Annotated in this window: 118 protein-coding genes, 1 tRNA gene, 1 pseudogene and 2 riboswitches (1 of these 122 cut by a window edge); of the genes and pseudogenes, 48 read left to right on the forward strand and 72 right to left on the reverse strand. The window is 63.4% G+C overall.

What is annotated here, in order from left to right:
* Positions 1–568: 568 nt before the first annotated feature.
* Entirely contained in the window at positions 569–1,081 is a 513-nt protein-coding gene (locus RHIZ70P_RS08550; protein WP_115669990.1) for a hypothetical protein, read from the forward strand.
* Positions 1,082–1,120: 39 nt separating this feature from the next.
* On the opposite strand, the gene RHIZ70P_RS08555 is transcribed toward RHIZ70P_RS08550, so the two are convergent.
* Entirely contained in the window at positions 1,121–1,717 is a 597-nt protein-coding gene (locus RHIZ70P_RS08555; RefSeq protein ID WP_115669991.1) for a J domain-containing protein, read from the reverse strand.
* 471 nt (positions 1,718–2,188) lie between these two features.
* Here RHIZ70P_RS08555 and RHIZ70P_RS08560 point away from each other — a divergent pair, with 471 nt between their 5' ends.
* A complete protein-coding gene (locus RHIZ70P_RS08560) occupies positions 2,189–2,401 on the forward strand; it encodes a cold-shock protein (RefSeq protein ID WP_028735154.1) in 213 nt (70 codons plus the stop codon).
* Between the two features lie 176 nt (positions 2,402–2,577).
* Here the strand turns inward: RHIZ70P_RS08560 and dusA are convergent, their stop codons facing one another.
* Complete coding sequence (gene dusA, locus RHIZ70P_RS08565; protein ID WP_115669992.1) at positions 2,578–3,591, reverse strand: tRNA dihydrouridine(20/20a) synthase DusA; 1,014 nt, start codon at positions 3,589–3,591, stop codon at positions 2,578–2,580.
* 111 nt (positions 3,592–3,702) lie between these two features.
* Between dusA and RHIZ70P_RS08570 the strand changes: the two genes are divergently transcribed.
* The 5 genes from RHIZ70P_RS08570 (at position 3,703) to RHIZ70P_RS08590 (ending at position 6,956) form a co-directional block, all read left to right on the forward strand.
* The gene (locus RHIZ70P_RS08570) at positions 3,703–4,797 is read left to right on the forward strand and encodes a site-specific integrase (RefSeq protein WP_115669993.1); all 1,095 of its coding nucleotides are present in this window, start codon (positions 3,703–3,705) and stop codon (positions 4,795–4,797) included.
* Between the two features lie 95 nt (positions 4,798–4,892).
* On the forward strand, positions 4,893–5,120 hold the full coding sequence (locus tag RHIZ70P_RS08575) for a helix-turn-helix transcriptional regulator (protein ID WP_115669994.1): 228 nt from the start codon (positions 4,893–4,895) through the stop codon (positions 5,118–5,120).
* A 93-nt stretch (positions 5,121–5,213) separates the two neighbouring features.
* Positions 5,214–5,459: a hypothetical protein gene (locus RHIZ70P_RS08580; RefSeq protein ID WP_115669995.1), complete on the forward strand. Its 246-nt coding sequence runs from the start codon at positions 5,214–5,216 to the stop codon at positions 5,457–5,459.
* A complete protein-coding gene (locus tag RHIZ70P_RS22760) occupies positions 5,449–6,699 on the forward strand; it encodes a hypothetical protein (RefSeq protein ID WP_147293979.1) in 1,251 nt (416 codons plus the stop codon). Before RHIZ70P_RS08580 ends, RHIZ70P_RS22760 begins: the two co-directional genes overlap by 11 nt.
* Complete coding sequence (locus tag RHIZ70P_RS08590; RefSeq protein ID WP_115669997.1) at positions 6,699–6,956, forward strand: hypothetical protein; 258 nt, start codon at positions 6,699–6,701, stop codon at positions 6,954–6,956. The genes RHIZ70P_RS22760 and RHIZ70P_RS08590 overlap by 1 nt, the downstream gene beginning before the upstream one ends.
* Positions 6,957–7,106: 150 nt before the next feature.
* Here RHIZ70P_RS08590 and RHIZ70P_RS08595 read toward each other — a convergent pair whose 3' ends face one another.
* On the reverse strand, positions 7,107–7,379 hold the full coding sequence (locus RHIZ70P_RS08595; RefSeq protein WP_115669998.1) for a hypothetical protein: 273 nt from the start codon (positions 7,377–7,379) through the stop codon (positions 7,107–7,109).
* 252 nt (positions 7,380–7,631) lie between these two features.
* Here RHIZ70P_RS08595 and RHIZ70P_RS08600 point away from each other — a divergent pair, with 252 nt between their 5' ends.
* Positions 7,632–8,486: a hypothetical protein gene (locus RHIZ70P_RS08600; RefSeq protein ID WP_147293980.1), complete on the forward strand. Its 855-nt coding sequence runs from the start codon at positions 7,632–7,634 to the stop codon at positions 8,484–8,486.
* A 109-nt stretch (positions 8,487–8,595) separates the two neighbouring features.
* Here RHIZ70P_RS08600 and RHIZ70P_RS22765 read toward each other — a convergent pair whose 3' ends face one another.
* Positions 8,596–8,916, reverse strand: a complete 321-nt coding sequence (locus RHIZ70P_RS22765; RefSeq protein WP_147293981.1) for a hypothetical protein — start codon at positions 8,914–8,916, stop codon at positions 8,596–8,598.
* Between the two features lie 441 nt (positions 8,917–9,357).
* Between RHIZ70P_RS22765 and RHIZ70P_RS08610 the strand changes: the two genes are divergently transcribed.
* The 10 genes from RHIZ70P_RS08610 (at position 9,358) to RHIZ70P_RS08650 (ending at position 16,027) form a co-directional block, all read left to right on the forward strand.
* Positions 9,358–10,116: a hypothetical protein gene (locus RHIZ70P_RS08610; RefSeq protein ID WP_147293982.1), complete on the forward strand. Its 759-nt coding sequence runs from the start codon at positions 9,358–9,360 to the stop codon at positions 10,114–10,116.
* A 276-nt stretch (positions 10,117–10,392) separates the two neighbouring features.
* Positions 10,393–10,926: a hypothetical protein gene (locus tag RHIZ70P_RS22770; RefSeq protein WP_147293983.1), complete on the forward strand. Its 534-nt coding sequence runs from the start codon at positions 10,393–10,395 to the stop codon at positions 10,924–10,926.
* Positions 10,923–11,486 (forward strand): hypothetical protein, encoded by a 564-nt coding sequence (locus RHIZ70P_RS08620; RefSeq protein WP_115670003.1) that lies wholly within the window; start codon positions 10,923–10,925, stop codon positions 11,484–11,486. Before RHIZ70P_RS22770 ends, RHIZ70P_RS08620 begins: the two co-directional genes overlap by 4 nt.
* Positions 11,476–11,658: a hypothetical protein gene (locus RHIZ70P_RS23240; protein ID WP_235842186.1), complete on the forward strand. Its 183-nt coding sequence runs from the start codon at positions 11,476–11,478 to the stop codon at positions 11,656–11,658. The genes RHIZ70P_RS08620 and RHIZ70P_RS23240 overlap by 11 nt, the downstream gene beginning before the upstream one ends.
* The gene (locus RHIZ70P_RS08625; RefSeq protein ID WP_235842187.1) at positions 11,651–12,157 is read left to right on the forward strand and encodes an HK97 family phage prohead protease; all 507 of its coding nucleotides are present in this window, start codon (positions 11,651–11,653) and stop codon (positions 12,155–12,157) included. The genes RHIZ70P_RS23240 and RHIZ70P_RS08625 overlap by 8 nt, the downstream gene beginning before the upstream one ends.
* Positions 12,157–12,615: a P27 family phage terminase small subunit gene (locus RHIZ70P_RS23435; protein WP_328588180.1), complete on the forward strand. Its 459-nt coding sequence runs from the start codon at positions 12,157–12,159 to the stop codon at positions 12,613–12,615. Before RHIZ70P_RS08625 ends, RHIZ70P_RS23435 begins: the two co-directional genes overlap by 1 nt.
* Positions 12,616–12,973: 358 nt before the next feature.
* Positions 12,974–14,476 carry a tape measure protein gene (locus RHIZ70P_RS08640; RefSeq protein WP_115670007.1) on the forward strand — a complete coding sequence of 501 codons (1,503 nt, stop codon included), beginning with the start codon at positions 12,974–12,976 and terminating at the stop codon, positions 14,474–14,476.
* Entirely contained in the window at positions 14,473–15,189 is a 717-nt protein-coding gene (locus tag RHIZ70P_RS08645; protein ID WP_115670008.1) for a hypothetical protein, read from the forward strand. The genes RHIZ70P_RS08640 and RHIZ70P_RS08645 overlap by 4 nt, the downstream gene beginning before the upstream one ends.
* Before the next feature lie 29 nt (positions 15,190–15,218).
* Positions 15,219–15,362, forward strand: coding sequence for a hypothetical protein (locus tag RHIZ70P_RS22965; protein WP_181903985.1), 144 nt, complete (start codon positions 15,219–15,221; stop codon positions 15,360–15,362).
* Positions 15,359–16,027: a hypothetical protein gene (locus RHIZ70P_RS08650; RefSeq protein WP_115670009.1), complete on the forward strand. Its 669-nt coding sequence runs from the start codon at positions 15,359–15,361 to the stop codon at positions 16,025–16,027. The genes RHIZ70P_RS22965 and RHIZ70P_RS08650 overlap by 4 nt, the downstream gene beginning before the upstream one ends.
* 155 nt (positions 16,028–16,182) lie before the next feature.
* Here the strand turns inward: RHIZ70P_RS08650 and RHIZ70P_RS08655 are convergent, their stop codons facing one another.
* The 6 genes from RHIZ70P_RS08655 to RHIZ70P_RS08680 all read right to left on the reverse strand — a co-directional run bounded on the left by RHIZ70P_RS08655 (position 16,183) and on the right by RHIZ70P_RS08680 (position 19,622).
* Positions 16,183–16,905, reverse strand: coding sequence for an SOS response-associated peptidase (locus RHIZ70P_RS08655; RefSeq protein ID WP_115670010.1), 723 nt, complete (start codon positions 16,903–16,905; stop codon positions 16,183–16,185).
* Positions 16,906–17,316: 411 nt separating this feature from the next.
* Positions 17,317–17,802 (reverse strand): translation initiation factor 2, encoded by a 486-nt coding sequence (locus RHIZ70P_RS08660; RefSeq protein ID WP_181903986.1) that lies wholly within the window; start codon positions 17,800–17,802, stop codon positions 17,317–17,319.
* Positions 17,803–17,948: 146 nt separating this feature from the next.
* Positions 17,949–18,482, reverse strand: a complete 534-nt coding sequence (locus tag RHIZ70P_RS08665) for a hypothetical protein (RefSeq protein ID WP_115670011.1) — start codon at positions 18,480–18,482, stop codon at positions 17,949–17,951.
* The gene (locus RHIZ70P_RS08670) at positions 18,479–18,946 is read right to left on the reverse strand and encodes a hypothetical protein (protein WP_147293984.1); all 468 of its coding nucleotides are present in this window, start codon (positions 18,944–18,946) and stop codon (positions 18,479–18,481) included. The genes RHIZ70P_RS08665 and RHIZ70P_RS08670 overlap by 4 nt, the downstream gene beginning before the upstream one ends.
* A gap of 102 nt (positions 18,947–19,048) precedes the next feature.
* Positions 19,049–19,303 (reverse strand): hypothetical protein, encoded by a 255-nt coding sequence (locus RHIZ70P_RS08675; RefSeq protein WP_115670013.1) that lies wholly within the window; start codon positions 19,301–19,303, stop codon positions 19,049–19,051.
* A 1-nt stretch (position 19,304) separates the two neighbouring features.
* Positions 19,305–19,622, reverse strand: a complete 318-nt coding sequence (locus RHIZ70P_RS08680) for a helix-turn-helix domain-containing protein (RefSeq protein WP_210209735.1) — start codon at positions 19,620–19,622, stop codon at positions 19,305–19,307.
* Positions 19,623–19,724: 102 nt separating this feature from the next.
* Here RHIZ70P_RS08680 and RHIZ70P_RS08685 point away from each other — a divergent pair, with 102 nt between their 5' ends.
* The gene (locus RHIZ70P_RS08685) at positions 19,725–20,141 is read left to right on the forward strand and encodes a hypothetical protein (protein WP_115670014.1); all 417 of its coding nucleotides are present in this window, start codon (positions 19,725–19,727) and stop codon (positions 20,139–20,141) included.
* 294 nt (positions 20,142–20,435) lie between these two features.
* Here the strand turns inward: RHIZ70P_RS08685 and RHIZ70P_RS08695 are convergent, their stop codons facing one another.
* Positions 20,436–20,672 carry a hypothetical protein gene (locus RHIZ70P_RS08695; RefSeq protein ID WP_147293985.1) on the reverse strand — a complete coding sequence of 79 codons (237 nt, stop codon included), beginning with the start codon at positions 20,670–20,672 and terminating at the stop codon, positions 20,436–20,438.
* Positions 20,673–21,223: 551 nt separating this feature from the next.
* On the opposite strand from RHIZ70P_RS08695, the gene RHIZ70P_RS08700 reads away from it, so the two are divergent.
* Positions 21,224–21,616: a GFA family protein gene (locus RHIZ70P_RS08700; RefSeq protein WP_115670017.1), complete on the forward strand. Its 393-nt coding sequence runs from the start codon at positions 21,224–21,226 to the stop codon at positions 21,614–21,616.
* Between the two features lie 93 nt (positions 21,617–21,709).
* On the opposite strand, the gene RHIZ70P_RS08705 is transcribed toward RHIZ70P_RS08700, so the two are convergent.
* Positions 21,710–22,147, reverse strand: coding sequence for a DUF1489 family protein (locus tag RHIZ70P_RS08705; protein WP_115670018.1), 438 nt, complete (start codon positions 22,145–22,147; stop codon positions 21,710–21,712).
* A 63-nt stretch (positions 22,148–22,210) separates the two neighbouring features.
* Entirely contained in the window at positions 22,211–23,611 is a 1,401-nt protein-coding gene (locus tag RHIZ70P_RS08710; RefSeq protein WP_115670019.1) for an L-serine ammonia-lyase, read from the reverse strand.
* Positions 23,612–24,188: 577 nt separating this feature from the next.
* Between RHIZ70P_RS08710 and RHIZ70P_RS08715 the strand changes: the two genes are divergently transcribed.
* The 3 genes from RHIZ70P_RS08715 (at position 24,189) to RHIZ70P_RS08725 (ending at position 26,424) form a co-directional block, all read left to right on the forward strand.
* Entirely contained in the window at positions 24,189–24,887 is a 699-nt protein-coding gene (locus RHIZ70P_RS08715) for a DUF599 domain-containing protein (protein ID WP_115670020.1), read from the forward strand.
* A gap of 76 nt (positions 24,888–24,963) precedes the next feature.
* Positions 24,964–25,935: a DUF1624 domain-containing protein gene (locus RHIZ70P_RS08720; protein WP_235842188.1), complete on the forward strand. Its 972-nt coding sequence runs from the start codon at positions 24,964–24,966 to the stop codon at positions 25,933–25,935.
* A gap of 12 nt (positions 25,936–25,947) precedes the next feature.
* Complete coding sequence (locus RHIZ70P_RS08725; RefSeq protein WP_115670021.1) at positions 25,948–26,424, forward strand: methyltransferase family protein; 477 nt, start codon at positions 25,948–25,950, stop codon at positions 26,422–26,424.
* Positions 26,425–26,463: 39 nt separating this feature from the next.
* Here the strand turns inward: RHIZ70P_RS08725 and RHIZ70P_RS08730 are convergent, their stop codons facing one another.
* On the reverse strand, positions 26,464–26,850 hold the full coding sequence (locus RHIZ70P_RS08730; protein WP_115670022.1) for a MerR family transcriptional regulator: 387 nt from the start codon (positions 26,848–26,850) through the stop codon (positions 26,464–26,466).
* Between the two features lie 67 nt (positions 26,851–26,917).
* Complete coding sequence (mgtE, locus tag RHIZ70P_RS08735; RefSeq protein WP_115670023.1) at positions 26,918–28,336, reverse strand: magnesium transporter; 1,419 nt, start codon at positions 28,334–28,336, stop codon at positions 26,918–26,920.
* Positions 28,337–28,544: 208 nt separating this feature from the next.
* Between mgtE and RHIZ70P_RS08740 the strand changes: the two genes are divergently transcribed.
* Both RHIZ70P_RS08740 and RHIZ70P_RS08745 read left to right on the forward strand, forming a co-directional pair.
* Positions 28,545–29,039 (forward strand): peptide deformylase, encoded by a 495-nt coding sequence (locus RHIZ70P_RS08740; protein WP_115670024.1) that lies wholly within the window; start codon positions 28,545–28,547, stop codon positions 29,037–29,039.
* Between the two features lie 79 nt (positions 29,040–29,118).
* Positions 29,119–29,619, forward strand: coding sequence for a BON domain-containing protein (locus RHIZ70P_RS08745; protein WP_115670025.1), 501 nt, complete (start codon positions 29,119–29,121; stop codon positions 29,617–29,619).
* A gap of 86 nt (positions 29,620–29,705) precedes the next feature.
* Here the strand turns inward: RHIZ70P_RS08745 and RHIZ70P_RS08750 are convergent.
* Positions 29,706–29,790 (reverse strand) — tRNA-Leu (locus tag RHIZ70P_RS08750).
* A 190-nt stretch (positions 29,791–29,980) separates the two neighbouring features.
* Between RHIZ70P_RS08750 and lipB the strand changes: the two genes are divergently transcribed.
* From lipB to fghA, 10 genes are all read left to right on the forward strand, one after another.
* The gene (gene lipB, locus RHIZ70P_RS08755; RefSeq protein ID WP_115670026.1) at positions 29,981–30,697 is read left to right on the forward strand and encodes a lipoyl(octanoyl) transferase LipB; all 717 of its coding nucleotides are present in this window, start codon (positions 29,981–29,983) and stop codon (positions 30,695–30,697) included.
* A 127-nt stretch (positions 30,698–30,824) separates the two neighbouring features.
* Positions 30,825–31,751: a DMT family transporter gene (locus tag RHIZ70P_RS08760; RefSeq protein WP_115670027.1), complete on the forward strand. Its 927-nt coding sequence runs from the start codon at positions 30,825–30,827 to the stop codon at positions 31,749–31,751.
* A gap of 158 nt (positions 31,752–31,909) precedes the next feature.
* Positions 31,910–32,569 carry a hypothetical protein gene (locus RHIZ70P_RS08765; RefSeq protein WP_235842189.1) on the forward strand — a complete coding sequence of 220 codons (660 nt, stop codon included), beginning with the start codon at positions 31,910–31,912 and terminating at the stop codon, positions 32,567–32,569.
* Between the two features lie 39 nt (positions 32,570–32,608).
* Positions 32,609–33,892 (forward strand): hypothetical protein, encoded by a 1,284-nt coding sequence (locus RHIZ70P_RS08770; protein WP_115670029.1) that lies wholly within the window; start codon positions 32,609–32,611, stop codon positions 33,890–33,892.
* Positions 33,893–33,939: 47 nt separating this feature from the next.
* Complete coding sequence (locus RHIZ70P_RS08775; protein WP_115670030.1) at positions 33,940–34,560, forward strand: GNAT family N-acetyltransferase; 621 nt, start codon at positions 33,940–33,942, stop codon at positions 34,558–34,560.
* A gap of 120 nt (positions 34,561–34,680) precedes the next feature.
* A complete protein-coding gene (locus tag RHIZ70P_RS08780) occupies positions 34,681–35,808 on the forward strand; it encodes an S-(hydroxymethyl)glutathione dehydrogenase/class III alcohol dehydrogenase (protein ID WP_115670031.1) in 1,128 nt (375 codons plus the stop codon).
* A gap of 129 nt (positions 35,809–35,937) precedes the next feature.
* Entirely contained in the window at positions 35,938–36,342 is a 405-nt protein-coding gene (locus RHIZ70P_RS08785) for a hypothetical protein (protein ID WP_115670032.1), read from the forward strand.
* A 45-nt stretch (positions 36,343–36,387) separates the two neighbouring features.
* A complete protein-coding gene (locus tag RHIZ70P_RS08790) occupies positions 36,388–36,831 on the forward strand; it encodes a YaiI/YqxD family protein (RefSeq protein WP_115670033.1) in 444 nt (147 codons plus the stop codon).
* A gap of 44 nt (positions 36,832–36,875) precedes the next feature.
* A complete protein-coding gene (locus RHIZ70P_RS08795) occupies positions 36,876–37,535 on the forward strand; it encodes a DUF1345 domain-containing protein (protein WP_115670034.1) in 660 nt (219 codons plus the stop codon).
* 18 nt (positions 37,536–37,553) lie between these two features.
* Positions 37,554–38,387 (forward strand): S-formylglutathione hydrolase, encoded by an 834-nt coding sequence (fghA, locus tag RHIZ70P_RS08800; RefSeq protein WP_115670035.1) that lies wholly within the window; start codon positions 37,554–37,556, stop codon positions 38,385–38,387.
* Positions 38,388–38,440: 53 nt separating this feature from the next.
* Here the strand turns inward: fghA and RHIZ70P_RS08805 are convergent, their stop codons facing one another.
* The 9 genes from RHIZ70P_RS08805 to RHIZ70P_RS08845 all read right to left on the reverse strand — a co-directional run bounded on the left by RHIZ70P_RS08805 (position 38,441) and on the right by RHIZ70P_RS08845 (position 50,589).
* A complete protein-coding gene (locus RHIZ70P_RS08805) occupies positions 38,441–40,075 on the reverse strand; it encodes a glycoside hydrolase family 43 protein (protein ID WP_115670036.1) in 1,635 nt (544 codons plus the stop codon).
* Between the two features lie 216 nt (positions 40,076–40,291).
* On the reverse strand, positions 40,292–41,344 hold the full coding sequence (mgrA, locus tag RHIZ70P_RS08810) for an L-glyceraldehyde 3-phosphate reductase (RefSeq protein WP_115670037.1): 1,053 nt from the start codon (positions 41,342–41,344) through the stop codon (positions 40,292–40,294).
* A 192-nt stretch (positions 41,345–41,536) separates the two neighbouring features.
* A complete protein-coding gene (locus tag RHIZ70P_RS08815) occupies positions 41,537–42,670 on the reverse strand; it encodes a Gfo/Idh/MocA family protein (protein ID WP_115670038.1) in 1,134 nt (377 codons plus the stop codon).
* Between the two features lie 37 nt (positions 42,671–42,707).
* Positions 42,708–43,469: a sugar phosphate isomerase/epimerase family protein gene (locus tag RHIZ70P_RS08820; protein ID WP_115670039.1), complete on the reverse strand. Its 762-nt coding sequence runs from the start codon at positions 43,467–43,469 to the stop codon at positions 42,708–42,710.
* A 72-nt stretch (positions 43,470–43,541) separates the two neighbouring features.
* Positions 43,542–46,004, reverse strand: coding sequence for a beta-mannosidase (locus RHIZ70P_RS08825; protein ID WP_115670040.1), 2,463 nt, complete (start codon positions 46,002–46,004; stop codon positions 43,542–43,544).
* A gap of 276 nt (positions 46,005–46,280) precedes the next feature.
* Positions 46,281–47,372 (reverse strand): ABC transporter ATP-binding protein, encoded by a 1,092-nt coding sequence (locus RHIZ70P_RS08830; protein WP_115670041.1) that lies wholly within the window; start codon positions 47,370–47,372, stop codon positions 46,281–46,283.
* A gap of 3 nt (positions 47,373–47,375) precedes the next feature.
* Complete coding sequence (locus RHIZ70P_RS08835) at positions 47,376–48,317, reverse strand: carbohydrate ABC transporter permease (RefSeq protein WP_115670042.1); 942 nt, start codon at positions 48,315–48,317, stop codon at positions 47,376–47,378.
* Entirely contained in the window at positions 48,310–49,212 is a 903-nt protein-coding gene (locus RHIZ70P_RS08840; protein WP_115670043.1) for a carbohydrate ABC transporter permease, read from the reverse strand. Before RHIZ70P_RS08840 ends, RHIZ70P_RS08835 begins: the two co-directional genes overlap by 8 nt.
* Positions 49,213–49,353: 141 nt before the next feature.
* A complete protein-coding gene (locus RHIZ70P_RS08845; protein WP_115670044.1) occupies positions 49,354–50,589 on the reverse strand; it encodes an ABC transporter substrate-binding protein in 1,236 nt (411 codons plus the stop codon).
* Positions 50,590–51,039: 450 nt separating this feature from the next.
* Here RHIZ70P_RS08845 and RHIZ70P_RS08850 point away from each other — a divergent pair, with 450 nt between their 5' ends.
* Entirely contained in the window at positions 51,040–52,074 is a 1,035-nt protein-coding gene (locus RHIZ70P_RS08850) for a LacI family transcriptional regulator (RefSeq protein ID WP_115670045.1), read from the forward strand.
* Between the two features lie 327 nt (positions 52,075–52,401).
* Here RHIZ70P_RS08850 and gndA read toward each other — a convergent pair whose 3' ends face one another.
* The 9 genes from gndA to ccoN all read right to left on the reverse strand — a co-directional run bounded on the left by gndA (position 52,402) and on the right by ccoN (position 62,143).
* Positions 52,402–53,826, reverse strand: a complete 1,425-nt coding sequence (gene gndA, locus RHIZ70P_RS08855) for an NADP-dependent phosphogluconate dehydrogenase (RefSeq protein ID WP_115670046.1) — start codon at positions 53,824–53,826, stop codon at positions 52,402–52,404.
* Between the two features lie 104 nt (positions 53,827–53,930).
* A complete protein-coding gene (ccoS, locus tag RHIZ70P_RS08860) occupies positions 53,931–54,086 on the reverse strand; it encodes a cbb3-type cytochrome oxidase assembly protein CcoS (RefSeq protein ID WP_115670047.1) in 156 nt (51 codons plus the stop codon).
* Positions 54,083–56,389 carry a cation-translocating P-type ATPase gene (locus tag RHIZ70P_RS08865; RefSeq protein WP_115670048.1) on the reverse strand — a complete coding sequence of 769 codons (2,307 nt, stop codon included), beginning with the start codon at positions 56,387–56,389 and terminating at the stop codon, positions 54,083–54,085. Before RHIZ70P_RS08865 ends, ccoS begins: the two co-directional genes overlap by 4 nt.
* Positions 56,386–56,883 (reverse strand): FixH family protein, encoded by a 498-nt coding sequence (locus tag RHIZ70P_RS08870; protein ID WP_115670049.1) that lies wholly within the window; start codon positions 56,881–56,883, stop codon positions 56,386–56,388. Before RHIZ70P_RS08870 ends, RHIZ70P_RS08865 begins: the two co-directional genes overlap by 4 nt.
* On the reverse strand, positions 56,880–58,466 hold the full coding sequence (gene ccoG / locus RHIZ70P_RS08875; RefSeq protein WP_115670050.1) for a cytochrome c oxidase accessory protein CcoG: 1,587 nt from the start codon (positions 58,464–58,466) through the stop codon (positions 56,880–56,882). Before ccoG ends, RHIZ70P_RS08870 begins: the two co-directional genes overlap by 4 nt.
* Before the next feature lie 270 nt (positions 58,467–58,736).
* Positions 58,737–59,600: a cytochrome-c oxidase, cbb3-type subunit III gene (gene ccoP / locus RHIZ70P_RS08880; RefSeq protein WP_115670051.1), complete on the reverse strand. Its 864-nt coding sequence runs from the start codon at positions 59,598–59,600 to the stop codon at positions 58,737–58,739.
* A gap of 3 nt (positions 59,601–59,603) precedes the next feature.
* Complete coding sequence (locus RHIZ70P_RS08885) at positions 59,604–59,756, reverse strand: cbb3-type cytochrome c oxidase subunit 3 (RefSeq protein WP_115670052.1); 153 nt, start codon at positions 59,754–59,756, stop codon at positions 59,604–59,606.
* Between the two features lie 12 nt (positions 59,757–59,768).
* Entirely contained in the window at positions 59,769–60,500 is a 732-nt protein-coding gene (ccoO, locus tag RHIZ70P_RS08890; protein WP_115670053.1) for a cytochrome-c oxidase, cbb3-type subunit II, read from the reverse strand.
* Positions 60,501–60,514: 14 nt separating this feature from the next.
* Positions 60,515–62,143 carry a cytochrome-c oxidase, cbb3-type subunit I gene (gene ccoN, locus RHIZ70P_RS08895; RefSeq protein ID WP_115670054.1) on the reverse strand — a complete coding sequence of 543 codons (1,629 nt, stop codon included), beginning with the start codon at positions 62,141–62,143 and terminating at the stop codon, positions 60,515–60,517.
* Between the two features lie 286 nt (positions 62,144–62,429).
* Between ccoN and RHIZ70P_RS08900 the strand changes: the two genes are divergently transcribed.
* Positions 62,430–62,954 (forward strand): hemerythrin domain-containing protein, encoded by a 525-nt coding sequence (locus RHIZ70P_RS08900; protein WP_235842190.1) that lies wholly within the window; start codon positions 62,430–62,432, stop codon positions 62,952–62,954.
* A gap of 63 nt (positions 62,955–63,017) precedes the next feature.
* Here the strand turns inward: RHIZ70P_RS08900 and RHIZ70P_RS08905 are convergent, their stop codons facing one another.
* From RHIZ70P_RS08905 to hemN, 8 genes are all read right to left on the reverse strand, one after another.
* On the reverse strand, positions 63,018–63,752 hold the full coding sequence (locus tag RHIZ70P_RS08905) for a PAS domain-containing protein (protein ID WP_115670056.1): 735 nt from the start codon (positions 63,750–63,752) through the stop codon (positions 63,018–63,020).
* Positions 63,753–64,033: 281 nt separating this feature from the next.
* On the reverse strand, positions 64,034–64,963 hold the full coding sequence (locus RHIZ70P_RS08910; RefSeq protein ID WP_115670057.1) for a lipid A biosynthesis lauroyl acyltransferase: 930 nt from the start codon (positions 64,961–64,963) through the stop codon (positions 64,034–64,036).
* 2 nt (positions 64,964–64,965) lie between these two features.
* The gene (locus RHIZ70P_RS08915) at positions 64,966–65,994 is read right to left on the reverse strand and encodes a zinc-binding dehydrogenase (RefSeq protein WP_115670058.1); all 1,029 of its coding nucleotides are present in this window, start codon (positions 65,992–65,994) and stop codon (positions 64,966–64,968) included.
* 58 nt (positions 65,995–66,052) lie between these two features.
* Positions 66,053–67,339 carry a beta-ketoacyl-ACP synthase gene (locus tag RHIZ70P_RS08920; protein WP_115670059.1) on the reverse strand — a complete coding sequence of 429 codons (1,287 nt, stop codon included), beginning with the start codon at positions 67,337–67,339 and terminating at the stop codon, positions 66,053–66,055.
* Positions 67,340–67,351: 12 nt separating this feature from the next.
* Positions 67,352–68,557 carry a beta-ketoacyl-ACP synthase gene (locus RHIZ70P_RS08925; RefSeq protein ID WP_115670060.1) on the reverse strand — a complete coding sequence of 402 codons (1,206 nt, stop codon included), beginning with the start codon at positions 68,555–68,557 and terminating at the stop codon, positions 67,352–67,354.
* A gap of 104 nt (positions 68,558–68,661) precedes the next feature.
* Positions 68,662–69,135 (reverse strand): 3-hydroxyacyl-ACP dehydratase FabZ family protein, encoded by a 474-nt coding sequence (locus RHIZ70P_RS08930; protein WP_115670061.1) that lies wholly within the window; start codon positions 69,133–69,135, stop codon positions 68,662–68,664.
* 25 nt (positions 69,136–69,160) lie between these two features.
* The gene (locus tag RHIZ70P_RS08935; protein ID WP_003502893.1) at positions 69,161–69,439 is read right to left on the reverse strand and encodes an acyl carrier protein; all 279 of its coding nucleotides are present in this window, start codon (positions 69,437–69,439) and stop codon (positions 69,161–69,163) included.
* Between the two features lie 105 nt (positions 69,440–69,544).
* Positions 69,545–70,894, reverse strand: coding sequence for an oxygen-independent coproporphyrinogen III oxidase (gene hemN, locus RHIZ70P_RS08940; RefSeq protein WP_115670062.1), 1,350 nt, complete (start codon positions 70,892–70,894; stop codon positions 69,545–69,547).
* 201 nt (positions 70,895–71,095) lie between these two features.
* Between hemN and RHIZ70P_RS08945 the strand changes: the two genes are divergently transcribed.
* A complete protein-coding gene (locus RHIZ70P_RS08945; protein WP_115670063.1) occupies positions 71,096–71,824 on the forward strand; it encodes a Crp/Fnr family transcriptional regulator in 729 nt (242 codons plus the stop codon).
* 51 nt (positions 71,825–71,875) lie between these two features.
* On the opposite strand, the gene RHIZ70P_RS08950 is transcribed toward RHIZ70P_RS08945, so the two are convergent.
* The 5 genes from RHIZ70P_RS08950 to cobA all read right to left on the reverse strand — a co-directional run bounded on the left by RHIZ70P_RS08950 (position 71,876) and on the right by cobA (position 76,576).
* Positions 71,876–72,304 (reverse strand): L,D-transpeptidase, encoded by a 429-nt coding sequence (locus RHIZ70P_RS08950; protein WP_115670064.1) that lies wholly within the window; start codon positions 72,302–72,304, stop codon positions 71,876–71,878.
* A gap of 144 nt (positions 72,305–72,448) precedes the next feature.
* A complete protein-coding gene (cbiB, locus tag RHIZ70P_RS08955; RefSeq protein WP_115670065.1) occupies positions 72,449–73,432 on the reverse strand; it encodes an adenosylcobinamide-phosphate synthase CbiB in 984 nt (327 codons plus the stop codon).
* Positions 73,429–74,433, reverse strand: coding sequence for a threonine-phosphate decarboxylase CobD (cobD, locus tag RHIZ70P_RS08960; protein ID WP_115670066.1), 1,005 nt, complete (start codon positions 74,431–74,433; stop codon positions 73,429–73,431). The genes cbiB and cobD overlap by 4 nt, the downstream gene beginning before the upstream one ends.
* On the reverse strand, positions 74,430–75,737 hold the full coding sequence (locus RHIZ70P_RS08965; RefSeq protein WP_115670067.1) for a cobyrinate a,c-diamide synthase: 1,308 nt from the start codon (positions 75,735–75,737) through the stop codon (positions 74,430–74,432). Before RHIZ70P_RS08965 ends, cobD begins: the two co-directional genes overlap by 4 nt.
* Positions 75,734–76,576, reverse strand: coding sequence for a uroporphyrinogen-III C-methyltransferase (gene cobA, locus RHIZ70P_RS08970; RefSeq protein WP_115670068.1), 843 nt, complete (start codon positions 76,574–76,576; stop codon positions 75,734–75,736). Before cobA ends, RHIZ70P_RS08965 begins: the two co-directional genes overlap by 4 nt.
* 92 nt (positions 76,577–76,668) lie before the next feature.
* Here cobA and RHIZ70P_RS08975 point away from each other — a divergent pair, with 92 nt between their 5' ends.
* Complete coding sequence (locus RHIZ70P_RS08975) at positions 76,669–77,799, forward strand: cobalt-precorrin-5B (C(1))-methyltransferase (protein ID WP_115670225.1); 1,131 nt, start codon at positions 76,669–76,671, stop codon at positions 77,797–77,799.
* The gene (locus RHIZ70P_RS08980; protein WP_115670226.1) at positions 77,789–78,472 is read left to right on the forward strand and encodes a cobalt-precorrin-6A reductase; all 684 of its coding nucleotides are present in this window, start codon (positions 77,789–77,791) and stop codon (positions 78,470–78,472) included. Before RHIZ70P_RS08975 ends, RHIZ70P_RS08980 begins: the two co-directional genes overlap by 11 nt.
* Here the strand turns inward: RHIZ70P_RS08980 and RHIZ70P_RS08985 are convergent, their stop codons facing one another.
* From RHIZ70P_RS08985 to RHIZ70P_RS09015, 7 genes are all read right to left on the reverse strand, one after another.
* Positions 78,473–79,438 (reverse strand): nucleoside hydrolase, encoded by a 966-nt coding sequence (locus tag RHIZ70P_RS08985; protein ID WP_115670069.1) that lies wholly within the window; start codon positions 79,436–79,438, stop codon positions 78,473–78,475.
* A gap of 102 nt (positions 79,439–79,540) precedes the next feature.
* Positions 79,541–80,320, reverse strand: coding sequence for a precorrin-4 C(11)-methyltransferase (cobM, locus tag RHIZ70P_RS08990; RefSeq protein ID WP_115670070.1), 780 nt, complete (start codon positions 80,318–80,320; stop codon positions 79,541–79,543).
* Positions 80,321–80,516: 196 nt separating this feature from the next.
* The gene (gene cobJ, locus RHIZ70P_RS08995) at positions 80,517–82,481 is read right to left on the reverse strand and encodes a precorrin-3B C(17)-methyltransferase (RefSeq protein WP_115670071.1); all 1,965 of its coding nucleotides are present in this window, start codon (positions 82,479–82,481) and stop codon (positions 80,517–80,519) included.
* A complete protein-coding gene (gene cobI, locus RHIZ70P_RS09000) occupies positions 82,478–83,227 on the reverse strand; it encodes a precorrin-2 C(20)-methyltransferase (RefSeq protein ID WP_115670072.1) in 750 nt (249 codons plus the stop codon). The genes cobJ and cobI overlap by 4 nt, the downstream gene beginning before the upstream one ends.
* 247 nt (positions 83,228–83,474) lie before the next feature.
* The gene (gene cbiE / locus RHIZ70P_RS09005; RefSeq protein WP_181903995.1) at positions 83,475–84,698 is read right to left on the reverse strand and encodes a precorrin-6y C5,15-methyltransferase (decarboxylating) subunit CbiE; all 1,224 of its coding nucleotides are present in this window, start codon (positions 84,696–84,698) and stop codon (positions 83,475–83,477) included.
* Positions 84,699–84,711: 13 nt separating this feature from the next.
* Positions 84,712–85,347, reverse strand: a complete 636-nt coding sequence (locus tag RHIZ70P_RS09010) for a precorrin-8X methylmutase (RefSeq protein WP_115670227.1) — start codon at positions 85,345–85,347, stop codon at positions 84,712–84,714.
* Positions 85,348–85,518: 171 nt separating this feature from the next.
* Entirely contained in the window at positions 85,519–86,931 is a 1,413-nt protein-coding gene (locus RHIZ70P_RS09015; protein WP_115670074.1) for a sirohydrochlorin chelatase, read from the reverse strand.
* A gap of 357 nt (positions 86,932–87,288) precedes the next feature.
* Between RHIZ70P_RS09015 and RHIZ70P_RS22970 the strand changes: the two genes are divergently transcribed.
* Both RHIZ70P_RS22970 and RHIZ70P_RS09020 read left to right on the forward strand, forming a co-directional pair.
* Positions 87,289–87,459, forward strand: coding sequence for a hypothetical protein (locus RHIZ70P_RS22970; protein WP_181903987.1), 171 nt, complete (start codon positions 87,289–87,291; stop codon positions 87,457–87,459).
* Between the two features lie 182 nt (positions 87,460–87,641).
* Positions 87,642–88,427: a TSUP family transporter gene (locus RHIZ70P_RS09020; RefSeq protein ID WP_115670228.1), complete on the forward strand. Its 786-nt coding sequence runs from the start codon at positions 87,642–87,644 to the stop codon at positions 88,425–88,427.
* Here the strand turns inward: RHIZ70P_RS09020 and RHIZ70P_RS09025 are convergent.
* From RHIZ70P_RS09025 to RHIZ70P_RS09075, 11 genes are all read right to left on the reverse strand, one after another.
* On the reverse strand, positions 88,424–88,849 hold the full coding sequence (locus tag RHIZ70P_RS09025; protein WP_115670075.1) for an EamA family transporter: 426 nt from the start codon (positions 88,847–88,849) through the stop codon (positions 88,424–88,426). The two genes, RHIZ70P_RS09020 and RHIZ70P_RS09025, sit on opposite strands and share 4 nt — an antisense overlap.
* 1 nt (position 88,850) lies before the next feature.
* On the reverse strand, positions 88,851–89,483 hold the full coding sequence (gene cobO / locus RHIZ70P_RS09030) for a cob(I)yrinic acid a,c-diamide adenosyltransferase (protein ID WP_115670076.1): 633 nt from the start codon (positions 89,481–89,483) through the stop codon (positions 88,851–88,853).
* A 23-nt stretch (positions 89,484–89,506) separates the two neighbouring features.
* Positions 89,507–93,580, reverse strand: coding sequence for a cobaltochelatase subunit CobN (cobN, locus tag RHIZ70P_RS09035; protein WP_115670077.1), 4,074 nt, complete (start codon positions 93,578–93,580; stop codon positions 89,507–89,509).
* A 177-nt stretch (positions 93,581–93,757) separates the two neighbouring features.
* Entirely contained in the window at positions 93,758–94,831 is a 1,074-nt protein-coding gene (gene cobW, locus RHIZ70P_RS09040; protein WP_115670078.1) for a cobalamin biosynthesis protein CobW, read from the reverse strand.
* A gap of 2 nt (positions 94,832–94,833) precedes the next feature.
* Positions 94,834–95,355: a bifunctional adenosylcobinamide kinase/adenosylcobinamide-phosphate guanylyltransferase gene (gene cobU, locus RHIZ70P_RS09045; RefSeq protein ID WP_115670079.1), complete on the reverse strand. Its 522-nt coding sequence runs from the start codon at positions 95,353–95,355 to the stop codon at positions 94,834–94,836.
* A gap of 234 nt (positions 95,356–95,589) precedes the next feature.
* Positions 95,590–95,967: riboswitch (cobalamin riboswitch) on the reverse strand.
* Positions 95,968–96,009: 42 nt separating this feature from the next.
* Positions 96,010–96,735 (reverse strand): hypothetical protein, encoded by a 726-nt coding sequence (locus tag RHIZ70P_RS09050; RefSeq protein ID WP_115670080.1) that lies wholly within the window; start codon positions 96,733–96,735, stop codon positions 96,010–96,012.
* A 62-nt stretch (positions 96,736–96,797) separates the two neighbouring features.
* Entirely contained in the window at positions 96,798–97,589 is a 792-nt protein-coding gene (locus RHIZ70P_RS09055; RefSeq protein ID WP_115670081.1) for an ATP12 family chaperone protein, read from the reverse strand.
* Positions 97,590–97,599: 10 nt separating this feature from the next.
* Complete coding sequence (locus tag RHIZ70P_RS09060; protein ID WP_115670082.1) at positions 97,600–98,253, reverse strand: HAD-IA family hydrolase; 654 nt, start codon at positions 98,251–98,253, stop codon at positions 97,600–97,602.
* Positions 98,250–99,242 carry an RluA family pseudouridine synthase gene (locus RHIZ70P_RS09065; RefSeq protein ID WP_115670083.1) on the reverse strand — a complete coding sequence of 331 codons (993 nt, stop codon included), beginning with the start codon at positions 99,240–99,242 and terminating at the stop codon, positions 98,250–98,252. Before RHIZ70P_RS09065 ends, RHIZ70P_RS09060 begins: the two co-directional genes overlap by 4 nt.
* A gap of 97 nt (positions 99,243–99,339) precedes the next feature.
* Complete coding sequence (crcB, locus tag RHIZ70P_RS09070; protein ID WP_115670084.1) at positions 99,340–99,717, reverse strand: fluoride efflux transporter CrcB; 378 nt, start codon at positions 99,715–99,717, stop codon at positions 99,340–99,342.
* 73 nt (positions 99,718–99,790) lie between these two features.
* Positions 99,791–100,327, reverse strand: coding sequence for a flavodoxin domain-containing protein (locus RHIZ70P_RS09075; RefSeq protein WP_115670085.1), 537 nt, complete (start codon positions 100,325–100,327; stop codon positions 99,791–99,793).
* A gap of 281 nt (positions 100,328–100,608) precedes the next feature.
* Between RHIZ70P_RS09075 and RHIZ70P_RS09080 the strand changes: the two genes are divergently transcribed.
* Positions 100,609–100,884 (forward strand): hypothetical protein, encoded by a 276-nt coding sequence (locus tag RHIZ70P_RS09080; protein WP_115670086.1) that lies wholly within the window; start codon positions 100,609–100,611, stop codon positions 100,882–100,884.
* An 80-nt stretch (positions 100,885–100,964) separates the two neighbouring features.
* Here RHIZ70P_RS09080 and RHIZ70P_RS09085 read toward each other — a convergent pair.
* A pseudogene (locus tag RHIZ70P_RS09085) lies at positions 100,965–101,357 on the reverse strand (copper chaperone PCu(A)C); the annotation flags it as partial.
* A gap of 221 nt (positions 101,358–101,578) precedes the next feature.
* Entirely contained in the window at positions 101,579–101,950 is a 372-nt protein-coding gene (locus RHIZ70P_RS09090; RefSeq protein WP_115670088.1) for a hypothetical protein, read from the reverse strand.
* Between the two features lie 237 nt (positions 101,951–102,187).
* Positions 102,188–102,276, forward strand: a riboswitch (glycine riboswitch).
* 150 nt (positions 102,277–102,426) lie between these two features.
* Between RHIZ70P_RS09090 and gcvT the strand changes: the two genes are divergently transcribed.
* The 5 genes from gcvT to RHIZ70P_RS09115 all read left to right on the forward strand — a co-directional run bounded on the left by gcvT (position 102,427) and on the right by RHIZ70P_RS09115 (position 107,976).
* Positions 102,427–103,566, forward strand: a complete 1,140-nt coding sequence (gene gcvT / locus RHIZ70P_RS09095; RefSeq protein ID WP_115670089.1) for a glycine cleavage system aminomethyltransferase GcvT — start codon at positions 102,427–102,429, stop codon at positions 103,564–103,566.
* A gap of 168 nt (positions 103,567–103,734) precedes the next feature.
* On the forward strand, positions 103,735–104,097 hold the full coding sequence (gcvH, locus tag RHIZ70P_RS09100; RefSeq protein ID WP_115670090.1) for a glycine cleavage system protein GcvH: 363 nt from the start codon (positions 103,735–103,737) through the stop codon (positions 104,095–104,097).
* Positions 104,094–106,958 carry an aminomethyl-transferring glycine dehydrogenase gene (gene gcvP, locus RHIZ70P_RS09105; protein WP_115670091.1) on the forward strand — a complete coding sequence of 955 codons (2,865 nt, stop codon included), beginning with the start codon at positions 104,094–104,096 and terminating at the stop codon, positions 106,956–106,958. Before gcvH ends, gcvP begins: the two co-directional genes overlap by 4 nt.
* A gap of 133 nt (positions 106,959–107,091) precedes the next feature.
* A complete protein-coding gene (locus tag RHIZ70P_RS09110; RefSeq protein ID WP_115670092.1) occupies positions 107,092–107,418 on the forward strand; it encodes a DUF1236 domain-containing protein in 327 nt (108 codons plus the stop codon).
* A 231-nt stretch (positions 107,419–107,649) separates the two neighbouring features.
* On the forward strand, positions 107,650–107,976 hold the full coding sequence (locus RHIZ70P_RS09115) for a flagellar basal body rod C-terminal domain-containing protein (RefSeq protein ID WP_115670093.1): 327 nt from the start codon (positions 107,650–107,652) through the stop codon (positions 107,974–107,976).
* A 53-nt stretch (positions 107,977–108,029) separates the two neighbouring features.
* Here the strand turns inward: RHIZ70P_RS09115 and RHIZ70P_RS09120 are convergent, their stop codons facing one another.
* The 5 genes from RHIZ70P_RS09120 to RHIZ70P_RS09140 form a co-directional block, all read right to left on the reverse strand.
* Positions 108,030–108,656, reverse strand: coding sequence for a LysE family translocator (locus tag RHIZ70P_RS09120; protein ID WP_115670094.1), 627 nt, complete (start codon positions 108,654–108,656; stop codon positions 108,030–108,032).
* A gap of 3 nt (positions 108,657–108,659) precedes the next feature.
* Positions 108,660–109,109, reverse strand: a complete 450-nt coding sequence (locus RHIZ70P_RS09125; protein WP_115670229.1) for an Lrp/AsnC family transcriptional regulator — start codon at positions 109,107–109,109, stop codon at positions 108,660–108,662.
* Between the two features lie 158 nt (positions 109,110–109,267).
* Complete coding sequence (sufA, locus tag RHIZ70P_RS09130) at positions 109,268–109,660, reverse strand: Fe-S cluster assembly scaffold SufA (RefSeq protein WP_115670095.1); 393 nt, start codon at positions 109,658–109,660, stop codon at positions 109,268–109,270.
* Positions 109,661–109,736: 76 nt separating this feature from the next.
* A complete protein-coding gene (locus tag RHIZ70P_RS09135) occupies positions 109,737–110,117 on the reverse strand; it encodes an SUF system Fe-S cluster assembly protein (RefSeq protein WP_028735065.1) in 381 nt (126 codons plus the stop codon).
* Between the two features lie 10 nt (positions 110,118–110,127).
* Positions 110,128–110,824 carry the 3' portion of a cysteine desulfurase gene (locus RHIZ70P_RS09140; RefSeq protein WP_115670096.1) on the reverse strand. It continues 548 nt past the right edge of the window, so the window shows 697 of its 1,245 coding nt (coding positions 549–1,245); its start codon lies off the right edge, out of view; its stop codon occupies positions 110,128–110,130.

Genomic DNA, 110,824 nt, shown 5'->3' on the forward strand with positions numbered 1-110,824 from the left:
CCCTCTCCACTCGCGCCTACACTACCCCCGTCCCGCCCTCGGATACACCGGGTGTGCGTGCCCGGCGAGGTGGGATCGGCGCTGAGGGGTTCGGGCGATCGCAGGCCCGGTCCTTCGGGGTCCGCGGAAAATGGTCTCCCCCTGGCGACGTGGGGGCAAGGTTTTTTGGCTTTGGACGGTCAAACCCTTGCCGGCCCTGACAGCGCGCCGGGAGCGCCTGTGTGGCGTGGCATGGTGGTAAGACCGGGCTGTCGAGGGTGTGCGGGCGTCCGCCGGTCAAAAACCGGGCCTGCATGAAAAATCCCCGGCAAGGGCCGGCGCCGCAGAGAGATCGAAGTCGCGGGGCAAAAACCGCCGAACGGGGCGCTGGAAGGTGCCACATAAATTCAATCTACGAGGCAGCTTGCAGCGCCCCGTCCGTCCCGGCTTGCCGGGACACACCGACACAGCAGCGAAACCGGAGGGCGAGAGGCCCGGCCGGCGAAAACCCGTGCCTGCCGTTGCGGGCGCATGACGAAGAGCCGGCCGCGCGGCGGTCGCCGGCAAGGCCTGGCAAAGGAGAGAGCCCATGAACGAAGCCGTCGAACTGCCGGACCCCGAAATACCTGACATCGACGATGACATCCGGGAGCCACTGATGGCGCGCACGGCGGAACTGCTCGGCGTGCCGGTGCGCGCCTGCCCGGTCCGGGCCTGCTGGCGCAGCGGCGCCTGCCGCTATGTCGACCCTGAACCGGCCCCCATCCGTCCCTGGTGCGTCCACCAGTTGACGGAAACGGAGCGGGCCGGCTTCGAAGCGCTCTATACGCGGGTGCGGGCGGCGCTCATCATTCTGCTGCTGGAGGCCGAACCCCTGCCCTCGCCCGATCCGGAGACCCGCGAGCTGCAGGACGCCGCCCTGGAGATCGTCGCCACGGTGCTGTGCGATCATCCGGCCAACCGGCCGGCGGTGCGCCGGTGGATCCGGCGCCGGCGCGACAATCTGCCGGCGCTGCTGGAGGGCGACGCGCTCAAGGCCTATCGTGCCGCGGTCGACGCCGTGCCGCGCGAGATGCTCAAGGGACTGCCGTGGATGCTGTGAGGGCGCGCGGTCAGGACGATGCCCCGCCTCGACCCGCCCCTATTCCGCCGCCTCGGCCTCGGGCCCGCGGGGGCCAACCGCCTCCAGCTCGTAGGAATAGCCCTCGAGCATGGCATAGGCCCGCTCGATCGCGGAAATCTGCGTCTCGGCGCCCTTGATCGCCTCGGTGATCGACTGGGCGCGGGCGCGCAGCATGGCGCCGAGCACGTCGTTTTCCGGCCGCCGGCCGATGCGGTCGGCATGCTGGCGCACCCGGGTGCGGTGGCGCTCCAGTTCGAGGATGTGGAAGCGGGCCTTCAAGAGATCGTCGGTCAGCTTGCGGCGCAGGCCGGCGACGGGATCGAAACTGCCGGGGGCGCGCTCGTCGAGAATCATCTCGTTGACCAGCGTCTCCAGCATCATCAGACCTTTCAGGTCCGTGGCGTCGGCAAGTTGCGGGTCGTAGCCGGTATCGTCATAGACGCGCCGGCGCACCGGGTCCTTGAGCAATTCATAGGACGCGTTGAGCCGGCCGAAGGCGTCGAGATCGCCGCCGGCATCCGGATGGGCGCTCTTGGCGGCCTTGCGATAGGCGGCCTTGACCGCCGCCTCGTCGGCGTCGCGCTCCAGTCCGAGCAGTTGATAGGGATCGATCACGGCGAAAGCTTCCTCGGCATGTGCAAAGCGGGCCCCCGCATGTCTGGTAAAGCGTCCGGGCCCCGGCTTCAAGTCGCAAGGCCGCTTGTCCAAAGAATGGTGAAGGGCGGTGCAAGGGCCAGGGACCGGCGGCGCGCGCCCGCGTCACGTCCGGCGCTTCCGCCGCACCCCTCAAATCTTAATGGATTCAGCCGGTTGCCCCGGCGGAGTGGCGATGCCGGGCCTGCAAGCCTCTTGCCTTTTGACGCAAAAGGCCTTAGCAATATCGCCGTTCGGGCACTAATGATCCCGGAGACTGGACCGACTGTATGACCGCCTGAGCGGTCCTGGGGGCTTCCTCCCGCTGGTAGACGTTCTTTCCCCGTTATCGCGACTTCCGACTAGCCCGTCACACCGAAGGGCAATATCGACCCCTCTTCCGGCCCGCCGGGCGTGGGGAAACCAACGACACAAGGGATAAGGAACTCTCCCATGGCCACCAAAGGCACCGTAAAATTCTTCAACCAGGACAAGGGCTTCGGCTTCATCACCCCGGAAGGCGGCGCAAAGGACGTATTCGTCCACATCTCCGCTCTCCAGGCTTCCGGCATCCAGACCCTCAAGGACGGCCAGCAGGTTTCGTTCGACACCGAGCCGGATCGCATGGGCAAGGGCCCGAAGGCCGTCAACATCCAGGCTTTCTGAGCCTGTTCGCCGAAAGGCGATGATCCTTTGAGACGGCGTCCCTCGGGGCGCCGTTTTTCGTTGCGCTGGTGGCGGCCTGCCTTGGCCCGCGACAGCCGGGCACGAGAGAAAAAACTCGTCCCCGCGATGAAAACCCGTGCCAGAATGCCCGTCGGCTGGACTGCGACCGTCCTTGCCTAGCCCTGCACTTTCGGCCCGCCGGCAATGTCGACGGCGGCGAAGGCCTCGGCGATGATCTCAGGCCCCACCGAGGGCTTGGTGGAGTCGGACAGGATCTGCCGGTAGCGCCGTGCCCCGGCAAAGCCCTGGAACAGGCCGATCATGTGGCGGGTCACGTGATTGAGCCTGCCGCCCCCGGCAATCACCGTCTCGGCATAGGCGATCATCGCGTCACGCACAGCGTCCCAGTCAGGGGCCTTGGCGGGCATGCCATAGATTTTTTCGTCCACCTCGGTCAGAAGCGTGGCATTGTGATAGGCGGCCCGTCCGAGCATGACGCCGTCCATAACGGCCAGATGATCAAGCGCCTTGTCGATCGTATCGATGCCGCCGTTGATGCCGAGGAAGACGTCCGGGTTCTCGCGCTTCATCCGGTAAACGAGGTCATAGTCGAGCGGCGGGATCTCGCGGTTCTCCTTCGGCGACAGCCCCTGTAGCCAGGCCTTGCGGGCATGGATCCAGATCGCATCGGCGCCGGCGGCGACCATGCGGGCGAGGAAATCCGGCAGCACCGCCTCCGGCGCCTGGTCGTCCACCCCGATCCGGCACTTGACCGTCACCGGCACGCTCGCGACCCTCTTCATCGCCGCGACACAGGCCGCCACCGTCTCCGGCTCGCGCATCAGGCAGGCGCCGAATGTCCCCGACTGCACCCGGTCGGACGGGCAGCCGACATTGAGGTTGATCTCGTCATAGCCGAAATCCGCCGCGATCCGCACCGCCTCGGCAAGCTTTGCCGGATCGGACCCGCCGAGCTGCAGCGCCACCGGATGCTCCTCCGGCGAAAAGCCTAAGAGCCGGTCGCGGTTGCCGTGCAGGATCGCATCGGCCACCACCATCTCGGTATAGAGCAGCGCACGGCCGCTCAGGCGCCGGTGGAAGTACCGGCAATGCCGGTCCGTCCAGTCAATCATCGGGGCGACCGCGAAGATTGGAACCCTTAATTTCCGGGCTTTCTCGTAAAAGTTCAATTGGTTAGCGCCATTTTTTGTTTCTCGTTTTTTCCATCAATTAATGCTTGTTGTGTGTTTTTTGCCCATCAAGTACAACAAGCGTCGTACCGTACCAAGGATGTCGTACCGATGGGCACTATTAACGCGAGAAAGCGAAAAGATGGAAGCGTTGGGTATACAGCGCAAATCCTGATCAAGAAAGGCGGAAAGATCGCCTTTCGTGAGGCTAAGACGTTCGACAAAGAACGCGAGGCGCTGGCTTGGATTGGCTGGCGTGAGACGGAACTGAAGAAGCCAGGCGCACTCGATCGCGCATCCGCACCGTCGTCAAAACTCTCGGATGCGATCGACCGGTATATCAAAGAAAAATCAGATATGGGCCGAACGAAAGAGCAGGTCTTACGGTCGATCAAGGACTATAGGATTGCCGACATGGACTGCTCCGCTATCCGCAGCGAGGACATTGTCGCATTTGCTCGCGAGTTGCTGGCGGGTGATCGCCGACCCCAGACAGTCGGCAACTACGTTAGCCACCTCGCCGCGATCTTCCGGTTAGGGAGGCCAGCCTGGGGAATGGAGCTTGACGTGCAGGTCATGCGAGATGCCCAAATGGTCTTGCGAGATCTTGGGGCAACTGCGCACTCATCCAAGCGGGATCGCCGCCCCACCCTCGCCGAGCTCGATTTGATCATGCAGCATTTCGTCAACCGACAACTGCGCGCACCACAATCAGCACCGATGCATCTGATAGTCGCCTTCGCCATCTTCTCGACGCGACGGCAGGAAGAAATTACACGCATCAAATGGGATGACCTTGACGAGTCACATAGCCGGGTTTTGGTCCGCGACATGAAGCACCCCGGCCAAAAGAAGGGAAACGACGTCTGGTGCGAATTGCCTCCTGAGGCGCTGACGATCATTAAATCAATGCCCCGCACCAAGCCGGAGATCTTCCCCTACTCGACTGACGCAATCAGCGCCGCCTTCACGCGGGCATGCAAGCTTCTCGATATCAATGACCTCCACTTCCACGATCTTCGTCACGAAGGCGTTAGCCGCCTTTTCGAGATGGGGCGCACGATACCACTTGCGGCAAGCGTGTCAGGCCACAGAAGCTGGAACAGCCTACAGCGCTACTCGCACCTTCGTGAGAGCGGCGATAAGTTTGCGGATTGGCAATGGCTGAAAATGATTGAGCGTGAACAAGTAGCAGAAAAAACTTGACAAAGCCTCGGAAATCCATTAAACACGCAAACCGTTTGTAGACGCTATGCGCAATTTTAACGTGATTGTCAATTTTCTACCGGAGGAGCGAAAAGATGTCAAGCGAAAAAATGAAAACCGCAGAAGCTGCGCAATACATATCCAAATCTACTGGCTGGCTAAACAAGTCCAGAATGAACGGAAGCGGGCCAGTGTACCTTAAGATCGGCGGCGCCGTTCGCTACCTACGCACCGATCTGGACGCTTGGCTTGATAGCAAGCGGCGCACCGCGATCTACGACTTCGCCAACGATAATCGCCGCGCACAGGCTGCGGCCTCCTAGGCGCCCTCGAGCCCTCCCCGCCCCTTACCGCAATCCACCACAGTCCGCCGGCAGTTCCGACGGACCGCGCCCGTGTGCGCCGAAAGGACAACCATGAAAGTACTGTACTGCCACCCTACCCGCGAGACCGGCCGCAAAGACTGCGTCGCGTTCGTCGACGTCGAGCTCAATGAGCACGTCCGCCTTTACGGGCTGCGGCTTGTGCGTCAACCAGATGGCGCCCACTTCCTATTCGCACCGCAGGCCGGACAGCGCCGAACAGCGACCTTCAGCAAGCCCTTGGCGGAGCGGCTTACCGCGCTTGCCGTTGAGGCGCTGGAGACCGCCAATGAGCGATGAAAGGAAGCTTCCGAAGCCTGAAAGCCTGGAGGCCAAGTTTCTCTTGCTGGCCGCGCTCCCATACGACCCGCGGGCAAAGCGCAAGCATAGCCTTGTGTTCGGCTTCATTCTTGATTGGTTTCACTCCACCTACGGTAACGCCCTCGCCTCTGTCCGGCATGTGGTCGCAACGCTAAAGGAGCGCGACCCATCCGGCCGAGGGCTATACTCAGGCGACGTTCACAGCGCGCTTTCCGATCTAGTGGCTTGGGGATATCTGCATCAGGTCAAGGGCGCGGGCCGTCAGGCCAGCCGCTATATCCCCGCGTGGGATTTGGTTTGTGTTCGTAAAACTCCGAACGCTACGGACGATGTGTCTAGTGTTCGGGAAATTGCGAACGCAGGTGTTCGGGAAAATGCGAACGCAAACGGGCTTAGTGTTCATGAAATTCCGAACGAAGACCCACTTACTGGACCCGGCCACAGGACCGGGTCACATGTAGTGGGAAATAAGTTCGAAGCCGCGCCGCCGGCGCCGCCCGCGGATGGCCTGATGGCCACCGCAGCGGAAACGGCTTCGGGAGATGGATTCTCAGAATTCTGGAGCGCATGGCCGCGTAAGCACGGGATAAAGAAGGCGCGCGCCGAATGGCGAAAGATACTGTCTGACGTTGACGTTGTCATTGACGTCGCCGGGGACTGGGCCGCGCACTACGAGAAGCACGGAATCGAAAAGAAATGGATTCCAGAGCCGGCAAATTGGCTCGCCGGAGAGCGGTGGCTGGAAGACTTGCCGATCGTTCACATCGACGCCAAGGGTGCGGCTATCGCCAAAGCCAAGGCAAACGCGCCAGCCAAGGCAGATCTCAAGGCCGAGCCGCAGCCGGATAATGACAACGAACCTGCCGTCATTCCGGAGTTCATGAAGGGCTCCCCATCCCTCTGGCCGGTTGGCGCCTATTGGGGCGAGTTCATCGAGAATGACGTTGTCAAAGAATATGACGGCAAAGACGTGGCGGCCGATTTGCTGTTTCTCGTCAACTCGCCCGGTCCGCACTTCGGAAAAAAGCTGCGGCACAAGATCTATGTTGAGAGCGCGTTCAAGTCGGTGCAGGAGGACGGGCAACGCTACCTTATGTCCATCTGCGGCGCCGTCGGCGTTTCAAGCATCGAAGAACTGGACGAACTCATGTTCAAGCCGCTGATGGTAAAGGCTGACGGCAACAAGATCACCTATCTAAAGCTTGAAGAGGCCGCCTGATGGAATACGCAGAGATTTACGAGGCAGTAAAGTGCGGATTCATCGACGCTATGGAAGAGGTGAAGGCAAAGCCGCGCATGATGAAGATAGACCGGTTCGAAGCGGAAGACGATGCCGGCGAGCCGGTGACTGTTGTTGGTATAATCGACGACGACGAAGAATTTATAAAGTTCATTGTCATCGAAGAATGGGAAGACGGGGAACTGACTCCCATTGTGAGGCGCAACATTTACAAAAAGGGTACGGCCGCCAAATGAACGATCTACCGGAAATCCACGTCGCTATACTGCTGGCTGCGCATGCCGCAATGTTTGTCGCCATGGTGATGGTCGGCGCTTGGTATGCCTGGCGCCTGTCGAGATGATGGCCAACTCGCCAACTCGAGCCGGGGAATCCGGAGCGCCGGTCTAGCTGCGCTCTGCAGGGGGATTCATTGCTCGCACTTGCATAGCCACCAGGTTGCCGAGCGCGTCCGCCTGCTTCTCAGAAGATGCGCGGATAGCAATCAGATTGTTCAGGATGGCGCCAAGCGCATATGTCGCCGCGCCGCCTACCATGACCGGCAGCGCAGTGAACAGCGTCATCATGCCGGCGCTGCCAGAGCTCGCTGCCATGATCACGACAACACCCAGCGCCAACACGAAGGTCGTTATGCCCACGATTTTCAGAAATCCATCCATGGTTGAACGGTACCGCTATCAACAATCGAAATCAAGGAGAACGGTATGACCGCACCGCAAACCACAGACGCTGACAAGCCGCACCGCGGGAGACGTCTGTCGTGGGCTGAGTTTACTAAGCTGACTGGCCGCGAGCCACCGAAGGCGGCGAATGACAATGGAATGATACAGCAAAGCCCCTGCTGCCACACGAAGGACTCCACAAATAGTTGATTCCGAGATTAGATGCGCCAAACGCGTGTCGGAGGGGTCATGCATAGCCTACATTTCAAGTTCGAAGGTGATGAAGCAGACAGACACCGCTTACCTATGAGACATCTTGGTGCCGCGTTGGTTGGTATAGATGGCATCGTTAATCAGGGGCTTTTTGTCTTCGCATACGGTCGACCCGCTCCGAAACGACGTCGGTTTGAGCTGCAGTTGTCGACGGAGGAGCCGAAATCCGGATCAGTCGAGATAATCGCGATCCTGAAAGATTCTCAGTGGGTGCTGCCTCTGCTGCGCGATTTTGTCGTCAGCGGCGGCATAGAGATATCCAAGCACTTTCTAAGTTACGTGCTACTGCGATTTGGCGGGCGCCCCACGGAGGCTAACAAACACATGGAAGCTCTTCTTCAGATGAACCGCGATCACCTTGATGCGAGAAACCAGAACGATGAGCAATGGCGACAAACATTCCTTGCGGTCGTCGATCGCCTTGCTCCGCAAGCGAAGCAGGTGGTTGCGCCGGTTGGAAACGGCGCCGGCACACTACAGCTCATTGATGGGGTTTCACCATCACTCGTGGTAGACGAGCCGATGGCTGATGCGATCCGAGCTCGACAGGGAGACCAAGTGGGAGACATGACGTCGATCGAGATTCAAGTCGACGGCGTTATCCATCATAGTCGGCAACTAAAGATCCAGCATCCGGACGGTGAAGGGCGGTTTATCACCGCCGAGATAAGGGATCCGCTCTTCACTGAACTGCCCAATCCTTACGCGGAAGCTGCAGCCGCAATGTCAAGTATCCGGGTAATGGCTAAGCCTGTCTATCGGAATGGCGAACTGTTCAAGCTTTACGTGATGGACATCGCCAGGGACCAAGGGGGGGCGAGGCAAAGTTGACGGCCTCGCAGACACTAACCGGTGATGCCCCACAGCACTAACGCTAACTCAGGAATTTGCCTCCCGCGCGCGCAACACGCGCGTGAGGAATCATTAGGATTTTTGGGCTTTACTCGTCGTCTTCCATGCCCAGAAACTCAACCGGCGGCAGGCCGTCGAGTTCGCGAACCCTATTCATCGCGGCTATCACCAATCTGCCCCATACATCCTGCATGATCTCGGCCGCTCGCTGCTGCGCTTCGGCCAGGCTCGGGTCGTCCGCCATTCTGTCGACCAGATCATCCATCGCCTGGGCGTTGCGTTCGGTCTCTACGAATAGTTCGTGCGCCTCGGCTGCAGTGAGATCCTTGGCGGCCAATCTTCTTGGCACGTCGATTGCGGCCTGCCTGGCGATTTCACCGGCCGCGATAAGCGCTTCCGTCCAATCCATCACGAGCCTCCAACTGGAGGGCATTTTTCGCAGATCGTCTGGCGTCGTCAAGGCGGGGTGCAGTAGATCCCTCACGCCGTCGCCCCACGGACCGGCCCAGTAAGCAATTTCTTGCGTCCGCAAAATTCGCAATCGCGAAGAGCGCGTGAGCAACAAGCTCACAGCCATGGATGCACTCGAAGCGCCCCATATCGCCACAAAGGCGGCCAATGGCGCGTTTCTCCAGCATTCTGCCGCATATGCCCCACGCAGGGCCAAACCGCGCCTGGAGGCCACAATTTGGCGGGGCAAAAATTATACACACTTCCATCGTGAACGCAAGTTAGCTGTTGACTTTTTCTGTTGGGTGCCTTATAGAGGATTCGCGCAAAGCGCACGCAAGCCGCCTTTGCGGCCAGCCCGCCCATTTGGGCACTTCCCTCTTTTTCATAGGTGACGGCCTTGAAAAATGACGACGTCCCGGTTTTTGACCGGCGCGATACCCTGCCTGCAATTCTCGACACTGACACAGACTGGGCTCCCCCACGCAAACATGCGCGGCGGGGTGTGACCATCCGGATGGCCGGCGATCCTTGCCGCAGCTTTGCGTGGGATAGGGCCAGCGAGGCAGAGCGAGAACTATGGCGGCACAACGGCGCGGCCGTATACCTAGCACAATGGTACGATGGCCAGGCAGCGAATGACAACGAAGACTGGCCACTGCAAAAACTCTTGCGGACGGAGAAGAACGACCATTGCTTGGCCCTCGCCGAGCGCTACCGCGCCGTGCACGACATTGCTATGCGCCCTACAGCTCTTCTCGGCCGCGATCCGGCTGACCTCTATTTGGTGCAGAACGTCGACAGGGAAGGCAACCATAAGGGGCCAAAGGTCATCACCGGCAAGAACGCAACTGTCGACACACAACCGGCCCGCAACCGTGCCGCACCCGTCCCGAAGGCATGGACTGGAGATACCGCCTTGAATGCTACTATCGACGCAAAGCGCGAACTAGCCATCGTCCGCGGCAAATTGGCATATGTGCCGGCGATCCTCGACGCCTTCGAGTGGTCTGTCGTTGACGGCCTCACACTCGAGGAAACGGGCAAACGACTCGGCGCTGGCAGTAAGGGCGCCAAGGGTGAGGCCCGCGCCCGCATCTTTGACGGTTTCGGGATTGTGGACCGATATTGGCAAGCGCAGGACCGCAAGGCCGCATAGGGGTACCCCTTTTCGGCGGGCCACATGGGTAGGGAGAGCAGAGGGTCGCAGCGATGCGGCCCTTTCGTGTTTCAGGGAGGCCGTCACCTTCCTGATGGTGGGTGGCCGCGCGCGGTCGCTCACCCCAGTTTGCAATTGCCGAGCCCGGATGTACGGCCGGCATATCCACCGGCCCGCGACCCCTTCGTCGGTTCGTGTCAAGCGCTGCCCGCAACTCCAGAAGCGGGCAGCGCTTTTGTTTTGTCCAATCAATCGCATTTTTCAAAGGAGGCAGATGTGCCAACCTTAAACCATGCCATCGACGCGCTGTCGCGCCACGTTGGCTTCCAAGCGGCGCGATTGCGCAGCCTGGCGCGCCGGCTGCAGGATGCCGACGTCTTGCCATCAGGAGCGCCTGGCGTTGCACCGGAAGTTCAGTTGAGGCACGTCGTCGATCTTCTCCTTGCCGTAGCATCAGACGCGACCCTGCGGCGTGCAGCCACAGCGGTCGAGGCATACCGCGCCACGACACCAGGCGGTGCCGACCTTTCGCAGGCTCCGGCTTCCGTACGAGCTACCGCCGGCCAGCAGTTGGAAGCGCTCGCGCGTCTCGCCATGGACGGCGACGCGGACGCGCGCCGCATGCGCGTCGAGATCGTGAGCACCTGGCCGGAAGTCGTCTTCCTGTTTGAAGACGGAACGGCGCATCGCTTCCAGTCGGTCGGAACGCTCTCTGGTCACTGGCAAATGCTCGGCCATCGCCGCGCCACCACCATCAACGGCGCGGCCTTAGCCGATGCCATCATCGAGCTCTTTGGAGGCAGGAAATGAAGAAGCAGGAAGAATTCCGCGTGCCGTCCCTCTCCGAAGTCGACGCGACCTACAAGGACCTGCAGCAGCGACGTATGATCCTCGCAGACAAAAAAGCCGGTCTCGCTCGAGAACAAGCCGCCATTGAAGCAGACATTGGATCGCGAGCGCCGCTGCCTTACAGCTCCAGCGTCGCGGCATTGCTTGGTGAAGATGCCGATGCGGAGACGGAAAACCGGCCGCGCGCGCGCCTGAAGGAATTGAAAGCCGAAATCCGCGACATCGAGATTGCAATTGAGGTCATAGACCGGCGACTGGCGGAACAGAAGCAAAGGGCCAACGCCGCTGTCCTTGCAGCCTGCCGCCCTGAGTACGGCCGCCGCGTCAGGGCGCTTGTCGACGCGCTGCAGGCGGTCTCTACGGCGCGTGCCGCATATGACCAGATGCGCAACGAATTCGAAGCTAATGACATTCAGTGGACCGCTCTCGTACCGCTCGGCCTCGGCTTCCTTGGCGATGCGCGCGATGGCCATGTCCAACGAATTGTTCGCGAAGCGAGGGAGGCGGGTTATGTCCATTGAACGCGCAACAGCGAAGCGTGCCAATGCTCACCGATCCGTCAAGCTTCCTGGCAAGACGGCAGTGCTGACGGATGAAGAGCCCGTCAAGATCGCTCGCGAGCTTCGCGCCAAGTCGTCATTGGGACGTCGCGAGACGAAGCTCGCGAGCGCCGAGGCAAAAGTTCGTGGCTGATTCGATCACCGGGTACGCCGCGAAATTCAACTCCGAAACCACTATAGCCGGCGAGTTCCGCGAGATGCTTTCGCCTGGCTGCTTCCGCCGGACATTGCGAGAGAATCCCGACGTGCTGGCGCTGCTATCGCATGACGTTGGCCGCGTCCTTGGCCGGACCTCTGCCGGCACGCTGGAGCTCCGCGAGGATGGCACAGGACTCTGGTTTTCGTTGACGCCTGATCCGACCACACCAAGCGGCCAGGAAGCCGTCGGCACTGTGCGCCGTGGCGATGTGCGCGGATGTTCTTTCGGCTTCAGGGCGCGCGCGGAAGAGTGGAGGGACGGCGGCGCGCGTTTGCCCCTGCGCGTCATCACGGATGCCGACTTGTTCGAGATTACGTTGACGGGCGCGCCGGCTTACGACGACACGTCGGCCTCGCTGCGCGTTGCGAACGGTGCCCCCTCAGCGGCGCGTTTGAAGGCTGAGGCCGCAATGCGGCGCCGTGGCATCCTGTGATGCCGGAGGGGTATCTGCCGGTTCGCCGGCGGCCCTTTCCGCGGACCGGTCGTGGTCAAACGTGCGCAGCGAGCAGTCCCCCGTTCAACAAAAAATCGGAGGCGCCAAAAGTGCCGGAATCCAAGGCATCGGGCCAGCCGAGGCCACCAAAACACCTACAAAAAAGCACAGCAAAATGGTTCAGAAGCGTGGTCGACGAGTGGGATTTAGAAGATCACCACGTCAGAATCCTCACTCTCGCCGCGGAGGCGTGGGACCAAATCCAGCTATGCCGCGAAGTTATCGCGGAGGGCGGCCACACCTTTCAAGACAGATTTCAGCAGCCTAAAGAGCGGCCAGAGGTGGCGATTATGCATAACGCTCGCCTGGCCTTTGCCCGCCTAATTCGCGAACTCGATCTCGACTTTGCGGGCGAAAGCCCTGGCCGCCCCCCTGCCCTGCGCTCAAACCGGAGGTAGCCATGCCAGTCAAGCGACGCCGCGCGAAAGCTCGGTCGGGCAATCCGGACGCATGGGACCTCTATCTTGAAACCGGATGCGACTATTTCGACGACCTGGCCGAGGCTGGAGTCGCGGTAGACGAGCGCGGAAACCCTTCGCGCGCCGACGCGCTAAGCGCGTGGCTTTCGTTCGCTTCAGAACTTCTAGAGCGCTGGGCCGTAAGCCGTCACCCGGAACAGGGGCAGCCGTGGGCTGTCGAGCAATTCGGCGATCCGCGCGCCACTACCAGGCGCCGACGCCGCTAACCCAAAGGACAAACCATGGACACCTTCACGGACGCATCCGCGGCCGCGCGTAAACGCGTGGGTGCGAACTGATGGCAGCCCAAGATCTCGAACGCCTCGTAGTTCAGTTATCGGCTGACCTGACAAAGTACGAGCGCGCAATGAATCGCGCGCAAGGCATTACCAACAAGCAACTTGGCGCCATCCAGAAAAAGGCCAACGCTGTCAGCACAGGCATCGGCGCGTCGTTTGCCAGGACCGGCACGCAGATCGCTGCAGCCTTGCTCACCGGCAAGGTTGCGGGTAGCCTAGCGTCTCTTTCCGAAGCCGGCACCCGCATTGACAACAGTCTCAAGGTCGCGGGCCTGTCCGGCGTCGAGCTCGAGAAAGTCTACGACTCGTTGGCCAAGTCTGCCGTGGCCAACGGCGCGCCGATCGAGACGCTTGCCGCACTCTACGGCAAGGCGGCACAGGCTCAGAAAGAGCTTGGCGTCACCAGCGAAGAACTGCTCGGCTTCACCAACAATGTGGCCCTGGCGCTTCGCGTGGCTGGCACCGACGCACAGACGGCCAGCGGCGCACTGCTGCAACTCGGCCAGGCGCTTGGCGCAGGCAAGGTTCAGGCCGAAGAATACAATTCCATCCTTGAGGGCGCACCAACCATTGCGCAGGCCGTAGCCGCCGGTCTCAAGGAAGCGGGCGGGTCCGTTTCGGCACTGAAGAAGCTTGTCATCGAAGGCAAGATTTCGTCGGAAGCGTTCTTCCGTGCGTTTGAGGCCGGTGCTCCTATGCTGGAGCAGAAGGCGGCAGGCGCGACTTTCACGCTCCAGCAGTCGATGACGAATTTGCAGACCGCGCTCATAAGCAGCGTCAAAGAGTTCAACGCATCGACCGGCGCCAGCGAGAGCCTGGCGAACGGCATCAACACGCTTGCCAAAATCCTCGATCGCTTCGATGTTTCCGGCTTCATCGCCGAAATTAGGAAGGCGCGCGGGGAATTAGCTAATTTCCTAAATGAGCTTGGAAACTCCAGCGTCTTTAAGAAGCTTGCCGAATCCGTAGGCGCGACCAAAGATGGGCTTGTCGTCAACATCGACAAGAAGGAAGCCGACGCGAAGGTCACGGCACTGGAAGCCGAGGTCAAGATGCTGCAGGAGCGGATTGCGCTCAACACCAGCCTTGGCTTCGACAACACTGAGGCGCTCGAGCGCATCGGACAGGTTCGAAACGAACTCGCCGCACTGCGCGCGGCAGCTGCCAACATGCCAGAAACTGTCGGCGGCTACAAAGTCGGACCGAACGGTTTTACCGCAGTGCCAGCACCAGCCGACGCCACGACCAACGGCAACATGGGCGGCCCTTCCACACGCGGCGGCGGTCGTCGTCCGGTTGCGGTCAATCCCGTGTCTACCGCGGACTTCAAAGCTCCCGTTGGCTCTGGCTCCGGATCAAAAGGCGGAGGCAAGTCCAAACAATCCGAGTACGCGCGCGAGGTCGAGCAGATCCGCGAACGCACCGCGGCGCTCCAGGCTGAGACCAACGCTCAAAAGTCCGTCTGCGGAACGATTTTCATCATGTCGGAGGCTGCCCAATGACAGCGTTTATTCTTTGCCCGTACGCGGACCGCGTCGAGATCTTGAGCGACGGGGCTGCCTACTCGCCCGATGGCGTCTTCCTTGGTTCGCACTGCAAGGTCGTGGCGTCCGACGTTGTGCCGTTGGCTGTCGTGGGCAGCGGCACGATTTCCGAAACATCGTTGCTGGCCGACATGATCCTGACGACGGCGGACGCGACAGGTTCGGTTGACGATGCGCTGGCCCTCCTTGCCGTCTCACTTGATGCAGTCCGCGAGAAGGCCATGGGAGACCTTGGCATGCGAATGGCAATCGGCGCCATTTCGGAAACCCGCGGGCCTGTCTGTTTTGTGTTTAGCACGTTTGCCGACCCCGCTAGTGGCGTGCCTGCCTTCACGCTTCAGGAAATGCCACGGTGCTTTGCGCAGGGTGCCGCGCCTACAGGCGCCGACCTGGCAGAATACGGGCCTATTTCGATCGGCGACGGGCTAGAGAAAGACGCGGTCTTCATGCTCGACTGCATGCGCCGGCAGAAAATGACTAATCCGTCAGATCCGGACCGCGAGCCATTCTATAGCGTTGGCGGGCATATCGACCTGACAGTCGTCAGAGCCGACGGATACGAGCAGCGCACGCTGCATACCTGGCCGGACGTTGTCGGTGAGAAAATCGACCCGTTTAGCGCTGACGATTTGACGTTCAGCGACGGCACCGGCGCCGACTATCACAGTTAGCACCATTCAAATCACAAAGGAGACGCACGATGACTGGACTCGAAATCATCCCCATCATGATTTCCTCGCTGGCGACCAATGCACTGGCGGCGAATATTCTGTATCTTGGGACGTATGCCGCAATGTACGGAAATTGCCGTGGCGGAGTTTACTTCGGGGCGGAACGGCTATGAGCGCAATGAATGCTGCAATACTCCAGGACCGTGTAATTCTCGTCTCGGACTCTGCGTATTGCATGAGAAGCCTGTTTGTTGGCCGCGGCGAAAAGTTTGTCGCCATGCCTCATCTGAACGCCGTGATCGGATTTCGTGGGCATGCCGGAACGCTTGACCGGCTTCGACGGATTCTGCCGAACTTCCCAACGCTTGACGAATTGTTGAAAAATGGTCCTCGCACCATCCGCAAGTCGCTCAGATGGAAGACGTTGCTTCCGTATTACGGGGAGTTCGAAATAGTCCTGGCCGGCGTTGATTTTGAAGGTGTGCCGTTCGTCAACTATCTCAGTAGTCGACGGAAACCAAAATTCGAATGGGTCAACGTCGAATATTCGATATTTGCGCCTCAGCCGGAATTGAAGGTACTTGCCGAAGTCACAGCAAAGTGCGGAACCGATGTTGATGGCGCAATGGTTGAGATGCTTCAGCACCAGCGGCAAGTTCATTTCGGTATTGGCGGGCACGCAACCATTACGACCGTCACTTCGGAAGGAATATCGGTGCGCGAACTCTGCCGATGGCCCGACGAGCGTTGGCAATTGATCAAAAGAGAAAGCCTACCGAGTCGGACAAGCAAGCGCTCCAAACAAAAGATCTCAAGCATTGGCGACTATCGATCTTAGCAGCTGGCTGCCTAGTGAAAACCCCCGCCTTCCGCTGGAAGACGAGGCCTTGCTTGGGGGTCAATTCGCCGGCCAGGGCTGGGGTAGGGCTGGATCAGCCGGCACGATCAGCATGCCATGGCAAAGCGCTTTGGTCATCCCCGGATATTGAAGGGTCAATCCGCTGCTGTCGAAAGCAGAACCAGCCGATCCTCTGGCAAGGGTCGTTGCAGCGCCTTTGCCTCGTCCCATGGCGCCGTCATCCACATCTCGATTTCCTCCGGCTCGGTTAGCAGTACCGGCATGGCTTTCGGATGGATCGGAGCCACGACCGCATTCGGTTCGGTCGTCAGGAAGGCGTAAAGATCGGCCTTTATGATCCCTTCCTTGACCTTGCGCACGCTCTCCCACTGCGGCACCCAGATTCCGGCGAAGCACATTAGCGGCTGATCCTCGTTGCGGGCGAACCAGGCATTCGGCGTCCGGCCACCCTCAACTTTGCTGGCAGGATCCGGTTCGGCAAAGCTGGTGACGGGAACGAGGCAGCGGTGCTCAGGTCCAAGCCAGCGAGTCCAGTGCTTGCTCGCGGTGTTACGCACATTGGTCGTGCCGCCGTCCGGTTCCATCTTCAAGAGCTCGTCGAAGTCCACTTCCTTGCCCTTGGCGCGCAGCTTTTCGGCGCGCTTTGAGGCGGCCTGGAAGAGCGCTTGGCGGGACGATGGCAGGCCCCAACGCACGCTCACCAGTTCGCGTCCGGCCGGCGTGTTGCGGACGATCGGTGCCATGCGATCGGGGTAGACGTCCAAGGATGGCTCGAGGTTTCCGAGGCTGTCGACCATGGCGCGGGTAAAAGCCCGGATAGCTTCCTGATTTGTCGTGACGTTGTAGAGATTGCACATAGGGCTCCTCCTCGCTTGAGTTTTGTATCACGCCAGACCGGCCTTTTCACCCATGGCATCTCAACCGGCCCGAGTACGAGTGGCAACGGCCCAGACGGAACATACACAGACCGTTTGCAATCGCGATACGTTCCCTCTATGTTCTCCACATGAGAAGGAAACGGCCAGCCAAACTTTCGGAAGTCGAACACGCGCGCCTGCTCAATGACGCGCGCGTGTTCTGCCGACATCTGAACGAGTTGTCTTCGCGGGTGTCACCGTCGGCCGCGGATTACTGGATCCTGCACGAGCTTAATGTCGCCGTGCTCTCCACTATTGAAAAGCTGACTGGTCGGCCGGCACCGTGGATCCTACCGGCGCTCGGCTCTAGCTCGCCGGATTGCAAGGGTGGTGCTTAGGGCGCTGCCGCGACTAAGACATTGGCGCGGACTTGTCCCTGGCCTTCGCTTTTTCGGCCTCAATGTCCCTCAGTACTTCATCTTGGAACGAGATCTGCGGAGGCGTTGCCGGATTCTTCGGATCGATCGGCTGAAGAACGAACTGTGCGGGGTTTGGGTAGTGGTCCTTGGCGGCACCCGTCGCGGCGTCCACCCCCATGCCGATGACCCCACCCAACAGTATGTTCCCGGCAAAACCGGTAGCACCGGCTCCGCTCACCTTCGTGCCTATCTGGATGACTCCTCGCTCATATCCGGGCCGTTCAGCGTAAGCGGTCAGGCTGGTTTTCCGGTCAACGGTTATCGTGCACGGTGACACGCACGAATGTCCGAGAGAGGTGGTGATCTTCGCGTCGGCTGGTCTTGCACTAAGGTAAACCGGCTCGGTCGTTCCCCGTGTGATGCTGCCACAGCTGCTCAACAACGCGCATGCAACTGCAGAAAGTATCAATCTTTTCATTTTACGTCCCCCCGGTAGCAATGTGATGGGTGCAAACACGGCGAGTCAATCGGCGCGCGCCGTTATGTGAATGAAACAACTCCGGTTTTACTGCCCTTTTTGGGGACGTGGTTGGTGTGGTGACGGATGTCAGCCGGTTGTCGCGCTCAGGGCGCCAAATTCCACCACTTGCGTATCCGGACAACCTCCAGGCGGCCTTCATCCGTCAGCTCGTATCTGTCGCCTGGAGCATGTTTCAACGCACCGACCGTGACGAGGTGCTGAATGACCGCCGGCCCCGCACCTGGAATCATTCCGGGTGTGTCGCAGTCTGGCCGTTCGGCCATGAACAACAGAACGCGTTCGTGCTTCGCGTCGAGACCCATTCGCGGCTGATACTTCGCGCGGCGCTTTTCCTTCTTCTCGCGCCATTCACTTAGCGAGTCGCTTGGTCGGTCAACGACTTGCCGTTTTTCACGCTCCCACTTCTCAAATTCGTCAACTGGATTGTTGTCATTTCCGGCCAGCCCGCTGATCTCGTCAAGCTTTGCGTCGATCGCCTTCTTGTCCCACTTGCGCGTTCCGGGGATGGCTGGCGGCATGATGTGCGTGCGGACCCATCCGCTAAACGCCGTCGGCGTGATGTTGCAATAAGCAGCCGCCTCTTTGCGGCCAATCAGGCGCGGGCCGTTGTCGGTCATGTTCGGACCATCCATCCCTTCTTCTTGGCCAAGCTCTCAAGCCGGCGGCGCTCGCGGCGCTCTGTCGTCCAATACTCTGGATCGCGATTGTTGTGATCCAATGGCTCTTGGCCCTTCCACCGCTCAATCGCGGCCTTCGTCGCCTCGCGAAGTTCTCTGTTTTTTTCGTTGGCCTCTTCCCAACGCTTTCGACCAAGTCCTTTTTTCTTTCGCGTTAGCGCCTGCAGCCTCTCATACAGTTGGTAGTCAGACAGGGACGGCTTCACCGGCGGCGGCTTTGGGGACTTCGCCGGCTCGCGCATGACCTGCCACAACTCTAAAATGTCAGCTTCCGAAAAAAGGTAGTCTCTCCCTCGGCGAGAGCAGAGGCCGTACTCCCTGCCCAGCTTGATAACCCCGCGGGACGTCAAGCGAAGCCGCTCTGCAGCTTCCTCGGCGGTGTAAATCGTGTCGAGTGGATCCACCTTGACCTCCACCAAGAGATGAGAATTGCCGCCGGCACGAATGCCAGAAACTGTTTTTCCTCTGTGTGGTGGTTGGCGGGTGGTGAAGCCGCCAATGAGAAGCTAGCGCTCGGTGGTGGGCGGCGTCAATACGATGGCCGACAAATGCTGTATATCCATGTCCCTGACCGCGTCCGTGACTTCGGCAAGCGGCTGCCCGAACCAGGCCTTGGCGGCATCGACGTGAGGGCCATACGGTGGCGGATATGAGCCGAGCCCGGCAATCCATTTTCGAAGGATGTCTCGATCGACCTTGCCATCGCGGTATTGGTCACGCATGCGGCTCACTGCGGCGAGCAGATCAACGGTCTGCTTCATGTCAACCGCCGCTGCCGAAGCTAGCGTCGGGATTCAAATACTCCTTGTACTGGATGGTCTCATCATCGCTTCTTGGCTCCTTCGGAGAGGCTGTTAGGCGAACGCCAGGGCCACCACCGGCAGAGTTTGCATGGTCGTCGATGAAGGTGATACCGGCAGTTTCGAGACATTTCTGCAGCGTGTCTATTGTCGACTGTTTGGCGTCGCTGCCATTCTCGATGCGGGAAATCGTATTCGCTGTAATTCCCGACATTTCCGCTAAATCCCTGACTCCTATGCCAAGTGCGGCCCTAGCCATCTTCAGCTGAATCGCCTTCATTTTTGTACCCTGTACAAATACGCGTTGACATTAACCATAAACGGCCTATCGTTGTGACACTGTACAAACGCAGGTGTACAAACACAACAAGGAGCTTCCGAAATGGTTAACAACAGCAATACCCATCATGTCGCAACTCAGCTGGCGCGCCAGTTCCATCGTGCCGCACTTGCCCACGACGCGGCCGAGGCTGCGGGCGACGAGAACGCGGAGCGGATCCATTCCGCACGTATCGACGCACTCCGAGAGGAAGTCTCGTTCCATCCGGCTGGCTCGCCTGAAGGCGCCCTATATTTCGCGCAGCTTCTTCGCGGCGACATTGACCAGATGGGCGACGACGAATCCGTGTTCGAAACGGAACGGCGCCTTGGTCGGATGGAGCGGCTGGCCGTGTCGTTGGTGCAGTATCTTGAACGCGCGTCCGGAATCGACCGCACCGACTACCGCCTTGACTGGTACGGCGGGCACGAATGTGACGCGCAGGCTTTCGGCAGTGTGTCGCCGGTTTTCGCCGCATGAAGGCAAAAGCCATCCGCGATGTTAACGTCATCGCCACTGCGTGCGGCGCTGACGGCTGGACGCTGGTTAGGGAGTGTCGCCACCTGTTGATCGAATTCCGCTTCGGCGGCTGTGCTGTCCGCCAGGTTATGGCAAATTCGGCTTCCGATCAGCGAGCTCGAGCGAATGTCGAGGCTGAGTTAAGGAAGGCGTTGCGCAGCGCAATGGAGTCAAACAGCAACCTCCAAACGGCGCTGGTACGTGGTCCGCTCCGTACCGCCGCCTCACCAACTCAGAGACTGTAGCGGTGGCGCGCTACGCAACATCCGCTGGAATTTTGAGCCCACAAGCCTCCATGGTCAATCGTGTAAGCTCATTGTGATCAGTGGTGCCTTGTTGATAGAGGCCCAAGATGATCTCGGCAAAGGTCGCCCGCTGGCGCTCTCCGCACACCACATGTTCTTCGATAGCATCGAGGGCCTTTTGGCAAATCGCCAAATCATCCGGAGTGTAGTGAATAGATTGTGGATTAAAGGAACGTGCAACGCTCATGGCAACCTCCTCTCGCAAGTTCGCGTCTAAGAGTGGGCGCATTCAGTCCTTGCACTTTTTAGTCAAAATACGAAGCTGTCAATATTTAGATCGGCTTACACCGCGCTACGTTCATGAAATTCGGCTTCGGTCGAATCGTCCTGCCGGCCACCCTCCGGTCGCACCCCTTTGCCGCAGCGCCGGCAGGACAGTACTACAATCAGTACAACATCCCCTACCCTCGCCTTATTCTACAGGCTAATCCGTCCAGTCAATCATCGGGGCGACCGCGAAGATCTTCGTCCCCGGGCTGTAGAGCGGTGCTATCGTCATGCGGGGTCAGATAGCCTTGGTAGAGGCTGTCCGCAAGGGTGTCGGGTTCTCGGCACCGGTTGTTTGAATGGTGGAGAAGGGATGGTCTTGCCGAAGCGGGCACCGAGGGCTCCGTTCGTCGTGAGCGAAAGATCCTCCACCCCCGCGAAAATCCGAGCCTCTCCATCCTGCGACGAACATTGCCGCTTTGCCAGCCTTTGTCGTAAACAGGGGGGTACTTTGCCTGGAGGAGGTGCAGCATGGAGACGTTCACCGGCGGTTGCCTGTGCGGCAATGTCCGCCTTGTCGCAACGGGGCGACCCTACCGGGTCGGCATCTGTCACTGCCTCGACTGTCGCAAGCATCACGGCGCGCTTTTCCACGCCTCGGCGATCTTTTCCGAGGATGCCGTGACGATCGAGGGCGAGACGCGCGACTATGACGGCAGGCACTTCTGCCCGCGCTGCGGCTCACCGCTCTTCGGCCGCAGCGGCGACGAAATCGAGGTGAACCTCGGATCGCTGGATGCGCCCGACCAGCTGACGCCGACCTACGAGCTCTGGACCATCCGCCGCGAATCATGGCTTCCGCCGTTTCCGCTCAAGAGGCACCATGAGCGCGATCGTGACGCGACGTCGCGCTTCGAGGAGTAGGACGGGCCGCAGTTATGGGGTCAGAGGAGCGAGCGGTGAGCGATTGGCGAACCGAGTTGCCGTTCTCCGACTGCGATCAGCCGGGCCAATCCCTCACAACAACCCGAGTTCGGCCAGTTCGCGTTTCAAATCCTCCGGCATGTCCTCGAGATTGGCGCCGGAAGCCCCAAGGTCTCTCGGAGCGGAGTCGGGTTCGAGGTAGCGCCAGCCCTGGAACGGGCGGCGGGGGGCGGGTGCGGTTTCGATCACTTCGGGGCCGAGCACCAGTTCGCAGCGGGAAATGCCGTCGGCGCCGGTGAAGGTCTTGATGTCGATGAGCTTCTGGCGGGCGGCAACCTGCCCCTTGATCACCCAGTAGAGCGAGCCGCCGTCGAGCAGTTCGTCCATGCGCTTTGGCACCATGCGCGTCACATGGCTGGATTGCGGCTCGAGGCCGGCCGCAACCGCGGAAAGCGCGCGCTCGGCCACCCATTCGCGAAGATCGTCGAGGCTGTCGGCGCCGACGCAGAGCTTGATCATGTGCAGTGTCATGCCACCGGTGATAATCCGCTCACCACCGGCGTCAAGGGCAAAGCGGCTCTCCGATCCCCGCCGTCAGCACTCCACCACGTTGACGGCGAGGCCGCCGAGCGAGGTTTCCTTGTATTTCTCGCTCATGTCGTTGCCGGTCTGGCGCATGGTCTCGATGCAGGCGTCGAGCGGCACGAAATGCTGGCCGTCGCCCTTCAACGCCAGCGAAGCCGCGGTCACGGCCTTGACGGCGCCGAGCGCATTGCGCTCGATGCAGGGCACCTGGACGAGGCCGGCGACCGGGTCGCAGGTCATGCCGAGATGGTGCTCGAGCGCGATCTCGGCGGCGTTCTCGATCTGCTCCGGGCTGCCGCCCATCACCGCCGCCAGCCCCGCTGCCGCCATGGCGGAGGCCGAGCCCACTTCGCCCTGACAGCCGACTTCGGCGCCGGAGATCGAGGCATTGTGCTTGATGATGCCGCCGATGGCAGCCGCCGTCAGCAGATAGTCGCGGATGCCGTCCTGGTCGGCGTCGGGATGGAAATGCAGGTAGTAGCGGATGGTGGCCGGCACGACGCCGGCCGCCCCGTTGGTCGGCGCGGTGACGACGCGGCCGCCGGCGGCGTTCTCCTCGTTGACCGCCATGGCATAGACCGACAGCCAGTCATTGGCGAGCAGCGGATTCTGCCGGTTGGAGCGCCATTCCTCCTGCAGCTGGTCGTGGATCGAGCGGGCGCGGCGACGCACGTTCAGCCCCCCCGGCAGCCGTCCGTCCTGCTTGAGGCCGCGGTCGATGCAGCCGCTCATGGCGTCCCAGATGCGGTCGAGACCGGCATTCAGCGCGTCGCGGTCCATCACCGCCTCTTCGTTCGCCCGCTTCATCTGGGCGATCGTCAGGCCGGAGCGGGCCGCCATGTCGAGCATTTCCCGGGCCGAGGCGAAGGGATAGGGCACCTTGTGGCTGGAGGCCGCCTTCTTCGCCTTCTGCAGGGCGAGAAGCTCGGTGTCGGTGACGACGAAGCCGCCGCCGATCGAATAGTAGATCGTCGTCAGGAGAACGCGCCCGTCCTTGTCGAGGGCGGAGAGCCGCATGCCGTTGGCATGACCCGAGAGCGGCACCTTCTTGTCGAAGATGAGGTCTTCCTTCGGATTGAAATGATAGGCCGGATGGCCGGGCGGCGCGACCTTGTGGGTGCGCTCGACCTCCTCGACGATGGAGTCCATGCGGTCCGGGTCGATCCTGTCCGGCGCCTCGCCGGTCAGGCCTATGATCACCGCCCTGCCCGTCCCGTGGCCGATGCCGGTATAGGCGAGCGAGCCGTGTAGGCTGGCTTTGAGTGCCGCGACATGCGCACCTTGCGGGCGGGGCCAGCTATCCGAGGCGATCAGGTCGAGAAAGCGGTTGGCCGCCGTCATCGGTCCCATCGTATGGGAACTCGAGGGCCCCACCCCGATCTTGAACACATCGAAAACCGAAAGAAACATGTCGCTCCGCCTCCAGGCTGATTTGCCTCACGCTAGATCAACATGCTTAGCGGATGCGGCGGCGAACCGACATCCTTTTTCATCGGCGCGACATGTACAGTGTTCCCAAACGACAACAGCGCGGGTCGTGAAACCCGCGCCGCCTGAAACCGTCATTGATGACTTCGGATCAGATACTGCCAAAGAGATAAGCCAGGCACAAAATGCCGGCAAATCCGACCAGAGCGCGGATCGTAACGCCCCAGCAGGATTTATGGATGCTGTCTTCCATGAAGACTCCGTTTGACCGTTGTTGGCAGAAAGCCGTCCCCCGACCGCTTCTGTGCGAAACGATTTATTAAAATCCGCACGCCTTCGCAACTGCAAAAAAGGCAAAAGAAAGGCACACACCGCGCAGCAGCCATGCACCACGCGCATACGACATCGAAAATTCAATGACTTGCGCGCCAACACTCGTCCGGCGCCCCGCAGAGACTTGCCCCGTTTCAAGCCAAGATCTTTTCATTCGGTTAATTCGCTTGTGGAGAACCGGGCGAATCCGCTTAGAAAGGAGCCAGTCCATCGCGCCGGAATCGCCATGACCCTTCTCGACTATCTCGCGCTTTCGCTGTTCGGCCTCTTGTGGTTCGCCTTCGCCTGGATCACCGGCCAGGGGCGCATCTTTTCCCGCACCAGCCTGACCCAGGCCATGGCCGAACGCCGGCGGCAATGGATCATGAATTCGCTCGGGCGCGACCTGAAGATGATCGACACGCAGATCCTGTCCGGCCTGCAGAACGGTACCGCCTTCTTCGCCTCGACCTCGATCTTCGCCATCGGCGGCTGTTTCGCGCTGCTCGGGCAGACCGAACAGGTCGACGCGGTGCTGAAGGATCTGCCCTTCGTGGTCGAGGGCGGGCGCACGACCTTCGAGGTCAAGGTCTTCGTTCTGACCGCGATCTTCGGCTATTCCTTCTTCAAGTTCGGCTGGTCCTACCGCCTGTTCAACTATTGCACCATCCTGTTCGGCGCGCTGCCGATGGCCGACGAGGCACGCCGGGACCCCGAAGCCGCCGCCCGGGCCGCCGAACTGACGATCCGCATGAACATCATCGCCGCGGGACATTTCAATGCGGGCCTCAGAGCCCTGTTCATGTCGATCGGCTATCTCGGCTGGTTCGCCAGCCCCTATCTCTTCATGGCGAGCTCGCTCACCGTCTTCGTCGTCCTGCTGCGCCGACAATTCTTCTCCGAGGCACGGCTCGCGCTGATCGAAACACCTGCGCCCGTGCCATGAAATCGTCACCTTTGCGCGGTCTGGCAGGGCGCATGGCGTAACCCGCCGACGAGACGGCAAGACGGAAGGAACGCGCGTGGCCCCCGATCAACAAACGACCGCCCAGGGCCTGCCGACCTCACGGCGGATCGAGGCGCTGGACGCTGCGCGCGGCCTCGCCCTGATCGCCATGGCGACCTACCATCTGACCTGGGACTTCGAGTTCTTCGGTTATCTCGAACCCGGAACCGCCACCAGCGGTTGGCTGAAGATCTATGCCCGTGCCATCGCCTCGAGCTTTCTCTTCCTTGCCGGTTTCAGCTTGGTCCTGGCGCATTTTCCCGAGCTGAAGGCGCGATCCTTCGCCAAGCGGCTGGCCGTGATCGTCGCTGCAGCTGCCGCGATCACCGTGGCAACTGCGGTCGCCATGCCGGAAAGCATGATCTTCTTCGGCATCCTGCATGCGATCGCCGCCGGCAGTCTGGTCGGGCTCGCCTTCCTGCGCCTGCCGCCGCCCGTCACGCTCGCCGCGGCCGCGGCGGCCATCGCCCTGCCCAATTTCTACCGGTCCGAGATTTTCGACGCGCCTGCCTTGTTGTTCGTCGGCCTGTCGCAGCATTTGCCGCGCTCGAACGACTATGTGCCGCTCCTTCCCTGGGTCGGGGCGCTGCTGACCGGAATTGCTGCGGCGCGGATCGCTATCGCCAGCGGCTGGCTTTCGCGGCTCGCCGGTCTGCCGGCTGGTCCAAGCTGGCTCAGGCTGGCCGGACGCAACAGCCTCATCGTTTACCTTCTGCACCAGCCGCTGTTGATAGCTGTGGTTTTCCTGATCTCGATCATAGCGCCGCCACAAAAAAGGGATCCTATGCAATCCTATCTGGCGAGTTGTGAAAACGCTTGCCTGGCCGAAGGCTCGGACGCGGCACTGTGCCAGCGTTTCTGCGCCTGCACGCTCGACCGGCTGCAGCAGCAGTCGCTTCTTTCGCCCCTCCAGTCTGGCGCAATCTTGCCGGACCAGGATGAGCGGATACTAGAGCTTGCGCGTGAATGTTCGGCCATCAGTCAATGACAGGACCTGACCATGAATGCCTATAGGTTGAAGCCGCTCAGCTTTCCCTGGCCGCCCGTCTTGTACGGTCTGGCCATCCTCTTCGCCCTGCTGGCCGACCGCTTCATCGGAATTCTGCCTTCGGTGATGCCCAACGGCTATCTGTTCTACGCAATCGGCGCGCTTCTCGTCGCCGTCGCACTCTTTCTCGACCTGTGGGCGATCAAGACGCTGGTCGAGTACCGAACGACCGTGATGCCGCATCGCGGCGCGCAACGGTTGGTGACCAGCGGCCCGTTCCGCTACAGCCGCAACCCGATCTATCTCGGCTATACGCTGATTACGCTGGCGATCGGCTTCCTCACCGGCAATGCCTGGTTCTTCGTCGCCGCCATCGGCGCGGCGATCGTCACCACCGTCATCGCCATACGCAAGGAAGAGATGCACTTGCTGGCGCGGTTCGGCATCGATTTCGAGCACTATTGCCAGCGCACCCGGCGCTGGCTCTGACGGGCGGGCCCGGTCAGCGCCGCTGACCTTGGTGGACGATCAGGTTCCGACGCCGATTTCCACAAGCCGCGTCAGGCAGGCCTCTTCGGCCTGATCGAGTTCGGCGAGCGTCTCCTCGATGTCCCGGCGCTTCTGCCGAAGATCGTCGCGCTTCTCGTCGATCTTCTTCATCATCAGCTTCAACTGACCGATTTCGCCCGGCGGTTCCTTGTAAACGTGGACTATTTCGCGAATTTCGGCTACGGTAAACCCGATCCGCCGTCCACGCAGGATTTCCTGCAACAGGTGACGGTCGGCAGCCCGGTAGAGCCGGGTGCGGCCACGACGCTCGGGATGAAGCAGGCCCTCGTCTTCGTAGAAGCGAAGCGTGCGGGTCGACACTCCGAATTCGCGCGTCAGTTCCGTTATACTGTAATACTTCTTCACAACCGTTCCGATTCATTTGGGAAACGGTATCTTATTGACTTTTACGTATAAGTCAATTTTTTGCCCGTCAGTGAACCGAAAACCACCAGGTGGCGAGGCCGAGGAAGGCGAAAAAGCCGGTGATGTCGGTGACCGCGGTGACAAAAACCGCCGACGAAACGGCCGGATCGGCGCCGACCTTGTCGAGCAGCAGAGGGATCAGGATCCCTCCGACGGCGGCGGCGAACATGTTGATCAGCATGGCCGTGGCGATGATTCCGCCGATATTGACATCCTGGAACCAGAACCCGGCGATGACCCCGATCAGCATGCCGAAGACCACGCCGTTGAGCAGTCCGACGCCGGCTTCGCGGCGCACCACCCGCCAGGCATTGTGAATGTCGAGATCGCGGGTGGCGAGCGCCCGCACCGTCACCGTCATGGTCTGCGAGCCGGCATTGCCGCCCATGCCGGCAACGATCGGCATCAGGATGGCGAGCGCCACGATCTCCTCGATCGTCGCCTCGAACAGCGAGATGACCGAGGCCGCGAGGAAGGCGGTGAGCAGATTGACCAGCAGCCAGGGAATGCGCGAGCGCGACGCCTCCCGCACGCTGTCGGAGAGTTCTTCGTCACCGACGCCGCCGAGGCGCATCAGGTCTTCCTCGGCCTCTTCCTGGATCACGTCGACGACGTCGTCGATGGTCAGCACGCCGACGAGGCGTCCGTTTTCGTCGACGACGGCGGCCGAGAGAAGGTCGTATTGCTCGAAGACTTGGGCCGCCTCTTCCTGGTCCATCTCGGCCGGGATCGGATGGCTGGTTTCACGCATGATCGCCTCGATCTTCTCCAGGCGCTTGGTGCGCAGGATGCGGTCGAGGTCGACGGTGCCGAGCAGCTTGAAGGTCGGATCGATGACGAAGATCTGGGAGAAGCTCTCCGGCAGGTCGGCTTCGTCGCGCATGTAGTCGATGGTCTGGCCGACCGTCCAGAACGGCGGCACGGCGACGAACTCGGTCTGCATGCGGCGACCGGCCGAGCTTTCCGGATAGTCGAGCGCGCGGCGCAGCCGAACGCGCTCGGTGAACGGCAGCTGCGCCAGGATTTCTTCCCGGTCCTCATGATCGAGGTCTTCGAGAATGTAGACGGCATCGTCCGAATCGAGCTCGCCGATTGCCGCGGCGATCTGGGCATTCGGCAGGTGTTCGACGATCTGCAGGCGGATCGCCTCGTCCACCTCGGTCAGCGCCGTCATGTCGAAGTCGTCGCCGAGCAGGCGCACAAGCGCGATGCGCTGGTCCGGCTGGAGCGCCTCGATCAGGTCGCCCAGTTCCGATTCGTGCAGGCGGGCGACGTGCTGGCGCAGGAAAAGGAGGTCACGATCGGCGATCGCCGCGCCGACCAGGGCGCGGAAATCGGTGCGGATGGAGCCGTCCTCGGCGTAGATATCCTCCGGGCTGTCGTCGGCAGGGCTGCGAACGCGGATGTCTTCACCGGTCTCGGTCATGCTCGCGCCCTCGCCAAATCAAATCACAGCCGGCTTTCCTGCCGCCAAGGAGAATGGCGTCGGAAAGCGTATTGTCAACAACCGCCTAGCATAGCGCACGGGGATATATGCAATTGCGAAGGCTTCCTGCTAACCTATTGGCGAAGTGGGGTCCAGCCTCGATTGCACAGCCGCTTCGCCAGCCCGACCCGCAGCCGAAGAGGTGCCCTTGAGCGTCCGTCCGATCCTTCGATATCCCGATCCCGCCCTCAAGCGCGCCTGCCTCCCCGTCACGGCATTCGACACCAATCTGCGTGCTCTTGCCGACGATCTTCATGACACGCTGCGGGCGGCGCCCGGCGTCGGGATCACCGCCGCGCATATCGGCGTGGCGCTGCGGCTCGTCGTGCTGGACCTGCCGGAGCTCGGCGGCCGGCGCGACTATGCCAATCCGGAAATCCTTTGGTCCTCCAGCGAAACAATGGAGCACACCGAAGGCAGTGTCTCGATGCCGGGCGCCACGGAAACGGTTACCCGGCCGCGCACCATCGACATTCGCTACCGGGATCTCGGCGGAGCCGTGCATGAGACGCGGCTGGAGGGATTTCCCGCCATCTGCATGCAGCACGAGATCGACCAGCTCGACGGCATGTTCTGGCTGCTGCGGCTCTCGAAGCTGAGACGCGACCGTCTGATCCGCAAATGGGAAAAGAGCCTGCGCTGAGAGGAAATCCTCGTCGTCGAACCAAAAACGGGTGTCGTGCGTTGTGTCGGACCACATCTGAGCCAAGGAGCGCGACGACATGACCATCGGCGATGAAAAGAAGGACTTTAGCCGCGAAGAGGACTATCGCGATTTCGAGCAGCGCGACATCGAAAACGGCTGGCCCTATGATGACGGCGCGGGCGCGGCTTCCCGTCCGGTCGGCAATAGCGCCTATGGCGAGCCGGAAGCCAATTTCGACCGCGAGCGCAATGGCGGCTATCGCATCACCCATGCGGAGTCAGACGGTGGCCAGACGCCGCTTTCCTCCCCGGTCCTGCCGGAGACCGACCACCGCGAGAACAGCGACCAGTTGGAAGCCGATATCGCCGATTCGCTCCAGGACATGCCGGAAACCATGCTCGCCGCCCTCGATATCCATGCGGACGGGCACATCGTCACGCTTCGCGGCGCAGTCGACACGGCTGAAGAGCGTCGCACGATCGAGCTTCGGGTCCTCGGGACAAAGGGTGTCTCGGAAGTGCGCAACTTCATCACCACCATGGGTGTCGACACCCATATTCCGCGTGACGCGGACTGATAGTAACCTGAAGACGAATCCCGGAAACGACGAAGCCGGCCACCTTTCGGTAGGCCGGCTTTCGTATTCTTCCTTTGAAGGAAGAATGGTGCGGTCGAGAAGACTCGAACTTCCACGTCTTGCGACACAGCGACCTCAACGCTGCGCGTCTACCAATTCCGCCACGACCGCATCCTGGTAGCGCCGAATTGCTCCGGCGGGGCTGCATGTAGCAAAAGCATTCCGGGTGCACAAGGCCAAGATGACAGTTTTTTGAGAATTCCCGGACTGGCCCAGCCAACGCTTCGCCGGCCGTCCCCGCAGGGGCCTTGAAGTCGCGGGCCTTTCTTGCCAAGTAGAGGGAAAATGAAGGCTTTTTCCGATGCAGCGGACCGATCTCGCAATAGAAATGCTCCCCCTTCCCGGCTCCCCCCCGGTGCGCTGGCGCATCTCGGATGGTCTCGTTGCCTATGAGGATGCGATCGCGGAAATGGAGCGCCAGGTGGCGGCGATCGCCGAAGGCACAGCGGATGAAATGGTCTGGCTGCTCGAGCACCCGCCACTCTACACCGCCGGCACCAGCGCCGACGCGGCCGACCTGATCGAGCCGGAGCGATTCCCGGTCTTTGCCACAGGTCGTGGCGGCGAATACACCTATCACGGACCGGGCCAACGGGTCGCCTATGTGATGCTCGACCTGAAACGTCGGCGCCAGGACGTGCGCGCCTATGTGGCGGCGCTGGAAGACGTGGTGATCCGCACGCTGGAGAAGATGAACGTGAAGGGCGAGCGGCGCGAGGATCGCGTCGGGGTCTGGGTGCGCCGTCCGGAAAAGCCGGCGCTTGCCGATGGCTCTATGGCGGAGGACAAGATTGCAGCCCTCGGAATTCGCCTTCGCCGCTGGGTGAGTTTTCATGGCCTGTCGATCAACGTCGATCCGGACCTGTCGCATTTCTCCGGCATCGTGCCATGCGGGATCAGCGCCTATGGCGTGACCAGCCTCGTCGATCTCGGGCAACTGGTGATGATGGCCGATGTCGACATCCGACTGCGCGAGGCCTTCGAGGAAGTGTTCGGCCCGACGGTGCGCACGGACTGAACCGATCCTGCGCAAGCGACCAGTTCGCATCGCACCGGTGAAGGTGCGCGTACCGACCTCGTTCCGATCGGGCTTGAACGACTCTCGGACGCATGCTTGGTGGGTGTCTCAATGAGGCCCGCCGCCGATGTCCGACAACCACCTCTCAGGCACTGATACGACGCTGAAGGGCATGGCCCTGATGGCGGGATGCATGCTGGTCCTGCCGTTCATGGACGCGATCGCCAAGTACATGGCGAATGTCGAGGGCATGTCGCCCGGCCAGGTGAATTTCTATCGCTTCTTCTTCCAGGTCGCCTGTATCCTGCCATTCCTCTTCGCGATCCAGGGACGCAGCGCGCTGTCGGCCAAGCGGCCGGGGCTGAACCTTTTGCGCGGCCTGCTGCACGGGGCGGCCAGCCTGATGTTCTTCACCGCCGTCAAGTACATGCCGCTGGCCGACGTATTCGCCATCTATTTCGTCGAGCCCTTCATCCTGACGGCACTTTCGGCGGTATTCCTCGGCGAAAAGGTCGGCTGGCGGCGCTGGCTGGCGATCGTCGTCGGTTTCGGCGGGGCGATGATCGTCATCCAGCCCAGCTATGAAGTCTTCGGCCTGACCTCGCTGCTGCCGGTCGCCTGCGCGTTCCTCTATGCCCTCTACATGTTTCTCAACCGGGCGATCGGCGAAGCCGACACGCCGGTGACCATGCAGACCATGGCCGGGATCGGGGGCACGTTGTTCATGGGCGCGGTGCTCATCGGCGGCGATGCGGCGGGACAGGCGGATTTCGCCATCTCGCTTCCAACTTCCTGGCTCGGCCTCGTGCTGCTGGTGATTCTCGGCTCGATCTCCGGCTACGCCCACCTCATCGTGGTGCGCGCCTTTCGCATGGCGCCGCTGTCGGTGTTGGCACCGTTCCAGTATTTCGAGATCATCGCAGCGACCATTTTAGGGTATGCCCTGTTCAACGATTTCCCGACTGTATCGAAATGGGTCGGCATCCTGATCATCGTCGGCTCCGGCCTGTTCATCTTATGGCGTGAACAGCGCCGCGTCGCCGAAAAGCGCTGATTTTAGCTTTTCCGTCAAACGCTCGCTAACGTCCTTCCTTGGCGGAAACGCAAGGTTTGTCAGGCAGTGTTTCCCCAGTTTCATGATGAAACAGGGATAGAAAGATGAGCGATTTTCGGCTCTCTTTTCCGGCATGTGTCGTCGCCGGGAAGAACAGGATGTCCGCCGAGGACATTCTGCTATTGCGCAGATACACATTCCCGGAGGGCGTCAGGACGCCAGACGACGTGGTGACGTTGATGGCGCTCAATGCCTGCTGTCCTAAGAAATGCCCGGAATGGACCGACTATTTCGTCGAGCAGTTGGCCGGCTTCATCGTCGAGCGCTGCCATCCCATCGGTTCGCTCGACGAGATCAATGTCGACTGGATCGAGAGCGTGCTGTTCAAGGACGGCGTGATCGAAGGCGAACTCGAACTTGCCGCCGTACTCCATATCATGGACCTGGCCCTCCACGTGCCGCCGTCGCTGAAGGTGCTGATGCTCGACCAACTCAGGATCGCGCTTGCCGAGGGGCGGGGCGCCTATGCCGAGAAGCGCGCATTGCGCACCGGAATCGGCGCGGACGACATTGCCTATGTGCACCGCATCCTGCGCGGCCGGCTGGGCCACGGCGCGCCTCTCCTGTCTCCCGCCAAGCTGGCGATCCTTGAGGCGATCGACCGCGAGAGTTCGTCCGGCGCGCGCCATGCCGACTGGCAACACTTCATCGAAACCGTGTTTCCGCACCGCAACCGGGCGCGAGCGGGAACGGAGCCGGTGCGGCGATGGCTGCAGGTGCCCGACTCGTTCTTCCTCGACGAGGAGATGGTGGCGTGATTCGGGCAACCACCCTGCCCCAATGAAGGGAATGACGCGATGACGAGCTTCCACTCCGCCTTCGTCCTCATCGGCTTCAATCTCGGCCTGATCTGGCTGATCATGGCTGCACCCCTCGGGACGCGGACGATTTCCGTGCGGCGCCAGACCGACAGGCGGCCCGAGGAGCTGTGGGACATGACGCGGCCGGCCGGCGGGCTTGCCGACTGGCATCCCGCGGTCTCCTCGGTCCGGCCGATCAAAGGCAGACCGGACCGACTGGAACTCTGCTATCGCGATCCAGACCGGAGCGGACGGCCGATCGTCCGCATGCTGGCAATCGACAGGACCGGGGTCACGGCGGATGGCGAGTTCTCCTGCGAACTTAGAATCGTCGCCGACAGCGCACTCGATGCGGGCTTCTGGTCCGGCTATCGCGAGGTGCGGCGGATCGGACCTGCTGACCAGGGCGCGGTCATCGCAATCGAGCAGACCGACTGCTATCGCGGCCTGGGCTTTCTCTTCTATCGCTATCTCATGCTGCACCGGGAAATGGCGGCGCTGGAGCGCCATCTCGGTGGTCGCAGGGCGAAAGCCAACGGATGGCTGGAACATCCGCTGAGCCAGGCGGCTCTTGCCACCCTCTCGACCCTGATGCTGTGGCCGCTCTTCGGTCTGGACGGCAACGGATTGATGATCTCGGTCTTCCTGACACTGGTGATCATCTGTCACGAACTCGGCCACATGGTGGCATTCCGCGCCTTCGGCCACCGCAACACGCGGATGATCTTCGTGCCCCTGCTTGGCGGCATCGCGATCGGCGGACGGCCCTATGCCAGCCGATTCGAGGTGGCCACCTGCGCGTTGATGGGCGCCGGTGTGTCGGCCTTTGCGGTACCGATTCTGATTGCCGCCCACCGGGCGGCCGCCGACGGGCTGCTGGCGCCCCAGGTCGCCGGCCCGCTCTTGGTGTTTCTGCTGATCCTGTCCGCCTTCAACCTGCTCAACCTCCTGCCGATGCACCGATTCGACGGCGGACAGGTGTTGCGCCAGCTGTTTGCCGGGCAGGCGATGCGAGCATTGGCCACATTCACCGTGACCTCGGCGATCGCCTGGACGGGATGGCGCATCGGCTTCTCATCGACGACGGTGATCGCAGGGCTTTCCGTCTTCACCCTGATGAGCCTGATCCCCACGCGCAGCGCAAAGCCGCGCCTGGAACTGGAGCCGATGATGCAGCAGCAGAGGCTGCTGACCGGATTCGGGCTCTGCGCCGCCCTGACCATCCACGTGGGCGGAGTCATCCACGCCTGCGACCGGCTGTTTGCACCAGCGCCGCTCTGACGACCGGCCCCTTGACTTGGATGCGCCGAACGGTTCCAAAGACAGCCATGGATACCGTGAACCCTCCCCTTCCCGACGGCTATTCGGCCGTGCCCGCCGGCAAGATCGCCAATGTCGTCACCTGCCTGGAAATGCTGGAGAAACCGCCGGCCAAGCCGGCGCGGCCGGGCGAACAGGGGCTGACCATCGAACGCTGGGACCGTCCCGACCTTGGCGAATACCGGGCGCTGTTTCGCGCCATTGGCGAGGAATGGATGTGGTTCTCGCGGCTGGTCATGCCCGACGAGGAACTTCGCGCGATTCTCTCCCATCCGGAGGTTCACGTCTATGGGCTGACCGACGGCGGGCGCCGCATCGGGCTGCTGGAACTCGATTTCCGCACCGAGGGCGAATGCGAGCTTGCCTTCTTCGGCGTCGTTACCGATGCGATCGGCCAGGGCGCCGGGCGGATGCTGATGAATGCCGCGATCGACAAGGCCTGGGCGCGGCCGATCCGGCGGTTCTGGGTGCACACTTGCCATTTCGACCATCCGGGCGCCCTTTCCTTCTACCAGCGCTCCGGCTTCCGGCCCTATGCCTTCATGGTCGAGGTGACCGACGACCCGAGGCTGACCGGCCAGATGCGGCGCGATGCGGCACTCCATGTTCCGCTGATCGAGCCACGCTGAGGCACACCAGGACCCTGGCGCTCAGGCGGTATGACGGGTGTCCGAGGCCGGCCTCCCTTGAGGCCGCCTCCACCGCCGTGCCATGATCACTTCCTAAACAAAAGAACCGGAGACATTCCCATGGATACACGCGCCGCAGTCGCCACGCAGGCCGGCAAACCGCTGGAAATCATGACCGTGCAGCTCGAAGGCCCGCGGGCCGGCGAGGTGCTGATCGAGGTCAAGGCGACCGGGATTTGCCATACCGACGATTTCACCCTGTCGGGCGCCGATCCGGAAGGCCTGTTTCCCGCCATTCTCGGCCATGAGGGCGCCGGCATCGTTGTCGATGTCGGCCCCGGCGTCACCTCGGTGAAGAAGGGCGACCATGTCATCCCGCTCTACACGCCCGAATGCCGCGAATGCTATTCCTGCCTTTCCCGCAAGACGAACCTGTGCACCGCCATCCGCTCGACGCAAGGCCAGGGCCTGATGCCGGACGGCACCTCGCGCTTTTCGATCGGCAAGGACAAGATCCACCATTACATGGGCTGCTCGACCTTCTCCAACTTCACCGTGCTGCCGGAGATTGCGGTGGCCAAGGTCAACCCGGACGCCCCCTTCGACAAGATCTGCTATATCGGCTGCGGCGTGACCACCGGCATCGGCGCGGTGATCAACACCGCCAAGGTCGAGATCGGTTCGACCGCCATCGTCTTCGGGCTCGGCGGCATCGGGCTCAACGTGCTGCAGGGGCTGCGCCTTGCCGGTGCCGACATGATCATCGGCGTCGACATCAATCCGGACCGCAAGGAATGGGGCGAAAAGTTCGGCATGACGCATTTCGTCAATCCGAAGGAAGTCGGCGACGACATCGTGCCCTATCTCGTCAACATGACGAAGCGCAACGGCGACCTGATCGGCGGCGCCGACTACACCTTCGACTGCACCGGCAATACCAAGGTGATGCGCCAGGCGCTCGAAGCCTCGCACCGCGGCTGGGGCAAGTCGATCATCATCGGGGTGGCCGGCGCCGGCCAGGAAATCTCCACCCGTCCGTTCCAGCTGGTCACCGGCCGCAACTGGATGGGCACGGCCTTTGGCGGCGCACGCGGCCGTACCGACGTGCCGAAGATCGTCGACTGGTACATGCAGGGCAAGATCCTGATTGACCCGATGATCACCCACACCATGCCGCTCGATGACATCAACAAGGGCTTCGACATGATGCACAAGGGCGAGAGCATCCGCGGCGTCGTGGTTTATTGATTCCTTAGCCTGTGGCCGTCCTGAAAATAGTCAGGGCGGCCACAGGCTCCCTCCCCTGCAAATACGGGGAAATATGCTAGTTTGCAGGGCGCGGATCGGTATGGTCCGCGAACCATTGGGGGGAACCATATGTCGATCAAACACGCATTGACTGCCATTGCCATGTTCGCTCTGCCCGGCATGGCCGCAGCAGACCCAACCGGAAGCTATTCGCTCGTCGGCCGGAATCCGGATAGCGGCGAGGATTATACCGGGACGGTCGAAGTCACCCGCCACGGCGAGACCTATATCGTCGTGTGGGACATAGGCGGCAAGGAATCGATCGGCACCGGGCTCGGTGCCAAGTTCGTCGGCGAGGGCCGCTTCGAGATCGGCCCCGCCAGCGAGGACGACACCGCCATCTCCGTCGGTTATGTGGCGGAGGACAATTTCGGTATCGCCATGTATTTCGAGCAGCCGGACGGCACCTGGCAGGGCGTATGGACCTATGGCGGTTCGGAAAAGGTGACCGGGGAAATCTGGAAGCGGGACTAGCCCGAGGCTATCCGGCCTCGGCGGGATGAAGGATTGAAAACCTCAGTGATCTACGTCGATGCCGATGCATGCCCGGTCAAACCGGAAATCCTGAAAGTCGCGGAACGCCACGGCCTCGAGGTGACCTTCGTCGCCAATTCGGGCCTACGGCCCTCGCGCGACCCGATGGTCAAGAACGTGATCGTCTCCAACGGCTTCGACGCCGCCGACGACTGGATCGCCGAGCGTGCCGGTGCCGGCGACATCGTGGTGACGGCCGATGTCCCGCTGGCGGGCCGCTGCGTTGCCGCCGGCGCCTTCGTCACCGGGCCGACCGGCCGTGTGTTCGACACGGCCAATATCGGCATGGCGACCGCCATGCGGGATCTCGGCGCGCATCTGCGCGAGACCGGCGAGAGCAAGGGCTACAACGCAGCCTTCTCGCCGCGCGACCGTTCGGCCTTCCTCGAAACGCTCGACCGGCTTTGCCGGCGGGCAAAGGCGTGCTAGTCGGTCCGGTATTCCTGCCGCCGTGCGCACCCTGGGACCGGACAATGGCCAGTATTTTCCAACGCCTGATCGCCCACCGACACGGTCCCTTCTTCGCCGGCCTCGCCGCCGCGGCGATTGCCGTCATTGCCACGGGCCTGATGAAGCCACGTCTCGTGATCGAAGCCGGGGCCGTGGCCTTCTTCCTCGCCTATCTGGTGCTGATCGGCGTTCGCCTGCCGCAACTGAGCGCGGACTATCTCAGGGACAATGCGGAGGAAGCAGACGAGCCGGCACCGGTGATCCTTTTGGTCACGCTCGCTACGGTGATCGTGGCGGTGGTGTCGCTGTTTTTCGCGCTCAACCGGATCTCGGGCGGCAGCAGGCTTGAACTGGCACTGGCCTTTGCCTCCGTGCTCGGCGGCTGGCTGACGATCCACACGATGACCGCCATTCATTATGCCCACCTCTACTGGAGGCCTGACAGTACCGAAGAGCGCGACGGCCATCGCGGCGGGCTCGAATTCCCCGGTACCGAAGCTCCGTGCGGCTACGACTTCCTTTACTTCGCCTTTGTCATCGGCATGACGGCGCAGACCTCCGACACCGCCATCACCTCGACCGCGATGCGGCGGATCAACCTCATGCACTCGATCGTCTCCTATTTCTTCACTACCGTGCTCATCGCTGCCGCCGTCAACGGCGCGGTTTCGCTCGCCGGCTAATCAAAGGACGTTTTCCCGATGAAGATCCTCTCCCAGAACACCGCGTTTGGCGGCATGCAGGGTGTGTTTTCCCACGAATCGCAGACGACCAAGTGCGACATGACTTTTGCCGTCTACGTCCCGCCGCAGGCGATCGCCGAGCGCCGGCCGGTGCTGTGGTATTTGTCGGGCCTGACCTGCACCCATGCCAACGTGATGGAAAAGGGCGAATATCGCCGGATGGCGGCCGAACTCGGCCTGATCATCGTCTGCCCCGACACCAGCCCGCGCGGAACGGAGGTGCCGGACGAACTGACCAACTGGAAGATGGGCAAGGGTGCGGGCATGTATCTCGATGCCACCGAAAGCCCCTGGGCCGAGCATTTCCAGATGTATTCCTACGTCACGGAAGAACTGCCGGCGCTGGTGGGCGAGCATTTCCGCGTCGACATGGACCGGCAGGGCATATTCGGCCATTCGATGGGCGGCCACGGCGCGATGACCATCGCGCTGAAGAATCCCGGGCGTTTCAAAAGCTGCTCGGCCTTCGCGCCGATCGTCAATCCGATGACGGCCGACTGGACGCAGGATGCGTTCGAGAAATATATCGGCGCCGACCGGGCCAAGTGGCGGCAGTATGACGCCTGCGCGCTGGTCGAGGACGGCGCCCGCTTCCCGGAATTCCTCATCGACCAGGGCAAGGCCGACAGCTTTCTCGAGACGGGCCTGAAGCCCTGGCTGTTCGAGGAGGCGATCAAGGGCACCGATATCGGGCTTACGCTCCGGATGCACGAGCGCTACGACCATTCCTACTACTTCATCTCGACCTTCATGGACGATCATCTGAAGTGGCATGCCGAGCGGCTGGGGTGAGCCTAGCGAACCCCTCTTCTCCCCGGCGGAGAGAAGGTGGACATCGGCCAGGCTCAGAGCCTTCGGTAGTCGAAGAAATCGAAATCCGCCGACTGGCCTCTTCCGCTGGTGTCGAAGGCGAACATGCCGGCAAAGGCTCCGGTGAACGAGCCGTGCTCGCCGCGTCCCCCTTCGTCGGAGATGACGCCGGCATCGAGCACAGGTCCGATCGGCTGCCACGCGGCCTCTCCGCTGCCCTCGCCTGTGCCGCCGACAGCCGGTCGCCAGAAGAACTGCAGGTCATTGTCGGACACCTCCATGGCGAGATCGACCGGGCCATCGGGCAGGCTCACGCCGTGACCTGAAGGGAAGCTTAGCCGGCTATCGGGATAATCGCCGGCGCAGGAGAGGATGGTCCCGACGCGGCCGAGCTTCTCATGCAGGGTCACGCCGAGCGCATGCAGCTTGTGGCGATTGTAGTAGTGGGTGAGGCCGGCGACCTGCTGGTAGGTGTCGGGCGCGAAGTCGATGCGGGTCTCGGCGCGGAAGCGATGATCCTCCTGCCGGCGCGCCACCAGGGACTGCTCGAACCAGGAGCCGAGGCTTTCGCGGCCGAAGAGCCGCAGGTGACCCGGCCGGTCGGCAAGGGAGAACAGGCGGTTGGGCTCGGGCGTGCGCAGCCACTGGAACTCGGGCGGCAGGGCCGCGTCGTCGAAATCGCGCCGGATGGTTTCGGGCCGCTCGATGCGCTCCACCGGTTGTGGCGGCGTGACTTCGACCGCCGGCACCGGGGCACCGCTTTCGAGATAGAGCCAGCCGTCGTCCCTCCATACGCATTTCTGCAGGGCTGTCTCGCGCCCGAGCGTGCAACGGCGCTTGGGCGCGAGCGGCCGGCCGCAGAGATGGGTGTGATAGGCCTCGCCCTCGGGCGTCTCGACATATTGGCCGTGGCCGGCTCGCTGGAGTGCGGCCTCCGGATGATCCTTGGAGGTGATGAGATGGGTGTCCGGGTGCATCTCGTACGGCCCGTCGATGGTGCGGGACCGCGCCATGGTCACGGCATGGCCGTAGCCGGTGCCGCCCTCGGCGGTGGTCAGGTAGTACCAGCCGTTCCTCTTGAACAGATGCGGTCCCTCGACCAGGCCCAGCGGACTGCCGGGAAAGATGTTCTTCACCGGCCCGGTCAGCTTGCGGCTCGCCGGATCCCATTCCTGCAGCAGGATGCCGTCGAAGGCCGGATGCTTGGGCGAACCGCCATAGCTCTCGGTGCGATGGTTCCACTGCATGTTGAGGAACCATTTGCGGCCGTCGTCATCGTGGAACAGCGAGGGGTCGAAGCCGGACGAGTTCACATAGACCGGATCGGACCATTCGGCCTCGATCGACCGGGCGGTGACGATGTAGTTGTGCGCGTCCTTGAAATTGCCGTCGAAGCGCTTGACGTCGGTATAGACGAGAAAGAACTGGCCGTCGGCATAAGACAGGCACGGCGCCCAGACGCCGCAGCTGTCGGGATTGCCACGCATGTCGAGTTGGGATTTCCGCTCCAGCGGCCGGCGAATGAGCGTCCAGTTGACCAGATCGCGCGAGTGATGGATCTGCACGCCCGGATACCACTCGAAGGTGGAGGTGGCGATGTAATAATCCTCGCCGACACGGACGATCGACGGGTCCGGGTTGAAGCCCGGCAGGATGGGGTTGTGGATCATGCTGCGTCTCTCCTCCAAATTTTCGGCAAAGAACCCCCTCTGTCGGCTACGCCGACATCTCCCCCACAAGGGGGGAGACGATCCGCTGCCGTCGTATCCTCCGTGCTCGGAACGCCACAACTCCCTGCCAGCGGAAGTCGGGCGGTCTGCCGAGGTCTCTCCCCCTTGTGGGGGAGATGGCCGGCAGGCCAGAGGGGGTAAACCCGAATTTCAGCGTCACTTCTTTTTCCGGGCCGGACCCTTGCGCTCGGCCGAGGCGGCCCAGAGGTTGATGTCGGCATCGCGGGCGTAGATGTCGATCTCGGCGAGTTCGTCCGCAGTGAAATCGCGTTTCTCCAGCGCCTTCACGCAGTCCTCGACCTGGGACGGTTTCGACGCGCCGATCAGCGCCGTGGTGATGCGGTCGCCGCGCAGCACCCAGGCGAGCGCCATCTGGGCGAGCGTCTGGCCGCGCCGTTCGGCGATGGCGTTAAGCTTGCGAATGTTCTCGACATTGCGCTCGTTGAGGAAATCGCGGTTCAGCGACTTGTCCTGCGCCGCCCGGCTCTCGTCCGGAATGCCGCCGAGATATTTGGAGGTCAGCATGCCCTGGGCGAGCGGCGAAAAGACGATCGAGCCGATACCGAGTTCCTCCAGCGTGTCGATCAACCCGTCCTCCTCGATCCAACGGTTGATCATCGAATAGCTCGGCTGGTGGATCAGGCAGGGCGTGCCTAGGCTCTTCAGGATCTCGACCGCCTCGCGCGTGCGCCTGGAATTGTAGGAGGAGAGGCCGACATAAAGCGCCCTGCCCGACCGGACGATATGGTCGAGCGCGCCGCAGGTTTCTTCGAGAGGCGTGTCCGGGTCGAAGCGGTGCGAATAGAAGATGTCGACATAGTCGAGCCCGAGGCGCCTGAGGCTCTGGTCACAGGAGGAGATCAGATATTTGCGGCTGCCCCATTCGCCATAGGGACCTGGCCACATGCCATAGCCGGCCTTGGACGAGATCACCAGTTCGTCGCGATGGCCGGCGAGATCGGTCTTCAGGATCTCGCCGAAGGCCAGTTCGGCGCTGCCGCCCGGCGGGCCGTAATTGTTGGCGAGGTCAAAATGGGTGATGCCGAGGTCGAAGGCCTTGCGGACGATCGACTGCTTCAGGGCATGCGGCGTGTCGTCGCCGAAATTGTGCCAGAGCCCCAGCGAGATCGCCGGCAGCTTGAGGCCGCTCTTGCCGCAGCGGTTGTAGGTCATCCGCTCGTAGCGGTCTTCGGCGGGGGTGTAGGTCATGAGTGGTTCTCTCCTAAAAGGTCGTCGAAGCAGGGCTGCCCCTCATCCGGCTGCCGCCACCTTCTCCCCGTGAACGGGGAGAAGGCCGACGCGGCCACCGTCTGTGCCTTCTCCCCGCCTGCGGGGAGAAGGTCCCGGCAGGGGGATGAGGGGCAATTTCCGCCCTCTCCCTACCTTGCCCGGCGCCCGCCGTCACCTCAGCAGCGCCTGCGCCTCCTCGATGCCGAGCGCCGCGGGCTGGGTGCAGGTGGTGGAGAGCGTGACGAACTGGCCCGTCTCGCCGGATTTGAGGATCGCCGTCATGACGTCGACGCCATGGAGCGCGCGATCAAGCGAGCAGCGGGCGTCGCGGCCTTCGAGGATCGCGACCGCCATGTCGGCGAGGCCGGCCGTGCGGTAGTTGGCGCGCGGACCGTTGGCGTGCTCCTGGTTGTTGACGCCGAACGGGTGATCCCAGTTCTCCAGGGGCTTGATATCCTTGTCGCGGCCCGAGGCCTCGACGACACCGCCGAAGAAGTTGGGGTCAGGCACGAAGAGCGAGCCTTCTGTGCCGTAGAGTTCCATATTGGCGTGGCGGTGCGACCAGACATCCCAGCTGGCCGAGAGCGTCACCGTCGCACCGTTGTGGAACTCGAGAAGGGCGTGGACGTTCGTCGGCGTCTTCACCGGGATGACCTCGCCGGCGCGCGGTTGGCTGGTGATGGTGCGGGTCTCGCTCGCCATCGAGGTCAAGGCGGCAACCCGCTTCACCGGGCCGATGAGGTTGATCAGATTGGCGATGTAGTAGGGGCCGAGATCGAGGATCGGACCGCCGCCGGGCAGGAAGAAGAAGTCCGGGTTGGGATGCCACATCTCCATGCCGGGGCTCATGACATGGCAGGTGCCCGAGGTGATTCGGCCGATGCCGCCCTTGTCGATGAAGGCGCGGGCCAGCTGATGGGCGCCGCCGAGGAAGGTGTCCGGCGCGCAGCCGACGGACAAGCCCTTGGCGCTGGCGATGCGGCGAAGGTCCTCGCCCTCCTCCAGGCTCAAGACCAGCGGCTTTTCCGAATAGACGTGCTTGCCGGCCTCGAGAATGCGTTTCGACACGGCATAATGCGCATCCGGGATAGTCAGATTGACGATGATGTCGAGCTCGTCATTGGCGAGCAGGTCTTCCATCGTCTGCGCCTTCACGCCGTATTCCTCGGCGCGAAGCTCGGCGGCATTCATGTTGAGGTCGGAGCAGGCCAGCACGTTGAGCCCCTTGAAGAGCGGTGCGAGCGAGAAGTAGGTGGTCGAGATATTGCCGCATCCGATGATGCCGACGCCGAGTTCGCGTGCCATGGAGTATGTCCTGATTGGGTGAAATGCCGTGGGAGGATCAGTAGGTGTTGAAGGCGGCGATGGAGCGCTTGATGAGGCGGCCCACATCCTTCGGATTGTCGTGTTCGAGGATGAAGTGGCGCACGCCATAGGCCTTGAGCGCGGCCATCAGATCCTTCCACGGCACGGTGCCCTGCCCGACGTCGGCCCAGCCGTCTTCCTCGCTATTGGTGCCGGCCGGCGCGATGTCCTTGACGTGGACCGCGGTGATGCGCTTGCCGTAGCTTTCGATCCAGGCGAAGGGATCGGCCACGCCGCGGATGATCCAGGCGATGTCCGCTTCCCAGGCGAGTTCCGGACCGCCGGCAAAGATCTGCTCCTGCGGGGTGGAGCCATCCTCCAGCGTGGCGAACTCGAAGTCGTGGTTGTGCCAGCCGAAGGTGAGTCCCGCATCACGCAGCGGCTTGCCGACTTCCTGCAGGCGCTGGCCGAAGGAGAACCAGCTGCTGGCATCCTTCGGGCGCATGTCGGGCAAGAGATAGGGGCAATAGACCGCCTCGATGCCGAGCAGCCTGGCGATCTTCAGCGCGCGCATCGGATCGCCTTCCAGCAGGTCGAGACCGAAGTGGCCGGTCGGCATGGTCAGCCCGTTGCGATGGAGATCGGAGCGCAGCGCGTTGAGGCCGGCGTCATCGAGGGCGGCATACATGGCGCCGTAGCCTTCGACATGGGTGTATCCGGCTTCGGCGAGCAGCGGATAGATATTGGTGAAGGGCTGGAAATTGCGGGCGCTGTAAAGCTGGAAACCGAATTTGGTCATGGGGTCATTCCTCCTGTTTTCGGACGTTCGGCGCGGGTCCGCCGTAACGCCCTGTCTTGTCTGGCGATCGCCTCAGCCGAGTTGCTGGCAGCTCTGGAGATCGTAGGTTCGAAATTGCGGGACCCGGCCATCCACAAGGGGCGTGGCCGGGGTAAAGGTGACGCGGCGGCTCATGCCGGCGTGAAGATCGAAGGCGTTGTCGGAATAGCGGCCCGGGCAGTCCGCCTCGAGCATGACGAAGAGCGCGAGGCCGGTGGCGCTGACCGTGATTTCGAACCGTCCGTCGGCAAGCGGAGCGACGCTCGTCTCCAGGCCGGAGGGCTGGAGTTCCAGAGCCTTGTAGGGCTGAAGCGCCAGATGCCCCTCGCCGCTCATGCCGTTGGAGGCGATGAAGCTCCAGGCGAGCAGGGCATCGACCGCGACTTCCGTCTCATCAATGGTCAGAAGCTCCGCGGCGCGGTCCGGCGGGCATGTGCCGGTGGCGGTGCGGATCGGCAGGCGCTCGCCGTCGAGGGTGACGGCAAAGAGGTTCATGTCGACGGTCAGCTCTTCCGGGGTGTCGTTGACCATGGAAAAGGCGATGCTGGTTCCGTCCTCGCTCGGGATGGCGACGACATTGACCGGCTGGAAGAAGCGCCGCGCCATGTAGTGCAGCGCCTTCCAGCTGCCGCCATAGTCGAGGCTCGACCAGGAGGCGACCGGCCAGGTGTCGTTGAGCTGCCAGTAGAGCGTGCCCATGCAATGGGGTTTCAGCGATCGCCAGTAGTCGACCGCTGTTGCGATCGCCAGACCCTGCTGGATCTGGGAGAGATAAACGAAATTGGCAAAGTCCTTGGGGAAGCGGAAATAGCGGAACATGGTGCCGGCGATGCGCTCATTGCCGCCGGCATTCTTTTGGTGCAGCTCGATCACCGGCGAGGCGATGTTCATCTCGCCCTTGTCGGCAAAGGTCTCGATCACCGGCATCGAGGTGTAGGATTGGAAGCCGAATTCCGAGCAGAAACGCGGTTTGACAGTTCGGTAATTAGCGAAACTCTTATTCTCGTGCCAGACCGACCAGTAGTGCATGTCGCCGGAGCCGTCGGCATGCCAGGCGTCGCCATAGTCGAGATAGCCCGAGGCCGGGCTGGACGGCCACCAGATGCCTTGGGGATGGGCCTTCCTGACCCCCTGTTCGATGACACGGTTCAGCCGGTCATAGGCGACGAGGTAGCGGTCGCGGTTGTCACGCGATTCCGGAAACCAGGTGAGCGCGCCGACCAGTTCGTTGTCGCCGCACCACAGCGCGATCGACGGATGGGAGGACAGGCGGCGGACCTGGTAGTCGACCTCAGCAGAGACGTTCGACAGGAAATCCTCGGTGCAGGGATAGAGGTTGCAGGCGAACATGAAGTCCTGCCAGACCATCAGGCCGAGCCGGTCGCACAGGTCGTAGAACCAGTCCTGCTCGTAGAAGCCGCCGCCCCAGACGCGGATCATGTTCATGTGGGCGGCGACCGCCGATTGCAACAGATCCTCGGTCTTGTCCCGGCTGCTGCGGGAAAAGAGCGCGTCGGCGGGAATCCAGTTGGCGCCGCGGCAAAAGATCTCGCGACCGTTGACCTTGAAGGCGAAGCGCGAACCGGCCTCGTCCGGGTCGGTGATAAGCGCAACGGTGCGCAGGCCGATGCGGCGGGTCAGCACCTCGCCCGGAATGTCGGCGGAGAGCGTGTAGAGCGCCTGTTCGCCGCTGCCGGCCGGCCACCAGAGACGCGGCTCTTCTATGTGGAAGACATGGGCGATCACGGTCTCGCCGGCGGCAATGCCGCAATCGAGGCGCTCGCGCAGACCGTCGAATTCGAAGTGCACCGGCACGACGCTCGGCTCGAAGGCATGCAGGGTGAGCTTCACATGCAGGTCGACGCTGCCGTCGTCGTGATGGACCTGCTCGGTCTCCAGATACTCGATACGGGCGGGATCGAGCTTCCTCAGCGCAATCGTGCCGTAGAGGCCGAGGGGCGCCACCGCGATGTTCCAGTCCCAGCCAAAATGGCACTGCGGCTTGCGCAGCATGTTGCCGTTGGCGATCGGCGAATTGCCCTTGTGAAACGGCACGTAGAATGGCTGGCGTGCCTGGCGCTCGGCGCCGGCAGCGATCGAGGAATGCAGCAGGATGCGAAGGGTGTTCTCGCCGGGCTGCAGCGCGGCCGAGACGTCCGGGCGGTAGCGGCGGAAACAGTTATCGGCAGAGAGCACCGGCACGTCGTTGACGAAGACGACGGCGACCGTGTCGAGATAGTCGATGTCGAGGTACCAGCATCCGTCGGCGTGATCGAGGAAAAACGATCGTTCCAGCGTCCAGTCATGTTCGGCCACCCACTGCACCGCCTCCTCGTTGCGGCCGAAATAGGGGTCGGGAATGATGCCGGCGGCCTGCAGCGCCGAATGCACATCGCCCGGCAGCGTGATCGCCGCGCCGTGTTCGCCCTCGGCGGTCGACAGGCGCCATTCGCCGGATAGGTCGATCTTGCCCTGAGTGTCGGAAGCATTCGTCATGGGTCATCTCATTTTGGGCTGTCGGCCCTTCGCATCTCTTGTAGTCACAAGGGGCCATGCTTTCGGGGCCCCTCATCCGCCTGCCGGCACCTCTACCAGCCCTTCGCTGGTGCTCAGGGCGTTCGTCATTCGAAACGATTCACTGGATCGTTTCGTCGGCTTCGCCGACCATTCCTCACCCCCGTGAACGGGGAGAAGGACCAAATGGCACCGCGCCGGCCGTCCCCTCTACCCGCAGGCGGGGAGAGGGTCAGGGTGAGAGGCAGGTCGTCACTGTCAAAGCCGCTCCTCCGTCTCCGCATCGAACAGCGAGGCGACCGACATGTCGAAGCCGAGGCGCAGGCGCGTGCCGGGGCGATAGCGGCGGGTGCCTGACGTGCGGACCGACATGACGTGGCCGGCGTGTTTCAGCCACAGCAGGTTGTCGGCGCCCATTGGCTCCTCGATGTCGACCGCGGCCTCATGGGCCTCCGCGCCGGCCGGCACTTCGTCGTCGATCAGCACATGCTCCGGACGGATGCCGAGCACGACCTTGCTGCCCGCCGTGAGCGGACCGGCCGCCTCGTAGCCGTCGAGGAAGAAGTCGACGCCATTGGTGGTGAAGATCAGGCCGTTTGCCCGCTCGACCAGTTCGCCGCGCAGGAAGTTCATCGAGGGCGAGCCGATGAAGCCGGCGACGAACAGGTTCTTCGGCCGGTTGTAGATGACCATCGGATCGTCGAGCTGCTGGATCACGCCGCTCTTCATGATGGCGATGCGGTCGGCGAGCGTCAGCGCCTCGATCTGGTCATGGGTGACGTAGATCATCGTGTTCTTCAGCGAATGGTGCAGCCGCTTGATCTCGACGCGCAGTTCCGAGCGCAGCTTGGCGTCGAGGTTGGACAGTGGTTCGTCGAACAGGAAGACGTCAACGTCGCGAACCAGCGCCCGGCCGATCGCCACGCGCTGGCGCTGGCCACCGGAGAGCTCGGCCGGTTTGCGCTTCAGAAGCGGCTCGATCTGCAGGATCTCGGCGGCGCGCGCCACCTTTTCGCGGATCTTGTCTTCCGGAACCTTGGCGACGCGCAGCCCGAAGGACAGGTTCTTCTCCACCGTCATCTGCGGATAGAGCGCGTAGGACTGGAAGACCATGCCGATGCCGCGGTCCTTCGGCTCTTCCCAGGTGACGTTTTTGTCCTTGATGAAGATCTGCCCGTCGGTCGGCTCGAGCAGGCCGGCAATGCAATTGAGAAGTGTGGACTTGCCGCAGCCGGACGAGCCGAGAAGAACGAGAAACTCACCGTCGCGGACCTCCAGATCAAGGTTTTTTAACACGTTGACCGCACCGAAGGACAGGGACAGATCGCGGATGGATACGCTGTTGGACATGAATTAACCCTTCACTGCGCCGGCGGCGATGCCGCGGACAAAAAGCCGGCCGGAAACGAAATAGACGATGAGCGGAACGGCCCCCGTGAGCAGCGTCGCCGCCATGTTGACGTTGTATTCCTTCACGCCCTGGACGGAGTTGACGATGTTGTTGAGCTGTACCGTCATCGGATAGGTGTCGGGTCGGGTGAAGACGACGCCGAACAGGAAGTCGTTCCAGATCCCGGTGATCTGGATGATCATGGCGACGACGAAGATCGGCAGCGACATGGGCAGCATGATCCTGAGGTAGATCTGCCAGAAGCCCGCGCCATCGATGCGCGCCGCCTTGAAGAGTTCGGCCGGCAAGGACGAGAAGTAGTTGCGAAACAGCAGCGTCAGGATCGGCATGCCGAAGATGGTATGGACGATGACCAGACCCGTGAGCGTGCCGTAGATGCCGAGTTCGCGAAGCGCGATGACCACGGGATAGATCATCACCTGGTAGGGAATGAAGGCGCCGATGATGAGGATGGAGAAGAACAGCTCCGAGCCTTTGAACCGCCAGTTGGCGAGCGAATAACCGCTGACCGAGGCGACGAAGATCGACACGACCACCGACGGCACGAGAATGCGCACGGAATTCCAGAAACCGCGCGACAGGCCGTCGCAATTCAAGCCGGTGCACGCCTCGGACCAGGCTTTGACCCAGGGCTCGAATGTGATCTCCATCGGCGGCGAGAAGATATTGCCCATGCGCACTTCGGGCATGCCCTTCAGTGACGTCACCACCATCACGTAGAGCGGCAGCAGGTAGTAGAGCGCCGCGACGAACAGCGTGCCGTAGAGCATGATATTGCGCCTTGAGATGGCGGGCCGCGGACGGCGGCCGCGCGGGCCCGAGACATCGGGCGCGACCGCGTCGAAGCCCGCGCCGACCGTGTTGAGTGTCGAGACGTTAGCCACGCTTCTTACCTCCGAATTCGAGATAGGCCCACGGAATGATGATGATGGCGACGGTGAGCAGCATCATGGTCGAGGCGGCAAAGCCCTGCCCGAGGTTCTGGGCCTGGAACATATAGTCGTAGACGTATTTCGCCGGGACTTCCGAGGCATTGCCCGGCCCGCCGCTCGTCTGGGCGACGACGAGGTCGTAGACCTTAACGATGCCGCTGGCGATGATGACCAGCGTGGTGATGAAGACCGGGCGCATCATCGGGATGACGATGAAGAGATAGGTCCTCCACATCGGGATGCCGTCGACCCGTGCCGCCTTCCAGATATCCTCGTCGATGCCGCGCAGCCCGGCGAGCATCAGGCACATGACGAGCCCTGTCCCCTGCCACAGGCCGGCGATCAGGATGCCGTAGATGACGATATCGGGATCATAGAGCGGATCGAAGCGGAAACTCTCCCAGCCGAGCGACCGGATGATGCCCTGGATGCCGAATTCCGGATTGAGGATCCACTGCCAGACGAGGCCGGTGACGATGAAGGACAGCGCGAAGGGATAGAGGAAGATGGTGCGAAAGGCATTCTCGAACCGGATCTTCTGGTCCATCAGCGCGGCGAGCAGGAAACCGATCACCAGGCTGAAGATCAGCGTCAGGATGCCGTAGATTGCCAGGTTCTGGATCGAGATGATCCAGCGCGACGTGTTCCACAGGCGCTCGTACTGGTCGAAGCCGACGAAGGACAGGCGCGGCAGGAGCTTTGAATTGGTGAAGGAATAGAAGACGGTCCAGACCGAGCCTCCGAAGAAGATTCCGACGGCGATCAGGATCATCGGGATGGAGGCAATCTTGGAATTGAGATTGCGGAAAAGCTGGTTGGGGCGTTTGGCAGGCGCATGACCTGTCATTTCGGTTCCTCCTCGAGCACGTCATCGCAGGACACGAGGCAACGGGCTAAGCATCCGATGCCGGCGGACCTTGCGGGGCCAGGATGTCGCAAGACCCGGCCGGCACCGTGAACCGATGCCGGCCGGATGCGGCCGACTGTCTCAGTCAGCCGAGGAGATGATCTCGGCAAAGCGCTCCTGGGCAGCTTCCGGGCTCATCGACGTGCTGGCGAAGAACTCGGTGAGCAGATCTTCCTTCTGCTTCTGGCTGTCGGCGGAGAGCGCCTGGTCGGTGCTGGTCAGCGCATTGCCCTTGGCGACGATTTCGAGCCCCTTCTTCATGCAGTCGTTGGCGGCCGACAGATCGACATCGCCGCGAACCGGCAGCGAGCCCTTCTTGAGGTTGAAGGCGACCTGGGTCTTCGGATCAAGCATGACCTGGGCCAGAACGTCCTGCGCCTTCGACTTCTCCTCATCCTTCAGCACCGGGAAGTAGAAGGCGTCACCACCCGTGGTGATGTAGGGGCTGACGCCGAGACCCGGCAGGCAGCTGTAGTCCTTTCCGGCGACCTGTCCGGCGATCTGGAATTCGCCTTGCGCCCAGTCCCCCATAACCTGGCCGCCGGCCTTGCCGGTGATCACGAGATTGGTCGCCTGGTTCCAGTCCTGGACATTGCTGCCGGCGGCCATTTCGCGCGCCTGGGCCGCGGCCTGGAAGACCTTCGCCATGTCCGGACCGGCCGCGATGTCGGCATCCTTCTTGACATAGACCCCTTCGAACAGGTCCTTGCCGCCCAGATTGAGCACGAGCGTGTCAAACAGACCACCCGACTGCCAGGCCTGACCGCCGAGGGCGAGCGGCTGCAGACCAGCCTCACGCAACTTGGGCGCGGCGGCGACGAACTCATTCCAGTCCTTCGGCACCGGCACACCGGCCTTTTCGAACGCGGCGTTCGACAGCCACAGCCATTGCCAGGAATGGATGTTGATCGGGGCGCAATAGATCTTGCCGTCGATGGTGCAACTGTCGAGCAGGCTCGAGGGCTTGATGACCTCTTTCCACTTGCCCGCCTCGGCAACCGCGGTCAGATCACGCATCAGACCGGCCTCCACCAGCTCCTGCGCCTGGCGACCGTGGTTGAACTGTGTCGCGCCCATCGGATCGCCACCGGTGATGCGGCTGATCATGATCGGTCGGGCTGTGCTCCCGGCGCCGGCGATCGCCCCGTCGATCCACTTGTTGCCGGTGGCATCAAATGCCTTGGCGAATTCGGCGACCGCGGCCGCCTCGCCGCCGGATGTCCACCAATGGGTGACTTCGAGTTCTGTTGCATTGGCCGCACCCAACGGCAATACGACGCTTGCGACCAAAGCTGCCGCCACGCTACGAAAATTCATGAGTGTCCTCCCTCACTGAAACGATGCCGTAAAAACGTATTCCAATCGATTTAAAGGCGCAACCTCCGCGATGTTAATTTTTTGTTACACCTCCACTTTCCACCCTAGGCAGCACGCAAGCGCAGCATTTGTCGCCCCGGGCGCGAGCAGCGTGAAGCGCCTGACAACCCGATTTTGTCCCTGTTTTTTCCGGCATTTGCCGCGCTGCGGCGGTCTTTTCCGTGCGTTGCGGCAAATTTGCGTAGAATCCAGCATGCCGCCCGCCTCTTAGCCATCAATTCCCCGTATGCGTGCATCACGATTGCCAACCCTGACAAAATCAGGCTCGACAAACTTACTGTATCGTTACAGATTTCTGCTGTTGTTCGTGGTACATTGATCGTCGCATCGCGTTTGCAGGCGGCGTGCGAGCAACTATAATGGCGGCTCAAGGGAAGCGGCGGGGACAGCATGAAAGATGACAAGCCGCGGGACGGACACGGCCCCGCGAAGGAAGGCAAGGAGCGGCCGACGCTCAAGACGATCGCCTTCATGACAGGGCTCGGCATCACCACGGTCTCCCGCGCGCTGAAGGACGCACCCGACATCGGTGCCGAAACCAAGGAGCGGGTCCGAATGGTGGCGCGCCAGCTCGGCTACCAGCCGAACCGCGCCGGCGTGCGCTTGAGGACAGGCAAGACGAACGTCATCGCGCTGGTGCTGAGCATCGACGAGGAGATCATGGGCTTCTCGAGCCAGATGGTCTTCGGCATATCCGAGGTGCTGTCGGCCACACCCTATCATATCGTCGTCACGCCGCATTCGCACAGCAAGGACCCGATGCAGCCGGTGCGATATATCCTCGACACCGGTTCGGCGGACGGCGTCATCATTTCGCGTATCGAACCGGATGACGCACGCGTCAGGCTTCTGAGCGAGCAAAACATGCCGTTCGCTACCCACGGCCGCACCGATGGCAAGATCGTCCACCCCTATCACGACTTCGACAACGAGGCCTATGCCCACCAGGCGGTCGAGCGGCTGGTGGCGCGGGGCCGCAGGCGGATAGCCCTGCTCCAGCCGCCGAGCAAGCTGACCTACTACACCCATACGCGAGCCGGTTTCCAGGCAGGGCTTCGCGCGTTTGGCGCGCAGGAAGTGCCACTCGACGTGACCATCGACACGCCGCTTGCAGAGATCCGCGATGCCGTCGAGGCGCTGATGCGCTCACCGGATGCGCCGAATGGCATCATCTGTTCGTCGGGTAGTGCGGCAATCGCCGTCAATGCCGGGATCGAGGCGGCGGGAAAGCGCGTCGGGCGCGATGTCGACCTGGTGTCGAAACAGTCAGCGCCCATCCTCAACTGGATCCGGCCGGAGATCATCACGGCCCATGAAGACGTGCGCCTCGCCGGCCGGGAACTCGCCAAGGCGGTGATCGCCAGCATCGACGGCGTGGCGCCCGAGATGCTGCAAAGCATCAGCCAGCCGGTCTGGGGCGATTGAGCAGACTGCCGGTCGTCGGCAGGGCTTTTTGCGTGAAGTTTCAACGCGTCGAGAGCATGCGCATCGGGCGTGGCGTCTCTTTCTTCTTCCCAGCGGGGAGAAGTGCCGAACGCAGTGAGGCGATGAGGGGGCCAAGTGGGCCGAGATCAGGTGGCTTCGCCCCCCCTCATCCGGCGCTGCGCGCCACCTTCTCCCCGCTGGGGAGAAGAGGGTCTCAACCATCGCCCTCATCTTCCAACCGTCGCTGACAAAGAACTGCCGGTGGTGTCGCCGACAATCCGAGGCGGTCCGTAACCGACATCGTATCCTTGACGACGTCCCCCCAGATCAGCCGCCCGCACCCCACGGCCCGTGGTGAATGGGAAGACCGTCGATGCGGTCGAAGCCGTGGGCGCCGAAGAAGTCGCGCTGCGCCTGGATGAGGTTGGCGGTTCCGCGGGCCTGCCGGTAGGCGTCGAAATAGGACAGCGCCGAAGAAAGCGCCGGCACCGGGATCCCGGCCGTGACGGCCGCGGCAACGATGCGGCGCAACGACGGCAGGCTTTCCTGCACCATGGCGGAGAAGGCCGGCGTGACGATCAGGTTGGCGACGTCGGGTTGCTCGGTGAACGCCTTGGTTATCTCGTCGAGGAATTGCGAACGGATGATGCAGCCGGCGCGCCAGATGCGGGCAATGGTCGGCATGGGGAGAGACCAGGCGAATTCGCGCGAGGCCTCGGCCATCACGGCAAAGCCCTGGGCATAGGCGGCGATCTTGGCGGCAAACAGCGCCAGTTCAAGGTCTTTCAGCAAGGGTGCACCGTCGGCCATGGGGAAGGCGCAGCGCGGTGTGCCAAAGATCGCCTCGGCCGCCTGACGTTCAGCCTTCATCGACGACAGGCTCCGCGCGGCAACGGCGGCCTCAATCGCGGTTGCCGGCACGCCCATCTGCTGCGCCTCGATCACCGACCACTTACCCGTGCCCTTCTGGCCGGCGCGGTCGAGGATCATGTCGACCAGCGCCTTGCCGGTTTGCGGATCGGCCGCGGCGAGCACCTTTTCCGTGATCTCGATCAGGTAGGAATTGAGCCGACCGGTGTTCCACTGGCCGAAAATTGCGCCGATATCGCCGGCCGACTTGCCGAGCCCGTCGCGCAGGACGCCGTAGATCTCGGCGATCATCTGCATGTCGGCATATTCGATGCCGTTGTGGATGGTCTTGACGAAATGCCCTGCCCCACCCTCGCCCAGCCAGGCGCAGCACGGATCGCCTTCGTAGCGGGCGGCGATCGAGGTGAGCACCTTCTCGACGCGGGCATAGGATTGCCGGGTGCCGCCGACCATGATGGAGGGACCGTGGCGCGCGCCTTCCTCGCCACCGGAAACACCCATGCCGATGAAGGTCAGACCGGTATCCTTCAGCCGGTCGAAGCGGGCGATGGTGTCACGGAAATTGGCGTTGCCGGCATCGATGACGATGTCGCCGCCGGGCAGCAGAGGCCTCAGCGCATCGATCTGCTGGTCGACCGCCTCGCCGGCCTTGATCATGATGATGATCGGCCGCGGCGGACGGATGGCGGCGACGAAGGCTTCGATCGTCTCGCAGCCGACGATATTTTCCGCCAGCGATCCGGCTTCGGAGACGAATTCCGCCGTGCGCGACGGCGTGCGGTTGAACACCGCGATCCGGCTGCCCTTCTCGGCGATGTTGAGCGCCAGGTTGGAGCCCATCACGCCAAGACCGATCAGTCCGATTTCCGCAAGTTCCGTCATGTGTTCCTCGTCGCATGCTATAGATGAGGAACACCTTTTGGCACTCCCAAACGATGCGGACAAGCCGCCCGCGATTGACGGCGGTCAAAATTCCGTGGGCGATATCAATCGCCCGGCTTGTCGTCGTCGTCGGAGAGCACCCGCCAGGCCGCGCCGTCGAGATCCTCATACTGGCCGCTCTTCAACGACCAGAGAAAGGCGAACAGCCCGAGCCCGCCCAGGAAAAGGGCAATCGGGATCAGGTAGATCAGCATGTTCATGAGGCAAGCCTTGCATTCGGGGCGGCAAAGCTGCCACCCGCCGCCAGCTGGACGACGCCGGCATCCTCCTTCAGCGCCAGCCGATTGAGGCGCAACGCGTTGACGACGACGATGATCGACGAGGTCGACATGGCGACGGCGGCGATCAGCGGCGTTGCATAGCCAAGAATGGCGACCGGCACGGCGATGACGTTGTAGCCGATCGCGAGCGCGAAGTTTTCCCGGATCAGGCGGCCGGCACGGCGCGAGGCTTCGATGGCGAAGGCGACCGAATCGAGGTTCTGACGCATGAAGACGAAGTCCGCCGCCTGGCGGCCGATATCGGCAGCCGTCGCCGGTGCGATCGATACATGGGCAGCGGCAAGCGCCGGGGCATCATTGATACCGTCGCCGACCATCAGCAGCTTGTGGCCTTCGGCCTGAACCCTGGTGCAGAATTCCGCCTTGTCGCGCGGCGCAAGCTCGGCCTTCCAGTTGTCGATGCCGAGGCGGTTGGCCAGCGCGGACACGACACCGGCGCGGTCGCCGGACAGGATGCCGAGGGAGAACCCCTCGCCCTTGAGCCGCGCGATTGCCTTTTCAGCCCCCGGCCGCAGCGTGTCTTCGAAACGGAACGCCTGGAGTTCGCGGCCGTCAAGCGACAGCACGACCTCGGAATAGCCGTGATCGCCCGTCTCGCAGGCGGTTTCGGCGCAGGCGAACTTGCGGCTGCCGAGGCGGTAGACGCCTTCCGGACCTTCGGCCTCGACACCGGCGCCGGGAATTTCGCGAACGGAATCGATCATCCGCACGGGTCCGGTTGCCGCGCGCCACAGGGCTTGCGACAAAGGATGGCGGGAATGCCGGGCAAGTCCGGCCGCGATCGCGAAGGAGGCGGCATCGATCGCCGAGGCATCGACAAGTTGCGGCCTGCCGAGCGTCAGCGTGCCTGTCTTGTCGAAGGCGATCGAATCGATCTCGGCCAGCCGCTCCATGGCGGAGCCGTCCTTGACCATGATGCCGGCCTTGAACAGGCGGCCGGCCGCGACGACCTGTACCACCGGAACGGCGAGACCCAGCGCGCAGGGGCAGGTAATGATCAGCACGGCGACGGCCACCAGCAGCGCATGTTTCCAGTCGCCATCGTAGAAGCCCCAGCCGAAGAAGGTGAACAGCGCGGTCAGATGCACGGCGGGCGCATAATATTGCGCAGCGCGGTCGGCGATCCGGCGATAGCGCGCCCGGCCACCTTCCGCCGCCTCCATCAGGTTGATGACCTCGGCCAGGAAGGAATTCTTCGCCGTCGCCGTGGCCTCGATGACCAGGGAACCGGTGAGGCTCAATGTCCCCGCCTGGACAGGATCGCCGATGGCGACCTGCTGGGGCGCGCTTTCGCCATTGATGATCGACACGTCCATGTCGCTGGCGCCGATGACGATCACGCCGTCGACCGGGATACGGTCACCGGCCGCGACCGCCACGCGGTCTCCCACGCGCACCTCTTCCAGCGCCCGATACTCGCGCGAACCGTCTTTGCCCACGACCATGGCGCCGCGCGGAGAGAGCCGGGCCAGACCGCTGATCGCCGAGCGGGCGCGGTCGCGCATGATGTGGTCGAGCGTGCGGCCGATCAGCAGGAAGAACAGCAGGGAGGCGGTCGCGTCGAAATAGGCATGCTCGCCGTGATGGATCGTTTCCCACAGCGAGATGAAATAGGAGAGCGTGATGCCGATGGCGATCGGAACATCCATGTTGCTGCGGCCGTGTTTCAGGGCATTCCAGGCGGACTGGTAGAAGAACCGTCCGGCATAGATCAGCGCGGGTGCGGCGATCATCGCCGAAATCCAGTGGAACATGTCGCGTGTCGAGGCATCGGCGCCCGACCAGACCGAAACCGACAACAGCATGATGTTGGTCGCGGCAAAGCCGGAAACGGCGACGGCGCGGATCAACTGGTTTCGCAGCGAGTCGGAGGCCTCCTCCGCCGCGGTGAACAGATGCGATTCATAGCCGGTCGCCGCGATGGCACGGGCGAACTCGACCGGATCGGTCGCGGCTCCCTCCATCTGATCCTTCCAGACGACGGAGACGCGTTTGGTCGACAGATTGACCCGGGCGCGTTCCACTTCCGGCCGGGCGCGCAGCGCCCGCTCGATCGTGCTGATGCAGGTGCCGCAATGCACGGCGGGGACGCTGAGGTCGGTCTGCAACAGCCCCTGCCCCAGATCCCGGCTCGCAAGCCTCAACTCTTCCGCCGTCGGAAGGGCATGGCCCGCACGCTCCATGTCGAGCGCGCCTTCGGTTCCCGCTGCGCAGCAGCTCATTTGCCCTCTCCGGTCACAGCGATGCGATTGGCTTCGTGCATGATGGTTTCACCGTCCTTGACGGCGATGATCTCGACGATCCAGTTACCGGGCAGGACCTGGCGGGACGCCTCGTAGACGCCGGCGCCGGCCGGTTCAAGCTCGGTGACAAAATCCTGATGCTCGCCGACCGGCCGCTTGAAGTGGGCGGTCACCTTGTCGGCCAGCACCGGCTTGTCGCCCGGCATGGCGAGACCATAGCGGATGCTGTCGTCCTTGACCGCGAGCGTGCCCTTGATGCCCGTGGACAGCATGGCGCGAATGCCCGCCGCCTTGCCGTTGAATTCCTGGCTGGCGATGTAGGTGTTCTTCACCACCAGCCCGCTCCAGGTCGAGGTCGCGAGGTAGGCCATGGTGAAGTTGACGGTGATGATCGTGCCGAAGAACAGCAGCATCGCCGCCAGCATGTGCCAACCGGTGAAGACGAAGGATGGCTTGTCGCTTTGCATGGTCATTTCCTTGCTGCCGGGCCGAAGAAGACGGCGTCATAGGTGTCCTGCTCGTCGCCGCCTTCGTCCTTGACGACGAATTCAAAGTCCTCGGCCTGCTCCTCCAGCCGGCCGGCCGGAAGGGTGACGAAGACCTTGAGGGTGGTGGCCTGATCCGGTTCGGCCGAGACCGAGAACGTGCGGACCTGTTCTTCCGTCACACCATTCACCTTCATCGTCGCATCGGGCAAACCATCGAGCGACACGCTGATAGTGCGCGGTTGCGGGATCATGTTCAAGATGCGGACGGTGTAGCCATTGCGAATGGAACCATCGGACTCCAGCACAAATTGCGGGTTGCGGTCGTGCAGGACGTTGACCTCGAGCCGGTCGCGGCTGAGCAGTGCCACCAGCAGGCCGATACCGACCGCGCTCCAGACGCCCATGTAAAGGAGCGTGCGCGGGCGGAAGATGATCTTCCAGTCGAAGTGACGAATGGTATCGACGAAGTTGCCGTTGGCGTCACGCACCTTGTGCGGGTCGATCGGCGTGGTGCCGCCGGCGGTGGCGAGCGCCATATTGCCCTGGTACTCGTCGAGCGTCGCATAGGCAATCAGGCCGCGCGGCTTGCCGATCTTGTCCATGACGCTGTCGCAGGCGTCGATGCACAAGGCGCAGGTGATGCATTCGAGCTGCTGGCCGTCGCGGATGTCGATACCCATCGGACAGACGGCCACGCAGGCATTGCAGTCGACGCAGTCGCCGACGGCAAGGCCCGCGGCGGCGGCCTTCTTCGACCCGCGGGTGCGTGGCTCGCCGCGCCAGTCGTTATAGGTGACGACCAGCGAATTCTCATCCAGCATGGCCGCCTGGATGCGTGGCCAGGGGCACATGTAGACGCATACCTGCTCGCGCATCAGACCGCCGAAGACATAGGTCGTGGCCGTGAGTACGGCGACGGTGATGTAGGCGACAGGCTGCGCATAGCCGGTGGCAAAGTCGACGGCCAGCGTCGGCGCGTCGGCAAAATAGAAGATCCAGGCACCACCGGTGGCGACCGCGATCGCCAGCCATATGGCGTGCTTGGATACGCGCTTGGCGATCTTGTCGAAGGTCCAGGGCGCGGTCTCCAGCTTCATCCGGGCGTTGCGATCACCTTCGATGGCGCGTTCCACCACCAGGAAGAGATCGACCCAGACCGTCTGGGGACAGGTATAGCCGCACCAGGCGCGGCCGACGGCGGAGGTAATGAGGAACAGACCGAAGCCCGCCATGACCAGCAGGCCGGCGACGAAGAAGAACTCCTGCGGCCAGATTTCGATGAAGAAGAAGTAGAAGCGACGGTGGGCGAGATCGATGAGGACCGCCTGGTCCGGAGCATAGGGTCCGCGATCCCAGCGCAGCCACGGCGTCAGGTAGTAGATGCCCAGCGTGACCAGCATGACCAGCCACTTGAACTGGCGAAAACGCCCCTCGGCCCGTTTTGGAAAAATCTTCTTGCGCGCCTCGTAGAGCGGGCGGCGCACCTTTGCCGACATGACCGGTTCGGCCTCGTGGCGCTCGACTTCGACGGGTTCGCCCGCCCTGTTGTTCTCAGATTGAAGATTCATCGATGGACCTCTATTCCTAGGGCTCTTCTCCCATGCGCCACCATAGCCTACCTTGACTTATATCAAGCAGCGGCGAAGCGTCGCAATGCGAACTGTTTGCATTAAAAATCACGGTTCGTGGGTTGTTCCTGCCCGGATGCGCGGGCTCGGCTCTTTTATCCGGGTGTTTATCCGCGAAACAAAAGACCACGCCGGCCGGCGTGGTCGATTGCGGCATATTGCCCGGCGGTGGAAGGACGACGGCCTCGAAAGGCCGTCGCCCGTGTCGCTTTATTCGCCGCCGCCGAGCGAGTGAACGTAGACGGCCAGCTGCTTGACGGTCGCATCGCCAAGGCGGGCGCCCCAGGCGGGCATGACGCCATGCTTGGGACCCGCAACCTGCTGCGCAATGCCGGCCTCGTCGCTCACTCTCAGCCAGATGGCATCGGCGAGATTGGGCGCACCGAAATCGCGACCGCCCTTGGCGTCTTCGCCGTGGCAGGAGGCGCAGTTTTCGGCAAACACGGTCTTGCCGGGTTCGACCATGGCGGCATCGGCCGGCGTGCCCGTCAGGCTGACGACATAGGCAGCAACCTGCTTGATCTGCTCGGCATCCAGAATGTCGGCAAAGGCCGGCATTTCGGAGACGCGCGTGTCAGGATCGCCTTCGTAGCGAATGCCATGGGCGAGCGTGGTGTGGATCGCTTCAAGATCGCCACCCCACAGCCAGTCGTCGTCGTTGAGGTTCGGATAGCCGGCACCGCCCTGCGCGCCCGAGCCGTGGCACGGCGAGCAGTTGACCTTGAAGGCGGCAGCGCCGCCAGCGGTGGCGAACTGCGCCAGTGCCGGGTCGGCAACGATCTCGGCAAGCGGCATGGAGGCAATCTTCTCCAGATAGACCGACTGCGCGGCCTTGGCATCGCCAAGCTCGGCTGCCACCTCTGCACGGCTGGAATAGCCGAGCAAGCCCTTGGTGTTTTCCTTGAGCAACGGCCAGGCCGGATAGGCAATCGTGTAGCCGATCGCCCAGACGATGGTCATGTAAAAGGTCCACACCCACCAGCGCGGCATCGGGTTGTTGAGCTCGCGGATTCCGTCCCACTCATGGCCAGTGGTTTCGACGCCACTGATTTCGTCAATATGTTTCTCAGACATCTCTTAGTCCTCCTTGAGGGGGATGCTTGCCGCTTCGTCGGCGGATTTCTTGCCGCCAGGCCGGAAGGTGAAGACGATGACGCCGACGAAGAACAGTGCCATCGCCAGCAGGCCCCAGCTGTCCGCGAAGTGACGCATGGCCGTATAGGTTTCCATGTTCGTCCCTCCTCAGCGATAGCCGGTGGCGTCGTCATAGGTGGTGAAATCGACCAGCGTGCCGAGCATCTGGAGATAGGCGACGAGCGCGTCCATTTCCGTCAGTGCGGCGGGATTGCCGTCGAAGTCGCCGACCTTGGCTTTCGGATAGCGAGCCAAGAGGCCCGCGGTATCCGCGTTCGGATCAGCCTGGGCGGCAAGGTCCGCCTCGGCATTTTCCAGCATCTCGTCGCTATAAGGCACGCCCACTGTGCGGTTGGCCTTCAGCTCCATCGTGACGTTGGAGATCTTGAGCGGCGTCGTCTTGAGGAAGGCGTAGCTCGGCATGATCGATTCCGGCACGACGTCGCGCGGCTCGGTCAGGTGCTGGACGTGCCATTCGTTGGAATAGCGATCGCCGACGCGGGCCAGATCCGGGCCCGTACGCTTGGAACCCCACTGGAACGGATGGTCGTACATCGACTCCGCAGCCAGCGAATAGTGACCATAGCGCTCCACTTCGTCGCGGAACGGACGGATCATCTGGCTGTGACAGACGTAGCAGCCCTCGCGAATGTAGATGTTGCGACCGGCCAGTTCGAGCGGCGCGTAGGGACGCATGCCCTCTACCTTTTCGATGGTGTTCTCAAGGTAGAAGAGCGGTGCGATTTCCACGATGCCACCGATCGAAACGACCAGCAGGGAGCCGAGAAGCAGAAGGCTGGAGTTCTTCTCGAGGATTTGGTGTTTATCAAGAATAGACATGGATAGCCTTCCTCTCATTCAGCCGGCTGGACGGCGGCGGGGGCGACGGAACCCTGGATGGGCGCTTCCTGACGCTCGTAGCCGAGGATCGTCATGAGCACGTTGTAGGCCATGATGACGCCACCAACGAGGTACATGGCACCGCCGACGGCGCGCAGCACGTAGTAGGGGTACATGGCGGCGACCGACTCGGCGAACGAATAGACCAGGAAGCCCTGCTCATCGTATTCACGCCACATCAGACCCTGCTGGATGCCGGCGACCCACAGAACGGCGGCGTAGACGACGATGCCCAGGGTTGCGAGCCAGAAGTGCCAGTTGACCATGCGCATGGAGTAGAGCCGGTTGCGGTTCCAAAGCTTGGGCGTCAGGTAGTAGACGGCACCGAAGGTGATCATGCCGACCCAGCCGAGCGCGCCGGAATGCACGTGACCGATCGTCCAGTCGGTATAGTGGCTGAGCGAGTTGACGGCCTTGATCGACATCATCGGACCTTCGAAGGTCGACATGCCGTAGAAGGCGATGGCGATGACCATCATGCGGATGATCGGGTCGGTGCGGATCTTGTCCCAGGCGCCCGAGAGCGTCATCAGACCGTTGATCATGCCGCCCCAGGAAGGCATCCAAAGCATGATGGAGAAGACCATGCCGAGCGTCTGTGCCCAGTCCGGCAGAGCCGTATAGTGCAGGTGGTGCGGGCCGGCCCAGATGTACATGAAGATCAGGGCCCAGAAGTGGATGATCGACAGGCGGTAGGAATAGACCGGGCGACCGGCCTGCTTCGGCACGAAATAGTACATCATGCCGAGGAAGCCGGCGGTGAGGAAGAAGCCCACCGCGTTATGGCCGTACCACCACTGGGTCAGCGCGTCCTGAACGCCGGAGAAGGCCGAATAGCTCTTCACGCCGAGGAACGAGACGGGGATCGCCAGGTTGTTGACGATATGCAGCATCGCAATGGTGACGATGAATGACAGGTAGAACCAGTTGGCCACATAGATGTGACTTTCGCGCCGGGTCATGATCGTGCCGAGGAAGCTGATCAGGTAGGCGACCCAGACGATGGTGAGCCAGATGTCGACATACCATTCCGGTTCGGCATATTCGCGGCTCTGGGTAATGCCGAGAAGATAGCCGGTCGCTGCCATGACGATGAACAGCTGATAGCCCCAGAAGACGAACCAGCCGAGCGAGCCGCCGAACAGCCGCTGGCGCGAGGTGCGCTGAACGACATAGAAGGAGGTGGCGATCAGCGCATTGCCGCCGAAGGCGAAAATGACGGCCGAGGTGTGCAGCGGACGCATCCGGCCGAAGTTGAACCACGGCTCGATGTTGAGATCCGGGAAGGCCAGCTGGAGCGCCACGACGACGCCCACCAGGAAGCCGACCACACCCCAGAACACCGTGGCGATCACGCCGTACTTGACGACTTCGTCAAAGTATTCCGACTTGATCTGTGCGGCGGTCTTGACGTTGACCGGTGCGAACTTCATGCGACGAAGCATGACGATGGTGCCGGCGGCCAGCACGAAGAACGCGACCCACATGTGAGCCGCGAACAGGCTGTCGTGGGCAAAGGCGACCCCGAGCAGCGCGGCGAAGGCAAGAACCGCCATCACCATTGTTTCTAACGTGTAATTCATTGTTGGTATCCCCCAACGCTTGCTGATCATTCACGAACGGACCCCCCGCAGGGATTCCCTCCGCTTCGTGTGCAGAGTTCGCATTCCGGCTGACAATCCACCTTGATCCAAATCAATGCAAGCGGGGACTGAATTACGGAACAATGCGATTAAGCTTTCCAATCTGCGATTTGCAGCCTCGATACCATGCGTCATCACATCGCATCCCGAGGGGACAGACTATTTTTGGGCAGGAGCGTCCGGCGGATTCCGACCCGGACGAGAACGAAAGCTCGGGAGAACGGCAATGCAGGCAAAATCAATGGACAAACACCCGGAAAACATCGCGAAACAGTTTGTCCCGGACGGCATCGCCAATCCCTGCCGCCGTTCCCTTGCCTGGCTGCGCGGGGCGCACGAGGAACAGTTGGCGCTATGCGGCGAACTGGAGGAGATCGCCGATTCACTACCGGCCAACGTCAACAGGCAAAAATGCATCTACGCGGCAAAATCGCTCGGCCCGCTGATCAAGGGCGTGCATCACTATGAGGAGAACATCCTCTACCCCTGGCTCGAAAGCTCCAGCCAGAACCTGGACCACATGCGCGAAACCCTCGACCGACTGAAATTCGAGCACTTCGAGGATGAATGTTTCGCCGAGGAACTGACCGACGCCTTGTTGAAACTCGGTTCCGGCAGCGCCGTCAACATGGAAGCGGTGGGCTACATGCTGCGCGGATTTTTCGAAGGCATCCGGCGCCACATCGCCTTCGAGCGCGAATACCTGCTGCAGCGCCTGCCGGACGATATCGGGCTTAACGGCCAAAGCTGACCTTAGTACCCTCCCCGAAAAAGTGCTTGTCGCAAGGCGAGCGCGAATTCCCGGCCCGCAGGCTCAGGCAGCGATGCCGTCCGCCAGGCGATGCTCGTCCAGCAGCGTCATGATCGCACCGATCACGTCGCCCCGCGGCGAGCGCAAGGGTGCGGCGCGCCCCTGAACGGCCAGACCCTGCCCAACCCCTCTCCACCCGAAGGAGACTTCCGACCGTTCACCGGAGAAGCACCGGCCGAGCTGTTGGCGAATTTCCTGGGCGACCGTCCCATCGTCGACGAAATCGAACAGATTGCGCCCGACCAGTTCGAGTTGGGTCGCCGCCAGCAGGTCCGCATGGGCGCGATTGGCATAGAGATAGCGACAGTCGAGCGTGACCACCGCGACACGGTCAGGCATGTTGTCGAGAATCGACTCGTTGAGGTAACCGTCCTCGCCTTCCAAACGGGCGGCGAAACCGACGTTTTCCGCCGCAGTTTCAGGTAGCGCCTGCCGCGCACCGTCGCCGAAATAGCGATCCAGAAGAATGGAAAGAACGGCCGCGTGCCGCTGGACGCAGGATCGGTCGTCGGCGTCCTCGCGAATGAGGTTCCCAACGAAGCGCAACTGCATGTGGATCTCCGCCATGTCGCGGGCGTGATAATCGACGACGGACGCGATCAGCGGATCGAGTTCCCGGTCGAGGAGCCTGACGAGATGATCGTCACCGACGCGTATGGCCTGCTGAAGCTGCGTGTTCTTCAGGGAAACCGCCTCGAACAACGGAAGAAGATTGGGATAAGAGAGATCGGATGCCACTTTGACAGCTGTCCTGTTGAACGCGAACGAAGACATTCGATATCGGCAGCCGTCCGGACATACAGCCACGACGCGTATCGACATGGAAACATTGCCCGGCTGGTAACATGAATGATTCTCACGTTCAATCGCCTAACTTTCAGGTATCAAAGTCACCATCCGCCCGCAGAATCGCCAATATCGGGCGAAAACCGCCGTCAAAACGGCCGTTCTCGGAGGAAGCGCCTCCCGCCGCGGAACGCAGGCCCAGAAAATACCAATAAAAGTCGGCACAACCGTAACTACAGTTCGCGCTTGATGCTCCAGCGGTCGTGATACCAGAGCCATTGCTCCGGATATTCCCTGACCCAGGCTTCGACCTTGTTGTTCAAGAGCTGCGCGGTCGCGGTGACGTCCAGCTGCCCTGCCGCATTGCGCGGCAGATCGACCCGCGGCTCGATCTCGAGACGGAAGCGGTTGCCGGGCAAGCGGATGCAGCGCGCCGGGTAGACGTCGCAATCGAACTGGCGCGCCAGCTTGGCGAGCAGAGGATTGGTCTTGACGTCGCGCCCGAAGAACTTGGTCGACACGCCCTTCTTGAACTTCTGGTCCACCAGCACCCCGACGCCCCCGCCGGCTTCCAGCTGGCGGGCCAGCGCAAAGGACGAGCCGGCATGGGACGGCACGAGCTTGCCCATGCGCTTGGCCCGGAATTCGAAGACCTTCTCGCCGATATAGGGGTTGTTCGGCGGGCGGAAGAGCACCGTCACGTAGAGCCCGAAGGCGGCACCGGCCACGGGCAGCAGCTCGAAATTGCCGGTATGGGCGGAAAAGACGATGAACGGGCGCGGGTTGTCGCGCAGGTCGAGGAACAGCGGAATGCCGCTGACCTCGATGCGCCCCTCGCCCGGCTTGTCGGGATCGAAATCAAACAGGCGATCGAGGAAGACATACTCCGCCGCAAGCCGCCCCATATGGCCCCAGCTGCCGAGCGCGATCGCCTCGATCTCGGCCTCGCTCTTTTCCGGGAAGGCGTTGCGCAGATTTGTCCGCATCAACGTGTGACGCTTTGTCTTCGGTCCGACATAACGCATCAGCCGATCGGCGAAATTGATCGCCGGATCGGCCGGGAAGATCTTCAGCAGCGTCAGGAAGCCGAAGGCGAGTTGCGCCACCGCCCATTGCGGGAAGCGCCGGGACTTGAGGACAAGCCGGGTGATGAAGAGCTTCACGCTCAATCCATCCTGAGGATGATCTTGCCGAACACCTGGCGACCCTCCAAGCGCGACAGGGCACGGTCGATATCCTCGAACCGCACCTCGGTGTCGATCACCGGATGGACGATGCCGCGCGCCATCTTCTGCATGGCGTTCGCCATGTTCTCCATCCGGCAGCCGAACGAGCCCAAAAGCTTCAGCTGCTGCTGGAACAGCATCATCAGGTTCATGTCGGTCGAGACGCCGGAGGTCGAACCGCAGGTGACCAGGCGGCCGCCGCGCTTCAGGCACAGCATGGAACCGGCCCAGGTGTCCTTGCCGACATGCTCGAAGACGACGTCGACACCCTTCTTCTTGGTGAGCTTGCGCACCACGCCCTCGAAGCGGTCTGTGCGGTAGTTGATGACGTGATCGGCACCGAGCGCCTTGGCCGGCTCGATCTTGTCGTCGGAGCCGACGGTGGTGATGACCGTGCAGCCAATCTTCTTGGCGAGTTGGATCGCCGCCGTGCCGATGCCGGAACCGCCGGCATGGACGAGAATGGTTTCGCCGGGCTCAAGCTTGGCATTGTCGAACAGCATGTGCTCGACCGTGCCGAAGGTGACGGGGGCGAGCGCCGCGCCGACCGCATCGACGCCCGGAGGGGCCGGCACCAGCAGGCGGGCCGGCAGGTTGATCTTTTCCTGGGCGAAGCCGTCGAGATGGAAGCCGTGCACGCCCGAGACGTTTTCGCAAAGATTGTCGCGACCCTCGCGGCAGGGCTTGCACAGGCCGCAGGTGCGCGCGCCATAGACGGCGGCGAGTTGGCCGGGCAGGATGTTGCCGACGCCCGGGCCGATCGCCTCGACGACGCCCGAGGCTTCCGCGCCGATGACGAGCGGCATCTTGCGCTTGGCGAAGGCCATGCCGCGCCAGCCCCAGACGTCGATGTGGTTCAGCGCCACGGCCTTGACGCGAAGCGTCACTTCACCGGGGCCGGGTGCTTCCGGCTCCGGAAGATCGACGATTTCGAGCTTGCGGTCTTCGACGAGTTGCAGTGCGCGCATTGGTCTTTCCTCGCCCTCAAGGCGTTTATTTCACGGTGACTGGAATTCGATCCGTCGCTTAAGCCGGTTCTCGCGTCATGACAAGGCTGGCATTCTGCCCGCCGAAGCCGAACGAGTTCGACAGCACGGCCGAGACATTGGCCGAGCGCTTCACGTTCGGCACGACGTCGAGTTCCATCGCCGGATCCGGATTGGTGTAGTTGATGGTCGGCGGCAGCGTGCCGGTCAGCATGGTCTGGATCGAGAACACCGCCTCGACCGCGCCTGCCGCCGTCAGCGTGTGGCCTATCATCGACTTGTTGGACGAGACCGGAATGCTCTTCAAGCGCTCGCCGAACACCGCAAGCATGGCGCCGTATTCCATCTTGTCGTTTTCCGGCGTCGAGGTGCCGTGGGCGTTGATGTAGCCGATCGCACCTTCGGAAAGGCCGGCATCATCGAGCGCCGCATGGATGGTGGCGATCGCCGGGCCGCCGTCCGGCGAGGAGCGCGTGCGATGGAAATGATCGGCCTTTTCGCCGCAGCCCTGGACGATGCCGAGCACGCTCGCGCCACGGGCGATGGCGGATTCCAGCGATTCCAGCACCAGCGTGGCCGCCCCTTCGGCGATGACGAAACCGTCGCGATCCTTGCTGAACGGCTTGGAGGCCTTTTCCGGCGGATCGTTCTGGGTCGAGAGCGCCGACAGAAGCGAAAAGCGGATGACCGATTCGGCGCTGACGGAACCGTCCGTCGCCACGGTCAGCGCCCGGTCGGTGCGACCCTGGCGGATGGCTTCGACGCCGAGCTGGATGGCGGTGGCGCCGGACGCGCAGGCGGTCGACAGCGTCACCGGCAGGCCACGCGTACCGAAGCGGTCCGCGAGCCGTTCCGAGATCGAGCCGAACTGCACGGCTTCGAGGAAGACCGGATCGGCCTTCTGTCGCATGGCGGTGAGGAAGCGCTCATAGGCATCGCCCGGATGGCTGGACGGCGGCGAGCGCTCGGCAAGGGCGAAGCGGTCGGCCCATTCGGGTTCAACCGGCGGGGCGGCGAGGAAGAGCGGGCCGTTGAAGTCGCCCGTGAGGCCGGCCTGGGCCAGCGCCTCGATCGTGGTTTCGCGCGCCATGGCATAGGAGCGTTCGACCGAATTCGGCGCCGGAATGTCGATGAAGTCGACGGTGCCGCCGATACGGGTCGACATGCCCTCCGTGTCGAAGCGGTTGATGTAGTGGATGCCGGACTTGCCGGACGTCAGCGCGTCCCAGTTGTCGGAGAGGCCCTGGCCGAGCGAGGTGATCACGCCCATGCCGGTGACGGCAACGATCGGGCGGCCGAGATGATCCTTGAAACGGTTGTCTGTCATGCTCTCAACTCCTCACGCATCGGCCGAGACGAGGGCGATGCCCTCGCCGCGCGTATAGCCGACCGTCGTTACGACGGCGTGGCGGGCGGGCGCGCTCATGGCGGCTTCGTGCGCCGGATCGAAGGGCGGCACCTTCGCGCCGGAATCGATGGCGAGCGCCGCAAGCGCCAGACCGAGCGGGAACTGGGCCTCAAGCCCGTGGCCGGTCGAGCCGCCGTAGCCCCGGACCGGCATGCCGGGGAATTTTTCCGCCAGCACGGCCTGTTCTCTCGCCGCCAGGTCATGCAGGCCGCTCGAACCGGAAAACACCACAGTGTCTGCGGCGCTTACGTCGCCGGCGAGCTTGGCCAACCGGCCGAGCCGCTTCTCCAGACCGCCGTCGTCCCGCTTGCCGCGGTCGCCTTCGACAGCTTCGAGAACCGCATAGATATGGGCACCGCGTGCATCGGCATGGGCCCGGCTTTCCAGCATGAGGAAGGCGCCGACCGTGCCGAGGACCATGCCGCCACCCTTGCCCGCCTGCCGTGACCACAAGGGCTGCCATTCACCGGTCGAATGGGCCTGTATGCCTTCGACCAGAAGCAGGATGTCGGCACGTTCGGCGATGAAGGCGCCGCCGACCAGAGTATGCGTCGACTGGCCGGCGCGGATGCGGGAAAAAGCAGTCTCGATCGCCGAGATACCGGCCGACTCCTCGCCCATGAAGGTTCGCGACGAGCCGGTGACCTTGTGGACGATGGAGATATTGCCGGCCATGAGGTTGGAGAGCTGGGCGAGGAACAGCGTCGGGCGCAGTTCCGTGGTGAGCTTCTCGATCAGCAGGCGCTCGCGGTCATTGCGCTTCAGCGCCTCGTCGACGATCAGGCTGTCGACCGCGATGTCGCGCTCGCCGCCACCGGCCGCCACGATCAGATCCATCGACCCGCAGGCCTCCAGATCGTCCTTCATGCCGGCATCGTCGAGCGCCAACCCGGCGGCATAGACGCCGAGGCGCTGCCAGTTCTCCATCTGGCGCTGGTCGCCGCGCTTGGCGATCTGCTGCGACCAGTCGATTTCCGGCAGGCGATGGACCGGATAGGGCTTGAACTTTTCCGTCTCCAGCACCGGCGGCGGCGCCACGGCGGAAGACAGGAGCGCCACATGCCCCTCCTTGCCGGTGCCATGGCAGGTGACGATGCCAATACCGGTGATCACCACATCGTTCGGCTTCTTGATCATTTGCTGTCCTCTCGCCGGCGACACGGCCAGCGCATCGAGCCCTCATGCGGGCTCGCATCCATCAAAATAAAGGTCTCAGAGCCGGGCGCTCCGATGCCGCAGTCTTAGCGGGCGGCGGCGATGGCGTCCATCAGGCCGATTTCCTCGGCGCGCTTGCGCACGATGTCGGCCAGCGGCACTTCGCTGAATGGCATGGTTCGCAGCTTCAGCTGCGCATCGCAGATCTTCTTGCCGGCCGAAACGATCTTCGTCTTGGTCACGGCAAAACCGGAGCCGTCATGCTCGAGCTCGGCCTCGATCTCCAGCACAGCGCCCGGTTCTACGAAGGCGCGCATCTTGGCGCCGTGGACCGACATGAGGAACGGCATGGCGGAAAAATCCTTGACGGCAAGCACGAGCATGCCGGAGGCCTGGGCCATGGTCTCGATCAGGAGGACGCCGGGAACGAGCGGCATGCCGGGAAAATGGCCTTCGAAGACCGGGCTTTTCTCAGGCACGACGGAGCGGGCCTTGAGCTTGCCAAGACCGAGGTCAACCGCCTCGACCTTGTCGATCATCTGGAAATATTCGAGCAGCATGAAAGACCTTCGCCCTGCCGGCGGTTCAGCCCTTGGCTGCCCGCAGTTCGTCGATCTTGGCGCAGAGGTTCTTCAGGACGAAGTATTCCTCGGTCGAAACCTTGCCTTCGTTGACTTCCTGGGTCCACTGCTCGAGCGGGATCTTGATGCCGAATTCCTTGTCGATCGCAAAGACGATGTCGAGGAAGTCCAGGCTGTCGATGCCGAGGTCGTCGATCGTATGGCTTTCCGGCGTGATCGTCTCGCGATCGATCTCGCTCGTCTCAGCAATGATGTCGGCAACTTTGTCGAATGTAGCGGTCACGCCAATTACCTCATGTATCGAGAATCTTGGTTCCACATAGGGAAAACGTTTCCAAATGCCAATGGTAAGTTTGGCCGCCCAAGAAAATTGCTGCCGAAGTGTTGCTCAAACAGCAATCGAATGGCGGCCCTTTCCGGTCGCCAGATAGCTGTCGAAAACCGCGGCAACACTGCGGGCAAACGGTTTGCCGGCTTCGGTAAGGCGGAACTCGTCGGCGACGACTTCGCAAATGCCGTCCGGATTCGAGGCTGCGTACTGCCGCGCTTCGGCAATTACCGTCTCACCGATGCCGGGATAGAGCTTGCGCACGGTGGCGAAGGAGAAGGCGAAGCCGCACATGATCTGCTCGATCACATAAGCGCGCAGCCGATCGTCGTCGGACAGTTCGATGCCGCGCACCACGGTCAGGCCATCGGCATCCGCCAACCGCTGATACTCTCCGGTCGCCGGCATGTTCTGCACATAGCCCTGCGGTAATTGCCCGATCGAGGAGGCGCCGAAGCCGATCAGGGCTTCTGCGGCATCGTCGGTGTAGCCCTGGAAGTTGCGACGCAGTTTGCCGTTGCGAGCAGCGACAGCCAGGCGGTCCTCGGGCCTTGCGAAATGGTCGATGCCGATCGGCTCATAGCCGGCAGCGACCAGCATGTCGGCGGCGCGGGTCATCTGGGCAAAGCGCATCTCGACGTCGGGCAGCGCCTCTTCCGGAATCATCGTCTGGTGCTTCTTCATCCATGGCACGTGCGCATAGCCGAAGAGTGCGATCCGGTCGGGCGACAACGAGACGATGTCGTCGACCGTCGCCTCAAGCGTTTCCATCGTCTGGTAGGGCAAGCCATAGAGAATGTCGCAATTGACCGAGTGAACACCCCTCGCCCGCACCGCGTCCACCACGGATTTCGTCTGTTCGAAGGTCTGGATGCGGTTGATGGTCCTCTGCACCTTGGGATCGAAGTCCTGCACGCCGAGGCTTGCACGGGTCATGCCGATCGCCGCCAGCGCATCATAGCGCGGCTCGTCCAGATCGTTGGGGTCCATCTCGACGCTGATCTCGGCATCGTCACGGAAATCGAAGGCTTCGCGAAAGGCCTTCATCAGGTCGATCATGTCCTGTGGCTTCAACATGGTCGGCGAACCGCCGCCGAAGTGCAGCCCGCTCACCTTCGCCTCGCGGCTGACCAGGCTGCCGACCTTGGCGATCTCCTTCTTGAGCGAGACAAGATAGGTCTCGATCGGCTCGTATTTCAGCGTGTGCTTGGTGTGACAGGCACAGAACCAACAGAGGCGATCGCAATAGGGAATGTGAACATAGAGTGACAAATCGTGTTGACTGCCGAGTTCGCCCAGCCACTGCGCATATTTGCCGCACTGCACACCCTCATGAAAATGCGGCGCCGTCGGATAGCTGGTGTAACGTGGAACGGAGCCGGAATACTTGGCCAGCAGGGAGTTTTGCATGTCATACGCCGCGTTTCTGAAAGTCATCCTAGACATCTTGGTAACGCTTCGACCGCAGAGCGCCTTTGACTTCGATCAATTTCTTGATAGATTTGTCGTGCAGTCCATATGCACCTGTCGCGTGCGTTGTCGATAAGGACCAGGACGAGTGAAATCGAGACTTGACCTAAGGGCAGATTGGCGTCAGACGGGGGCGAAATCATGGACGCACATAAGAAACACATAGGCGAATGCGAAGCTCCGGCCGTCTGCAAGGCTTGCGAGGCTCGTAACGGCGGCATTTGCGCCACGTTGAGCTCTGCCCAGCTCGCCGAACTCAACAAGCATTCCACGCGGCGCAAGGTCGAAGCTGGCAACGAGGTCATCGGCCAGGGCGAGAACGTCGGCAGCTACAGCAATATCTTGAACGGTGTCGTCAAGCTGTCGAAGATGATGGCGGACGGTCGCCAGCAGATCGTCGGCCTGCAGTTCGCCCCCGACTTTCTCGGTCGGCCTTTCCTGACCGAGAGCTCGGTAACGGCGGAAGCGGCGACAGAAACCGAGATTTGTTGTTTCCCCCGCCCGATCATCGATCGCATGGTCGGCGAGGCGCCTGAACTGGAGCGCAAGCTGCACTCGCAGTCGCTCAAGGAACTCGACGAGGCGCGCGACTGGATGCTGACGCTCGGCCGCAAGACCGCCCAGGAAAAGGTCGCGAGCTTCCTCTACCTGATCGCCACCCATATCGATCCGGAGCGGAGCGGCAATTCGACGACCTTCGACCTGCCGCTGTCGCGCGCCGACATTGCCGACTTCCTCGGCCTGACCATCGAGACCGTCAGCCGGCAGATGACCAAGCTGCGCAAGGACAACATCATCGTCATCGAGAACAATCGCCATGTGATCGTTCCCGAAATGCGCCGCCTGCGATACGCAGCCGGCAACGACTGACGCGCCGACGGTCCGGCGCGCCATATCAATTCCACTTCCCCTAAAATCCCGTCAGCGCGTGACGATAATCTTGGTGTTCTTCAAGCCGTTGTGCGTCGCCATGGAGAAGAACCGTGCCGCATTGTCGGGATGCAACCGAACGCAGCCGTGCGAGGCGGGACGGCCGAGGCGCTTGAGATCATAGGTGGCGTGGACGGCATAGCCGCCGTGGAAGAAGATCGCATAGGGCATGGGCGCATTGTCGTATTTGCGCGAGCGATGGTTCTTCGAGGCCCATTTGGCGCGGTAGTTGCCGAGCGGGGTGACGTAACCCTTGCGGGCGGTCGAGACCTTCCAGCGATGCTTGACGATTCCGTTCTGCGTGACCGTCATGGTCTGGCTGGAAATGCTGATGCTGGCGACGAGATTGCTGGCCGAGGCCACCATCGGCTGAACCAGCAGGCACAAGGAGGCCGAAACGGCCAGAAGCAGTTTACGCATGATATTCCCCCAGTTTCCTTGTTTTCCGCCCCCCAAGGCGGCTGTTTACCGGGGCATCATAGTATAAATTCCAATAAATGCGATTAAGCGACACGGAAAAGATTGTTTTAACGGAATATGTTCCGCAGGCCGACGTAGCGGCCTCTAGACGAGCATGGCGACTGCCAGCACAAGCCCGGTCACAACTGTCAGCACTGTGCAACTCATATAGAACAGATCGACGCCCGCCTCGATGTCGCGGGGCGTGGCAACCGGCCGGCCGGAACCGTTGATCATCGGTTCGCTGACGCGCTCGCCGCCATAGATGCGCGGGCCAGTCAGCTGGATGTCCAGCGCCCCGGCCATCGCCGCTTCGGGCCAGCCGGAATTGGGCGAGCGATGCAGGCCGGAGTCGCGCAAGCTCACCGACAGCGAACGCCGCGCGGCGGACACGCCCTTCCGCAGCCAGGCCGCCGCTGCGATCAGCAGACTGGACAGGCGTGCGGCCGGCCAGTTGGCGAGATCGTCGAGGCGGGCCGAGGCCCAGCCGAAATGCAAATACCTGTCGCTCTTGTGGCCGATCATCGAATCGGCGGTGTTCAGCATCTTGTAGGCGAGGATGCCGGGGAGACCGGCGAGCGCATACCAAAGTGCCGGCGCCACGACACCATCGGCAAAATTTTCCGCCAGGCTCTCAATCGCCGCGCGGCAGACCCCGGGTTCATCCAGCGCCTGCGGATCGCGACCGACGATCATCGAGACCGCGCGTCGTCCGCCTTCAAGCCCGTCGGTTCGCAGGCCCAGAGCCACGTCCGCGACATGGTCGCCGAGGCTCTTCTGGGCGAGGAAGATGGCGACGACCAGAAGTTCGAGAACAAAGCCGACGACGCCGAGGGCCCGGAACAGGCCCGACAGGACGAGACCGATCACGACGGACAGGGCGAGGAGCAGCAGGATCGCCATCACACCATTGCGCCGCCGCGTCGCGGGTGCGAACGTCTCGCGGTTGAGCCGCCGGTCGAAGAAGGCAATGGCATGGCCGAACAGCACGACAGGATGCGGCAGACGCGCCCAGAGGGCCGGCGGATCGCCGACGATCCGGTCGAGAACGAGTGCGCCAAGAAGAGCGGCGAGGATCCACACCATCATCGTTCGCTCCACGTGGCGAGTGCCGCCGCCAGCCGCTGGTCGGATGCCGGGTCAGGTGACAGCCCGAAGCGCAACCAGGTCGGCGCGTAGTCGAACTTGCGGGTGAGGATATGCGCCCGGCACAAATGCGTATGCAGTTCGGCGGCGCGGGGGTCGGTGACAAGGACGAAGAGCGACGTTCCGCCTTCGACGCGCAAGTCTGCATCAACCAGCACTTTGCCGAGCCCCGCCCGACGCTCAGCGATTTTCCGGCGAAGCGGCTGCGGATCGGCCGACAGCAGATCATTGGCCACCGAAAGCGCCGGACCGGAAACCGCCCACGGCCCCAGCCAATCGGCAAAGCGCTCGAGGATATTATCCTGAGCGATGACGAAGCCGAGGCGCAGACCGGCCAGGCCGAAGAACTTGCCAAACGAACGAAAGACGACGAGATTCGGCCGCATCGAGACAGTGCCGGCGAGGCTCTTCTCCGGCGTGCAGTCGCCAAAGGCCTCGTCGACCACGAGGAACCCGCCATGCCGGGCCAATCGATCCGCCAGGTCAAGAAGTTCGTGCGGCGCATGCAGCCTGCCCGTTGGATTGTTCGGGTTGACGACGACGGCCAGCCCGCAACCGGGATCGACATCGTGGAGCGTCGCCACGGCATCGACCGCAAAGCCATTGCCCGATAGCACGCGGCCGTATTCGCCATAGGTCGGCGACAGGATCGCGGCGTGCCTTTCCCGATCGGCGAGCTTGGGCAAAAGCTGGATCACCGATTGCGTGCCGGGAACGGGAAGCGGGAGGATGTCACTGGTTCCATAGAAGGCGCGGGCGGCGTGACGCGTTTCGTTCAGCAGGTCCTGGTCCGGCAGGCGATGCCAGACGCGGTCTGGAATGGCGGGCAAGGTCGGCGGGCATGGATTGAGACCGGTCGACAGATCGAGCCAGTCCTCGGGCCGCCCTCCGTAGAGCGCAGCCGCAGCACCTACACCACCGCCATGGACGATCCTGCCGCTCATGCAGCACCGTCCCGGATGTCGATAAGATGCATGAACGAGCCGGCGACATTGCCGCGCCGGAGACCGACGTCTCCGAGCGACGTGCCAAGCGCGTCTTCGGCGGAAAACAGCCTGTCGGCGGCACCTTCCGAGACGATCGAGGCATAGTGGAACTCGTGCGCCGTCATGGGCGAGGCAAAGAAGGTTACACCGAGAGGCGTGATACGGCGATAGCCGAGATGACGCTTGCGCGTCGCATAGCTGGTGACCAACGGCAGGAGACCGAGCATCGGATGGACGGCGCCCTCGGCATCGATCAAGGCATCGCCCAGGACCATGTAGCCACCACACTCGCCAAAGATTCTCGCGCCGCGCATATGGGCGTCCAGCATGCCGGTGCGGAAGGTCGCTGCGGCGGCCAGCCTTCCGGCATGCAGTTCTGGATATCCGCCCGGCAGGTAGACGGCGTCGGCATCGGGCGCCGGCACCTCGTCGGCAAGCGGCGAGAAGAAGGCGATCTCCGCCCCCGCCTCTCGCCAGCCGCGCAGGATATGGGCATAGGAAAAGGCAAAAGCGATGTCGCGGGCGACGGCGATCTTCTGGCCGAGCGGCGGCAGGGGTGCCACGGCGGGCGGGATGGCCGCGCGGGGCGAGGCTTTGGCCGCGTGCAGCAGCGCGTCGAGATCGCATCCATGCTGGATAACGGCGGCCGCGCGCTCGATGAAGGCTTCGAGTTCGCCATGCTCGCTGGCCTGCACGAGACCGAGATGGCGCTGGGGCAGATGCAGGCTGGGATCGGATCGCACCACGCCGAGGACCAGCATGCCGATGCCGGCCAGCGCCTGGCGCAGCATGGTTTCGTGGCGGTCGCTGCCGACGCGATTGAGGATCACGCCGACCACGCGGGTGTCGGCGCGGAAATTGGCAAAGCCGCCGACGAGGGCCGCGACCGAATGGGACGCCTTGGCGCAATCGACCACAAGCACGACGGGCAAGCCGAGGAGTGCCGCAAGATCGGCGGCCGAGCCTTTCCCGTCCGCCGCACCGTCGAACAGGCCCATCATCGCCTCGACCACCAGCAGCCTGCCCTGCGCCGCATGCCGGGCAGCATTGGTCCGCAGCAGGTCGTCGCGCATGGCCCAGGGATCGAAGTTGAGGCAGGTTTCGCCGCTTGCCGCCGCATGGAAGGCGGGATCGATATAGTCCGGGCCTGCCTTGCCGGGCGCGATCGCCACGCCGCGCTTCTTCAGCGCCCGCAGGAGACCGAGCGTCATCGTCGTCTTGCCCGAGCCGGAGGACGGCGCTGCGATCAGCAGGCCGTTCATGCGCTGTCCTTCTGGGTGCCGGCGGCGAAAGGATCGGGCAGCAGCGTGCGGCCGGACAGCGCGCCCAGCCAGTCGAGCGAGGGACGAAGCCGCACCACCTCGCCGACGACGACGATGGCCGGCGGTTCGAGCCCGGAGGCGAGCACGTCGGCTTCCGCCCGGCCAAGCGTGGTTTCCAGCACCTGTTGCGAGGCGGTCGCGGCATCGCAGACGAAGGCGACGGGCTCGTCGGGCGAGCGGCCGGCGGCAATCAGGTGGGCGCTGATGGTGGCGATATGCTTCATCGCCATATACATGACAATGACCGGCGAACCGCGGCCGATGGCGTCCCAGTCGATCCGGTCGGGCACGACGCCGGACGAGTCATGGCCGGTCAGGAAGGTGACGGCGTGGTTGATCTCGCGGTGGGTGACCGGGATGCCGGCATAGGCAAGCCCGCCGATCCCGGCGGTGATGCCGGGCACGATGCGGAACGGAACGCCATGATCGATGAGGGTCAGGGCTTCCTCGCCGCCGCGTCCGAAGACGAAGGGATCGCCGCCCTTGAGGCGCAAAACCCTGTGGCCGGCCTTGGCGAGTTCGACCAGGCGCAGCGAGATATCGCGCTGCTTGGCCGAGGGCTTGCCGCCGCGCTTGCCCGCATATTCGAGGAGCGCGCCCGGCCGGGCGAGTTTCAGGCATTCGTCGTTGACCAGCGCGTCATGCACGATCACGTCCGCCTCGCCCAGCGCCTTGGCGGCGAGCAGGGTCAGCAGGCCGGGATCGCCCGGTCCGGCGCCCGCCAGCCAGACATGGCCGGGCATGATCGTCGCAAGCTTGGAAAAGGGATCGAAACTCATGGTTCTGCTCTAGGCTCCGCATGACGAAATTGCAATCGCGAAGGCCGCTGACGGTCCTTCCGGATGGCCCCGCCCTCGCCTATAACGGGACCATGAGCCAACCCGAAAAAACCGCCGCGCCCGCGGCCGACGAAGGCCGCATCGCCAAGCCCGAAGGCCCGCTTAGGACCGGCTGGACGACGGGCGCCTGCGCGACGGCAGCCACCAAGGCGGCGCTGACGGCATTGATCACCGGCGAATTCCCGGATCCCGTCACGATCCGCCTGCCGCGCGGTGAGGAGCCGGCCTTTTCGCTTTCGCTCGAGGCCCTTGGCGACGGCCATGCGATGGCCGGCATCGTCAAGGATGCCGGCGATGATCCGGATGTGACCCATGGGGCAACCGTAATCGCCTCGGTCCGTCCGCTGCCGCCCGGAAGCGGTATCCGCTTTGCCGCCGGCGACGGCGTCGGTACCGTGACCCGACCGGGCCTGCCGATCGGCGTCGGCGAACCGGCGATCAATCCCGTGCCGCGCGCGATGATGACGGCAGAGGTCGAGGCGCTCTGCGTGCAGCACGGCCTGCCCGCAGACATCGAGATCACCGTCTCCATTCCAGGCGGGGACAAGATCGCGGAAAGGACCTGGAACCCGCGCCTCGGCATCGTCGGCGGGCTCTCCGTGCTCGGCACCACCGGCGTCGTGCATCCCTTCTCCTGCGCGGCCTGGATCCACTCGATCCATCGCGGCATCGACGTCGCCCGCGCCGAGGGCATGAAACACGTGCTGGGCGCCACCGGCTCCACTTCGGAAAAGGCGGCGCAGGTCTTCCACGACCTGCCGGACGGCGCGCTGCTCGACATGGGCGATTTCGCCGGGGGCCTGCTCAAGTACCTGCGGGCACATCCGGTCCCGCGGCTGACCATCGCCGGCGGGTTCGCCAAGATGGCGAAGCTGGCGCAAGGTGCGCTCGACCTGCATTCCTCCCGCAGCCAGGTCGACAATGCGGCACTGGTATCGCTGATCGACGGGTCTGTGCTCAACGAACGCGTTCGGGAGCGAATGCTGCACGCGAACACTGCTTTAGAAATACTTGAATTAGCAAATGAAAATGATATCGACATCTCGTCCGCCATTGCCCGTGCCGCCCGCGCGACAGCGGTCGCCACATTGCGCGGTGCGCCGGTCGAGGTCGACGTGATCGTTACGGACCGCCAGGGGAAGATCATTGCCCGTGCCGCCTGACGCCAAGCCGAAAGTGCTGATCCTCGGCGGCACAGCGGAAGCGACGGCACTTGCGGCAAAACTCGTCGCGCGCGGCGACGTCGCCGTGGTCACCTCGCTTGCCGGGCGCACCGCCCATCCGGTCCTGCCGCCCGGCGAGGTGCGCATCGGCGGGTTCGGCGGCGCGGCGGGCCTGGCTGCCTATATCCGGGAAAACGGCGTGACGCGACTCATCGACGCCACCCACCCGTTTGCCCGGCGAATCTCGGAGAACGCCATCCAGGCGGCGGCCGAGACGGGCATCGTGCTTGAACATGTGGTCCGCCCCGGCTGGGAGCGCCAGCGCGGCGACCGGTGGCAGGAGGTGTCTTCGCTCGAGGAGGCGGCACGGGCGCTGCCGGCCGGTGCGACCGTGTTCCTGGCGCTCGGCCGGCAATATCTCGATGCCTTTGCCGCCCGCAGCGATTGCCGCTTCATCATCCGCATGATCGACGCGCCGGCCGAACCGCTGCCGTTCACCGACCATGTGCTGATCCTCGGAAAGCCGTCGGCCCACCCGGAGCGTGAGGCCGCATTGTTCGCGTCCCACGGCGTGACCCATCTCGTCTGCCGCAATTCCGGCGGCGCATCGGGCTACGGCAAGATAGCCGCGGCGCGGGAGATGGGCCTGCCGGTTATCATCGTCGGCCGCTGATCAGTCTTCCTTGACCGAAACGATCGTGTCGTGGATCAGCGTCAGCACGCCGTTCGGATCGATGCCGGTGCAGATCTTCTGGCTCGGCAGGTGATCCCAGACGCTGGGGCCAAAGCCCATATAGTCCGGTTTCTGGATCGTCTGTCCGTCGGCGATGCCGCCGCAGACCACGCGGACCGAACCGGAACGCGTCTTGAACAGATGCGGTGCCACGACATAGGCGCAGGCACAGCTGTCATGCACGACCATGCCGTCCGGCACGCGGCTCTCGTAGAACTTGATGTAGAACTGCGACAGGTCGAACAACAGGCGGGCGCGGCTGGTGCCGGCCGCATCGCGGATGTCGGCGAGCTGCCGGCGGGTCATCACCGTCTGCGTCGTGACGTCGAGACCGACGATCACCACAGGCCAGTCGGCGGTGAAGACCAGGTCGGCGGCTTCCGGATCGCCGTGGATATTGGCCTCGGCCGCCGGCGTGACATTGCCGTTGACGTCGAAGGCGCCGCCCATGACGACGACTTCCTTCACCAGTTCGACGATGCCCGGATCTTCCTTCAGCGCATTGGCAAGGTTGGTCATGCGGCCGACGGCGACCAGCGTCACCTCGCCCGGATTGGCGCGAATCGTCTCGACGATGAAGCGATGGGCCGGGCGCGGGTCCAGCGGCAGGTCGATGACATCCGGCACGCCGATATTGCCCAACCCGTCGTCGCCGTGAATGAATTTCGGCGGCTCGTGACTCACGCGATGCGGAATGAAGGTCTCGCCGGCGCCCTTGGCGACCGGAGAATCGATCTTCCACTCGCGCTTGAGGAAGAGAGCATTGCGCGTCGTCGTCTCGATCGACGCATTGCCGAAGACGGTGGTGATGCCGACCAGATCGATCTCGCGATGATGGTGGAGGAAGAGCAGCGCCATGGCGTCGTCGACGCCGGGATCCGTATCGAAAATGACCTTGTGCTTCATGTTTTTTTCTGGCTGTCCGGTTGCAGTTTTGCGTTCACGATCATTGCAGCTTAGCCGCGCATCGGCAAAGGGCAATGCCAACGTCGAGAAGGAGATCCAGCCCTATTGCGCCTTCTTGTTCTTCTTGCCCACATTACGCAGCACATGGGAGAACTCGGAATTGTAGAGGTCGCTGTCGCGGAATTCGACATGGCCGAAGACCTTGCCGACCATGATGAGGGCCGTCCGGGTGATCTTCGCCTTGCGCACTTCCTCGGCCATGTCCTTCAGCGTGGTGCGGATCAGGAGTTCGTCCGGCCAGGTCGAGCGATAGGCGATGATCACCGGGCAATCCTCGCCGTAATAGGGCGTCAGCGTGTCGCGGATGTGGGTGAGGTTTCGGATCGACAGGTGGATGGCGAGCGTCGCCCGGGACTTTCCGAGGATCTCCAGCGTCTCGAATTCCGGCATCGACGACGCCTTCATCTCGGTGCGCGTGACGATCACCGTCTGGGCGATCTCAGGAAGCGTCAGCTCGGTCTTCAGCCGTGCGGCGGTGGCGGCGAAGGCCGGCACGCCCGGCACGACGTCGTAAGGGATCTCAAGCGCGTCGAGCCTTCGCATCTGCTCGGCGATGGCGCCATAGATCGACGGGTCGCCGGAATGCACCCGGGCGACATCCTCGCCGCGGGCATGGGCGGCTTCCATCTCGGCGACGATCGCGTCCAGATGCATCGGCGCGGTGTCCTTGACGATCGCGCCTTCCGGCGCCGCCTGCACGATCTCTTGGGGCACAAGCGAACCAGCATAGAGGCAGACCGGGCAACGCTCGATGAGTCTGAGGCCCCGCACGGTGATGAGGTCCGGGGCGCCGGGGCCGGCGCCGATGAAATAGACGGTCATGCTCGTTTCCTTGTCAAATCTACCTGTCTCCGCCTTTTGGGCATCAGCCCCTCATCCGGCTGCCGCCACCTTCTCCCCGCAGGCGGGGCGAAGGACGATGTGGCACCGCCGCAGCCCCAAGTCCCTTCCCCCCGTCGAGACGGGGAGAAGGTCCCGGCAGGGGGATGAGGGGCAATCACGCCCCGAGACGTCTACGTCAGCCCTTCGTTTCGATCTTCATCCCGCTTTCCGCCTTCCCGGAATAGCCGCGCGGCGTGTAGACCCAGGTCTTGCCGTCGCCGGTCGTGACCGTGCGGCTCTCCGACGAGCCGACGACCACCACCGTCAGCATGTCGACGTCGTCGACGTTGAGTGAACCGAGCGGCACCGTGCGCACATGCTCGCCCGGACGGCCGAGATTGGTGGCGAGGATGACCGGCGTCGAGGCCGGGCGGTATTCGAGCAGCTTGTCGCGGGCGTAAGCGAGCTGGGTGCGGCGCTTCATCGACACCGGATTGTAGAAGGCGATGACGAAATCGCCCTCGCCCGCCGCCTTCACCCGGCGCTGGATATGCTCCCAGGGGGTCAGCAGGTCGGAGAGCGAAATGGTGCAGAAGTCGTGGCCGAGCGGTGCGCCGATGCGGGCGGCGGCGGCCTGGAGCGCCGAGATGCCCGGCGAGACCTGGACCTCGATGCGGGACGCCGCATCCGAAATGCCGCCCTTGTCGAACAGTTCGAACACCAGAGTCGCCATGGCATAGATGCCGGCATCGCCCGAGCAGACGAGCGCCACGGTCTTTCCCTCGCCCGCCAGTTCCATGGCATGGACGACGCGGGCCTCTTCCTTGCCGAGGTCGAAGTCGTGGCGCGTCTTGCCCTTTGCGAGCGGGCCGAGCAGGTCGAGATAGAGCGAATAGCCGACCAGATCGGTAGAGGCGGACACCATGGCCGAGACCTCCGGCGAGCGCCATTGGTCGGCGCCGGGACCGACGCCGACGACGTAGAGGGTGCCGCGTGCCCGGCCGATGGTGTCTGGATCGACGATCGCGGCGCTATGGGCGATCGCGGCGGTCACGCCCTTCGACTTGATCTTGGGCAAGACGAGATCACCGGACGGGCCGACACCGGCAAGCGCCGCACCTTCGGCGACGCCATGGCAGCCGACCTCGGCAAAGACGACCTCGGACGGGTTCTGCAGCCTGGGCGCCTCCTCTTCCAGCCGCGCGGCGGAGAAGAAGCGGGCCGGCACGCCGAAATGGGCGGCGACGTCGTGGATCGCGGTTTCATCGGCCTTCACGTCGATCGAGGCGACGGCGGCGAGGCTCTGCCAGGCGAGATCGCTATCCGCCAAAGCCTGTTCGGCCAGCGCGATCGCCTCCTCGCTCGACGCATGGCGTTCGCAGCCCATGCCGAGCACCAGCGTCTTCGGATGGTAGACGAGTTCGAGCGGACCGGCGTGCTTGGGACGGTCGGTGACCGTCAGCGTCACCGTGCCGTCCTCCGCGAAGGGGATGCGGGAGGAGATGAGCCAGGCGGCGAGCGGCGGCCTTCCCTTCTCCCCAGCGGGGAGAAGGTGGTCCGAAGGACCGGATGAGGGGGCCAAACGGCCGACCTTGTCGGGTGCCGCCCCCTCACCCGGCGCTATCGCGCCACCCTCTCCCCGCTGGGGAGAGGAGATCTCCAGCTGCGCCTTGGCCCCGGCCACCAGCTCCGCCATCACCGCCTTGGCATCCGCCGGATTGGCGAGCACGTAGCCCTGCCGCGGCTGGTCGAGGGCAACGCCGAATTTCACGTCGCCGGCGGTGGTCACCGCGGCATGGGCATCGAGGGCGGCGGCGATCGAACGGGCGAGATCATTAGCGCCATGGTGGCCGCCGAGCAGCGGGACGACCGAGGCGCCATCCTCCGAGACGGCGACGACGGCGGGCTCGCTATGCTTGTCGGCGAGCAGCGGCGCCAGGATACGGATCAGGGCGCCGGCAGCCATCACCGCGACGATCGGCCGACCGGCGGAAAAGAGCGCCGCCAGATGCGCCCTTGTCTCGTCGAAGGCGACGTCGACATGCGCGGTGCGGGCGCGGGCGCCGTGGAGTTCTCCGCCGATCGCATCGGCAATCCTGCGGCCGAGCGCATGGCTCGCCTCGGACAGGATGACGACGGCGGGTTCTGGTGCGAGGGTCATGGGGTCATTCCGTTATGGCGGGCATTTTCGGCGGCAAGCGATGCATTCCAGCCCTCCCCGCCCTTGTAGATCAGGATCATCGAGAAATAGGGCGCAACGTCTTCCGCCACGGCGGACAGCGGCAGCACGCGCTGTTCGGGCAGGCTGACGCGCTCGACATAGCCGGCGTGAGCGGTCAGCCCCATGGCCTCGATCAGCGCGCGGATGCGATGAAAATGCCGGCCAACCTTGATGATGGCGACGGCACCGGCCGCATCGATCCGGCTCCTCAGCGTCTCGTCGTCGAGCGGCCCCGGCACGATGGAAAGCACGTCGTTGCGCGCCGCAAGCGGTCGTCCGAGGGCGGCGGCAGCGGCCATCATCGACGACACGCCGGGCACGATCTCGGTCTCGTAGCGGCCGGACAGGCGCTCGAACAAGTACATGAACGAGCCGTAGAAGAAGGGATCGCCCTCGCACAGCACGGCGACATCGAGGCCCGCATCGAGATGACGCGACAGCGTCTCGGCGGCTTCGTCGTAGATCTCCTGTGCCGGAAAGCGTTCGACCCGCATGGGCACGACGATCGGCACTTCCACCTGGTGGAAGCTGAGATGGGCGGCGGCGATCTGCCGGGCGAAGCTCGGACCGGTGTCGGGCGCCGGATAGGCGACGACCGGGGCAGCACTCAGGATGCGGTGCGCCTTCAGCGTGATCAGTTCCGGATCGCCGGGGCCAAGGCCGAGGCCGTAGAGTTTGCCGGTCATGAGGATCGCCCCCCGCTCTTTTGAAAAATACCCCCTCTGCCCTGCCGGGCATCTCCCCCACAAGGGGGGAGACAGGCACGCGGCACCGCTCGCGACCTCAGGGCGATGTAGGTCAACGCCCGAACAGCAATGACCGTGAGAAGACAATGGCCGACGCGCAGCACGCTGGCGGCACGGGTCTCTCCCCCCTTGTGGGGGAGATGGCCGGCAGGCCAGAGGGGGTCCTGAAACGCGAAAAGGACCATCGCTATTGCTCCCCCTTCGTCACCGACCAGATCGTCACCGGCATCAGCGACTTCCAGCCGCAATAGCGGCCGACCGGGGCGGCGCGGGCGACGGAGAGGCGGATCAATTCGCCGCCGAAGGCGCCGCGCAGGTCGGCGAGGCGCGCCTCGCCTTCGATCGTAACCGCATTCGCGACCAGCTGGCCGCCGGGTGCGAGTGCCTCCCAGCAGGCCTCGAACAGGCCTTCGCGATTGATCCCGCCGCCGATGAAGACGACGTCGGGAGGATCGAGCCCGTCCAGCGCCTGCGGGGCTTCGCCCTCGACGATCTCCAGATCCGGCACGCCGAGCGCATCGGCATTGGCGCGGATCATCGCGACACGTTCGGCCTTGCCCTCGATGGCGATGGTCCGCGTGCCCATTCCGGTGCGCATCCATTCGATGCCGATCGAGCCGGAACCGGCGCCGACGTCCCAGAGCAGCGCATGGGGAAAGGGCTGGAGCTGCGACAGGGTGACGGCGCGGATCTCGCGCTTGGTCAGCTGTCCGTCATGCCGGAAGGCTTCGTCCGGCAGGCCCGGCACGGTCGAAAGCAGCGGCGATTCGGAGGCGCAGTCGATCGCCAGCGTGTTGAAATCGGACAGCGGCGGCGTGTTTTCCAGCATTTGCCGCGCCGTCATCACGGTGATCCGCTCGGCGTCGCCGCCCATGTGCTCCAGCACCGACAGCATCGAGGCGCCGAAGCCGCGCTTGACCAGCAGGGCCGCGACGGCGGCTACCGTGGCCGCATCCGAGGTCAGCGCGAGGATACGCGCGCGCGGCAGAAGATGGCGGTTCAAATGCGTGAGCGGACGGCCGTGCAGGGAAATCTGCGCCACAGATTGCAGCGGCCAGCCGAGCCGCGCGGCAGCGAGCGAGAAGGCCGAAGGCGACGGGAGGATGGCCATTTCCTCGATCGGAACATAGCGCCTGAGCGTCGCGCCGATGCCGAAATGCATGGGATCGCCGGTGGCCAGGATGGTGACCGGCGTGCCGCGCATCCGCAACACCTCACCAAGGGTCTCGCGGAAGCCGGCACTCCAGGTGAGGATGCGCTTCAGGCCCGGCAGGTGCGCGCCTTCCAGAACGCTGTCCAGCCGCTCGCCCAGCACGATCGTCTCTGCCTGCCAGAGCAGCGCCTGGGCCTGCGGCGTCAGGCTGGAAAGCCCGTTGTCGCCGATCCCGATGATGGTGAGCCAGGGCGCCATGTCACTCGTCGTCTCAGTCATTGGCGCCGAGCCCCCCTGCCAGTGCGTTGACGGCGGCGGACGCCATGGCCGAGCCTCCTCGCCGGCCGCGAACCGCAATGAAGGGAATGCCGCGACTGTCGGCGATCAGCGCGTCCTTGCTTTCGGCGGCGCCGACGAAACCGACGGATAGGCCGAGGATCAGCGCCGGCTTCGGCGCACCGGCATCGAGCCGCTCCAGCAGGCGGAAGAGCGCGGTCGGTGCATTGCCGATGGCGACGACGGCGCCGGCCAGATGTTCGTCCCACAGATCGACCTGGGCCGCGGAGCGGGTATTGCCGATCGCCTCGGCCTTCGGGCGCACGCGCGGATCGTTGAGCAGGCAGATCACCTCGTTGTCCGCCGGCAGCAGGCGGGCGATGATGCCGTGGCGGACCATTTCCACATCGCAGAGCACCGGCGCGCCTTTGGCCAGCGCCGTGACGCCAGCCTCGAAGGCGTCGGCGGAAAAGGCGATGTCGTCGGTCAGATCGGTCATGCCGCAGGCATGGATCAGGCGGATGGCGAGCTTCTCCATGCCGCCGGAAAACCGCGACAGATCCGCCTCCGTGCGGATCGTCTCGAAGGACTGGCGATAGATCTCGGCGGGATCGCGGACGTAGTCGGGGATCGTCATGAACCGCCCCTCATCCGGCTGCCGCCACCTTCTCCCCGCTCGCGGGGAGAAGGGATGCGTGGCACCGCCCAGGCCCCGTCCTCCTTCTCCCCGTCAGGACGGGGAGAAGGTCCCGGCAGGGGGATGAGGGGCAGACGCCCGCCAGCGATTGTGCCACCTGCCCCATCACTTCTTCTTCTGCATCGACTTCGGACCGAGCGGATGGTCGGCATGGGGGTACGGGGCGTGATGGTGGTCGTGGTGGCCGTGATCGTGGGAATGGCCGCCGGCATGGTCGTGGTCATGGCCGTGACTGTGACCATGGTCGTGGCCGTGCTCGTCACCGTGGCTATGTCCGTGCGCATGGGCGTGACCGTCGTGATCATGGCCATGGCCGTGATGGTGGTCGTCGTGGCCATGCTCGTGCCCATGGTGGTGGCCACAGCCGCAGTTCGGGCCATGTTCGTGCGCCGCCGCCTTGCCTCTCGACGGCGCGCTCATCACGGCCTCGAGTTCGGCGTCTGGAGCCGCGTTCATCAGGTGGCCATACTTGCCGCCGAGCGTGGTCGAGGGGGCGTAGTCGAAGGCCGGCTCGAGGTCGCTCGGCTCGGCATGGGAATGAACGGGCGTCCAGGGCAAGCCGTGCTCCTTGCAGAAGTCGGGGTCGCGGCAGGAGGCGTCGCAATCGCCCTTGCACGGACAGTTTTCCAGGCCGCCGCCAATGCCTTCGACATGGTGGTGGTGGCTTTCCTGCGGCTGGCCGATATCGGCCTCGAAGCCCAACACCTGCTCGCGGTACTTGCACATCTGGCAGTTCATCACCGCCGCGCCCTCGAGGATTTCCTTGACCCGGTCCTGGAAGGCGTCGAGCACCAGCGGATGATCGTTGAGATAGCTCGCCTTGACGAACTGGATCTCGGGGTGACGCGCCGCCACTTCGTCGGTGTAGGAATAGATGCGCTTCACCAGCACGCCGGTGAAGAGAAAATACGGGAAGACGATGATGCGCTTGTAGCCGAGCTTGGCCGCATGGGTGAGCCCCGGCTCGACCAGCGGGAAGGTGACGCCGGAATAACAGGTCTCGCCCCAGCCGAAGCCCATGCCTTCCCAGAGCATGCGCATGACCTTGGTGGCGTTGGAATTGGCGTCCGGATCGGAGGAGCCGCGGCCGACGACCATCAGCAGGGTGTCGTGCTTGTCGACGAAGCCGAGTTCGGCATTGGCGGCATCGACCGCCTGCTGGATGCGGTCGCCCGCGGCGCGGATCATCTTCAGGTCGATGCCGAGTTCGCGGCCATAGTTGATGACCATGCCCGGGTTCTGCGCCTGGTAGGTGTTGAGCACCGAGGGAATGTCGTTCTTGGCGTGGCCGGCGGCAAAGAGCATTCCCGGCACGGCGAGCACGCGGGTGACCCCTTCGGCGCGCAGCTTGTCGAGACCGGCCGAGATTACCGGATTGCAGAATTCGAGATAGCCGTATTCCACCGGCATGTCCGGGTTTCTCGCCCGCAGCGCCTCGGCGATGATGGCGAATTCGCGCGCCGCATTCTGGTTGCGGCTGCCATGGCCGCAGACCATGATCCCGAGTTTTTCCGACATGCACAGGCCTCCTGCTTCGTTTTCCTCATGTACGAAGCGCCGGAGCCGTCACCTGACGGAGGACTCCATGGCCTTTACGGACAGCTCCGGAATTGGCCCCCTGCCTGGGTCAGCCGCACCGGACTATTTCCAGCCTGTCGAACAGGCGCCGTCGCACATGGACAAGAGCTTTAGACAGTCGGCCCGATCAGGTCAAACTTGTTTGCGCCATTCTATGGGCCATCCGCGCTCGGACCGGCGCTGCCGATCGCCGGACCGGAAGGAGGCTATATTTCCGACCTCATGGAACTTATGCGCGTCCACGGCATTTCACGATGTCGTCCTGAGCCCAGGACCACGCATTTGGAGCACCAAAACATGTATCTGAGCCGCCCCACCCAGGCCGTTTTCGTCATCGCGGTTCTGCTGGCCATCGCGGCCCTGTTGATCTTCCTCAACATCCTGCCGTTCGTGGCAATACCTTCATTCTGGATCATGACGACCGCCTTCGTGCTGCTGCTGCTCGGCAATCTCGTCAAAGGCATGTGATCCAGTCCGGCTGGGAGTTCAGACCTTCCTCCGCCGGCCAGGCGAAGGGGGCTGCTCCCAGGTGGCGGTGATTTGAGGCACAAGGGCGCTGCGACCGGGCTTTTTGTGCAGCCCAGTTTGTGCGATAGGGGCTGTCGGGCGAAGTGATCCGCCTGTCGTTTCCATCCGTCCGGACCTTTGCCTTGCCCGAAATCCTGTTCTCCACGCTGCTTTTGCTGTTCATCGCCGCCTTTCTGGCCGGGTTCATCGATTCGATCGCCGGCGGCGGCGGGCTGATCACCATTCCGGCCATGCTGATCGCCGGCATACCGCCGCTCCAGACGCTCGGCACCAACAAGCTGCAATCGATGTTCGGCGCCGCCTCGGCGACGATCGCCTATGCCCGCAAAGGCCATGTCGACCTTAGGGGCCAGTTGCCGATGGCGGCGCTGGCCGGCCTTGGCGGCGCCATCGGCGCGGTGCTCGCGACCGAGGTGCCCGGCGACGTGCTGCGGGCGTTGATGCCCTTCCTCCTGGTGGCGATCGCCCTCTATTTTGCCCTCAAGCCCAACCTGTCGGATGTCGACCGCCACCAGCGCATGACGCCCTTCCTGTTCGGCCTGACCTTCGTGCCGCTGATCGGCTTCTACGACGGCGTGTTCGGCCCTGGCACCGGCTCCTTCTTCATGCTGGCCTTCGTCTCGCTCGCCGGCTTCGGCATGCTGAAGGCGACGGCCCACACCAAGCTGCTGAACCTGTCGTCCAATCTCGGCGCCTTTCTCGTCTTCCTGGCGAGCGGCGTGGTGCTGTGGAAGGTCGGCCTTCTGATGGGGCTCGGCCAGTTCCTCGGCGCCCAGGCGGGCTCGAAGCTCGCCATGAAGAACGGCGCCAAGCTGATCAAGCCGCTGCTGATCGTCACCTGCGTGGCTCTCGCCACCAAGCTGCTGATGGATCCGACCAATCCAGTGCGGGTCTGGGTGGGGTTCTAGAACACCGACACGACAATGGCGCCGACACCGATCAGCGCCACACCGGCCCACGCGGCCAGGCTCAGCTTCTCACCGAGGAAAAGCACAGCGAAGATCGCGACCATGACGATCGACAGCTTGTCGATGGGCGCGACTCGGGCCGCGTCGCCGAGCTTGAGCGCCCGGTAGTAGCAGAGCCAGGACGCACCCGTCGCCAATCCCGACAGGCCGAGGAAGACCCAGGTCTTCGCCGAAATCGTCGAGGGCGCTTGCCACTGGCCGGTGGCGGCGACGATCCCGGCCAACACGACGAGGATGACGATGGTCCGGATCAGTGTCGCCAGGTCGGAATTGACCCCCGCGACGCCGACCTTGCCGAAAATCGCCGTCAGGGCGGCGAAGACGGCCGACAAAAAGGCCCAGAACTGCCAGCCCTGGACCATGTCAGAACTCCACGCCGATCTGCGCCTTGATGCCGGAGCGGAACGGGTGCTTGATGAGTTCCATCTCGGTCACCAGGTCGGCAATCTCGATCAATTCATCCTTGGCATTGCGGCCGGTCAGCACGACATGGGTCATCTCCGGTTTCTCGCTCTCCAGGAATTCGACCACGTCGGCGATGTCGATATAGTCGTAGCGGATGGCAATGTTGATCTCGTCCAGCAGGACCATGGAATTTCCCGGATCGCGGATCAGGTCCTTTGCCTTTTCCCAGGCGGCCCTCGCCATGGCGATGTCGCGCGCCTTGTCCTGGGTTTCCCAGGTGAAACCCTCGCCCATGGTGTGGAATTCGCACAGGTCGGAAAAGTGCTTGAGGATCAGGTCGCGCTCGCCGGTCGACATGGCGCCCTTGATGAACTGCACCACCGCGCATTTCTTGCCATGGGCGATATGGCGGAAGATCATGCCGAAGGCGGCCGAGGACTTGCCCTTGCCCTTGCCGGTATGGACGATGATCAGCCCTTTCTCGCCGGTCTTGGTCGCCATGATCTTTTCACGCGCGGCCTTCTTCTTCGCCATCTTCTCCGCGTGGCGGGCGAGATCCTCGGGCGAGGCGCCGGAAAGGTCGTCGGTCATGGTATCATCCTCCAATTGTCGTTTCAGGCACGACCTTGCGCGAGCCGCGAAAGGTCGAACATCGCCGAATTACTGCGCGGCGTCCACAACCCGCGGTCGATCGCCTCGATCAGCCGTTCAGACATTTCCTTAAGCGCCGCCGGGTTCTTCTCCGCCATGAAATCGCGCACGCGCTCGTCCAGCACGAAGGCCTGGTAGACGGCCTCGAAATGGTGGTCGCGCACGGCGCCGGTGGTGGCGGAAAAGGCGAACATATAGTCGACGGTCGCGGCGATCTCGAAAGCGCCCTTGTAGCCGTGGCGCATCACGCCGTCGATCCACTTCGGGTTGACGACGCGGGCACGCACGACGCGGCCGATCTCTTCCTCGAGCGTGCGGATCACCGGCTTTTCCGGCCGCGAATGGTCATTGTGGTAGACGGTCGGGCGGGCGCCGGCGACATGCTCGATCGCCGCCGTCATGCCGCCCTCGAACTGGTAGTAGTCGTCGCTGTCGAGCAGATCGTGCTCGCGATTGTCCTGGTTCTGCACGACCGCCTGCACGGTCCGCAGCCGTTCCTCGAACAGGCCGCGCTCGGCCTTGCCGTCTTCACCGGCACCGTAGGCATAGCCGCCCCAGACGAGATAGGCTTCGGCGAGGTCGCCGCGGCGCTCCCAGCCCTTCTCGTCGATCAGCGCCTGCAGGCCTGCCCCATAGGCACCGGGCTTGGAGCCGAAGACGCGGTAGCCGGCGCGGCGGGCGGCCGCCTTCTCGTCCAGTCCATCGGCCACCAGCCGCGCCGTCTCGGCCCGCACCCGGGCGGCGATCGGGTTGTCGGCCTCGTCCTCGTCGAGGCCTGCCACGGCCCGCACAGCCTTGTCGTAGAGCGCGATCTGTTCCGGAAAGGCGTCGCGGAAAAAGCCGGAAATGCGCAGCGTCACGTCGACGCGCGGGCGGCCGAGGATCGCCTGCGGGACGATCTCATAGCCGGTCACGCGGCGCGAGGCCGTGTCCCACAGCGGCTTCACGCCGATCAGCGCCAGCGCCTGAGCGATGTCGTCGCCGCCGGTGCGCATGTTGGACGTGCCCCAGGCGGTGAGCCCGAACGAGGTCGGCCACTCGCCGTGGTCCTGCACATAGCGGGCGATCAGAAGCTCGGCGGATTTCTTGCCGAGTTCATAAGCCGCCGGCGTCGGCACGGCGCGGCTGTCGACGGAATAGAAATTGCGACCGGTTGGCAACACATCGGGGCGGCCCCGCGTCGGGGCGCCGGAGGGACCGGGGGGCACGAAGCGGCCGGAAAGTCCAGTCAGCAGGCCCGCGATCTCGGCTGGACCGGAGCGGATGATCGAGGGCTTGAGGCGGGTTTCGATCTCCTCGAGCACGGCGCGCGTGGCGGGCCAGTCCGGGGGGCATTCGATCTCGCCCGCGACCAGCTTGGCGGCCAGCAGTTCGATGCGCTCGACGGTGTCGCCCCTGGTGCGCCAGGGGGCGTCGGTCAGATTGGCGAGGATAGCGGGTTTCGGACCGGTCCAGGGTTCGGACATGACGCAGTCGAGGGGGTCGAATATGCCGACCTTGAACGAAAACTCCCCCTCTGGCCTGCCGGCCATCTCCCCCACAAGGGGGGAGAATACTCTTGGCTCGCTTTGGCGTTCAACGGCAGCCCCAGGCTCAGTTGGAAGCCCCTCCCCCTTGTGGGGAGGGGTTGGGGAGGGGTTGTGTTTCGCAAGGGCATCCCCCGCGATCGCCCGCTGCAGGCTCTGATCGCCACCCTCGCCGAGACCGCGCGGAACACGCGCCAGCGCGACCGTCAGATCGGTCAGCAGCCGGCCTTGCGGGGCAAGGCCAAAAACGTGCAGGCCGTCGCGGATCTGCATTTCCTTGAGGTCGCAGAGATAGGCGTCGAGTTTTTCGAGCGCGGTCTCCTCCGCCTCGTCGCGGGCGATGCCGGCGTCCTGGTCGAGGCCGATGTCGGCGACAAGGTCGAGGATCTGCTTCTTCAGCAGTTTCAGCCGGCGCGGATCGCCGCCCGCGGCCTCGTAATATTCATCGACCAGCGCCTCCAGGTCCTTCAGCGGCCCGTAACTCTCGGCCCGCGTCAGCGGTGGGGTCAGGTGGTCGATGATGACGGCCGAGGTGCGGCGCTTGGCCTGGGTGCCCTCGCCCGGATCGTTGACGATGAAGGGATAGAGATGCGGCAGCGGACCGAAGACGGCTTCCGGGTAGCAGGTTTCCGACAGCGCCAGCGCCTTGCCCGGCAGCCATTCGAGATTGCCGTGCTTGCCCATGTGGATCACCGCATGGGTGTCGAATTGCCGGCGCAGATAGGCATAGAAGGCGAGATAGCCGTGCGGCGGCACGAGATCCGGCGAATGGTAGGTCTCCTTCGGGTCGATATTGTAGCCGCGCGCCGGCTGGATGCCGACCACGACATTGCCCAGCCGCGTCAGCGGCAGGGCAAACCGACCGTCGAGGAAGAAGGGATCCGTCTCCGCCCCCCCCCAGCGCGCGGTCACGTCATCCTGAACCTTTGCCGGAAGACTTTCGAAGAAGCAAATGTAATCACTAGCTGATAGCGTTTCGCGAATCTCGCGCCCGTCGGCCGCCGCATTGGTCGGGCCGGCCATCAGATGCGCCATCAGCGCGTCGCCATCGGCCAGCAGGGCATCGAGCGTGTAGCCCTCGGCGGCCATGGCGTGCAGCACCTCGACGGTGCCGGCCGGCGTATCGAGGCCGACGCCGTTTCCGAGGCGGCCGTCGCGGTTCGGATAGTTGGCCATGATGAGCGCCACCCGCCGCTCCGAAGCCGGCGTCGACCTGAGCCGCGCCCAGTTGGCGGCCAGTCTTGCGACGAAGGCGGCGCGGCCGCCATCGGGTTCGTGGGAGACGATATTGGTCTCGACACGGGCATCGAAACGCGCGGCGGCCTTGAAGGAGACCGCACGCGTCATGACCCGACCGTCAACCTCGGGCAGCGCCACGCTCATGGCGAGATCGCGGGCGGTGAGCCCCTGCGACGAGGCCTCCCAGGCTTCGCGCGTGGACGAGGAAAACAGCGCCTGCAGCACGACTGCACCGCCCTCGTCCAGCACGGTCGAGACCCGCTCGGCGCCCGGTGCGGAGACCGCAAACCCGGTGGCATTGATGACGACGGCCGGCGGCGCCTCGGCGAAGATGGAGCGCAGAGTCTCGACCGAAACGGCATCCTTCAGGCTGGAGACGAAGACCGGCAGCGCGGCCAGTCCCTGCGTCTTCAAGGCGTCGATCAGCGCCTCGACCGGTCTGGTCTCACCGCTTTGCACGAGGGCGCGATAGAAGCATATGGCGGCGACGGGCGCGGGCGTGCGCTCACCCCGCTCTCGCCTGCCGCCCATCTCCCCCTCAAGGGAGTGCTCGGCGCCAGACTGCCCCTCATCCGCCCTTCGGGCACCTTCTCCCCGCAGGCGGGGAGAAGGGGACGACGCCGCCGCCGCAGATCCCTTCTCCCCGTTCGACGGGGAGAAGGTGCCGGCAGGCGGATGAGGGGCAATCCTCGACGCCTGCCTCCATTCGACTACCCCGATTGCACCCCTGCCCGGCCACCAGATGCCGGCTTTCAGGAGGGGCGCGGCGGGTGCCGGCTTTTCGCCGTGTCCGATCAGGGCGCCCGCAAAGTCGACGAAGGCCCGGGCATTGGCGTCGCCGCCCTCGATCAGATAGGCCCAGAGTGCGGACAGATCCTGCGACGGAAGCGTCGAGAATTCGGCCAGCCCTTCGTCCCGCTTGTCGTCGCCGGGCAGCACGGCAATGGCCGCGCCTGTGCGGCGGGCCGCGGCGTGCAGCGCTTCGAGCACGTAGTGGAAATAGCTGGCGCCGCCGAGCGCCCGGACGATGATCAGCCTGGCATGCCGCGCGGTGCGCTCGACATAGGTGTCGACCGACATCGGGTGTTTGAGGCTCATCAGGCTGGCAAGCCGGAAGCTCGGGCCCTCGGCACGGGCGGCCACGGCCGCGGCAATCGCGGCCAGCTCTGTATCGGCCGCCGAGAGAAAGAGGATGTCGCCCGGCGTCTGGCCAAGATCGACGGCCTCGTCTCCGTCGGCGATCGAGCCTTTCTGGGCTAGGAGGAGGTGCATGGTTCAGCTGCCCCTCATCCGCCTACCGGCACCTTCTCCCCGTGAACGGGAAGAAGGACGCATGCCGAGACGCCTCCGTCCCCTCTCCCCGCCAGCGGGGAGAGGGTCAGGGTGAGGAGCAGACCTCTCGGCAGGCCGGAGGGAGGTGAACCGCGCGCTCATGGGTTCAACCAAACCTCACGCCGCCTTCTCGACGGCTTCGACAACCGCGCCGAAATCCCAGTCGTGCAGGCCGATGACGACCAACCTGGTTCCGCGCTTTTCCCCAGGGGCCCAGGGACGGTCGAAATAGGTGTCGATGCGCGAACCGACGGCCTGGATGACGAGGCGCATCGGCTTTCCGGGCACGTCGATGAAACCCTTCAGACGCAGCACGTCATGGGCTTCGATGACACTCTTCAGCCGATCGACGAAGCCGGACGGATCGGCAATCGCGCCGAGCTTCATCACGAAGCTCTCGAATTCGTCGTGGTCGTGATGATGGTCGTGCGCCTCGCCGCTTTCGTGCAGCGCCTCGTGCTCCAGTTCGTGGTGCGACTTGCGATTGTCGATGTCGTCCTCGGTGCCCGCTCCGATGCCGAGCAGCACCAGTGCCGGCACGTCGCCGTTTCTCGCCTCGATCAGCGCCGGCTTGCGATGGATGCGCTCGACGACCTCGGCCCGCACCCGCGCGATGCCCTCGGCGTCGAGCAGGTCGGTCTTGTTGAGAATGATGAGATCGGCGCAGGTCAGCTGGTCCTCGAACAACTCTTCGAGCGGACTGTCGTGGTCGAGGCCTTCGTCAGCCGCGCGGGCGGCGTCCACCTTGTCATGGTCGTCGGCAAAGCGGCCGGCGGCGACGGCGGCGCTATCGACCACGGTGATGACACCGTCGACAGTGACGCGGGTGCGAATGTCCGGCCAGTTGAAGGCGGCGACCAGCGGCTGGGGCAGCGCCAGGCCGGAGGTCTCGATGACGATATGGTCAGGCTTCACGTCGCGTTCCAGCAGGCGCTGCATGGTCGGGATGAAATCGTCGGCGACGGTGCAGCAGATGCAGCCATTGGTCAGTTCGATGATGTCGTCCTCGGTGCAGTTGTCGGCGCCGCAGCCCTTCAGCACGTCACCGTCGACGCCGAGATCGCCAAACTCGTTGATGATCAGCGCGATTTTCTTGCCGCCGGCATTCATCAGCATGTTGCGGATGATGGTGGTCTTGCCGGCGCCGAGGAAGCCGGTGATGACGGTCGCGGGGATCTTTTGTTGCAGCATGGTCAACCCTTCATTTTCAGCGGCAAGCCGGCCGCGATAAAATAGACTTCCGCGGCACTCGCCGCGATTTGTTGATGGAGCCGGCCGGCATGGTCGCGGAATTCGCGCGCCATGCGGTTTTCCGGCACGATGCCGAGCCCGACCTCGTTGGAGACCAGGATCACCCTCGCCTTCATCTGCGGGAGAAATGCCGCCAGTTCGGCCGAGCGAGCCATCACATTCTGGTTTTCCAGCATCAGATTGGTGACCCACAGCGTCAGGCAGTCGACCAGCACGACACGCGACGGATCGTCGATCTGCCGCAGCTGGCCGACCAGATCGACCGGCTCCTCGTGGGTCGTCCAGCCGTCGCCGCGATCGCTCCGGTGCCTGGCTATCCTGTCGCGCATTTCGGCGTCGAAGGCGCGACCGGTCGCGACATAATGGCGGTCAGCCGCGCAATCGATGGCAAGACCTTCGGCAAAGCGCGACTTGCCGGAACGGGCACCGCCGAGAACGAGAATGGAAGAAGATGGGCCAGCCATGGCTCAGCGCCCGCCGGCAAGAATGGGCGGAATACGGGAGACGCGCTCCTGCCGGCGAAAGCGCGCGCCGCGGAACGCAGGCGCTCGTCGATCGTCCGAAGCGCAGCAGCTTTCGCGGGACGGGACCGCAAGATGTGCGCATTCACGGGATCCGGGGATCCCGATCTTCGTTAGTGTCGCCACGACAACCTCCGTGCTGGCAACAAGGGGAGCCTCCCCTTTGCAGGTGTGGGCTTGATGCCCGGCACGGGTGGCAGGTCTCCTGGCTCGCGGGTCGTGGTGCCAAAGATGCACCGGCGGATCTTCCTTGCCTTCCCGGAGGTGGATGCGGCGCGAAAGGGAGGACGATTCGTAGATGATAGAGGCGTCCGGCCCCGGCTGATCGCGCAGCCCTCCAGTGGCTTTTCCGGCTCAGGCCTCAGCTTGGATCGTCCGCGCCACGCGAACCGCCATCCTTCGTGGAGACCTATGCCGGACGGAAGACCCTCGCCGCTCTACAGTCGCGGGGTCGGCTGCGATTGGCGGTCCCGGTCTGGATCCCCGCCGTCGCATTCCCTTTTGCTTCCCGGGCCGAAAATCGCCGGCCCGGAAACCATCCGTATCGTCTGGAATAGGTGGAAGCGCTATCCAAGTCAATCGAGGGCGCGGAACCGCTCAGGGATTGGGCGCGGCGCAGTTCGCGTCCTTGGCCGGGTCGCAAGGGACGATAGGCGCGGCGCCGCCGAGCTTTACCACGCCGCTGGCACCCTCTTCGATATTCGTTTCGATCGCCCCGGCGTGGATTGCCGCGGGTGCCGGAGGCGCCGCCGGGACGGGTTCGGTCAGGATCGCGGCGGACGGTGCAACGACCGCTGGCGCTTCAGGGGCCAAGGCCGTCTTCAGACGGGTCGATTGCGTGCGCGGCGGCCGGACCAACTTGCGCAGCGAAGGCGAGGCAAGCGAGAAGGCGAAGCGTACGCGGCTGGCGATCTCTTCGGCCAGGCTCTCCTCGGCCATCATCGGATCGTTGGTCGGGTTGTTGACCAGAAAGCTTCCCGTCGCGACCGGTTCGCCCGTCTCGACCGAGACGGCGGTGACGGAGAAGCGTGCCGTCTGGAGCTTCCGGCGGGCGTTGAACCCAAAGCCCAAGCTTTCGATCCGCACGAGAACCACCACCCGCTCGGCACCGGCCGGCGGCCGTGTCGCGGCGATAGCGGCGGACACCCGCCGATCGACGCCAGCCATGATCCGGGTCGGGACAGTCGCATCGGCGATCACGGTGACGTCGCGCACATGATAGCTGAGCGGCCGCGTGATGGGCCGGCCGTTGGTGAGGGTGCAGGAGGCCAATGCGCCGAACAACAAAAGCGCGAAGCCAAGCTTGAAGAAGCGCGCAAACATGGAAAACCCCGGACGGATGATTCTATCCGCCAGAGGGTCTCACTTTTATGGTTAGCGGACCGTTAATCCGTGACGCGCAGCGCCTCGAGCATGGCCGCGGCGGCGGCGATTTCGGAAAAACGCTTGGCGCGCCGTGCCTCCGCTTCCGGATCCACGCCCCAGTGCTCGTCCGTCCAGTCCTCGTCCAGGTGGGCGAGCGCCCAGACCTCTTCGAGCGTGAGATGGCGGTCGCGCAGCGCAAGGGTCAGCATGGCCGAACCGGTGATCGTCGTGACCACATGCAGGCAGGACAAGGCGAGCGGCGACCGCTCCGTCTGAAGTGCTGTTGCGAAAGCGGCGACGGCCTCGGCCGGCTGCTCCTGGTGGATGACGCCCTCGACCAGGATGAAACGGGCGGAATGGGTTCCGGCCAGCCAGGCCAGCACAGGATCCCAGCGCTCTTGCTGACGCTCGACCAGTTCCTGCGGGCCGTCGGCGCGGTAGCACAGGAGGTCGCTGCCGCTATAGCGCACGATGTCCTCGAACACCGCCTCGGCCTGGTCGGCCACCGCATCAATCGCGGTGTTGGCAAGTCGTGTCGCGGGCATGTTCTCGGGATTGATGATCTCCACCTGAGCGCGCCATTCGTCGGCCACCAGTTCGGCGGCAGCCCGGGTCGGAAGCGCCAGAGGCTTCTTGCCCGGCGTCTTCACGGCACGTCCGTCGAGCTTGACGGCAAAGGCATCGCCCTCCGGTTCGACCGTCACTTCCGTATAGAAGCGCTTGGCCTGCGGCTTCTTCATCTGGATCTGCGCCCGGCGCACCGGATCGGCATCGCTCTGCTCGGGGACGAAAACGCTCAACTCGTCGCGCATCGGTATAACCTCAGTGAATGTAAGTCAGGATGTCGGCCGGGCGGTCGACCACCGCATCGGCGCCGGCCGCCCACAATTGCTCGACGCTCGCATAGCCCCAGGACACGCCTATCGCGGTCGCGCCTGCAGCCTTCGCCATCTGCATGTCGTAGACCGCATCGCCGATGACGACGGTATCGGCCGGCACGAATCCTGCCTGGTCGCAGCATTCGGTGACCATGGCCGGGTGCGGCTTGGACGGGCAGTCGTCGGCCGTGCGGGAAACGAAGAAATGGGAGGTGAAGCCGTGGGTTTCAAGCACCATATCGAGACCGCGGCGCGACTTGCCGGTGACCGCGCCGATCAGCACGTCCTCGCGCGCCGAAAGGGCGGCGATCAGATCTGCAATGCCAGGGAAGAGCGGCTCCTCAAAACCGAGCTCGCCGCGGACGCCGAGAAAGATCTCCTTGTAGTAGGCCATCATCGCCACGGCTTCCGCGTCGGCATGCGGCTTGCCGTCGATGCGGGCGATCGCGATGTCGAGGGTGAGCCCGATGATCGCCTTGGTGGCGGCGACCGTCGGCTCGGCCTTGCCGAACTGGCGGAAGGTGCGAACCATGACCTCGTGGATCAGGGCGACACTGTCGACCAGGGTGCCATCACAATCGAACAGGACGAGCTTCATTCTGCCTCGCCGTCGCCGTCCGCCTGGTCGAAGCCCAGCAGGTTCCAAGTCTGCACCATATGCGGAGAAAGCGGCGCGGTGACCTTCAGCCGTCCGCCGCTCGGATGCGGAATGTCGATGCGGCGCGCATGCAGATGCAGCCGCTTCTGCACACCGCCGGGGAAATCCCAGTTATGGTCGTCGATGAAATATTTCGGATCGCCGATGATCGGATGGCCGATATGCAAAGCATGGACGCGCAACTGGTGGGTACGGCCGGTATAGGGCTCCATTTCCAGCCAGGCGAGGTTCTGGGCGGCGGTATCGATGACGCGGTAGTAGGAAACGGCGTGATCGGCACCGTCCTCGCCGTGCCGCGCGACGCGCATCCGGTCGCCTTCGTCGGTCTGGTCCTTGACCAGCCAAGTGGAGATCTTGTCCTCGTGCTTGCGTGGCACACCCTTGACCAGCGCCCAGTAGGTCTTGTGGGTATCACGCTCGCGGAAGGCGGCGGTCAGCTTCTGGGCTGCGCCACGCGTGCGGGCGACCACCAGCACGCCGGAGGTGTCGCGGTCGAGCCGGTGCACAAGGCGCGGCTTCTCGCCCTTCTTGCTGGTCCAGGCTTCGAGCATCTTGTCGATATGACGGGTAAGGCCCGAACCGCCCTGCACCGCAAGCCCGGCCGGCTTGTTGAGCACGAAAACCTTCTCGTCCTCGTGCAGCAGCATGCGCGACAGAAGCTCGCCATCCTCGGAATGTTTCAGATCATGCGCGCCGATCGGCCCCGCCTTGATCTTGAGGTCCACGTCCAAAGGCGGGACGCGCACCACCTGCCCCGGCTGCACGCGGGCATCGGTCTTCACCCGGCCGCCATCGACGCGCACCTGGCCGGAGCGCAGCAGCTTCTGCAACTGGCCGAAGCCGAGGCCGGGGAAATGCACCTTGAACCAACGATCCAGACGCATGCCTGCCTCGTCGGCTTCCACGGTGATATGTTCGATGCCTGCCATAGCCAATCTTTCGGTCACTGCTGCGGAAAAGCCCGCAGATCTCGTCTTAAGCAGGGCTTTAGAGCATTTCGACCGAAGATGGAAACAGGAAAACCGGTCAGAGCAGTGAACGCATCAGGCCAATGCCGGCGATCGCGGCGGCAATGGAAGCACCGATGCTGAGGAAGAGGTAGGTGGTGGCCGCGAGCGAAGCGCCCCGCTCGAACAAGGTGACGGCATCAAGCGCGAAGGCGGAGAAGGTGGTGAAGCCGCCGAGAAAACCGGTGATCAGCAGAAGCCGCAATTCGGCGGAGGCGCCGAAACGGGCGACGATCAGTTCGGCCAGCACGCCAATGGCAAACGAACCGGCGACATTGACGGTGAGCGTTCCCCAGGGGAAGGACGGCCCCATCAGCCGGAGCGCACCGACGCCGACCAGATAGCGGCAAACGGAACCAAGCGCCCCGCCAAAGGCAACCAGCAGGATGTGATTCATGCGTCCTCACTTGCCCGGTCCGCCTATTCGACGGACAAGAAAGAGCCGCCGGCCGAAGCCGGCGGGGAAACGATCAGGCTTTCGCAGCGGCCAGAAACTGCTTGGTGAAGCCTTCGAGCGCCGGCCAGTCGGTGAACTCGTGAATCTGCTTGACGTCGGTCGGGGCGCCTTCGCGCTCGGCCAGGCGTTTGGCCATCCAGCGCTTGAAGAAGTCGTATTCCGTGTAGCGAAGGGCACCGGCCGCATGGTGGACCATGCCCGGCGTCCAGCCGGTCTGCGCCATCAGCGCGTCGGGGAAATGCATGGCTTCCTCCCGCTCTTCGGCAAACTCGCTGCGAATGAAGAGCGAAACCGACACAAAAGCGCTCGGCACGGATTTCAGCCAGTCGCGCTCCCGCTCGACAAAGTCGACGAACGGTGCCGGGTAGCGTCCGGCGTGGATGGGCGCGCAAAGAATGACCGCCTCAGGATGGTCGACGCCATATTCGGCACCGGTGACCACGTTGAACAGGACGGCGCGATCGCCGCCTTTTTCGATCTGGGCGGCAATCGTTTCGGCAATCTTCTTCGACTGTCCCTCGATGCTTACATAGCCGACGAGAATGATCATGCTTGCTCCCTCCCCCCATCCGTCGCAGGCTGGCGCCGGGGGTCTGAATGTTGTCTCTCAGAACAATTGCGACGAGCGCAAATTCAGCTGGAAAATGACAGATCGCACCGCAATTGCAAGCGCATCGGCGGGTTCCGGGGGCCTGCTGCACGTAATAATTCAACACTGAACAATATCGCATCGCCTCATAATATTTTAGTAAAACTAGACCTTTCGATTTAAAGAAGCGGAGACACGCATGGTGTAGCATCGCTCGATCAAATAATGGATTGGTGAAGCCAATGACCCAGGTCGTCACAGTCTCGGCCACGACAGCCGCCTATGCGATGGAGAATTCCAAACCGCCGCAACGGACCTCGCGCAACGCCTTTGTCGAGGAGAGCACCCGCCTGCTCGCCGAGAAGGCCGCCACCAGCGAGGACTTCCAGCTCAGGGCGCTCGTCAATATCGTGCAGCCGCCGGCGCTAGCGCTCTACTTCCTGACCGCGAGCCAGAAGAACCTTGCCCAGGCCAGTCTCAAGGACACGCTCGAGGCCTACAAAAACTCGGCCGCCTGAGGCCGTATCGGAGACAAGCTACCACACGAAAGGGGCCACGGCGGAAAACCGCCGCGGCCCTTTCGGTATTCCTGCCTGCATTACATGCCCTTGACCGGCCCGATTGGCAGAACGACGTCGACTGTCCCGGCCTTTTCGAAGGTCAGCTTCACGGAGACCTGGCCACCTTCGACAAAAGGCTCCTTCACGTCCATGAACATCAAGTGCAGGCCACCCGGCTTGAGCTCGACCGTCTCACCGGCCGGGACCGGAATTCCGCCCTTCAGCTGCCGCATGGTCATGACATCGTTCACCACGGCCATTTCATGCAGTTCAACGCGGCCGGAAGCCGGAGATTCGGCGGCGATCAGCACGTCATCGGCCGAACCGGTGTTCTTGATGGTGATGAAACCGCCGCCGACGGGCTGGTTCGGCAGCATGGCTCGGGTGTAGCCCGCCATGAGTTCGATGTCGCCGACCTTGACGACCTGCATCGTTCCGGGATTGGCGCCAACCATGCCCGTGCCATCCATCGGGCCGTGGCCTTGCATCTGATGGCCCTCCATCTGCGCGACGGCAGCGGACGCAAAGAGGGCGACGAGGGTGAGAGTTCTGAATACGTTCATTTTCGTTCTCCAGCGGTTTCGTGCGTGGACTTCCACGGCCACGATCTTCCGCGACTTGCTTGATTTCACTTGAAGGCGAAGGTGCAAAATCAGGCAATGGCAGGAGGAGCACGCGCTCGCTGGCGCAGACTGGTACGGCGTTCAGGAGGGTTTCGCGACTCCCCCAGCTGATTCTCCAGCGAAGTGAAGCTGGTCAGGAGCCAGGCTCCCTCATCCGGTAGCGGCAACAATGCCGAGGAGGCCAGCAGACATGCTTCGCAGAACTGGCGCACCATCGGATGCTTGGTCGCCGCATCGCCGACGCACATGTCGGCATAGGTGCCATCCGGCAACTGCAGCGACATCGTCGCATAGGCGGCGGCCATGACCTGCGGCGGCTTGTGGGCGAAGGAAAGCGACAGAAGAGCGAATGCGCAAAGAATGCGCAGCACACCGCCCCTCATCAACTGTACCTTCGACATTGCATTCCTCCGAACGAGGCGATTCCTTAGCGGCTTTCGGCCGGAAATCAAAGCCCTCGTGTTTACGGGCGCCCCCTTGTCGCGGATTGGCGCCACCACGTCTTTGATCCTTCGCAAACAGTGGCGACCGGCCGGACGCGCCGCTTGCGCGAACGCATACATGAAGCGGCAGCGACAATTATTTGTTCTCGGGCGACCTTTGCCTCTTGCCAAGCGACCGTCCTGCCCGATAATTGCCGCATCCCTGCAGGGAGAAACCGGTTCACTCCGGTGCCGAAGGAGCAACCGCCCCGGAAACTCTCAGGCAAAAGGACCGCAGGGCGTCGACTTGAACTCTGGAGAGAAACCTTCCCCAACGGAAGGGTGCGCCGAAGGGATAACAATCTCAGGCAAACGGACAGAGGGGGCTCATGACACCGGCACAATCGTGCCACGACCTTGAGCCGGCGCGCCTGCGCCAAAGACGGAGACGCCCCTTGGACCAGTCCGCCGAACTCCTGAAGACCCCGCTTCACGACCTACATATCGAACTCGGTGCGCGCATGGTGCCGTTTGCCGGCTATGACATGCCTGTGCAATACCCCGCCGGCGTCTTGAAGGAACACCTCCACACCCGGGCCAAGTGCGGCCTGTTCGACGTTTCGCACATGGGCCAGGTGGAGATCCGCGCCAAGTCCGGCAATTACGAGGATGCGGCGCTTGCGCTCGAAACGCTGGTGCCGGTCGACATTCTCGGCCTGAAGGAAGGCCGGCAGCGCTATGGCTTCTTCACCGACGAGAACGGCTGCATTCTCGACGACCTGATGTTTGCCAATCGCGGCGACCATTTGTTGGTCGTCGTCAACGCCGGCTGCAAGCAGGCCGACATCGCCCATATGAGGAAGCATATCGCCGACCGGGTCGACATCACCTATCTGGAGGACCGGGCACTTCTGGCGCTCCAGGGGCCGAAGGCCGAGAAGGTGCTGACCGAGCTCTGGGCGGGGCTCTACGCGATGAAGTTCATGGACGTGCGCGAGGTCGCGCTGCACGACATTCCGGCCATCGTCTCCCGCTCCGGCTATTCCGGAGAAGACGGATTCGAAATCTCCGTCCCGGCCGACAAGGCCGAGGAGTTGGCGCGCATCCTGCTCGATCATCCGGACTGCGAGCCGATCGGCCTTGGCGCCCGTGATTCGCTGCGGCTGGAAGCCGGGCTTTGTCTCTACGGCAACGACATCGACACCACGACCTCGCCGATCGAGGCCGGCCTTGAATGGGCGATACAGAAGGTTCGCCGCAGCGGCGGCGCCCGCGCCGGCGGCTTTCCCGGCGCCGATCGCATCCTGTCCGAACTGGAAAACGGCACCAACCGGCGCCGCGTCGGCCTGAAGCCCGAAGGCAAGGCGCCGGTGCGCGGCCATGCCAAGCTCTATGCGGATGCCGAGGGCAAGACGGAACTGGGCGAAGTGACGTCCGGCGGTTTCGGCCCGAGTGTCGAAGGCCCCGTCGCCATGGGCTATGTCGCCGCCAGCCATGCCGAGCCCGGCACGCAGATCTATGCGGAAGTGCGCGGCAAATACCTGCCAGTGACCGTCGCGGCGATGCCCTTCGTTACCCCGACCTACAAACGCTGACCCCATGACCGAGATTGCCCCTCATCCGGCTGCCGCCACCTTCTCCCCGTCCTGACGGGGAGAAGGACGCATGCCGCAAACGCCTGCCCGATCCCCTCTCCCCGCCTGCGGGGAGAGGGTCAGGGTGAGGGGCAAATCGCTCGCACCACACCAAGAGAGGAACATCACATGCTGAAATTCACCGCCGAACACGAATGGCTGAAGCTTGAGGGCGACGTTGCCACCGTCGGCATCACCACCCACGCCGCCGAACAGCTGGGCGACCTGGTCTTCGTCGAACTGCCGGAAGTCGGCGCAACCTTCGACAAGGGCGCGGATGCCGCCACCGTCGAATCCGTCAAGGCGGCCTCGGAAGTCTATTGTCCGCTCGACGGCGAGATCACCGAGATCAACCAGGCGATCGTCGACGATCCGTCGCTCGTCAACTCCGACCCTCAAGGGGCCGGCTGGTTCTTCAAGCTCAAGCTGAAGAGCGTCGCCGACATGGACGGCCTCCTCGACGAAGCCGCCTACAAAGAGTTGATCGCATGAGCACGCCCACAGAATTCCAGTTCACCGACTACCAGCCCTATGATTTCGCCAATCGGCGCCATATCGGCCCCTCGCCGGCCGAAATGGACGAAATGCTGAAGGTCGTCGGCTACAAGACCCTCGACGCGCTGATCGATGCCACCGTACCCTCATCGATCCGCCAGAAGGTTCCCCTCACCTGGGAAACCGCCATGACCGAGCGCGAGGCGCTCGACAAACTGCGCGAGACCGCCAACAAGAACAAGGCGCTCGTCTCGCTGATCGGCCAGGGCTATTACGGCACGATCACGCCGCCGGTCATCCAGCGCAACATCCTGGAAAACCCTGCCTGGTACACGGCCTATACGCCCTACCAGCCGGAAATCTCCCAGGGCCGCCTGGAAGCGCTGCTCAACTACCAGACCATGGTCTGCGACCTGACCGGGCTCGACGTGGCCAACGCCTCGCTGCTCGACGAGGCGACTGCCGCAGCCGAGGCCATGGCGCTGGCCGAACGCGTGTCGAAATCGAAGGCCAAGGCTTTCTTCGTCGACGAGGGCTGCCATCCGCAGACCATCGCCGTCATCCAGACCCGCGCCGAGCCGCTCGGCTGGCAGATCATCGTCGGCAATCCGTTCACCGATCTCGATCCGGTCGACGTATTCGGGGCGATCTTCCAGTATCCCGGCACGCATGGCCAGATCCATGACTTCTCCGGCCTGATCGCCCGTTTGCACCAGACCGGCGCGATCGCCGCGGTCGCCGCCGACATCCTGGCGCTGACGCTGCTCAAGTCTCCCGGCGAAATGGGCGCCGACATCGCCATCGGCTCGACCCAGCGCTTCGGCGTTCCGGTCGGATATGGCGGCCCGCACGCCGCCTATATGGCGGTCAAGGATGCCATCAAGCGCTCCATGCCCGGCCGTCTCGTCGGCGTTTCGGTCGATGCCCGCGGCAACCGCGCCTACCGCCTGTCGCTGCAGACCCGCGAACAGCATATCCGCCGCGAAAAGGCGACGTCGAACATCTGCACCGCGCAGGTGCTACTCGCCGTCATGGCCTCGATGTATGCCGTCTTCCACGGGCCCAAGGGCATCAAGGCGATCGCCCAGCAGGTGCACCAGAAGGCCGTTCTGACCGCCAAGGGGCTGGAAAAGCTCGGTTACACGGTGGAACCGGAAACCTTCTTCGACACCATCACCGTCGAGGTCGGCCACATGCAGGGGCTGATTTTGCGGGCAGCCGTTGCCGAAGGCGTCAACCTGCGCAAGATCGGCGAAACGCGGATCGGCATCAGCCTGGACGAACGCAGCCGTCCGGCGACGCTCGAAGCCGTCTGGCGCGCCTTCGGCGGCAACTTCGCCGTCGCCGAGTTCGAGACCGGCTATCGCCTGCCCAAGGATCTGCTGCGCACCAGCGATTACCTGACGCATCCGATCTTCCACATGAACCGCGCCGAAAGCGAGATGACCCGCTATATCCGCCGGCTGTCCGACCGCGACCTCGCGCTCGACCGGGCGATGATCCCGCTCGGCTCCTGCACGATGAAGCTCAATGCGACGGCGGAAATGCTGCCGATCACCTGGCCGGAGTTCTCCGAGATCCATCCCTTCGCCCCGGCCGACCAGGCACTCGGCTACAAGGAAATGATCGACGATCTGTCGGAAAAGCTCTGCTCGGTGACCGGCTATGACGCGATCTCGATGCAGCCGAACTCGGGCGCGCAGGGGGAATATGCGGGCCTGCTGACCATCCGCAACTATCATCTGTCGCACGGCGACACGCACCGCACGATCTGCCTCATCCCGACCTCGGCGCACGGCACCAACCCGGCCTCGGCCCAGATGGCCGGCATGACGGTCGTGCCGGTCAAGGCCCGCGACAACGGCGACGTCGATCTCGACGACTTCCGCGCCAAGGCCGAGCAGTATGCCGACACGCTGTCCTGCTGCATGGTCACCTACCCCTCGACGCATGGCGTGTTCGAGGAGACGGTGCGGGAGATCTGCGAGATCACCCACGCCCATGGCGGCCAGGTCTATCTCGACGGCGCCAACATGAACGCCATGGTCGGCCTTGCCCGCCCCGGCGACATCGGCTCCGACGTTTCCCACCTCAACCTGCACAAGACCTTCTGCATCCCGCATGGCGGCGGCGGTCCGGGCATGGGACCGATCGGCGTCAAGGCGCATCTGGCGCCCTTCCTGCCGGGCCATGTGGCGACCGACGGCCGTCCGGGTGCGGTTTCGGCGGCGCCCTACGGCTCGCCGTCGATCCTGCCGATCAGCTGGTCCTACTGCCTGATGATGGGTGGGGAAGGGCTGACCCAGGCGACCAAGGTGGCGATTCTCAACGCCAACTACATCGCAGCCCGGCTGACCGGCGCCTATGAGGTGCTCTACAAGTCCGAGGCCGGCCGCGTGGCGCACGAGTGCATCATCGACACCCGACCGCTCGCCGAAAGCTCCGGCGTCACGGTCGACGACGTGGCCAAGCGCCTGATCGACTGCGGCTTCCATGCGCCGACCATGAGCTGGCCGGTTGCCGGCACGCTGATGATCGAGCCGACGGAATCGGAAACCAAGGCCGAGATCGACCGATTCTGCGATGCCATGCTGGCGATCCGCGAGGAAGCCCGCGACATCGAGGAAGGCCGCATGGACAAGACCGACAACCCGCTGAAGAACGCGCCGCACACGGTCGAAGACCTGGTCGGCGAGTGGAACCGTCCCTACACGCGCGAACAGGCCTGCTTCCCGCCCGGCGCGTTCAGGGTCGACAAGTACTGGTCCTCGGTCAACCGCGTCGACAATGTCTACGGCGACCGCAACCTCATCTGCACCTGCCCGCCGATGAGCGAATATGCCGAGGCGGCGGAGTAAGCCGCTCAAAATGCACCACAGGAGCGCCGCCCTTGGCGGCGCTCTTCATTTATCGAGAGACGTGGAAAAATCCTGTGATGGAACGGAATGGGTCGACGCCCGTTTTCATCCTGTTCAACACAGGAGAACTGACATGCGCAAGACCCTTATCCTCGCCGGTACAGCGGCACTGATGACGCTGTCCGCGTCGGCCCACGCGCAGGAGACCGTCATCATCCGCCAGGACCCGGTCGTCACGCAGTCCACGGTCGTGGTTCCGGCACCGGTCCAGACCTATGTCATGCAGCGCGAAGTGCGCTCCGTGCCCTACGAGGGCGATGTCCTGATCGGCCGCGTGATCGACGACCCGGTCGAACTCTACCCGGTGGACGGCTATGACAATTATTCCTACACGGTGGTCAACGAACGCCGCGTGATCGTCGACCCCCAGACCCGTCAGATCATCCAGATCGTTGAGTAACAGCCATCAAAGACAGCCTATGAAAGCCGGCGCAGTGCGCCGGTTTTTTTCGTCACCTCGTGCGGCCGGCCCAGTCGCCAAGTACTGTGAAGGCAAGCAATCCTGCCTTGTGCCAGAACGGATCACCGTCGCTCACCGGGTCAATCCATAAGGAACCATAGAACTTCAGCCTTCGCTCACGAGCGACGCCTATACTTCGAGGCTTGAACTCCACAAGCGCAGGACACGACAATGAGCCTTTCCGCCGTCATGGGTATTAAGCTCTCGGGCATGCAGGCCCAGCAGACGCGTGCGACGGCGACTGCCAACAATATCGCCAATGCGATGACGCCGCGCTACGACCGACTGGAGACCGATTTCTACAGCGGAGACGCCGGCGGCGTCAGGGCCTCCGTGTCGCCCTCGGGTGCCGCCACCTTCGACGCGGGATCGAATGTCGATCCGGCGCAGGAAGTGGTATCGCTGATCGAAAGCGAGATCGGCTTCAAGGCCAATGCTTCCGCGTTCGAGACCGGCGCCGACATGTGGGACGTGCTGCTGAGCATCAAGCGCGATTGATCGGCCAGCCTTATTCCGTATCAAGGACGTCGCGAAGCAGGGCGACCCATGGCCTAGCCGGCCAGCGCCCTCGCCCCCATGCCGATCGCCACCAGCCCGAAGCCGATCAGCACCACGCCGGAGATCCGCGACACCCAGAGGGCAAAACTGTCCGGCAGGCGGTGATGCAGCAGCGCCACCGTGCCCGAGAGGAAGACCCACCAGAGCATGGAGCCGGCGAAGACGCCGGCCACCAGCGCTGCTGCCGACCAACCGTCGCCTTGCGAGGCCAGCCCGAGCCCGGCGAAGATCGCGGCGAAGGAGAGGATTGTGGCGGGGTTGGTGATGGTCAGCAGGAAGGTCGCGCCGGTGGTGCTCAACAGGTCTCGCGCGCCCACCCGGGCGGCGGTGGCCGGCGGCCTTGGCCGAAAGCTCTTCCAGCCCAGCCACAGAAGGAACAGGCCGCCGAAGATCTGCAGCGGCACGGAGATCGTGTCGAGCAGCAAGGCGAAGGCGGCAAAACCCGCAGCCGCCATCAGCGCATAGGCGCCGTCGGCGAGCGCGGTGCCGAGACCACCGGCGACACCCGCCCAGAAGCCGCGCTCCAGCGTGCGGGAGATGCAGAGCGCGCCGATCGGCCCCAGCGGGGCGGCGATGGCGAGGCCGAGCAGGATGCCCTTGCCGAACAGAAAAAGGCTCATCCTTCAGACCTCCGCCGGGGTGAAGCAGCGCTCGACGGCGGTCGACAGCGCGATCATGGTCTCGCTGCGGGCGAGGAAGTGCTGTGCCTTCAATTCGCCGAGGAAACGCTCGACGCCGCCGAGATCGGCCAGGCGGACCTTGAGCAGGTAGGACCAGCCTCCCGTTACGTGATGGCATTCCGCAACGGAAGGATGCGCGGCGGCGAAGGCCTTGAAGGCCTCCTCCCCGGCATCGTAGTCGAGCCCCACCAGAACGAAGGCAGTCACGCCGAGCCCGAGCGCTGCGTGATCGGCATCGACGGTAAAGCGCTTGATCGCGCCCGAGGCGTTGAGACGGCGGATGCGTTCGTTGACGGCCGACGGCGACAACCCCACGGCCTCGCCTATATCGGCGAGCGAGCGGCGAGCGTCTTCGGCGAGCAGAGCGGTGATTTTCTTGTCGACTGTATCCATTGCCGCAATATAGGCGGCCACCTCATGCAATTCAACATATTTTGCAGAGCGCAGCACTTTCGCCGCGTTTATTGCGGTAACTGCGGAGGATCCCCGCAAAATAAATGGCCCGGTCGGTAACCGGGCCCTTTTCAGACAATGCTCGATCTGCGGAGCGCCTAGCCGGCGAGCGCCGTTTCCTGCTTCTGGCGCGCGAGTTCGGCCAGGTCTGCCGCCTTCAGCTCGACTGATTCGCCACAGCCGCAGGCCGACGTCTGGTTGGGGTTGGTGAAGGTGAAGCCCGAGCGCAACGTGGTCGTCTCGAAATCCATCCGAGTTCCGAGCAGGTAGAGCACGGCCGAGGGCTCGACCCAGACGCTGGCGCCATCGTGCTCGATCATGTCGTCCTTCGGGTTCGGCTCCCGCACCAGGTCGATGGTGTATTCCATCCCGGCGCAGCCGCCTTTCTTGATGCCGACGCGGACGCCCTTGGCGTCCGGACCGGAATTTTCGACGATCGCACGAACGCGGGCGGCAGCCGCATCCGTCATGGTCATCACCTGAAAGCCCATCTCGTTCTCCTGTCACGACCGGGTTCAAGGCCCGGCGCTTCGAGTCATGTAAATGTAGTGGGCGACTTGGCTTCTATCAATACCAGCCGATGGCGACCTGGGCTTCTTCCGACATGCGGTCCGGCGTCCATGGCGGATCGAAGGTCATCTCGACCTCGACGCCGGAGACACCTTCCACGGCGCTGACGGCATTCTCCACCCAGCCCGGCATCTCGCCGGCCACCGGGCAGCCGGGGGCCGTCAGCGTCATCATGATCTTGACCATGCGGTCGTCGTCGATGTCGATCTTGTAGATCAGCCCGAGTTCGAAGATGTCGGCCGGAATTTCCGGGTCGTAGACCGTCTTCAGCGCGGCAATGATGTCGTCGCTGAGGCGCGCCACTTCGTCGGCCGGAATGGCGGTATGGACGATCCCTTCGCGGACGTCCGGCTTCTGCTCGCTTTCGTTGACGCTCATCGACGTTTCCTTACGCGAAGAAAGTGCGGGCATGGTCGAGCGCATCTGCGAGCGCATCGACTTCCGCACGGGTGTTGTAAAGACCGAAGGAGGCCCGGCAGGTCGAGGTGACCCCGAAACGGGCAAGCAACGGCTGGGCGCAATGGGTACCGGCACGTACGGCGACGCCGCGACGGTCGATCAGCATCGACACGTCATGTGCATGGATGCCGCCGAGCTCGAACGAGAAGATCGCCCCCTTGCCCGGCGCATTGCCGATAATCCGGAGCGAATTGATCGCCGAGAGGCGTTCATGGGCATAGGCGCGCAGGCTTTCCTCATGGGCGGCGATCGCCTCGCGGCCGAGGCCTTCGATATAGTCGAGCGCATAGCCGAGGCCGATCGCCTGGACGATCGGCGGTGTGCCGGCTTCGAAGCGGTGCGGCGGGTCGTTGTAGGTGACGGTGTCTTCGGTCACCTCGACGATCATCTCGCCGCCGCCCATGAAGGGCTGCATGGCCTTCAAACGGTCCATCTTGCCGTAGAGCACGCCGATGCCCGACGGGCCGTAGAGCTTGTGGCCGGTGATCGCATACCAGTCGCAATCCAGATCCTGGACATCGACCGGCATGTGGACCGCGCCCTGGGATCCGTCGACCATGACCGGAATGCCGCGTGCATGGGCGATCCGGCAGACGTCCTTGATCGGCACGACCGTGCCGAGCGCG

The organism is Paenirhizobium selenitireducens ATCC BAA-1503, assembly GCF_900492185.1.
Classification (GTDB): domain Bacteria; phylum Pseudomonadota; class Alphaproteobacteria; order Rhizobiales; family Rhizobiaceae; genus Allorhizobium; species Allorhizobium selenitireducens_A.

Coding starts and splice junctions, on each gene's coding strand:
- RHIZ70P_RS08550 (WP_115669990.1), top strand. CDS start 569: ATGAACGAAGCCGTCGAACTGCCGGACCCCGAAATACCTGACATCGAC.
- RHIZ70P_RS08560 (WP_028735154.1), top strand. CDS start 2,189: ATGGCCACCAAAGGCACCGTAAAATTCTTCAACCAGGACAAGGGCTTC.
- RHIZ70P_RS08570 (WP_115669993.1), top strand. CDS start 3,703: ATGGGCACTATTAACGCGAGAAAGCGAAAAGATGGAAGCGTTGGGTAT.
- RHIZ70P_RS08575 (WP_115669994.1), top strand. CDS start 4,893: ATGTCAAGCGAAAAAATGAAAACCGCAGAAGCTGCGCAATACATATCC.
- RHIZ70P_RS08580 (WP_115669995.1), top strand. CDS start 5,214: ATGAAAGTACTGTACTGCCACCCTACCCGCGAGACCGGCCGCAAAGAC.
- RHIZ70P_RS22760 (WP_147293979.1), top strand. CDS start 5,449: ATGAGCGATGAAAGGAAGCTTCCGAAGCCTGAAAGCCTGGAGGCCAAG.
- RHIZ70P_RS08590 (WP_115669997.1), top strand. CDS start 6,699: ATGGAATACGCAGAGATTTACGAGGCAGTAAAGTGCGGATTCATCGAC.
- RHIZ70P_RS08595 (WP_115669998.1), bottom strand. CDS start 7,379: ATGGATGGATTTCTGAAAATCGTGGGCATAACGACCTTCGTGTTGGCG.
- RHIZ70P_RS08600 (WP_147293980.1), top strand. CDS start 7,632: ATGCATAGCCTACATTTCAAGTTCGAAGGTGATGAAGCAGACAGACAC.
- RHIZ70P_RS22765 (WP_147293981.1), bottom strand. CDS start 8,916: ATGGATTGGACGGAAGCGCTTATCGCGGCCGGTGAAATCGCCAGGCAG.
- RHIZ70P_RS08620 (WP_115670003.1), top strand. CDS start 10,923: ATGAAGAAGCAGGAAGAATTCCGCGTGCCGTCCCTCTCCGAAGTCGAC.
- RHIZ70P_RS23240 (WP_235842186.1), top strand. CDS start 11,476: ATGTCCATTGAACGCGCAACAGCGAAGCGTGCCAATGCTCACCGATCC.
- RHIZ70P_RS23435 (WP_328588180.1), top strand. CDS start 12,157: ATGCCGGAGGGGTATCTGCCGGTTCGCCGGCGGCCCTTTCCGCGGACC.
- RHIZ70P_RS08640 (WP_115670007.1), top strand. CDS start 12,974: ATGGCAGCCCAAGATCTCGAACGCCTCGTAGTTCAGTTATCGGCTGAC.
- RHIZ70P_RS08645 (WP_115670008.1), top strand. CDS start 14,473: ATGACAGCGTTTATTCTTTGCCCGTACGCGGACCGCGTCGAGATCTTG.
- RHIZ70P_RS22965 (WP_181903985.1), top strand. CDS start 15,219: ATGACTGGACTCGAAATCATCCCCATCATGATTTCCTCGCTGGCGACC.
- RHIZ70P_RS08650 (WP_115670009.1), top strand. CDS start 15,359: ATGAGCGCAATGAATGCTGCAATACTCCAGGACCGTGTAATTCTCGTC.
- RHIZ70P_RS08655 (WP_115670010.1), bottom strand. CDS start 16,905: ATGTGCAATCTCTACAACGTCACGACAAATCAGGAAGCTATCCGGGCT.
- RHIZ70P_RS08660 (WP_181903986.1), bottom strand. CDS start 17,802: ATGAAAAGATTGATACTTTCTGCAGTTGCATGCGCGTTGTTGAGCAGC.
- RHIZ70P_RS08665 (WP_115670011.1), bottom strand. CDS start 18,482: ATGACCGACAACGGCCCGCGCCTGATTGGCCGCAAAGAGGCGGCTGCT.
- RHIZ70P_RS08675 (WP_115670013.1), bottom strand. CDS start 19,303: ATGAAGCAGACCGTTGATCTGCTCGCCGCAGTGAGCCGCATGCGTGAC.
- RHIZ70P_RS08680 (WP_210209735.1), bottom strand. CDS start 19,622: ATGAAGGCGATTCAGCTGAAGATGGCTAGGGCCGCACTTGGCATAGGA.
- RHIZ70P_RS08685 (WP_115670014.1), top strand. CDS start 19,725: ATGGTTAACAACAGCAATACCCATCATGTCGCAACTCAGCTGGCGCGC.
- RHIZ70P_RS08695 (WP_147293985.1), bottom strand. CDS start 20,672: ATGAGCGTTGCACGTTCCTTTAATCCACAATCTATTCACTACACTCCG.
- RHIZ70P_RS08700 (WP_115670017.1), top strand. CDS start 21,224: ATGGAGACGTTCACCGGCGGTTGCCTGTGCGGCAATGTCCGCCTTGTC.
- RHIZ70P_RS08705 (WP_115670018.1), bottom strand. CDS start 22,147: ATGACACTGCACATGATCAAGCTCTGCGTCGGCGCCGACAGCCTCGAC.
- RHIZ70P_RS08710 (WP_115670019.1), bottom strand. CDS start 23,611: ATGTTTCTTTCGGTTTTCGATGTGTTCAAGATCGGGGTGGGGCCCTCG.
- RHIZ70P_RS08715 (WP_115670020.1), top strand. CDS start 24,189: ATGACCCTTCTCGACTATCTCGCGCTTTCGCTGTTCGGCCTCTTGTGG.
- RHIZ70P_RS08725 (WP_115670021.1), top strand. CDS start 25,948: ATGAATGCCTATAGGTTGAAGCCGCTCAGCTTTCCCTGGCCGCCCGTC.
- mgtE (WP_115670023.1), bottom strand. CDS start 28,336: ATGACCGAGACCGGTGAAGACATCCGCGTTCGCAGCCCTGCCGACGAC.
- RHIZ70P_RS08745 (WP_115670025.1), top strand. CDS start 29,119: ATGACCATCGGCGATGAAAAGAAGGACTTTAGCCGCGAAGAGGACTAT.
- lipB (WP_115670026.1), top strand. CDS start 29,981: ATGCAGCGGACCGATCTCGCAATAGAAATGCTCCCCCTTCCCGGCTCC.
- RHIZ70P_RS08760 (WP_115670027.1), top strand. CDS start 30,825: ATGTCCGACAACCACCTCTCAGGCACTGATACGACGCTGAAGGGCATG.
- RHIZ70P_RS08765 (WP_235842189.1), top strand. CDS start 31,910: ATGTCCGCCGAGGACATTCTGCTATTGCGCAGATACACATTCCCGGAG.
- RHIZ70P_RS08770 (WP_115670029.1), top strand. CDS start 32,609: ATGACGAGCTTCCACTCCGCCTTCGTCCTCATCGGCTTCAATCTCGGC.
- RHIZ70P_RS08775 (WP_115670030.1), top strand. CDS start 33,940: ATGGATACCGTGAACCCTCCCCTTCCCGACGGCTATTCGGCCGTGCCC.
- RHIZ70P_RS08780 (WP_115670031.1), top strand. CDS start 34,681: ATGGATACACGCGCCGCAGTCGCCACGCAGGCCGGCAAACCGCTGGAA.
- RHIZ70P_RS08785 (WP_115670032.1), top strand. CDS start 35,938: ATGTCGATCAAACACGCATTGACTGCCATTGCCATGTTCGCTCTGCCC.
- RHIZ70P_RS08795 (WP_115670034.1), top strand. CDS start 36,876: ATGGCCAGTATTTTCCAACGCCTGATCGCCCACCGACACGGTCCCTTC.
- fghA (WP_115670035.1), top strand. CDS start 37,554: ATGAAGATCCTCTCCCAGAACACCGCGTTTGGCGGCATGCAGGGTGTG.
- RHIZ70P_RS08805 (WP_115670036.1), bottom strand. CDS start 40,075: ATGATCCACAACCCCATCCTGCCGGGCTTCAACCCGGACCCGTCGATC.
- mgrA (WP_115670037.1), bottom strand. CDS start 41,344: ATGACCTACACCCCCGCCGAAGACCGCTACGAGCGGATGACCTACAAC.
- RHIZ70P_RS08815 (WP_115670038.1), bottom strand. CDS start 42,670: ATGGCACGCGAACTCGGCGTCGGCATCATCGGATGCGGCAATATCTCG.
- RHIZ70P_RS08820 (WP_115670039.1), bottom strand. CDS start 43,469: ATGACCAAATTCGGTTTCCAGCTTTACAGCGCCCGCAATTTCCAGCCC.
- RHIZ70P_RS08825 (WP_115670040.1), bottom strand. CDS start 46,004: ATGACGAATGCTTCCGACACTCAGGGCAAGATCGACCTATCCGGCGAA.
- RHIZ70P_RS08830 (WP_115670041.1), bottom strand. CDS start 47,372: ATGTCCAACAGCGTATCCATCCGCGATCTGTCCCTGTCCTTCGGTGCG.
- RHIZ70P_RS08840 (WP_115670043.1), bottom strand. CDS start 49,212: ATGACAGGTCATGCGCCTGCCAAACGCCCCAACCAGCTTTTCCGCAAT.
- RHIZ70P_RS08845 (WP_115670044.1), bottom strand. CDS start 50,589: ATGAATTTTCGTAGCGTGGCGGCAGCTTTGGTCGCAAGCGTCGTATTG.
- RHIZ70P_RS08850 (WP_115670045.1), top strand. CDS start 51,040: ATGAAAGATGACAAGCCGCGGGACGGACACGGCCCCGCGAAGGAAGGC.
- gndA (WP_115670046.1), bottom strand. CDS start 53,826: ATGACGGAACTTGCGGAAATCGGACTGATCGGTCTTGGCGTGATGGGC.
- ccoS (WP_115670047.1), bottom strand. CDS start 54,086: ATGAACATGCTGATCTACCTGATCCCGATTGCCCTTTTCCTGGGCGGG.
- RHIZ70P_RS08865 (WP_115670048.1), bottom strand. CDS start 56,389: ATGAGCTGCTGCGCAGCGGGAACCGAAGGCGCGCTCGACATGGAGCGT.
- RHIZ70P_RS08870 (WP_115670049.1), bottom strand. CDS start 56,883: ATGACCATGCAAAGCGACAAGCCATCCTTCGTCTTCACCGGTTGGCAC.
- ccoG (WP_115670050.1), bottom strand. CDS start 58,466: ATGAATCTTCAATCTGAGAACAACAGGGCGGGCGAACCCGTCGAAGTC.
- ccoP (WP_115670051.1), bottom strand. CDS start 59,600: ATGTCTGAGAAACATATTGACGAAATCAGTGGCGTCGAAACCACTGGC.
- RHIZ70P_RS08885 (WP_115670052.1), bottom strand. CDS start 59,756: ATGGAAACCTATACGGCCATGCGTCACTTCGCGGACAGCTGGGGCCTG.
- ccoO (WP_115670053.1), bottom strand. CDS start 60,500: ATGTCTATTCTTGATAAACACCAAATCCTCGAGAAGAACTCCAGCCTT.
- ccoN (WP_115670054.1), bottom strand. CDS start 62,143: ATGAATTACACGTTAGAAACAATGGTGATGGCGGTTCTTGCCTTCGCC.
- RHIZ70P_RS08900 (WP_235842190.1), top strand. CDS start 62,430: ATGCAGGCAAAATCAATGGACAAACACCCGGAAAACATCGCGAAACAG.
- RHIZ70P_RS08915 (WP_115670058.1), bottom strand. CDS start 65,994: ATGCGCGCACTGCAACTCGTCGAAGACCGCAAGCTCGAAATCGTCGAT.
- RHIZ70P_RS08920 (WP_115670059.1), bottom strand. CDS start 67,339: ATGACAGACAACCGTTTCAAGGATCATCTCGGCCGCCCGATCGTTGCC.
- RHIZ70P_RS08925 (WP_115670060.1), bottom strand. CDS start 68,557: ATGATCAAGAAGCCGAACGATGTGGTGATCACCGGTATTGGCATCGTC.
- RHIZ70P_RS08930 (WP_115670061.1), bottom strand. CDS start 69,135: ATGCTGCTCGAATATTTCCAGATGATCGACAAGGTCGAGGCGGTTGAC.
- hemN (WP_115670062.1), bottom strand. CDS start 70,894: ATGCAAAACTCCCTGCTGGCCAAGTATTCCGGCTCCGTTCCACGTTAC.
- RHIZ70P_RS08945 (WP_115670063.1), top strand. CDS start 71,096: ATGGACGCACATAAGAAACACATAGGCGAATGCGAAGCTCCGGCCGTC.
- RHIZ70P_RS08950 (WP_115670064.1), bottom strand. CDS start 72,304: ATGCGTAAACTGCTTCTGGCCGTTTCGGCCTCCTTGTGCCTGCTGGTT.
- cbiB (WP_115670065.1), bottom strand. CDS start 73,432: ATGATGGTGTGGATCCTCGCCGCTCTTCTTGGCGCACTCGTTCTCGAC.
- cobD (WP_115670066.1), bottom strand. CDS start 74,433: ATGAGCGGCAGGATCGTCCATGGCGGTGGTGTAGGTGCTGCGGCTGCG.
- RHIZ70P_RS08965 (WP_115670067.1), bottom strand. CDS start 75,737: ATGAACGGCCTGCTGATCGCAGCGCCGTCCTCCGGCTCGGGCAAGACG.
- cobA (WP_115670068.1), bottom strand. CDS start 76,576: ATGAGTTTCGATCCCTTTTCCAAGCTTGCGACGATCATGCCCGGCCAT.
- RHIZ70P_RS08975 (WP_115670225.1), top strand. CDS start 76,669: ATGAGCCAACCCGAAAAAACCGCCGCGCCCGCGGCCGACGAAGGCCGC.
- RHIZ70P_RS08985 (WP_115670069.1), bottom strand. CDS start 79,438: ATGAAGCACAAGGTCATTTTCGATACGGATCCCGGCGTCGACGACGCC.
- cobM (WP_115670070.1), bottom strand. CDS start 80,320: ATGACCGTCTATTTCATCGGCGCCGGCCCCGGCGCCCCGGACCTCATC.
- cobJ (WP_115670071.1), bottom strand. CDS start 82,481: ATGACCCTCGCACCAGAACCCGCCGTCGTCATCCTGTCCGAGGCGAGC.
- cobI (WP_115670072.1), bottom strand. CDS start 83,227: ATGACCGGCAAACTCTACGGCCTCGGCCTTGGCCCCGGCGATCCGGAA.
- cbiE (WP_181903995.1), bottom strand. CDS start 84,698: ATGGCGCCCTGGCTCACCATCATCGGGATCGGCGACAACGGGCTTTCC.
- RHIZ70P_RS09015 (WP_115670074.1), bottom strand. CDS start 86,931: ATGTCGGAAAAACTCGGGATCATGGTCTGCGGCCATGGCAGCCGCAAC.
- RHIZ70P_RS22970 (WP_181903987.1), top strand. CDS start 87,289: ATGTATCTGAGCCGCCCCACCCAGGCCGTTTTCGTCATCGCGGTTCTG.
- RHIZ70P_RS09025 (WP_115670075.1), bottom strand. CDS start 88,849: ATGGTCCAGGGCTGGCAGTTCTGGGCCTTTTTGTCGGCCGTCTTCGCC.
- cobO (WP_115670076.1), bottom strand. CDS start 89,483: ATGACCGACGACCTTTCCGGCGCCTCGCCCGAGGATCTCGCCCGCCAC.
- cobN (WP_115670077.1), bottom strand. CDS start 93,580: ATGCACCTCCTCCTAGCCCAGAAAGGCTCGATCGCCGACGGAGACGAG.
- cobW (WP_115670078.1), bottom strand. CDS start 94,831: ATGCTGCAACAAAAGATCCCCGCGACCGTCATCACCGGCTTCCTCGGC.
- cobU (WP_115670079.1), bottom strand. CDS start 95,355: ATGGCTGGCCCATCTTCTTCCATTCTCGTTCTCGGCGGTGCCCGTTCC.
- RHIZ70P_RS09050 (WP_115670080.1), bottom strand. CDS start 96,735: ATGTTTGCGCGCTTCTTCAAGCTTGGCTTCGCGCTTTTGTTGTTCGGC.
- RHIZ70P_RS09055 (WP_115670081.1), bottom strand. CDS start 97,589: ATGCGCGACGAGTTGAGCGTTTTCGTCCCCGAGCAGAGCGATGCCGAT.
- RHIZ70P_RS09060 (WP_115670082.1), bottom strand. CDS start 98,253: ATGAAGCTCGTCCTGTTCGATTGTGATGGCACCCTGGTCGACAGTGTC.
- RHIZ70P_RS09065 (WP_115670083.1), bottom strand. CDS start 99,242: ATGGCAGGCATCGAACATATCACCGTGGAAGCCGACGAGGCAGGCATG.
- crcB (WP_115670084.1), bottom strand. CDS start 99,717: ATGAATCACATCCTGCTGGTTGCCTTTGGCGGGGCGCTTGGTTCCGTT.
- RHIZ70P_RS09075 (WP_115670085.1), bottom strand. CDS start 100,327: ATGATCATTCTCGTCGGCTATGTAAGCATCGAGGGACAGTCGAAGAAG.
- RHIZ70P_RS09080 (WP_115670086.1), top strand. CDS start 100,609: ATGACCCAGGTCGTCACAGTCTCGGCCACGACAGCCGCCTATGCGATG.
- RHIZ70P_RS09090 (WP_115670088.1), bottom strand. CDS start 101,950: ATGTCGAAGGTACAGTTGATGAGGGGCGGTGTGCTGCGCATTCTTTGC.
- gcvH (WP_115670090.1), top strand. CDS start 103,735: ATGCTGAAATTCACCGCCGAACACGAATGGCTGAAGCTTGAGGGCGAC.
- gcvP (WP_115670091.1), top strand. CDS start 104,094: ATGAGCACGCCCACAGAATTCCAGTTCACCGACTACCAGCCCTATGAT.
- RHIZ70P_RS09110 (WP_115670092.1), top strand. CDS start 107,092: ATGCGCAAGACCCTTATCCTCGCCGGTACAGCGGCACTGATGACGCTG.
- RHIZ70P_RS09115 (WP_115670093.1), top strand. CDS start 107,650: ATGAGCCTTTCCGCCGTCATGGGTATTAAGCTCTCGGGCATGCAGGCC.
- RHIZ70P_RS09120 (WP_115670094.1), bottom strand. CDS start 108,656: ATGAGCCTTTTTCTGTTCGGCAAGGGCATCCTGCTCGGCCTCGCCATC.
- RHIZ70P_RS09125 (WP_115670229.1), bottom strand. CDS start 109,109: ATGGATACAGTCGACAAGAAAATCACCGCTCTGCTCGCCGAAGACGCT.
- sufA (WP_115670095.1), bottom strand. CDS start 109,660: ATGGGCTTTCAGGTGATGACCATGACGGATGCGGCTGCCGCCCGCGTT.
- RHIZ70P_RS09135 (WP_028735065.1), bottom strand. CDS start 110,117: ATGAGCGTCAACGAAAGCGAGCAGAAGCCGGACGTCCGCGAAGGGATC.